Source organism: Sphingopyxis sp. Geo25, from assembly GCF_949769135.1.
Taxonomy (GTDB): domain Bacteria; phylum Pseudomonadota; class Alphaproteobacteria; order Sphingomonadales; family Sphingomonadaceae; genus Sphingopyxis.
The window spans coordinates 1-108,767 of the sequence record NZ_CATKOZ010000005.1; the positions used below are offsets into that span (position 1 = coordinate 1).

Sequence of the window (108,767 nt, forward strand, 5' to 3'; positions counted from 1 at the left end):
TTTGCCTTCCTGCCGGGAAAATACGAGCGTTTCAGATGCGTATGCCCGCGCCGGGCGCCTTAGAAAAGGAGGCGCAGCGGCAGGCGATTTGGCTTGGGGATCGGAAATTGCGGGGTGAGCTTCAGAATCTTGATGTTTCGCTCTGTACCTCGTGGAAGGGAATCGCGTCCACGAAGCCTAAAGGAAAGATGTCGTTGGAGATTGCATGGTCAGCGCCGGATTTGGGCGCTGGCGCTGTTAAATGTGTTTCCAGTGTCAAGATTTCTTTAGACGGCGACGATCCTCGCATTTCTGATCGGCCCATGATTGTCGCTATTTTGGCTTCGTTGGCGAATGCGCGGCATTGCCTCGATGAAACCTAGCCGACTACAATAGATGTTCTACGGCGTTCCGCGCCGGGGTATTGGCAAGCCATGTGCTCCTGCGAGAGCTGGCGAATGGATTTCAGTGGCCGCTCGCCTCGACGTCGCTGTTCGAGGTCGGCAAGGTCGAACCCGACAAGATGAGCGGGCACGATGCGGTGCGCTTTACCTTCACCTATGCGGTCGAGGGCGACCAGCTTCCGCGCAAGGGGATCGCCAAGGCAGCGGTGGTAAAGGGTCAGCTCCATCTGGTCAGCTTCGTCGCGCCCTCGATCCACTATTTCGACCGCGATGCCGCGAAAGTGAACAAGCTGCTCGATACGCTGAAAATCTGACGCGCAGTCGGCGCTGTCAAATCTGACCGGGCGGCACTTCGCTCGGCCCGCGTCCCGGTTCGTCCACATCGCCGCCACCGGGCCCGCCGGGGATTTCCTGCGGCTGCCCCGCCGGGTCTTCCAGCGGCGTCGGCTGTACCGGCTGTTCGGGCGGCGCCTGTGGTTCGATCGTATCGGGCTTCGGCTTCGGAAGCGGGTCGGCGCCGGTCGTCATGATGATTCTCCTCGATTCCCCAACGAACCGGCGCGGCGCATGTTCCGCCTCGCGCATTCGGGCGGAAAAGGGGGCTTTCCGGCCTTGCCCTCGGCCGCGTGTCTGCTATAGCCCCGCGCGGCCCGCACGGGCGTGCGCGGCAGCGCGCGATGTCGTGCACCCCGGCCGAAAGCTCCTGCGGGCGTGGCGGAATTGGTAGACGCGCTGGTTTTAGGTACCAGTATCGCAAGATGTGGGGGTTCGAGTCCCTTCGCCCGCACCACCTTCGCGAGCAGCAGGCCGGGAATGGGGAACTTCGTCTGTCAGGCGGGGTTCGATACGAGATTTTGAGCAAGGATAAGACCAAGGCAATGAAGACCGTCGAAACGCTGAACGAAGGCCTGAAGCGCGAATATCGCCTGACCATCACCGCGAAGGATATCGACGCGCGCGTCGATGAGGAAGTGAAGGCTGTCGCGCCGACCGTGCGGATGCCCGGCTTCCGCCCCGGCAAGGTTCCGCCGAACCTGATCCGCAAGATGCATGGCGAGGCGCTGTCGGCCGATGCGCTCAACAAGGCGATCGATCAGGGCGTCAAGGACCTGATCGCGAAGGAAAAGCTGCGCCCGGCGATCCAGCCCGGCGTGACGCTCGCCGACGACTATGAGCGCGGCAAGGATGCCGAACTGACCGTTGCGCTCGAGGTGCTGCCCGAGATTGCGGCCCCGTCGGTCGACGGGTTGAAGCTCGAGCGTCTGACCGTTCCCGCCGACGACGCGGCGGTGATGGCGAAGATCGAGGAATTCGCAGCGCAGATGAAGCGCTTCGAGGAAGCTCCGAAGACGAAGAAGGCCGCGACCGGCGACCAGGTCATCATCGACTTCGCGGGCAGCGTCGACGGCGTCGCGTTCGACGGCGGCACGGGCGAGGACATGGCGGTCGAGATCGGCTCGGGCCAGCTCATCCCCGGCTTCGAGGACCAGCTCGTCGGCGCGAAGGTTGGCGACGAAAAGACGATCAAGGTGACCTTCCCCGAAGATTATCCGGTCGAGAATCTGAAGGGCCAGCCCGCCGAATTCGCGATCACCGTCAAGGAAGTGAAGGTTCCGGCCGCGTCGAAGATCGACGACGAGTTCGCGAAGTCGCTGGGCCTCGAAAGCCTCGACAAGCTGAAAGAGCTGATGAAGGACCAGGTCGAGCAGGAGCTCAATGGCCTGACGCGCACCTATATGAAGCGCAAGCTGCTCGACCAGCTCGCCGCCGCGCACGACTTCGACGTGCCGCCGACGATGGTCGAGGCCGAATTCGCCCAGATCTGGCAGCAGCTCGAGCATGAGGCGAGCCACGAAGCCGATCCCGAGGCGGCGAAGGCCGAACTCGAAAAGGATCGCGACGAATATCATGCGATCGCGGTGCGCCGCGTCCGTCTGGGCCTGCTGCTCTCCGAGATCGGCCAGGCGCACGGCGTGCAGGTGTCGAACCAGGAAATGCAGCGCCTGATCATGCAGGCGGCGCAGCAGTATCGACCCGAGGACCGCCAGCGTTTCGTCGAATATGTCCAGCAGGACGCGCTTGCCGCCGCGCAGCTTCGCGCCCCGCTGTATGAGGACAAGGTCGTCGACTTCCTGTTCGAGAAGGCCGAGATCAGCGACCGCGAAACCACCCGCGAGGAGCTGGAAGCCGCGATCGAAGCCGATGATGACGGTCACGTTCATGGCCCGGGCTGCGGCCACGAACATCACGACCACGATCACAAGCCCGCCAAGAAGGCGGCCGCGAAGAAGCCGGCCGCCAAGAAGGAAGCGGTGAAGGAAGAGGCCAAGGCCGAAGAAGCGCCCGCCAAGAAGGCTCCGGCGAAGAAAGCCGCGGCTCCGAAGGCCGAGGCCGAGGAAAAGCCCGCCGCCGCGAAGAAGGCGCCGGCCAAGAAACCGGCAGCGAAGAAGGCGGCTCCGGCCGAGTAAGCTTCGCACTTGATGAATGAAAAAGGCCGGGTGGAGCGATCCATCCGGCCTTTTTATTAGCTCTCTGGTAGAGCGCCGGACGACTGGCTGTTTTGGGGTGGCGAGCGGACGTTTGGCCACCCACCTTCGTCATCCCGGACTTGATCCGGGATCCACGGCGGCGGCGAAGTCATGGACCCCGGATCAAGTCCGGGGTGACGAAGAAGGAGTTATCCTCCCTGTCGCGAAGCAATGGGAGGGGGACCGCCGCCGCAGGCGGTGGTGGAGGGGCCGCAACGGCGGCGCAAAAGCCCCTCCGTCAGCGCTTCGCGCTGCCACCTCCCCATGCCTGCGGCACAGGGAGGATAAATGTCCACCTCCGGCCGAAAGCTGTCACCCGTCGTTAGGCCATTGTCCAAGGTCAAAGCCCGCGCGTCCAGTATTGCAGCCGGTGCGGCTGCTCTTCCGCGCTCCCGACTGTCTTCCAGTCGAAGGTAGCCGTCACGCCTGCCAGCGGGGCGTAGCCGCGGCTGCGCCAGAAGGCGTCGAGGGGACGGTGGTCGGCGGGGCGCATGGGATGGTCTTCGGCGCGGATGACGCTGCAGAAGGCGGCATGCGATGCGCCGTGCGCGCGGGCCTGCGCCTCGCGATGGTCGAAGAAGGCGTGGCCGATGCCTTCGCCCCGATATTCGCCGAGCAGGACGGATTCGCCGAAGTAAAAGGTGCGGCCGATATCGAATCCTGCCGCCGCGAGCGGGTCGCGCCACGCCGGGTCCTGCGCGGCAAGCGGCGCGGCAGTGGCGGCGCCGACGATGTCCGTGCCGTCGCGCGCGACCACGACGACCGCGCCCTCGGCTGCGGCAAAATGAGCGAGGTAATCGGCCTCATAGGCCGCATCGCCATCGTAGAGATAGGGGAAGTCACGAAATACCGCGATGCGCAGCCGGGCGAGGGCAGGGATGACCCCGGCCAATTCCGCGCCCGTAACCGCCGCAACCGCGAGCGTCACGCGCCGACCTGCCTCAGCCAGTCCTGCAAGTTGTAATAGGTCGTCACGCGGTCGATCAGGCCGTCGGCGTTGACCGACAGAAAGGCGCCGCCGGGAAGGCGGTAGGTCTGGCCATTTGCCTCGGGCAGGCCCTCGTCGGTAGCGAGATAGGTGCCGTTCACGATGAACTCCGCGGCGGCGCGATTGCCTTCGACAAAGATCACCATGTCGGTGAGTTGCTCGCGGTAGCAGCGCGTCATATGCGCGTTGAATTCCGCGAACAGAGCCTTGCCGTGGCGCGGTTCGCCCTGGTTGACGTCATGACGCATATCATCGGCGACGAGCGCGAGCATCGCGTCGGTATCGCCGGCATTGAACGCAGCGTAGTAAGCGGTGACGATGTCGCGGGTGGTCATTCCATGGCGTCCTTGAAGAGATGATCAGATCACATCCATATTGTAGCAGTGCCAGCTGAAGATCGCCGCGGCGCCGCGGTGCGGGCGCCACGGCTCGGCGAGTTCGCGCACGGCCTTTTCGCCCGGTCGCTCGCCGAGCTGGAGGATGCGGCCGACGGCCTCCTGCACCGCAAGATCGCCCGCGGGCCAGATGTCAGGGCGCCCTTCGGCGAAAAGCAGATAGATTTCGGCCGACCAGCGGCCGATCCCCTTGACCTTGGTCAGCAATGCGATCGCCTCCTCGTCATCGGCGGGCAGGGCGTCGAATTTCAGTTCGCCGTCGATCACGAGCTGTGCGAGGCTTTTCGCATAGCCCTGTTTCTGCGCCGACAGGCCGCAGGCACGCAGCGCGTCGAATTCGGCGGCCGCCATCACCTCGGCCGGGCATCCTTCGCCGAACCCGGCCTCGAGCTTGTTCCAGATCGAATTCGCCGCCGCGACACTCACCTGCTGGCCGACGATAGTGCGCAGGAGAGTCGTGTATCCCGGTTCGCGGATGCGCGGTTCGGGATAGCCCGCATGGCCGAGCGCACGCGCGAAATTGGCGTCGCGTTCCGCCAGCGCGTCGATTCCCGCGTTCAGTTGCCGCTGGCTGAGGCCCATCGCATATTCTCCATTTGTTCTTGCCGCCGCTGATAGCAACGCTTGATTTGCCGCGCAACGCACGACATAGCGCCTGCGACAAGAAACCGATGGGGACTAGCATGGCCAAGCTGATTGTCGTGACGCGTGACGGGACCGAGCATGAGATCGAGGGCGACACCAGCCTGACCGTGATGGAGAATATCCGCGACGCAGGCTTCGACGAGCTGCTGGCGCTGTGCGGCGGTTGTTGTTCGTGCGCGACGTGCCATGTGCACATCGAGGGCGGCGACAAGAGCGCGATCCCCGCGATGAGCGAGGACGAGAACGACCTGCTCGATTCGACGACCGATCGCGACGACAATTCGCGCCTGTCGTGCCAGATTCCGTTCAGCGACGCGCTCGACGGCCTTCGCGTGCGGATCGCCGCCGAGGACTGAGCCTTACCGGCCCGACGTCGCGACCGCGTAGAGCGCGATTGCCGCGGCGTTCGAGATATTGAGGCTCTCCATCCGCGGCGAGATGGGGAGCTTCGCCAGCACGTCGCAATGCTCCATCACATTGTGGCGCATGCCGTCGCCTTCCGACCCCAGCACCAGCGCGACCTTGCTGCCGTCGAGCGTCGAACCCAGAGTCGTTTCGGTGTCGCCTGTCAGCCCGATGCGCCAATATTGCGCCTCGGCGATCTCCTCCAGCGCGCGCGACAGGTTGACGACGCGCACCCACGGTACGGTTTCGAGCGCGCCCGACGCCGAGCGCGCGATGACGCCGCTTTCGGGCGGGCTGTGACGATCCTGTGTGATGATCGCCGCGGCATCGAAAGCGGCGGCCGAGCGCAGCACCGCACCGATATTGTGCGGGTCGGTGACCTGGTCGAGGACGACGAGCGGCCGCGTACTTCCCGCGTCGACCTCGTCCTGGAGCAGGTCGCCGAGGTAGATTTCTTCGAGCGGATCGACCTCGATCACGAGGCCCTGGTGCGGGGCATCGCGCGCGACGAGTCGCGCCAGGTCGGCGACGTCGGCGTAGCTGATCGGAATCACCGGCGGCAGGTCGAGCTGGCCCAACGCTTCGCGCGTGCCCCAGATGCGTTTTACGGTGCGCTCCGGGTTGGCGAGCGCGGCGAGAACGGCGTGGCGTCCCCAGAAACGGATGGCCTGGCCGCGCTGGCCCGAGCCCTGCGGGCGGCGGTGACGGGAAAATTGTCTCATGGCCGCGCCTTTCCCATGACTGCCATTGACAGGCAAGTCTCGTTTCGCCATTGGGCCTCTTCCCAAAGCGGGCCCCAATGGACAGGTGGCCGAGTGGTTAAAGGCAGCAGACTGTAAATCTGCCCGGGTTTCCGTACGCTGGTTCGAATCCAGCCCTGTCCACCACCCTCTGGTCCGAGGGCATCTCCTAAAATCGATGAAAGCCCCAGAAAATCTGGCGTATAATCGTATTGGTCGGCTCCCAATATCCCATTTCCTTCCACCGCAGCCAGCAAGAAGTGTGGGGGGATGTGGGGGTAAATTTCTCGGGCCTTCAAAGTTAGCCTCCCGAGTGTGGAGGAAAATATGAGGGTTAATCTATGAAGAAGCTGACGGCTTTGGCGATCAAGACAGCTATGGGCCATCCTGGCATATATCAGGACGGCGACGGACTGTTCCTGAAGGTGGACAAGCAGGGCGGGGCTTGTTGGCTTTTACGCCCGCAACGCGACGGCAAGCGGCAGGACCAGCGTCAGTGTTCGCCGGTCTTCCGCAGGAGACCATGCTGAGTTCGCTGGCATGAGGATCTAGAACAACCTTCGATGTATCTGGAACGTTGTTCTAGGAGCTGCGATGAGTCGGTATTCAGACATCTTGAAGGCAGCGCGATCCGGCTGGCGGTCGAGGCTGGCTTCTAGGCAACCGCTCTACCTTCCCTTTGAGACACGTGGGATATTCTGCCGCCGCCCCTTAAGGGTTCCGTCACCTGGGTGGGTCCAGTAGCCGGAAGGAGAGGCATTTGGGCGGCAAGCGGGCATTGGTGATCGGGAGCGGCGGTGGTATCGGCGCCGCGCTTGTCGATCGGCTGGTCGCATCGGGTCGATTTAACCGCATCTATGCCGGGAACAGGCGGCCCCATTCGTGCCATCATCCCAATGTGACAAGGCTGACGATCGATATATTGGACGACGCCACGCTTGCCGGGGCAGGTCGTCAAATCGCCCGGGATGGCGCCCTCGACCTTGTGATCGTGGCGACGGGGCTCCTGCACCGCGGAACGGACATCCGCCCTGAAAAGAGCCTTCGGCAGCTCGACGCCTCGGTGATGGCCGAGGTCTTTGCGGTCAACAGCATCGGGCCCGCGCTCGTCGCAAAGCATATTCTTCCTCTGCTGGCCCGGAGGCAACGGGCGGTCGCCATATTTCTTTCTGCGCGCGTTGGTTCGATTGCGGACAACAGGCTTGGCGGATGGCATAGCTACCGGGCCTCCAAGGCGGCACTCAATGCCTTGGTTCGCTGCTTCGCAATAGAACTCGCCCGCAACAGTCCGGATGCGATCGTCGCGGCACTGCACCCGGGAACTGTGGACACGCCGCTCTCGGAGCCATTTCAGGCGCGAATAGCTGGATCATCGCTCTTTAGTGCGGATCACAGTGCGGCAAGCATTCTGGCCGTCATTGACCAGCTAGCGCCGACGGATAGCGGGGGTTTCTTTGGCTGGGATGGAAGGCCCATCCCGTTTTGACCGTTTCGAGACCTCCCAAGTCTCTGGCTGTCCGCTTTACCGAAGATCGTGCGAGAAGCAGTCCGACCGGAAGCGGCCATTCGCTGTCTCAGCTAACAAGCTCGTTGGCCGGCGCTGTGATGTCGATCGTAAGGCCCGTCGGCAGAAAATGGCGGTCGACCTTGCTGCGTCCGCCGAGCCCCCGATCGATGAGGCGCGTGCCAAATCCCTTACGCTCCGTCGGCGTCGATGGCGGTCCGCCTGTTTCGTGCCAATGAAAGTGCAGCGTGTCGGCGTCAATGCGCCAGCCGAGCCTCACTGAGCCCTCCGGAACCGAAAGCGCGCCATATTTAATCGCGTTGGTGGCAAGTTCGTGGAGCATCAGCGAGAGCGCCACGGCTGTTCGCGACCCGATGCGCATGTCGGGGCCATCGATCGCGACGCGGCTGCCCGCATCATGCGGTTCGACGGAGGCGCGGATGACCTCGGCGAGCGAAGCACCCGTCCAGTCGCGGCGGAGCAGCACGTCATGCGCATGGCCGAGTGCGGCAAGGCGTTCGTTGAAGGCAGCCAACGCTGGCCCTTCGCTATGGTCGCGCAACGTCTGCGATGCGATTGCCTGCACCATCGCGAGCGTATTCTTGAGGCGATGGCCGAGCTCCTGATTGACCAGAGCAAGATCATTCTGTGCACGGACCATCGCCGTCGTCTCGACCACCGTGTCGAGCATGCCGGCAACGCTGCCATCGGCGCGGCGCAGCGGGCTGTAGCAGAAGGTGAACCAGGCCTCTTCCGGCGCTCCCGAGCGCTCGATCGTCAGCGGCAGATTCTCGATATATGTGTTCTCGCCCGCAAACGCGCGCTCGGTATACCCCCGGATATGGTCCCACGCTTCAGACCAGATATCGGGCCATGCACGACCAAGCGCATCGGGCTTCTGGCCAAGAATAGGAACAAAGGCATCATTATAGATTGTCGTTAAATCGTATCCCCAGACGACCGCCTTGGGAAAGCTTGAATCGAGGATTTGGCGTACGATGATCGTCAGTTCGTTCGGCCAGGCATGGCGAGGTCCGAGAGGCGTCGCCGACCAGTCGAAGGCTTCTATGCGCTCGGCCATCGATGGCGGGACAATCGTTAGAATGGGGAGTGCGTCGAGCGCCGCAACCGGCATTGCCCCAGGAGCCATCAGATCGTGTGAATAGTCTTTGTGCATGGCGCGATCCCGTCGAAGCAAGCGGGAGCGCGCAGTCTCTCAGTCAGACGGATGCTCATTCACTGGTTCTCGTCCAATGCCGTATCTGTAGCAAGATTTTGAGATTCTCCCAACGGCAAATGGAACGCGACCGAGCTCGACGCCGCGAGCTTTGCGGCGTCTTCGATACCCGATTGAGGCCTTCGCCAGCCAAATGCTTATCGGAGCGCTGCCGCCGAAAGCGCTCTGCAATTGACCGAACCCGGCTTGGGGCGCGGCGCATCGGCGTCGGGGTCCTTGCGCAGGCCCAGCGCGGTTCCGATCGAGCGCCCGACCGCGCCGAGCAATCCGCCCGACTTGCCGCGTTTGCCCGCGGGTGCGAAGCTGATCTCGGGCTTCGACAGGGTACCCTCGACCTTCAGCGGATCGACCAGCTTGAGGCCGGGCTTCTGGCTGGCCGCGCCGGTCATCGACAGCGCGACCGTCTCGCCGTCGAGATTGATCAGGCCGCGGCCCGTCGCGCGCGATATTGCGGTGTCGATGATGAGCGGGGCGGGGGTCAGCTTGCCGCCCTTCGCGCTGAAGGCGAGGATCGCGCAGCGTATCGGCGTCATCTCGTCGTCGTCGCCGAGCTTCTGGCCGATCGCGCCGCCAAGATCCTGTCCGATGACATAGGCGGCAGCGCTATTCATGGCCCCCGCGTTAGCGACAAAGGCGATCGTGCCGCTGCCGCCTGCGAAAGCCTCGCGGATGGTGTCGCCGCGACCGGTGATGCGGACGAGCCCGCGAACGGGACCGCGGATCACCTCGGGCTGACCGATGAAAGCGTCGAACGATGCACCCTCAATGCGAAGTTCGGTCGTGAGGATCGGCACGGGATGTCGAGAATCGACCTTGACCCAACCGGTCATTTTTCCGCGTTCGAGTCCGGCGACGGCATTGTCGAGGCGAAGCACGCGGCGGTCGAGGCTGAGCGTTCCAGTAAGGCTCCGGAACACCGAGCCGCCCTTGATCAGCAGGCGGGCGATCGAGACGCGGATGGTTCCGTCCGTCGGTCCCATCTTCGAAAGATTGATGCGCGTGTCGGGGATAATGCGCGGGCCGATGCGTGCTTCTTTTGCGCGCGCCGCCGCGAGGCCCGCATCGTCGGCGAGATCGTCGAAGTCGAGTTCCGGCGCATCGATCGTCCCGTCGATCCTGGTGCGGCCGCTGCGCTTGACCACCGTCGCTTTGGCGCGGATCGTTGAGCGACCGATGCGGCCCTGCAGCCGGTCGATGAACCAGTCTTCGCCCTTGCGGCGGACATCGCCATCGAGCGCGATCGCCTGCGTCCCGAACAGCCCGGCCTCGATGATATGGTCGAGCTCCTTGAGGCTGGTTCCGCGTGCGGACATCTTCATTGTCATCGCCGAAACGTCGAGCGGCGCGGCCATGCTTCCGGTAGCCTGGACATCGAGGAGGGGGGAAGACAGGCGGGCGGTGAAGGGCCAGCCGGTGGCAGTGATCGATGGACCGCCGCCGTCGGCCCGTAGCGTCGCGGCGGCGCCGTTGAAACTGCCGCTTGCCGCGATCCTCACGCCCTTGCGATCGTCGGCCTCGATTGTTCCGGCGATATCGAGCCGTCGCTTTTTGTCCTTCAGCGTGAAGCGACTGTTCCGGATGCGGATTTCGGCAATGCGGAGCGGTTCGCTCGCTTCGCCCCCCCCGTCGGCGGGGCCGCCCCAATTGCTGTTGCCCTTTGCATCGCGGACGAGCGCCAGATCGAGCCCGTCGATGTCGAGCGTGCGCGGTGTGGCATCACCCGTCAGGAGGGAGAAGATGGACACGCGGGCGCTGGCGCGCTCGACCTTCACCATGTCGCCCGGACCCGCCCACTTCGGCTGGCCGATGCGAAGATCGCGCACGGTGACGAGGGGCGTGAAGGAAAGCAGACCGTCGCGTTCAAGCGCGCCGAGTTCCACCGCCGCACCGAACTGGTTCGACAGACTGCGTTCGGCTGCGCCGCGGAGCAGCCCGACCGGGAATGCGCCGAGGAGCAGGACTGCGGACAGGAGCAGACCGCTTATGGCAGCAAGCGCGATCTTCACCTTGCGCGGCAGAGCGTTGGTTAGAGCCTTGGTTCGTTCGGCAAGGGCGCTCCAATGGGCTTTCATGCTGCGATCTCCGCCGAGCCGGTAATCGGCGACGACACCGGCTTCGCGGGACCTTCGGGTGGGACGAAGGTCCAGATGACGTCGTCGACTTCAACGGCGGGCCGTCGGTCGCTCGAGAAGATGACGAGATCGCCCGACGCCTTGGCGACGGCGAGGCTGTCGCCGCCATTCGCCTTCATGCGCACCACGAAATCCTCATAGGTGAACTTCTCGGTGATCCGCGTCCGCCCGAAGGTCCAGCTTGCCTGAAGGCGGTCGAGTAGCTCCTCGATCGAGGTGCCGGCGAGCGTGAAGATGCGGCCTCGGCGCAAGCCCTTGAGGCGCGATTGGCCGCCGGTGCGGCTGACGCGATCGGCCCCGATCTCGGGCGCCAGCTCGCTGCACACAAGCGCGTTGTAGCTGTCGCTACCGGTGGCGGCGATCAGCTGGCGATATTGACCGAGCTCGATCTCGTCCTCATGTGCCTCGTCGAGGATATTGCCATGATGGACGGGAATCTCGACGCGCCTCGCGCGCCGGAGCGCGAGCTTGTCCTCGTCGGCGATCAGCACTTCGCGGTCCTGGCTCTTCATGAACTCGGCGAAGGCGATCGTCCAGCTGTTGGCGCCGACGAGAAGAACGCCGTTGCCCTTACCGCGGTCGAGGTCGAGCAAGCGGGCGACGGCGGCGGCGGTGAAGCCGTGTGCGAAGATGGTGACGATCACGACGCCGAACCCCAGAGGCACGAGCGCCTCGGCGCCGGGCACGCCATAGTCGGTGAGGCGCAGCGCGAACAAACCGGTCACGGCCACCGCGACGATGCCCCGCGGCGCGATCCATGCGACAAACAGCCTTTCCTGGATCGGAATGCGCGTGAAGAGCAGCGCGGTCATGATCGTGAGCGGGCGCACCACGAACAGGAGAAGGAACAGGAATAGGATGAAACGCAGCTCGAAGTTTTGCACCACCTGCCAGTCGAGCGTCGCCGACAGGATGATGAAGACGCCCGACACGAGAAGGATGGTCAGATCCTCCTTGAACCGGCGAAGCATGTGGCTCGAATAGGTTTCGCGGTTTGCCATCACCACTCCCATCACGGTGACGGTGATGAGCCCAGTCTCGTGCATCACGAGGTCGGAAAGCACGAACACTGCGATAACCGAGGTCAGGAGGATCGGCGCTTTCAGATATTCGGGAATCCAGCCGCGCAGATAGGCGGTGGTGAGCGCGAAGCCGGCGGCGATGCCGATTAGGATCGCCAGCGCACTTGCGGCAACGACATCGGCGACGACCGTGGTCGCGCTCGCGCCGCCGCCGTGCGTGATATAGGCGTAGACGCCGACCGCGATCAGCGCCCCGATCGGGTCGTTCACGATCGCTTCCCATTTGAGCATATGCTTGACGCGCGGCGGAATGTTGAGCGAGCGCAGCAGCGGCGAGATCACCGTGGGGCCGGTGACGACCATGACGCCGCCAAACAGCGCGGCGAGCTCGAGCGGCAGGCCGGCGCCGTAATAGGCCGCGGCGGTCCCCAGCGCCCAGCCGAGCGGCACGCCGATGAAGACGAGCATCAAGACGGCCGTACCCGCTTGTCTCAGCTCGCGGAACCTGAGGCTGAGACCGCCCTCGAACAGGATCACCGCTACCGCGAGCTTGATGATCGGTTCGCGCAGCGCGCCAAAATCGCGCTCGGGATCGATGAGCCCAAGAACGGGGCCGGCGATGATCCCCGCGATTAGCATCAGCGCGATCGCAGGGCGACCCGTCCGCCATGCAATCCACTGCGCACCGAGGCCGATGATGCCGATGAGGGCGATTTTGACGAGCAGCGAGTCAATGGCAAACATATGGGGGGATATGCGGCAGGCGAACCGTTGGTTCCCAGCGTGGGTCAGATATGTCGATCGATGGCATCACGTTCGTGGGCGGAGATCGATTATCGGCAGGATGATCCCGAAACAGACGAACGGCGGCGCGGCGGCGGAACCAAACGTCGGGATTCAACGTTATCCGTCCATCAGAACAAGTAAGGGGGCAGCGCAGTCGCTGCCCCGGCGCGCGCATCGGGTCATCCGGAATCGCGCCCTGAAAGAAGGAGAAGATCATGTTTCGCTGGGCTATCATTTTTGCCGTAATCGCGCTCGTCGCGGCGCTTCTGGGTTTCGGCGGCATCGCCGGCCTTTCGGCGGAGTTCGCCAAGATCCTGTTGATCATCGCCGCAGTGCTGTTCGTCGTTGCTCTCGTGTTTGGGCGCGGTCGCCGGACGCTTCCCTGATCCTCCCCGAGCGTGTGGCACGCGCTCATAACTTTGACCGGCGGCTCATCCTTACGGGCCGCCGGCAATTTTCGGCAGGGATGCTCTGAAGGACATAAATGCGAGCTTCGGCGGCTATCCGGTCGCGACTGACGGCCGCTATCCGATCGGGCGCGGGCTGGCTCTGATCAATGAGTCCTGACCCTAGAAAACCTGGGGCGATATGCCCTCTTCGCCCCTCGCGTCCGAGCAAATCCGCTTGCAGCCGGACCATAGTGTGTGGAGGAGTGGGGGAGGATAGGCTTTCCCCCGCACAGTGCTTCCCCCAATTCCGACGAGATAATCTGGGGGTAAATCCCGCGGGGGGACTCACAGCGGTCGCGGTCAAGGTCGCATTGGCGAATCCCGGCTCGCACCAAATTGGCGAGCGGCTGTTCTTGAAAATGGGACTAGCTCGGCCAGCTTGTGGCGGGCGCGAACCGCGCCGTGGAGGCGCAAGGCCGTGGCGGCGGCGCCGAAGGCAGGATAGCCTAATCCGGCCGGGCATTCACGCCGCGCGGCCGCATCGAGGCATTCAGGCGCCTGTGGCCGGCTGGCGCAAACAGCCGCGAGCCGGCCCGGGAGACGGCGCGATCGACGAGCGCGATCGCGCCTTTTGTATCAGCCCGGCATAAGGACGCCGTCGATCACGTGGATCACGCCGTTCGACTGGAGTACATCAGCAGGGCCGATCTTTGCCTTGCCGCCCTTGGCATCGCCGACATACCAGGCGCCGTCCTGCTGCCAGATGGTGAGCTTTCCACCTTGGACGGTGGTCAGGACGGCCTTTCCGCCATTGGCCTGTGCCTGCGCCGCAAGGTCCGCGGCGGTAAGACGGCCGGGAACGACATGATAGGTGAGCACGCCGGTCAGGGTTGCCTTGTTCTCGGGCTTCAGCAGGGTATCGACCGTGCCTGCCGGCAATTTGCCAAAAGCGGCGTTGGTCGGCGCGAATACCGTGAAGGGTCCCGGCGACGCGAGCGTGTCGACAAGGCCGGCCGCCTTAACGGCGGCGACGAGCGTCGTGTGGTCCTTCGAGGCGGAGGCATTCTCCACGATATTCTTCGTTTCGTACATGGCCGCGCCGCCGACTGCGGGGTTCTTGGCGGCGGCGGTACCGGCGGTGATGGTCATGCTCGCGGCCGCGATCGAAAACGCAATGCGGGAAATGGACATATGTCGTTCCTTTGCAAACCGTCCCTGGGGGGAAGGGGACACCGCCTGTCTACGTTCCCGTGGCTGTGGCGGCGACATGTCCTTTCGGGCGGGGGATGCATTAAAGGGCAGATTGCGCCAGCATAGGGTGGGCGGAATAATCCGACGATGGCCGAACCTATTCTCTCCGTCTCCCGGATGCAGGAAACGCTTGGTTACGCCGGCCTGCTTCCCCCCGCCGCATGCCTGCTGTTGCCGCTGGCGTGCGGCCTGGACTATTACTGGACCGCGCTCGCTCTTCTTTATTTCTATCTCGCCTCGATCCTCTCCTTTCTCGGCGGCCTCTGGTGGGGTTTGGCATCGTCCCGGCCGTCGGCGCCGCGCTGGACCCCCGTAGCAGCGGTGCTGCCCTCGCTTGCCGTTTGGGCGAGTTTCTTGCCTTGGCTTGTCGGCTGGTCGTGGCCGAAGCCCTCGCTCGCGGTGCTGTCGCTTGCCCTCATCCTGTCGCCGCTCGTCGATCGGGCCATCGTCGGCGGGCATGCCGGTGCGACCGATTGGAACAGGTTGCGATGGCGCCTTTCGATCGGCCTCGGCGTTTCGGGGCTCGCCTTCGCTTTCATCTAGCGTGTTCCGGCCTCGCCATCGTCCCCGGGAACCGCAATTCTCTGGCGGGAGCGGCTCGCATTGGCGGCGCGCGTTCCGGATGCGAGTGGGCCGGAACCTATCAGCGCGGCAACGGCGCGGCGCATATCCGGATCATCCCTGAAGCGGCCGAGCATGATGCGTGTGGTCACCGCGAGGTCGGTCGCGGGCATGCCGGTGACCAAATCGACATGTCTGGTTTCCATGATCACCGCGACACCCGCTGGCGACAGCCGGTCCCAAATCGCTTCCGCGAAGTCCGCGGTGAGCTGCTCCTGCGTCTGAAGGCGCCGGGCAAGAATGGCCAGGGCATGCCGGATCGCGGAGGCTTCTGCGATCATCGCATCGGGCAGATAGGCGACCGTCGCCACACCGGTCACCAGAGCAAGATCGGTTTCCCGGACTGTGTCGAAGGGAGTATTTCGCAAGACTATCATTTCCGGGGCCCCGGACTCTTCGCTTGCTCTTGGCCTGACATCGAACATCACGCCTTCCCTGTGTCCCGAAAGGGCCGAGCGCAAGGATCGAGCGACCGTGCCCGGCGTCTCGCGCAAGCCCTCCCGGTCGGGGTTCTCCCCGATCCAGCGCAGCATGGTCCGAATGGCTTCGATGACATCGGGGGGAACCGTGCCGGAGCGCTCGCGGCCCGGCGCATCGCTTGGGAATTTGGCTGGCATGGGCTCGCGTGCCGTCGGCGCTTCCTGAGGATCGGGGCAGAATAGCCCCGCCGCCGACGTCTCTCGCGCGAAAGCCCGGGCAACAATATGCCTCTTCGGGCAGCCCGCGATGCCGTCGGCGAACGCGGCCGACGGTGCGATCCGCCCGCGGTTCCGACTTACCGCAAGGCCTGCAGGAAGTTGCGAGCGCTGGCGCGCACATTTTTCCGCTCGGCGTCGCTGAACCGCATCCAGCTGTCTGCGGCCATCCGCATGCGCGGGTTGGCGCGGAGCATCGTCGCGTGGCGGGCGATGAAGTCCCAGTAGAGGAAGTTGAACGGACAGGCGTTGGTGCCGGTCCGGCTCTTCACGTCATATCGGCAGCCGTGGCAGTAATCCGACATCCTGTTGATATAGGCGCCGCTTGCGGCATAGGGCTTGGAGGCGAGCAGGCCGCCGTCGGCAAACTGGCTCATCCCGATGGTGTTCGGCAATTCGACCCACTCATAGGCGTCGGCGTAAACGGCGAGGTACCAGCGATGCACTTCGGCGGGGGCCACGCCGACCAGCAGCGCAAAATTGCCGGTCACCATTAGCCGCTGGATATGGTGGGCGTAGGCCTCCTCGCGGGTTTGCGCGACGCAGGACGCAAGGCAGGCCATATCGGTGTCGCCGGTCCAATAGAGCGCGGGGAGCGGCCTCGACGCGCCGAGCGCATTTTCGTCCGCATAGCCCGGCATCCGCCACCAGTAGATGCCGCGAACATATTCGCGCCAGCCAAGAATCTGCCGAATGAAGCCCTCGGCGGCATTTATCGGTACCTTTCCGGCGCGATACGCGCTGTCGACGACCCGGCACAGATGGCGCGCGTCGAGCAGACCAGCGTTCAGATATTGGGCGATCGCCGCGTGGTAGAGATATTTCTCGCCCGCCAGCATCGCATCCTGATAATCGCCAAAGCGCGAGAGACGCGTGCTCACGAAATCCTCGAACGCGGCCCCGGCGTCGCGGCGGGCGACCGCGAACCAGAAGGGCTCGAGATTACCGAAATTGTCGGGGAAGTTTTCCGTCACCATCGCAAGGACCTCGCGCGTCACGCGGTCCGGCGTAAATTGCAGCGGCTGGGTCATCATGAGATCGCGCGTTGCGGCGTTGCGGTTGTCGCTATCGAAATTCCACTTGCCGCCCAGCGGCTTGTCGCCGTCCATGAGAATGCCGGTGCGCCGCCGCATCATCCGGTAGAAATGTTCCATGCGAAGCTGCGAGCGCCCTTCGGCCCACGCGGCGAATTCGGCGGAACTGATGAAAAAGCGATCGTCAGGGACGATTGTCACGTCGGCGACCGACCGCAGGATTTCGGCGACGCGATACTCGCCGGCTTCGGTCACCCGAAGCGGCAATTTGCCATGACGCCGTCTGAACCGCTCGATCTCGGATGCAAGCGAGCCGCTATTTCCAGCATCGTCGAGCCGCACATACTCTACGTCCCACCCGTCCGTGCGCAGCTCGGCAGCGAAGTGGCGCATGGCGGAGAAGACGAAGGCCAGCTTTTTGCGATGATGAGCGACATAGCCAGCCTCGGCTGCGACCTCGACCATCAGGACACGCGTCCTGGCCGGATCGAGCCCGCGCAGCGACGAGATGGCCGGGGTAAGCTGGTCGCCGAGGATGAGGACGAGCTGGTTTTTCAATCCCGCTTCGCTCGCGCTGCGGCCATCCGGAGACGATGCGCATCGACCTGCCGGCCGCCGCATATCCGGGCGATAACTTTCCCGATGCTCATCCGAAGGGTCTTGAGCGCTTTCGAGCGGCACCGACAGCTGGACTTTCGGGCAAACCGCGCCGCCACGGGCTTCGGCGTGATCTTCGTCAGGCGCGCAGCGACTCCCACGCGGCCAGTGCACGGCTCCGAGCCTCCTGGTGGCCGACGAGCGGCGCCGGATAGCCGACAATGCCGGTCCCGCCGCCATGCATTGCGGCAATCTCGCTGTCACCGAGCCGAGAGAGTTCGGGCACGAACGCGCGGACATAATCTCCCATCGCAAACTTCTCGCACTGCAGGAGCGGCGACATGATCCGCGAAAAGACGGGCGCATCGACGCCCGTGCCGGCGACATATTGCCAGTTCATCGCATTTGAGCCGAAATCGGCGTCGAGCAATGTGTCCCAGAACCAACGCTCGCCGCGCCGCCAGTCGATGAGGAGATGCTTGACCAGGAAGGACGCGGTTATCATCCGGACGCGGTTGTGCATCCATCCGGTGCTCCAGAGTTCGCGCATCCCGGCGTCGACGACAGGATATCCGGTCCGGCCCCGGCGCCATGCCCGAAAGTCCCGATCCGCCGCCGCGCCCGTTCGCCACGGGAAGCGGTCGAAGGGAGCGCGGCCGTTCCGTTCGCCATAATCGGGCATTTGATCGACGAGATTGAGACCATGTTCGCGCCAGCCGATTTCGGAACGAAAAGCTTCGGCGCCGGGATCGTCGCGGTCCCCGAGCGCATGCCAAAGCGTTCGCGGACTGATTTCGCCGAAGTGGAGATGGGGGGAGAGCCGCGATGTCGCGGGCCGAGCGGGATAGTCGCGATCGGTTTTGTAATCGCCAGCGGCCGGGAGCCAGTCGCGAAGTGCGCGAAGAGCCCCCTTCTCGCCGGGCACCCACGCGCCGAAGCCCGAGGTCCAATCGGGCCCGGTCGGCGTGAGGCGCCACGTTGAAAGCCCTTCCGACTCCGGCCACAGCTCGGGGCCCGCAATGCGGTCCGGAGCCGGCAGCGGCAGCGCGGGCGGCATTCGCTCGAGCAGCCGGCGATACCATGGGGTGAAGACGCGGTAACGCTCGCCGTTCATGTTCGTGATGGCCGACGGCGGGGCGAGATAATTGCCGTCGTGCAGCACGAGGTCTGCGCGGGCAGACAGTGCCGCGTCGATCCGTTTCCACCATGGCTCGTAACAGCGCGTGGCCAAGACATGGCGCGCGCCGGTTTCGATCATGATCTTCTCCAGCTCGGCCGCCGCTGCGCCGCGCCGCAGAACCAGCCTGCTGCCCCGCTTGCGGAGGCTGGCGTCGAGGGCCGTGAGGCTGTGGTGAAGCCACCACCTTTGCGCTCCGCCGATCGACCAATCCCCGGGCGCCTCATCGTCCAATATATAGACCGGCACGACAGCGCCCTCGGCTATCGCCGCCGTCAGCGCCGGATGGTCGGTGAGCCGGAGGTCCTGCCGGAACCACAAGATCGATGTTCGGGTCATCCCGTTCCCCGGTCCGCGCGCCCATCATGGGCCAGGGTTTCGGGCGGTGCGGCGCAGCGCCGCACCGCCCGGCGATGACAATCCATCGCCCCCCACCGCGGCAAGGTAAAGGTCGCAAGGGCCCTGCCGCCGGTGGAACCGCCAATGCCCGTGGCCGGCGCGCCGGCCTCGCTCCTCAATAGGCCGGTCGCGGTCATCTTCCCGGCCCCTGTTGTTTCCGAGCGACAGGGCCGCGGCCGTGCGCGGCCGGCCGTGCGCCGATATCGTCGAGGATGAGACCGGCCGTTGCTTTCGCGCTCGCCACGACGCCGGGAATGCCGGCGCCGGGATGGGTGCCGGCACCGGTGAAGTAGAGGTTGGAGATACGGTCGTCGCGGTTGTGGCCGCGAAACCATGCACTCTGCGTCAACGACGGAGTAAGGCTGAAGGCGCTGCCGTGATGGGCAGCAAGATCGCGTTCGAAATCGGGCGGGGCATAGGCGAGGCTCGTCACGATCCGGTCGCCGAAATCCGGAATCAGCCGCCGCTCGATCTCGGCGATCATGCGCGCCGCCAGCCTCGGCCCTTCGACGTCCCAGTCGAGCGGAGCATGGCCGAGATGCGGAACCGGCGCGAGAATGTAGAAGCTGCTGTGCCCATCGGGCGCGACGGTGGGGTCGGACGCGCTGGGATGATGGAGATAGAGCGAAAAGTCGTCCGCAAGCCTCCCGTGACGGTAGATGTCGTCGAGAAGTCCGCGGTATCGAGGTCCGAACAGGATCATGTGATGCGGAATGTCGGGGAAGCGCCCCCGCACGCCCAGATGGAGAACGAAAAGGCTTGGGGACCAGCTTTTGCGAGCCAGGCGCGCGCCTTCTCGCGGCCCGCGGGGATGATCGAGCAGATCGCGGTAGCTGTGCAATAGGTCCGCGTTCGATGCGATGACGCTGGCCTCCGCGCGGAAGCCGCTCTTCGTCACGACAGCCGTCGCGCGGTCGCCCCGCGTTTCGATCCGCACCACCGGATCACCCAGTCGGATCGTTCCGCCAATGCGCTCGAACAGCGCCGACATGCCGGTCACGAGGCGGTTCGTGCCGCCGCGGGCATACCAGACGCCGCCATCCTGCTCGAGCTTGTGGATCAGCGCATAGATGCTGCTCGTCGTCATCGGATTGCCGCCGACCAGCAGGGTGTGGAACGACAAGGCCTCGCGGAGCTTCTCATTTTTCACGAAGCCGGCGACGGTTGCGTAAACCGAGCGCCAGGCACGGCGCCGCGCCAGCGCCGGCGCCGCTTTCAGCATCGAGCGGAAATCGAGGAACGGCACCGCCCCAAGCTTCACATATCCTTCCTCATGGACTACGGCCGCGTAGCCGAGAAAACGTTCATAGCCTTCCACATCGCGCGGTTCGAGGGCGGTGATCTGCCGGTCCAGTGCGCCGCGATCATTGCTGTAGTCGAAATGCGATCCGTCGGGCCAGCTGAGCCGATAGAAGGGTGCAACGGGAAGCAGGTCGACATCGCGATCGATCGTGTCGCCGCTCAGCGCCCAGAGCTCGGCGAGGCAGGAGGGGTCTGTGATGACGGTCGGGCCGGCGTCGAACCGGAAGCCTTCCTTCTCGAACATATAGGCGCGGCCCCCGGCAAGCTCGCGTGCCTCGACCAGCAGTGTTTCCACGCCCGCCGACTGCAGTCTGATCGCCAAAGCGAGACCGCCGAAGCCCGCGCCGATGACGACGGCAGCGGTCATCGGTTTGCTCCCGCAGCGATCGCCGCGCCCAGCACATGGCCGGACAACCATGCATATTCGGCAAAGCCATGATAAAGCCAATCACCGCAGGCGCCGAGCCCGATCGCATCGTTCCAGAGCGTCGTGAGGTCCCGGCCCGAGGGCTGGGCAAACAGCCAGCGGTGCGCGGCCGAATGGAAAGGGCGCGGCAGGGGGCGGCCGGCCGCATCCCCGAGAGCAGCAAGAAGTGCCTCCGACACATCCGCGCTGTCGCGGCCCAGATTCGCCTCCGACCACGTCCAGTCGGCCTGCACGACCCACCGCTCACCGGGCGTGCGTCCCGGCTTGGCGCTGTCGCGAGCGGCGGTCACGATGGGGCCTGCGCCGCGCAGGAAGTCGGGAAGATCGGCAATCCGCTCGCGAAAGGCGAACATCGCGCTCCACGATGGATAGGATCGCACCGACATGGCGGCGCGCGCCATCTCGAAGTCGTGAAGCGACAGAAGCGGCGCCGCTTGCTCGGAAGGGATCGCGACCACCGCCGCGTCGAAATCGCCCAGGCGCACCGCTTCGCTGTGCAGCGTCCAGCCGTCGCCCGATCGGGTCAGGGCGGTAACCGGGGTCGAGAGGCTGACATCGATGCCCGAGGCGAGCGCCTTTATCGGGGCAGTCATCGTCGGCGTCCCGACCCAGCTGTCGGCGCCCGCGGCAGGCCAGCGCGCGGCAAGCCCCGCTGCCTCCCACTGGCCTACGAGGCGCCGGAAACCGTCCGACCGGGCCGTGAAATGTGTTGCGCCGTGGTCGAAGCCGACCGCCCGGCCCCGGAGCTTGGAGCGCCGCGTTGCAAGACGCCCCCCGACGCCGCGAGCCTTGTCGAAAACGGAGACGGCAATGCCCGCGTCCCGCAGCCGGTGGGCACAGGCGAGGCCGGAGATTCCGGCGCCCACGATCGCTACATGCATGGAGGGCACCGGACCATAGCGTCGATCGACAACGGAATGCAGGAAGCGGAAGTATCGCGAGCCGCAACGCGGCCCCGGTCATCATGGATCATCTGGGTTTTTCTCGTTCCGCCGCATTCCGGCGCCGACGAGGCTTGCATGACAGGGGGCAAGTGTCGCAACATGTCCCTTGGGGCATGAGGCGAGGAGCAGGCAGGAAGCTATGTCATTGAAGACGATGATCGCGGCGAGCCCGATCGCTGCGGTGATCAGCGACCCGCGGTTGCCCGACAATCCGATCGTCGAATGCAATGCGGCGTTCGCGGCGCTGACGGGATATGCACGCGAGGAGATTATCGGGCGGAATTGCCGTTTTCTTTCCGGCCCCGGCACCGAGCCTGAACTGACCGAGACGTTGCGCGCCTCAATCCGCGCGCGCCGGCCCGCGCTCGTGGACATCCTGAACTATCGCAAGGACGGCTCGCCGTTCCGCAACGCCGTCCTCGTCGCGCCGATATTCGGGGTCACCGGAAAGCTCGAATATTTCCTTGGATCCCAGATGGAAGTAGGAGGCGTCGAGGATGCGGCTGCCCAGCGCACCGCAAGGGCGCGCCAGTTGATCGAGGCGCTTTCGCCGCGGCAGCGCGAGGTATTGAAGCATATGGCGAGCGGGCAGCTCAACAAGCAGATCGCATTCGCACTTTCATTGTCGGAGCGCACGGTGAAGATGCACCGGTCGGCACTTTTGCGTGCGCTCGGCGTCGAGACCACCGCGGATGCCATCCGGTTGGCGGTCGAAGCGGGTTACTGACGGCCACCGAAAGCGCACCTCTTCGCTTCAAGAGGATCGGGCAGAATTTTTTGTGCCCCGGTTGGGAGAAGCAAGGCCCCCTTTTCAACGGCCTCAGCCCTCTTGACTCGACTCGCGGGCTTCCCAAAATCTGTATCCGCGGCCTGTTGCCGCACGACGAGAAAGGAATGGCGACAAGGAAGGAGGCACGATCATGTCCGAGCCATTTTCCCGTTTTCTTCATCCCTTCGACGTGGCGCGTCACCCGAGCCTGGAGCCCGAGGTCAAGCGCGCCCTCCTCGCATCCTGGGCATCGGACCGCTCGGCGGTCCGCAACCGGCCGGCGCTCCGCAAGCCGCCGGGCGTGCGGCGCGCGGTGCCGGTCGACGATGTGCTGGCGGCGCTCCGCTCGCTCGACGGCGGCGAAGCGCGCGCGCCATGACCGACCGGGTGCTGATCGCGCAGCTGGACGGCTATGGACTGACGACCGCCGAGATCCATTATTACCGGCCCGATCATCCCTCGCTGCTCCAGCTCTTTGTCTGGCAGGACTATGATCTTCCGCCGGACTTTCCGGTGCTGTTCGATTTTCTGGCCATGTGGCGGCGCCAGATCGAAGCTGCGCTCCATTCGGTACGGATCGCGCATCATGCGCTGATCGGACCCGCCGAGTGGCGCGCGGCCGATATTCTGCGGTCGCTGGAATAGGGCGAGCGGCCGGCCAGGTCGCTGCCTGCCTAACCCCCCGCCCCCGACAATCTTCCTGAAAAAGGGGGGCACGATGCGGTGCCCCCTCTTAGGCGCTCAAGCGCTTTCGAGCGCCTTGTCCTCGGGCGCTGCGATCCGCTGCCGCTCGCCGGAACTGCTGCCGATTGCGATCTTGCGCGGCTTCATCGCTTCGGGAACGACGCGGTTGAGCTCGATCGTGAGCAGCCCGTCGGCGAAGCTTGCGCTGCCCACCTCGATATAGTCGGCCAGCTGGAAGCGCCGTTCGAATTCCCGGCGCGCGATGCCGCGGTGGAGATAGGCGCGCTTCGCATCCTCCCCGGCCGGCTTGCCCGTGACAGTGAGCTGGTTCTGCTGCGCGACGATCTCGATCTCGTCGGCCTTGAAGCCGGGAACCGCCAGCGTGATGCGATAGCGGTCGTCGGCGTCGCGGACGATGTCGAAGGCAGGATAGCCGTCGGACGTCTCGCTGCGCTGCCCCTTCTCCAGCAGGTCGAAGAGATGGTCGAAACCCACCGTCGAGCGGCGGTAGGGGGTAAAGTCGAAGTCGGTTCTCATTTCCAAATCCTCCTGAGTGAAGCAATTCGGGCATGAGATGCGCCGGGACGTAGAGCCGGCGCTCTCTATGTCCTTCGGACCCGCAAAATGCGGCGTCCGGGAAAAAATTAGGTAGGCCTTTTTCGGTTTCAAGAGGCGGCGAGTGCATCTGGCGCACCGCCCCAATGTCCCGGGAAGGCCGACAATGTCATCCGCGCCATCACGGCGCTGGCCGACGCGCCGGACATGGAGACACTGGCCGAGGGCGTAGAGGATGAAGCGCAAGCCGAAATCCTCCGGCAGGAGGGGGGCCACCAGATCCAGGGCCATTTGCTGAGCAAGCCGATCGAAGCCCACGCGGTTCATGCCTCTATCGCAGCTATGGCGATCAAAGCGGACCACCAGCAGCCAAAGGCGTGACGTCAAGTCTGCGCTTCGTGCCGTGTCTCGACCCCTAAGGTCGACCGAAATGATGCGCGGTCGACCTTGGCTCCATATCAGAAGCGGCGCTGCCCGTTGCCCCAGTTGCCAATGTCGCAGCGCCCGGAAAAGTCGGTGACCGCCTTGATGGTGATGAGGCCGGTGCGGCGATCGATCGTCAGCTTGGGCTTGTTCATGCCATTGAGGCGATAAGTAGCGGTGATCTGGTCGCGTCCAACGACCAGGTTTTCCAGATCCCACCACCCATGATCGCCGCCGGAATGGATCGGCGGCACAAGCTTGGGCCCGAGGTGAATGCGGCCCTGTGTTCCGTAGAGTTCGATCTGGATATCGCTGTTGAATGCCTCTGTGCCGCTCGCTACCTGATTGCTCCATTCCCATTTATGATTGGAATGGTTCCAGGTGTAAGTCGGCTGCGAGGTTACGGTCGGGCGATTTCCGCCGCCATAACAGACGAGGACCATCGAATTGGGGTCGCGATAGTCGGATGCGGGCGGCGGTGCGCCGTGATCGTTCCGGTCGTCGCCCTGTGACCCTTCGGAGCAGTTCCCGGCAGGCACCCCGATGATCGCGGCGTAGCGGCCCTCCATCGTGGAGACCGAGATGCAGCGTCCGGGGCGCTTGTTCCACCAGAAGGTGAAACGCTGATCGCGCACGTCGTTCGACTGACGCTGCTCATATCCGCGCGAAAGAAGCTGGGTCTCGCCACCGGCCGCCCGGGCCCCGACAAGATCCTCGACATCGGAGGCGCCTTGGGCCGTGGCGGATGTGGCAAGTGCGATCACCGCAAATGCGGCCGGCAGAGCTAGGACGTGACGCATCATTGGCTCTCCTGTTGCTGTGCGAGGCTAGCATCGCCGCGATACCCTGCAAGCCCAATTTTTCGCTCGCCGGCGGCTTTGACGGCCAAGATGGGGTGGGGATCTGTCATGGCTTCCCCGGTCATCGCGGCCTGAATCCCAAAGTTCAGGAAAGTTCAGCCCATTGAGCGCTCTTTTTGGACCGGGAGCATGCCGAACGCATCTCGCACGCCTCGTCCCGACCGCTTTTATCTACCAGATGAAAGAGCCGGAAGAAGGCTGACACAGCGGGATAATGTAGGAAAGGCCTATTTGCAGGCGATGGCGGATTTGGGGTGGTGAGCGGCTAACCGAAGCTCGTCATGCTGAACTTGTTTCAGCATCCATGAGCTGACCTCTCATCGACCGCTGCGTTGAAGGAGGCGACGGACCATGGATCCTGAAACAAGTTCAGGATGACGATACTAGAAATGTCGTGCTCCGGTCGCTTTAGGTCATCCAAGCAAAATTCCGATGAACGTCAGCCATTTTGGATTTATGCCCGGGACGCTGACGGTAGGCCACGGGCCGATAGTCGACGGTGGCGGTACAGGCTCCCGATACAGGTTTCCTTCGCTCGTTGACTTTTTCACGGCCCCGTGGGCGACTGTCGTCGAGTTATCAGACGGAAGACGGCTTGCCGCGAGCAGATTTGCCCCAGCGTTGGCGCACCCGATCAGGTCCGGGCCGCCTCCTTCGACAGTCGCCAATCAATTCCTTCGTCACTGGCAAAGGCGGCGAGGGGTTTTGCGGCATAGGGCCGCGCTAGAATTTGAAGCCCGCTTCGACGCCAATCAGCCTGCGTGCGCCTGGCGAGATGAAAGACCCGCCAAACTCGATCGCGGGGATGGCCTCGTTGATATATTTGCGATCGAGCATATTGTCGGCGAACAGCATAAGCGACCATCTGTCGCTCTGCAGTCCCGCACGAAGGTTGAGCACGCCGAATGCGTCACGGCGAGCATTGATGTAACTGCCGTTGCCGGCCGACGGCGGCAGCGCGAACAACGAAGCCGGAAGCAGCGCGCTGAAGACCGTGGGGCTGCTCTGATCTTGTACGGTATGGAACCATGTCGGCCCGGTGATGCGGTAGTCGGCGCGCAGAACGAGATCGAAGTTGCGGGCCAGCGGCGCGTCGATCTGGGTGCCGAGGTTGATCGTATAGTCCGCCGTGTAGGGAGATTTGTTTCCTACCGTGTAGGCTCGCGAACTGTTCCGCTTGATCTCGCTGTCGGTCAGATTGACCGATCCGAACACTTTCCAACCGTCGACAATTCGGGCGCTGGCGTTCAATTCGACGCCTTTGATATCCACCCGGTCGATGTTCGAGACGACGCGCAGGAGGCCAAAGGACCCCACGAAAAACTCGAAGAACTGCATGTCCGTGATCCGGGTGTAATATCCCGCAAGATCGAAGGTGACGCGATTGTCGAAGAGCGCCCCCTTGACGCCGGCTTCGAACGAGCTCGATCGTTCCTTGCGATAATTGTCGTCGATTGCGACATTGGCATCGATCGTCCCGAAATCGACGCCGTTGTTGAAGAACTGGTCGACTGTCGCTGACGAACCCTGGTTGTTGAACCCGCCCGATTTAAATCCCACGCCCCAATTGGCATATATGTTGGAGTTTGCCGTCGGCGAGTAGCTCAGACTGACCTTTGGCTGGAGCTGCCGAAAGGTTTTCGATTGATCGGGGATGTTCCCGGTCGCCGGAAGCCCCGGATTGATCTTCGTCCCGGTAATCGGATCGAGCACATTCGGCACGCGGCTCGATACGTTTCGGTCTTCGATATCGTAGCGGAGCGCAAGGCTCAGCTTGAGGCGGTCGGTGACGTCATAGTCTGCCGATCCGAAGACGGCGTAGACATTGGTCTTGAACTTGTCCGAATAAAGCTGCGAGGTAGGATTGCTGCTGCCGGGTGCATTGTAGAGCTGCTGTATCAGTCCCAGGCCCAGATCGGCTCCCAAACTTACCCCGACCGAGCGGTCGATGTGGAGAACATAGCCCCCCAGCTGCCAGCTCAGGGCACCGTCCCCGTTCGAGGCCAAACGGATTTCTCCGCTGATGTCCTTCTGGTTGCGAACCTGAAACTGCGTGCCATCGCATGTGGTGGGGCTGTAGGGGCCGAAGGTCGATCCCGAGAAGTCGAAAATGAAGGGGACAGGGATCTGCCCTATCGCGCCGGGCGGATTGACGGGGTATCCGGTATTGGCAGCTGTCGACGCGAAACAGGCATTTTGAGCCGCAAGATTGGTCGGGTTTGCGGGCGCGCCAAATGCCGGGGCAATGTAGCGCGCAAAATCCGCCGAGGTGCCGTCTGCCGACAAGGACTGCCGGACATCGGAGTAGAGCGCCCATGCCGTCAACCGCGCCGAGCCAAAATCATGGTCGAGCTTGATCGAGGCATCGAACGACTTCTGGTCGTTGGTGGGGCGGATATTGCTATAGTAGTTGAACGGGTGATCATCGACGTCTTCGTTGAAGGCGCCGCCCAATGCCGGCAGGTGAAAGGCCGCGTTGAAGTTGATGGAGGCTCCCGACAGCTTCGAATAGCGGGTCTTGACATCGATCTCGGTCGCCTCGCCCAGGTCCGCGACAAAGCGTCCGTCGATCGACCATATTTCCTGGTCGTCGACCACCTTGCGATCGAGAAAGCTGTTGCGATAAAAGCCGTCCGTCGTGCGATAATAGCCTGACACGAGAACGCCGGCATTGCCGCCGATCGGCGCCGATACATAAGCGGAGCCCTCGAAGGTATTTTCGTTGGCGTAACTCGCCTTGACCGCGCCTTCGAACTGGTCGCCAGGTTTTGCGGTCGTTATCACAATCGCCCCGGCGGCGGCGTTGCGGCCATAGATGGCGCCTTGCGGCCCTTTCAGAATTTCGATCTGGCGCAGCGTGCCTTGGTTCTGGTTGAGCTGAGCGCTGTTGGTTTTCAATATCCCGTCGACCACGAGAGCCACCGAGCTTTCGGCATCGCGCGCGCCATTGATCCCCCGGATGTTGATTTGCGTATCCCCCGCCTCCGCGGTCCCGGTCACAATCGTCACGCCCGGCGTCAACTGGGCAAAGCCCTGCGCATTATCGACACCCGTGGTTTCGAGCGTGTCGGACGTCAACACCGTCACCGACGCAGGGACATCGACGAGCCGCTCATTCTGTCGCCGCGCCGTGACAATGATATCGCCTTCATCTGTTATCCCGGCGCTCTCCTGCGCGGCGGCCGGACCAGATTGGGCTGCGATGGCAGCGATCGAAGACAGCAAGACGGCTTTCGTGATGCGCATCGTTGACTCCTCGGTGTCAAATTCGGCGCCGCCCCTGCAAAGACACGTTGGACGTTGCCCCCGCTACGTCATATTGTATACAAACATCGAGCGTCAAGTGCTCAAAGGAGGCAAGAATGTCGCGCGCATCCGATCGGGCCTATTCGCAGATCCGGAACATGGTGTTGTCGGGTGACCTGGCGCCTGGCGAGCAGCTGCGCGAGGAGCAACTGGCCGAAATTTGCGGTGTTTCGCGCACGCCTATTCGCGACGCGCTCAGGCGCCTCGAAAGCGAGTCTTTCGTGCGCCGGAACGACTCCCAGCGCAGTTTCGTGGCGGACTGGTCGCTGGACGACATGGAGGAGGCGTTCGAGCTTCGCGCAATGCTCGAATCGCACGCGGCAGCCCGCGCCGCTGTCCGCGTCAGCCCCGAGCAAGTCGAGCAGCTCAGGCGATGCAACCAGGCGATCTACAGGGCAATCGCGGGTGACGCGCCGGACATTCCGGCGTTTCTGGAGCAGAACCGCATATTTCACGCGATCATCATGGAAGCGTCGGCGTCTCAACGGCTCGCGCTCATGCTGTCGCGGATCATTGAGCAGCCCGTCGTCCTGCGGACAGCGCTCCAATATGATCGGGAAGATCTGCAAAGCTCCGGTCGAGAGCATGACGAACTGCTTGCCGCATTCGGCCGACGCGATCCCGATTGGGCGGCCGCGGTCATGAAGAGCCATATCCGGCGCGCCTTCCATGCCTATGCCGATGCCCACAAGCGCGGGAGCGGGCGTCAGGTCGAGGGAGGTTGATTTTGTATACATATATGCGAATGAGGAAGCGATGATTCTGCCATCCGCCATCGAATTCGTCGAAGTGGGCCCCCGCGACGGGCTCCAGAACGAGCCCGTTATCCTTGCCACGAACGACAAGCTTTCGCTGATCGAACGCCTGATCGACGCCGGGGCACGGCGGATCGAGGTGGCAAGTTTCGTCAATCCTCGCCGGGTGCCTCAAATGGCCGATGCCGAAGATGTCTGCGCCGGACTGCCGCCGCGCGGCGACGTCACCTATGTCGGGCTCGTGCTGAATCTTCGCGGCGCGGAGCGAGCGCTTGCGACCGGCAGGATCGATCAGCTTGGCGCCGTGGCGGTCGCGACGGACAGCTTCGCCATGGCCAATCAGGGGCAGACATGCGCGGGCTCGGTCGCCGCGGCGTGCGATATCGTGGCACTCGCGAACCGTGGGGGCGCGTCGGGGCAAGTGACGATCGCGGCTGCGTTCGGCTGCCCCTATGAGGGCGAAGTCGACCCGTCGCATGTCGTCGAAATGGCGCGGACCCTGGCGCAATCGGGCCCGGCAGAAATAGCGCTCGCCGACACGATCGGCGTCGCCGATCCGTGGCGCGTGACCGAGCTCGTTCGCCGCGTGAGCGACGCGGTCGCGCCGCTTCCGGTCAGGGTTCATTTTCACAATACGCGCGGCACCGGACTGGCGAATGTCTGGGCGGCGGTCGCGGCGGGCGCGACGATCTTAGATGCGTCGGTCGGCGGCCTCGGCGGCTGTCCCTTCGCGCTGGGGGCCGCGGGGAACGTGTGCAGCGAGGACGTCGTCTACATGCTTGAGCGCGCGGGGATTGCGACCGGCATGCGTATCGATGCGCTGATCGCGACCAGCCAGTGGCTTGGCAGCCTGATCGACAAGCAATTGCCGGGCATGGCGGCGCGCGCGCCGGCTTTTCCGCCGGGCGCCTGAGGAGGTTACGCAATGGGCTATCGTTTGGGCGTCGATGTCGGAGGAACATTTACCGACCTTCTCCTGTTTGACGACGCATCGGGCGCCTTCTGGCGTCACAAGACCCCATCGACGCCGCAGGACAGCTCCGAAGGCATTGTCACGGGGCTCGATGCCATCTGCGCCCAGGCCGGCATCGCCGCCAGCGACATAAGCTACCTCCTCCACGGCACGACGGTTGCAACCAACGCCGTGCTCGAGGGGAAGGGTGCCCGAGTGGGACTGGTGACCACCGAGGGACATCGGCATATCATGCAGATTGCCCGAAGCTATGTGCCGGGCGGCCTCGCCGCGTGGATCGTCTGGCCCAAGCCAGTGCCGCTGGCGGCGCTCGAAGATACGGTCACGGTAAAAGGCCGGATCAGCGCGGCAGGCGAGGAGGTCCGCCCGCTGGACGAAACGGACGTTCGGCAGGCGCTCGGGGCGTTGAAGGGACGGGGTGTCGAGGCGATTACCATCAGCCTGATCAATGCCTACGCCAACGGGGACCATGAAAGCCGGATCGGGACCCTGGCCCGGGAAATCATGCCCGGCGTGCCGGTATCATTGAGCCATGAGATCCTTCCTGAAATGCAGGAATATGAACGGACGTTGACGACCGTTGCCAACGCGGCCGTGCGGCCCGTCGTCGGCAAATATATAGCGAGCCTTCGCAACCGGCTCGCCGAGCGGGGGATGGCAGGGAAGTTGTCGCTGCTCCGGTCCGACGGCGGACTCATGTCTTCGGCAAAGGCCGAGGAGCATCCCGTGAATATTCTGATGTCCGGGCCGGCCGGCGGTGTGACGGGTGCGCTATGGGTCGCGAAACATTCCGGGTTCTCCAACATTCTGACGCTGGACGTCGGCGGCACGTCCACCGACGTGGCGCTCATCGAAAATCTCGAGCCCCGCCGCGCGCGTACGACCGATGTCGGCCATTTGTCGGTTCGGGCATCCTCGCTAGACGTCAAGACGGTCGGAGCTGGCGGGGGCTCGATCGCCTATGTTCCGGAACTTACGCGCGCGCTTCGCGTCGGGCCGCAATCGGCCGGCGCGGTGCCCGGCCCTGTCGCTTACGGCAAGGGCGGCAGTGCGCCGACGGTGACCGACGCCAACGTCGTCCTCGGTTATCTGCCCGAGAACCTGCTCGGCGGCTCGTTTCAACTCGATCGCGAGAGCGCCGCAAAGGCCGTCCAGACGATCGCGGACGCGCTTGGGATCGATCTGATGAGCGCGGCTCGCGGGATCATCGACATCGTCAACGAAAATATGTTCGGGGCGCTGCGCATGATCTCGGTCCAGCAGGGCTATGACCCGCGGCATTTTGCATTGATGGGGTTCGGCGGCGCCGGCCCTCTCCATGTCAATGCGGTGGCGCGGCTGATGGGAAGCTGGCCAGCGATATCGCCGGTATCGCCCGGGGTGCTCTGTGCGCTGGGCGACGCGACCACCCGAATGCGCACCGAGACCGCGCGGTCCTTTTCGCGCTTGGCGCAGGACACCGACGCCCGCGATCTGGTCTCGATGCTCAGCGACATGGCGACGCAAATTCGCGCCGAACTGGAAAGTGACGGCCTCAATGCCGATGAGATTGATACCGAGTTTGAAATTGACGTTCGCTACGCGGGACAGGCGTTCGAAGTACCGTTGACCACGACCCTCGACGCGCTCGAACGCGACGGCATCGAAGGGCTATTGTCCCGGTTCGACGCCGAGCATCTGCGCCTTTTCACGTTCAATATGGAAACGCCGCATGAGATTGTGAATCTGCGCGCCGTGGCGTTGGGACCGGTTTTGAACCTGCCGGCGGCTGAATTGCCGCACGGCGATGGTAATCCCGCTGCTGCGAAAATCCGCGACCACCGGCTCTGGATGGACGGCGAGGAGCGATCGGCCATCATTTACGACCGGTCAAAGCTCAAGCAGGGCGACATCATCCCGGGCCCTGCGATCGTGATCGAGATGGATTCGACGACGCTGATCGAAAATGGCTGCGTCGCCCGCGTCGACGCGTTCGGAAACATCCTGATCTATCTGGCCTGAGGAGCAAGACCATGCCCGCGACGATCGTCCAGACAAACTCGCAACCGTTCGCCCCCGCCGAAATCGATCCGGTGACACTCGACATTATCGAAAACGCACTTCGCAACGCTCGTGTCGAAATGGATGCAACGCTGGTGCGGACCGCGATGTCGCCGGGAATTCGCGAGCAGGGCGATGCCTTTCCGCTCATCGCCGATCACAATGGCAAGATGATAGTGGGTCAGTTCGGCAGCTTCATCGGCGGTTTTCTGAAGCAGTTCGACGGCACGCTGGAAGATGGCGACATGATTTTTCTGTCCGATCCCTATAGCTGCGAAGGGGCTGTCAGCCATTCCAATGACTGGCTTATTCTGCTCCCGGTTTTCAAATCAGGCCGCCTCATCGCCTATACCGCCATGTTCGGCCACCAGTCCGACATCGGCGGCAAGGTGGTAGGCTCGATGCCGATAAACGCTCGCTCGATCTTCGAGGAAGGAGTGCGGATTCCCCCGGTGAAAATCTGGCGAAAGGGTGAATATAACGAGGATCTGATCAAGCTGGTCATGCATCAGACGCGCAAACCCGACTGGTGCCAGGCCGACTTGAACGCGCTGATCGCCGCGTGCCGGGTTGCGGCGCGGCGGGTCGTCGAAATGGCAGACCGGTTTGGCGATGACGTCTATGTGTCGGCAACGCAGGAACTGCTCGCTCGCAATCACCGGGCCATGAAGCAGTTGATCGCAATGGCGGTCGCCGAGGAACCGGTAAGCTTCGAGGATTATATATGCGATGATGGAATGGGCTATGGCCCGTACAAGATCAAATGCACGATGTGGCGCGACGGCGACAAGGTTATCCTCGACTTTCAGGGTACCGATCCGCAGAGCAGCGCTTCGATCAATTTCTACCTCAATGAAAACATGTTCAAGATGTTCTTCGGGATCTACATGATCATGGTCTTCGACCCGCAGATCCTGTTCAACGATGGCTTCTATGACCTCATTGACGTCCGTATTCCCGCCGGATCCCTGCTGAAGCCTCATTTTCCCGCCGCCCTGTCGGGCCGCACGCATGCACTGGGCCGTATTTTCGACATTTTGGGTGGGCTGCTTGGGCAAAAAACACCCGAATTCTTGAACGCGGCGGGCTTTTCGTCGAGTCCCCATCTCTTTTATTCGGGCAACGATCACCGCCCGGGTAAAGGGGGGGAGTGGTTTCAGCTGTTCCAGATCGGATTTGGAGGCATTCCGGGCCGCCCGATGGGTGACGGCCCCGACGGACATTCCCTGTGGCCGGGCTTTACCAATGTTCCGAACGAATTTCTGGAGCGTTACTTTCCGCTCATGATCGAGCGCTACGAGACCGATCCCGACAGCGGAGGGGCGGGGCTTCATCGCGGCGGCAACGGTATTCATATGACCTACCGCTTTCTCAGTCCCGGCACGATTTCGATCCACGATGATCGCTGGTTCGTTCCGCCTTGGGGCGTGAACGGCGGGGCGCCGGGCAAGCGTGCGCGGAAAATATTGGAGCGAGCCGACGGGTCGCATTGCGTGATCGGCAATAAGGTCGAAGACATCAATGTTGCAGTCGGCGACCAGCTCCATTTCATCACTTGGGGCGGTGGCGGCTGGGGCGACCCGCTGGCGCGCGATCCATCGCTGGTCGGCCTGGAAGTCTTGCAGGGGCTTGTAACCGTCGCTGGCGCCCGCGCTTATGGGGTGGTCGCCAGCGAGGACGGCGAGATCGACGCCGCCGCAACCGAGGCGCTGCGCCATCACATGCGCAGCACCCGCGCACCTTTGTCGCTTTTCGATTATGGCCCGGGGGTCGATGCCTTGCGCAGCGCCTGCGAAGCCGAGACGGGGCTCCCGGCACCGATACAGCCGGCATGGCCGGAGCTGGAAGCCGCGCAGTGAATATGGACCGGGCAGGCGCGCTGCACGGCCTTCGCGTCGTGGAAATGGGTCAGCTGCTGGCCGGTCCCTTTTGCGGCCAACTTCTTGGCGACATGGGCGCTAATGTCATCAAGATCGAGCCGCCGGGAGCCGGAGACCCGATGCGCCTGTGGGGCCAGGGCGAAGACAAGGTTCACTGGGAAGTCATTGCGCGCAACAAGCAGTCGGTATCTTGCAATCTGCGTGTTGCCGGGGGCCAAGCGCTCGCGCGGAGACTGATCGCCACGGCCGACGTGCTCATCGAGAATTTCAAGCCGGGAACGCTCGAAAAATGGGGCCTTTCGCCAGAAGACCTGCATCGGGACAATCCGCGCCTGATCATTGCGCGCATGTCGGGTTATGGTCAGACGGGTCCCTATTCGGATCGCGCTGGATTTGGCGGCATCGGTGAAGCCATGGGGGGCTGGCGCTATATTGTCGGCGAGCCCGACCGCGCGCCCTCGCGCATGGGAATTTCGATCGGCGATACATTGTGCGCCACATATGGTTGCATGGGCGTTCTTGCCGCGCTTCATTATCGCGAAAAGACCGGCTTTGGCCAGATCGTCGACGCAGCGCTTTATGAATCGGTGCTGCAAGTGATGGAAGGGCTCGTGGCCGAATATGATCATGCCGGCATCATACGTGAGCGTTCGGGCTCCATCCTGCCGGGGATCGCACCATCCAATGTGTATCGGTGCCTTGACGGCGAATTCATGATCGGTGCCAATAATGACGCCATTTTCAGGCGCCTCGCCCAGGCCATGGAGCAGCCCGCGCTCGCCGACGACGAGCGCTATGCGACCCATATCGCAAGGGGGCATCACCAAGCAGAACTTGACGCTCTCATCAACCGGTGGACGGAAACGCTGCCCGTGGCGGAGGTCGATCGGCTGATGATCGAACATTCGGTACCGGCAGGCCGGGTCTATCGCGCGCCAGAGATGCTCGCCGACCCCCATTTTGCCGCTCGCGAAGCGATCGTCGAAGTTGAAACCGAACGCTTTGGCCCGCTCAAGATGCAGAATGCCTTTCCGCGCCTTTCGCGGAGCCCGAGCGCGGTCCGGTCGCCGGCGCCAGCGCTCGTTGGTCAGCATAATGACGCGATTTACGGGGATTTGCTCGGTATATCGACGGAGGAGCGAGACGCGCTCGCCGCTGCCGGGGTCATATGATGGCCGGACGCGACGATCTCGGAGAGAATTATCGCGGTGCCTTTGACGGACACCTGCCCTTTGGCACTCGGCCCGCCTTGCTCATCGTCGACTTCGTCATGGCCTATCTGGACCCCGCTTCGCCGTTATTTGCAGGCGCTGAAAATGCTCTTGCATCGACGGTGCGACTTTTGGCGGCCGCCCGGGCAGCGGGCATGCCGATCGTCTTCACCAACGTCATATTCGAGCCCGGCGGCTCCGACGGCGGATTGTTCTACAAGAAGGTTCCCGCTCTCAGTTGTCTGGACAGAGGTTCGCCTCTCGGCGAATTTCCGCGCGAACTTTCGCCGGGGCCCGGCGAACATGTCATAACCAAACAATATCCGTCGGCGTTTTTTGGCACAGGGTTGAGCGCCCTTCTCGAAGGGGATGGTATCGACACCTTGATGATAGCGGGGGTTTCGACATCGGGGTGCGTGCGCGCCTCTGCACTCGATGCACTCCAGCACGGCTTCGCCCCGTTCGTCGTCGAGGACGCGTGTGCCGATCGCCACGTCGATCCCCACCAGGCCAGCTTGTTCGATCTTCAGGCCAAATATGCGGAAGTCATCGACGAGAAACAGGCGATATGGCAAATCGAACGCCTCTGCCGGTCCTGAATCTTGGAGCATCAGGATCCTGGCCTCGCGGCCGTCGACCGCACAGGGCGGTGCGATGTTTTCGATCGTCGAGGTCACCCATGATCGGGCGGCCGGATATGCGCCAGCCGCTTGCATAATCGATCGCCGCAAACTGGCTTGCAGAATAAGAAACTGGCGAAGCCATGATTGCTTACCGCGATAAGGATCGAGCCAAGCTCGCTGCGGCCGCGCCGGCTCGTTCGATCAGGCGATCCTGACGGGAGCGGAGGAGGACCAATCGAAGGAACCGGCGCTGCGCCGCCGACGAGCTGCCGCACTCTCGTCCATAAACCGCCCCCTTTGAATTGGGGGTTATCGGAGGCCGGAGAGATAGCATTGAAGGCGTGCTTGTCTGTTTTTGCAGCGATCATTTCAAAAGCGGGCCGTCCCAATCGGCCGCCACAACCGTAGCGACGACGCTTGCGGGGCGCACTTGAAAACGCGCATCGTCAGCCCCATCTTTCGTGCATCGCCGACTTCGTTTCTGCATGTTGGCGCCTGAGAGACGATCGCGCTCCCGCAAAAGGGAGGCGAATGTGGATCTCAATCAACTCCTCTATCATCACCAGATGGCGCTGTTGGCGGTAAGTCAGGCGCAACGCGACGGGCATTTGCTGCCGAATTTCGACCTGCCACGCTATTATGCGAAGCGGATCGATCAATATCGCGAGCGCAGAGGGCTGACGGACGGCTTCGCGGCATTGACAGACGGGGCATCCGGCGGTCCCAGGGCCGATTCCCCGATAGCGGAGGCCGCGGCGGATTATCCCATGTTCGTCGGCGACACTCTGATCGCCGAACTGCTCGTCAACGAGGTGCTCGCCATGACCGCGGAGGAACGCGCTTCCTTCGCGCTAGAAGATGTCATCGGCCGCCTTGCGGATATCCAGGAGGATGTCTGGATCGTCGGCCGCGATATCTACCGGGCGCTCGGCCTCGATGAGGAAAAGCTCGCCGCGCTTGCGGCAAAGCTACCCGCCCCACCCGATCTGCACCGGACAGGCGCGGGAGCGTTCGAGCCCTTCCGGTCGCGATCCGAAGAAGGCATCGAACATCTTTACGTCGAACAGTTCCGGGTCGGAGCATTTCGATACTCGAACATCGACGATGCCCGCGCCGCCCTCGCTCGCCAAAGCGCCGGTGCCGGTCCGGCAAGGGAGCAAGCCAATGACGCCTGATCCGAACCAAACCCGCGCCGCGCCAGCGAATATGCGTACGAACCCGTTCCGGCGACATCGCACAGCGTCGCCGCTCGCTCCGCGCGACGCGCAGCGCCAGGGCGCCATCAGTGCGCTGGCCTTCCAGCTTCTTGGCGGCCGGGACCCGGCACTCGCCTTCCTGAATACCGAAAGCAGTGCGTTGGGCGGTCGGCCGATCACTCTAGCGACCCAGAGCGATGCGGGTTATGCGAGCGTCGAGCGGGAAATCCGTTCGCGATCCGTGTCGGGAAGCGAACCCCATGCCGGATAACCGGCAGCTCGCGGACCATATCGTCCGAAGCTGGTTCGAATGGGAACTCGATGGCCTCGCGCGCAAGGTCATTCTCGTCGTCGAAACGGATATCCCGATGCAGCCCGACGAAAGCGGCTATGACGCGATCATTCTCGACGAACTGCGGGCCGCGGCGATCGCAAGGTCGCGTGCGTCCCCCGGCGCCATCGATCGCATCCGCATCGTGCCGATCCGCTACTAGCGCGTCCCGACGAGAAGGTTCGATTCCTTCGCCTATGGCCGATTATGAAATCATCGCAGTTCTCGCGAGGGGCGGGTAACGGCCGGACGCATCCTATCGCGGCCGTGAAGGTTGGAGACAGCCTGTTCCTTGCCGACCCGATCGTCGACGGGATCAGCGCGGGAAGGGGATAGCAGGCAGCTTCTGATCAGGGCGGCGCAATCGGCCTCGAGGAAGTGCCCTCGTCTTGTTGCGCTCGACCTGCGGGTGAGGGCGGCAGTCTCCCGCCGCCCTCCGATCGTCAGAAGTCCATCGCCGGCATCGGCGCCGCCTTCTCCTCCTTCGGCAGTTCGGCGACGAGCGCCTCGGTCGTGATCAGCAGCGACGCGACCGACGCCGCATCCTGCAGCGCGGTGCGAACGACCTTGGCGGGGTCGATCACGCCCGCCTTGACGAGATCCTGATACTCGCCGGTGGCGGCGTTGAAGCCCCAGCTATACTCCTCGCTTTCGAGCAGCTTGCCGACGATCCAGGCGCCGTCCTCGCCGGCATTGTCGGCGATCTGGCGCGCCGGCGCGCGCAGCGCGCGGCGGACGATGTCGATGCCCGACTGCTGGTCGTCGTTCGCGGCCTTCAGGCTGTCGAGCGCCTTCAGCGAGCGGAGCAGCGCGATGCCGCCGCCGGGAAGGATGCCTTCCTCGACCGCCGCGCGCGTCGCGTGGAGCGCGTCGTCGACGCGGTCCTTCTTCTCCTTGACCTCGACCTCGGTCGCGCCGCCGACGCGGATCACCGCGACGCCGCCCGCGAGCTTGGCGAGCCGCTCCTGCAGCTTTTCGCGGTCGTAATCGCTGGTCGTCGTCTCGATCTGCTGGCGGATCTGCGCGACGCGGGCGTCGATGTCGGACTTCGCGCCGACGCCGTCGACGATCGTCGTATTATCCTTGTCGATGACGACCTTCTTGGCGCGCCCGAGCATGTTGATCGTGACGTTCTCGAGCTTGATGCCGAGCTCCTCGCTGACGACATTGCCGCCGGCGAGCACCGCGATATCCTCGAGCATCGCCTTGCGGCGGTCGCCGAAGCCGGGCGCCTTGACCGCCGCGACCTTGAGGCCGCCGCGCAGGCGGTTGACGACCAGCGTCGCGAGCGCTTCGCCCTCGACATCCTCGGCGATGATCAGCAGCGGCCGCCCCGACTGCACGACGCTTTCGAGCAGCGGCAGCATCGCCTGCAGGTTCGACAGCTTCTTCTCGTGGATCAGGATGTACGGATCGTCGAGCTCGACCTTGAGCTTCTCGGCGTTGGTGATGAAATAGGGGCTCAAGTAACCGCGATCGAACTGCATGCCCTCGACCGTCTCAAGTTCGGTCGCCAGGCTCTTTGCTTCCTCGACGGTGATCACCCCTTCGTTGCCGACCTTTTCCATCGCCTCGGCGAGGATGCGGCCGACCTCTTCGTCGCCGTTGGCGGAGATCGTCGCGACCTGCGCGATCTCGCTGTTTGCCTCGACCGACTTGGCGTGCGCCTTGAGGTCATCGACCACGGTGGTCACGGCAAGGTCGATGCCGCGCTTGACGTCCATCGGATTCATCCCCGCGGCGACCGCCTTCGCGCCTTCGCGGACGATTGCCTGCGCGAGCACCGTCGCGGTGGTCGTGCCGTCGCCGGCCTTGTCATTCTGCTTGCTGGCCACCTCGCGCAGCATCTGCGCGCCCATATTCTCGAACTTGTCGGCCAGCTCGATTTCCTTGGCGACGGTGACGCCGTCCTTGGTGATGCGCGGCGCGCCGAAGCTTTTCTCGATCACGACGTTGCGGCCCTTGGGGCCCAGCGTCACCTTCACTGCATTCGCAAGCGTATCCACGCCGCGCAGCATGCGATCACGCGCGTCCGACGCAAATTTCACTTCCTTGGCAGCCATTTTGACCTCCTTCTTGATGTCCTTTCAATTGTGGATGGATGCGGCGTCAGGCCGCCTTCTTGAGCGCCGCGGCCTGCTCGATCACGCCGAGGATGTCGCTCTCCTTCATGATGAGCAGCTCTTCGCCGTTGATGCGCACCTCGGTGCCCGACCATTTGCCGAACAGGATGCGGTCGCCGGCCTGGACGTCGAGCGCGGTCACGGTGCCGTCCTCGGCGCGGGCGCCCGGACCTACGGCGACGACTTCGCCCTCCTGCGGCTTTTCCTTGGCGGTGTCGGGGATGATGATGCCGCCCGAGGTCTTTTCCTCGGCTTCGATGCGGCGGACGACCACACGGTCGTGCAAGGGACGGAAATGCATGCATAACCTCCATGTTGCATAACGATATGATACAGACCGCACGCCTGTCCGGGACGCGCGGCGCCGAAAAGCTAGGAAGCGGATTTTTTCGCTTCAAGAGGATCGGGCAGAATTTTTTGTTCCCCCGGCTCGGAGAAACAAAGCCCCCTTTTCAACGGCCTCAGCCCTCTTGACTCGACTCGCTGGCTTCCCAAAATCTGTATCCGCGGCCTGTTGCCGCACGATGAGAAAGGAATGGCGACAAGGAAGGAGGCACGATCATGTCCGAGCCATTTTTCCGTTTTCTTCATCCCTTCGACGTGGCGCGTCACCCGAGCCTGGAGCCCGAGGTCAAGCGCGCCCTCCTCGCATCCTGGGCATCGGACCGCTCGGCGGTCCGCAACCGGCCGGCGCTCCGCAAGCCGCCGGGCGTGCGGCGCGCGGTGCCGGTCGACGATGTGCTGGCGGCGCTCCGCTCGCTCGACGGCGGCGAAGCGCGCGCGCCATGACCGACCGGGCGCTGATCGCGCAGCTGGACGGCTATGGGCTGACGACCGCCGAGATCCATTATTGCCGGCCCGATCACCCCTCACTCTCCAGTTAGCGCGGCAGTTCGGGAGCCGGTCGCGACGCGCCAAAACACGTCTTCGGAAAATCGCGCCTTATCGTGGGGAAAAGGGAGGCAGCAGACGGCATGCCTCCCTCGATATGCTCACGCGCTTTCGAGCGCCTTATCCTCGGGCGCTGCGATCCGCTGCCGCTCGACGAAACTGCTGCCGATTGCGATCATGCGCGGCTTCATCGCTTCGGGAACGACGCGGTTGAGTTCGATCGTGAGCAGCCCGTCGGCGAAGCTTGCGCTGCCCACCTCGATATAGTCGGCCAGCTGGAAGCGCCGTTCGAATTCCCGGCGCGCGATGCCGCGGTGGAGATAGGCGCTAGCTGGCGGCGGCGTGGATCAGCCTGCGGCGATTGGGGTCCGGCCCATGATCGAGAGCGGTCCCGCCCGCCAGCACGGACCGAGGACGATCTTCGCGATCGCGGGCAGGTCGAACCGGATCGCGGTCCGATCCGGCGGCATTAGCCTCCCAGCCAAGCTGCGACATCGACCGCGACCTTGTTTGCCGCGCGCGCCAGCGCTTCGCCCGCGGGCTTGGCCTCGATCTTGGCGGCCAGGGGTTCGCGGACCTCGAAGCGGCGCTGCGTGACGGTCTTGCCGCCTGCCGAGACGAGCATCGCCTGATAGACGACGACCGCCTCGTTCGAGCGCGCGTCGATGCCGAATTCCATGAGCTGTCCTGCGAGTTGTTCGCCGGGTGCGGTCAGATATTGCCCCTCGTCGAGGACGACGCGGGCGGTGCGCGCGGCGACGGTTTCGGACACCAGCCGCTGGAACAGCCGCTGCGGCGCCTCGACCCATTGCGCGTCCTTCACATAGGTCACGCTGCTGTCGTCCTGCTGCACGGGAATGCGCGTCGTGCGCAGCTTCTGCGGCGCGGTGGGGATCAGGATCGTCAGGGTCGCAGCCTCGGCGGCCGTGCGCGCCTCGCCCGAGGTCGGCGCGGCGTCGGCGTCGAGCGTCAGGAGGAAGGGCGGCGTCTTGCCGCCGAGCCCGATGCAGCCGGTGAGGCAAACGGCAACCACGGAAGCGAGCAGGGCGGTGCGGGTGGTTTGCATCATGGACATCCTCATCATTCCTTGTAGTCGGGCAGCTTGCTGCCGCCGAGGACCGCGCCCGCGCCCTGCTGGTCCAGCTTGTCGGTCAGGCTGGACAGCGAGGCCGAGGTGCGACGGAGGTCGCGGATCAGCGCATTGGCTTCGGGGATCGTCGTGTCGCTGAAGGTCTTGAGCCCCGGCCGTGCGTCGGCGATCGCGGATTCGAGCGTCTTCATCGATGCGTTGGCGGACTTCAAAGTATCGCGCAGGTTTGCCATCGCGGGGTCGACGTTGCGGTCGATCGTCCCCTGCGCCGAGGCGGCGAGATTGCCGACCTGCTCGGCCGCATTGCCCGCCTGCTGGATCGCAATGCGCGCGTCGGCGAGCGCCCTTTCGAGCGCCGGGCCGTTGCGCGCGAGCGTCGCGGTGGTCGCCTCCACATTGTCCAGGATGTTGGCGAAGCTTTCCTGATTCTTGTCGTCGGCGAGTTCGGCGAGGCGCTCGGTCAGCGTCGAGAGGCGTTGCAGCAATTGCGGCGCCGTGTTGAGCAGTTCGCCGAGACCGCCGACGCGCGTCGGGATGACGGGCTTGCCGGCGGGCCCCTTGTCGGTGATCGGTGGTGCGCCCTTTACCGCGCCGTCGAGCGAGATCTGCGAGACGCCGGTAAAGCCGACGCCTTCCAGTGCGGCGGTGGTGCCCTGCAGGATCGGCACGCCCTCGTTCACCTCGATGCGGACGCGGACGAATTGCGGATCGTCGGGCCACAGCGCGATCTGGCGCACCTGTCCCGCAGGAACGCCGGAGAATTGCACCTGCGCCCCCTTGTTGAGGCCGTCGACCGACTGTTTGAAGAAGATGTCATATTCGCGCTTGGTGCCGCCGCTGTCGTTGGCGAGCCAGACGACGAAGCCGGCGAGGGCGAGCGTGAAGAGCAGGACGAAGGCCCCGACCAGCACATTGTTCGACCGCGTTTCCATCAGCTCTTCCTATCCTGGGTCTGGTTGCAGCTCGAGGCGGCGCGGCCGCGCGGGCCGTTGAAATATTCCTGTATCCACGGATGCTCGGTGGCAAGCAGTTCGGGAATCGTGCCGACCGCGATGACACGCTTTTCGGCGAGCACCGCGACGCGGTCGCACGTCGCATAGAGCGTGTCGAGGTCGTGGGTGATGAGGAAGACGGTGAGGCCCATCGTGTCGGCAAGGCCGCGGATGAGCTCGTCGAACTTCGCGGCGCCGATCGGGTCGAGACCGGCCGTGGGCTCGTCGAGGAAGAGCAGGGCCGGATCGAGCGCGAGCGCGCGGGCGAGGCCGGCGCGCTTCACCATCCCGCCCGACAGCTCGGCGGGATATTTGGGCCCCGCGTCGGGGGGCAGTCCGACCATCGCGACCTTGTAGGCGGCGATCTCGTCGAGCAGTTTCTGGTCGAGGCGCGGATAATATTCGCGCAGCGGCACCTGGATATTCTCCGCGACGCTGAGCGTCGAGAAGAGCGCGCCGCCCTGGAACATCACGCCCCAGCGGCGGCGAAGGTCGCGCGATTCCTCTTGATCGGTGATGGTATCGAGCGTCTTGCCATAGACTTCGATTTCGCCTGCTGCCGGCGTCTGGAGCCCGACGATCGAGCGCATCAGTACCGATTTGCCGGTGCCCGACCCGCCGACGACGCCCAGTATCTCGCCCGAACGGACGTCGAGGTCGAGATCGTCGTGGACCACCGCGTCGCCGAACTGGTTTCTGAGGCCGCGAATGCGGATCGCAAATTCGAATTTTTCGGGACGCACCGCGTCAGCGGCCGCCAGCTCCTCTTTAATTTCCTGCTGCTCGATTTCGTCGGCCATCAATTCCACCCCAGCGAGGAGAAGAAGACGGCGAAAAAGGCATCGAGAACGATGACGAGGAAGATGGCGGCGACGACCGCCGATGTGGTGCGGCGGCCGACCTCCTCGGCATTCTGGCGCACCTGCATACCTTCGTAACAGCCCGTGACGCCGATCAGGATCCCGAACACCGGCGCCTTGATCAGCATGATGTAGAAATCGTGCATAGGGATGATCTCGCGCAGCCGTTGCACGTAAGTCAGCGGCGGGATTTCGAGCCCGAGCCAGCAAAAGACCCCGCCGCCGATGATCGCGCAGATGCTGGCGTAGAAGCCGAGCAGCGGCATGGTGATCGTCGACGCCGCGACGCGCGGCAGCACGATTGCCTCCATCGGCGAGACGCCGATCGTGCGCATCGCGTCGACCTCTTCCGTCAGTTTCATCGTCCCGATCTGGGCGGCGAAGGCCGACCCCGAGCGGCCGGCAACCATGATCGCGGTCATCAATAGGCCAAGTTCGCGGAGCGAGGCGCGGCCGACGAGATTGATCGTGAACACCTCCAGCCCGAACTGTTCGAGCTGCACCGCGCCCTGCTGCGCGATGACGATGCCGATCAGGAAGCTCATCAGCCCGATGATCGGCAGCGCGTCGACGCCCACGGCCTGAAAGCGCGTGACGACGGCGTTCCAGCGCAGGCGGCGGCGGGCGCGGATCTGGATGCCGAGCGCCACAATCATCGCGCCGAAGAAGCCGACGATGCCGAGCAGTTCGTGCCAGATGGCAAGGGTAGCGGTGCCGACCTGTTCGAGCATCCGCTCGATCGGCGAACGGCGGTCGCGGTGAACGGCATATTCGCTCTTGTCTTCGCGTAGCGCCTCCAGCAGCCGTTCGGCCTCGGGGCTGGCGCCAATGACCTTCGCGCCATGTTCGTTAACGGTGCGGGTAACGATCCACGCGCCGACGGTGTCGATTCGTTCGATCGCCGAAAGGTCGATTGTCGCGATCGCGCCGAGTTCGTCGAGGCGCGCGGGCACGTCGCCAAGGCGCGCCAGCGTCAGCCGACCCGTGAAGCGGACCGCAGCGCCATCGGCGCCGTCGTCATAGTCGAAGTCCGCCCTGGCCACCATCTCGCGGGGGACATTGTATTATTTGCCCCGAGACGGCAAGCGAATCCGAAGCCGCTTGGCGCCTCGCTGCGCGCGCCTTATGGACGGGGGCATGGATGCGCCCGTGCCAATCGTCCCGACCGAATACCGGCATCGCGTTGCGATGTACGACATGGACCGAACGATAACGCGTTCAGGGACTTACAGCGGATTCCTGATGCATGTTGTCCGCCGGCGCCAGCAATGGCGCATGCTGTTGCTGCCGCTTGTCGCGCTGGCGGGCGCGGCCTATTCGCTGCGGTTGATCGACCGTTCGCGGCTGAAGGCGATCAATCTGCGGCTGCTCGTCGGGAAGCAGTTCAGCCGCGACGAGATCGCCCCGCTTGCCGAAAGCTATGCCGATCAGGTGATCGGGCGCGGGTTGCACGCGGCGGCGCTCGACCAGATCGCCGCCGACCGCGAGGCGGGATACCGGCTGCTGCTCGCGACGGCGTCGTTCCATCTTTATGTCGACGCAATCGCGCGGCGGCTGGGGATCGACGACGTGCTCGCGACGCGGCTCGACGAGCCCGATGGCGCCGATCATATCCACGCGCGGCTTGCGGGCGACAATTGCTATGGCGATGCGAAATTTGCGCGCATTTCGGATTGGCTCGCCGACAATGACATCACGCGCGATCAGGCACATATCCGCGCCTATTCGGATCATGTCTCCGATCACCCGATGCTGCATTTCGCCGACGAGGCGGTCGCGACGACGCCGTCGCGCAAGCTCAAGCAGCTCGCGCCGAAAATGGGGTGGCAGGTGGTCGACTGGCGCGCGCGGCGCGGTCGTTAGACCGCGTCCAGCGCCTGCGCGAAATCGGCAATCAGGTCGTCGGCGTCCTCGATGCCGATCGACACCCGCACCAGATTGTCGGTGATGCCGAGTGCCTTCTTGCGCTCGTCGGGAACCGACAGATGCGTCATCGCGGCGGGGTGGCTCGCCAGCGTCTCGGTGCCGCCCAGGCTGACCGCGAGTTTCGCGATCTTGAGCGCGTCGAGGAAGCGGAAGCTCTCGGCCTCACCGCCCTTGATGAAGAGCGAGAAGGTCGAGCCCGCGCCCGAACAATGGCGGTCGAAGATATCCTTCTGGCGCGCCTCGCTGATGAAGCCGAGATAGCCGAGGCCCTCGACCTTCGGATGATCGCGAAGGAAGGTGCAGACCTTCAGCGCATTTTCGCCCGCGCGGCTCATGCGCAGTTCGAGCGTTTCGAGGCTGCGCAGCAACATCCACGCGGTGTTGGGGTCGCAGATCGTGCCGATCGTATTGCGCATCGGACGGATGATGTTGAGCAGCTTCTGGTCGCCCGAGACGCCGCCCGCAACGAGGTCCGAATGGCCGCCGGCATATTTGGTGAGGCTGTAAACGACGAGTTCGGCGCCCTGCTTCAGCGGCTGCTGCCAGAGCGGGCCGAGGAAGGTGTTGTCGATCGCGATCGCGGGCTTCTGCTCGCCGGGGAAAGCGGCGTCGCGCGCGGCGCGGACGGCCTCGACATCGACGAGCGCATTGGTCGGGTTCGCCGGGCTTTCGAGATAGACGAGCGCGACCTTGCCGCCCTTTTCGGTGGCGAGCGCCTTCGCGCGGTCGAGGATTGCGTCGATCTCTTCGCGGGTCGCGCCGGCCGGGAAATCGAGGAAGCTGACGCCGAAGCGCGACAGGATGCGCGCGATCAGCGTTTCGGTCGCAGCATAGAGCGGACCCGAATGGACGATCACGTCGTTCTGGTTCACGAGCGCGAGGAGCAGGGTCGCAATCGCCGACATGCCGCTGGAGAAGACGAGGCTGTCGTCGGCGCCGTCCCAGACCGCGAGGCGGTCTTCGAGGATTTCCTGGTTCGGGCCGTTGAAGCGCGAATAGACGAGGCCGTCGGCGGGGCCTTCGCGCTTGCCGGTGATATGTTCGAAGAAGCGCTTGCCGGCGGCGGCGCTTTCAAAGGCGAAGGTCGAGGTCAGAAAGATCGGCGGCTTCAGCGAGCCTTCGGAGAGCACGGGATCATAGCCGAGTCCCATCATCAGCGTGGCGGGGCTCAGCTCCTTGTCGCCGATTTTCTTGCTGTTCGTCTTGGGTGTGCCGCGCATGGCCATGGGATGCTCCTTTGAGATTGCCCCGCCTATAGCAGCGCCGGTTTCATTTGAAACTATATTGCGCCGGTCGTTCTTCCCTTTTCCGTATTCCCGGCCTTCGCCGCGATGACGGATAAAAGCGGCTGCGCCCTGTTATCCGTCAATCCTCAACGATCAGGCTGCGCTCTTTCGTTTCGGGAAGCAACAAGGTCGCAATGCCGGCCATGCCGATCACTGCGGCGACATAGAAATAGAACAGCCATTCGACGCCGGCGCCCTTGAGCGCGAGCGCGACCATTTCGACGGTGCCACCGAAGATCGCATTGCCGACCGCGTAGGGCAGCGCGACACCGAGCCCGCGGATATGCGCCGGGAACAGCTCGGCCTTCACCAGCGCATTGTTCGCGGTGTAGCCCGCCTGGAAGGTCAGCGGGATCAGGATCAGCAAGGTCGCGACCACCGGCGAGCTGACCGTTTCCAGCGTCAGGAAGGTCGGCGCCGCGACCAGTGCGCCGCCGATCCCGAAGAGGAGCAGCATCGGCTTGCGCCCGAAACGATCGGCGAGCGCGCCAAAGACCGGCTGCATCAGCGTGAACCAGATGAGCGCGACGGCGACGATGTAGGTCGCGGTCGCCTTGTCGAAGCCGACGGTGTTGAACAGATATTTCTGCATATAGCTGGTGTAGGTATAGGCGGCGAGGCCGCCGCCCGCCGACAACATGCCGACGAGGATGCTCTCGCGGCGATGCTCTTTCCAGAGCAGCTTCGCGGTCGAGACCGGGCGGTCGACCGCCTGATTCTCGAACGAGGGCGTTTCGGCGAGATTGCGGCGGAGGAGATAGACCGCGAGCGCGAGCACCGCGCCGATCACGAAGGGGATGCGCCAGCCCCAGGCGGTGAGTTCGGCTTCCGTCAGAAAGGCCTGCAAGATCACCGCGACGAAGATCGCGCAGAGCTGGCCGCCGATCAGCGTCATATACTGAAAGCTCGCCCAGAAGCCGCGATGATCCTTCGGCGCCATTTCGGAGAGATAGGTCGCGCTGGCGCCATATTCGCCGCCGAGCGACAACCCCTGCAGCATTCGCGCGACGAGCAACGTCGTCGGGCCGAGCAGTCCGGCGGCGGCATAGGTCGGCGCGACGGCGATCAGCATCGAGCCGCTGAACATCAGCGCGACCGACAATGACAGCCCCGCCTTGCGCCCGCGCGTGTCGGCGAAGCGCCCCATCACCCACGCGCCGATCGGGCGCATGACGAAGCCGACCGCGAAGATCGCGGCGGTGCTGAGGAGCTGCGCGGTCGGGTCGGCCTTCGGGAAGAAGACGGGGGCGAAATAGATGGCGAAGGCGGCGTAGGCGAACCAGTCGTACCATTCGACGAGATTCCCTGCCGATCCGCCGATGATCGATACGAGCCGTTTGCGCGGGATCGCCAAGGCCTTCATCCGTCTTGTCTCCCGCCATCCTTCGTTCGTCATGCCGGACTTGATCCGGCATCCATCTGTCTTCGATGAAGCTGGACCCCGGATCAAGTCCGGGGTGACGAAGAATTACCTCAAGCCGATCAGCGATATCTGGCGGCCGTAGCTATTCTCGCCTCGATGGCACGCGCGGCGATAGCTGAAATAGTCCGCCTCTTCGGCGTAGGTATCCTGCCCGCCGATGGCAATTCGGCTGACCCCCGCCGCAGCGAGCCGCGCCGCGACATAGGCGGCGATGTCGAACATCGCATGGCCGGGTTTGCCGCCCGCGAAGAAGTGCTCGTTCTCGGGATCGTCGGCGAGAAAGCGCTGCACGAAGCCGTCGTCGACCTCGTAGGAGGCGCGCCCGATGCAGGGGCCGATAGCGACCGCGATGTTCGCGCGGCTCGCGCCGAGCCCTTCCATCGCGGCGAGCGTTGCGTCGGTCACCCCAGCGATAGCCCCCTTCCAGCCCGCGTGTGCCGCACCGATGACCCCGGCTTCAGCGTCGGCGAAGAGTACGGGGACGCAATCGGCGGTCAATATACCGAGCAGGATGCCGCGGGTTCGCGTTGCGAGCGCGTCGGCCTCGGGCCGCGCGGCAAGGTCGGTGCCGTCGTCGACGATCACGCAGCGGTTGCCATGGACCTGATAGAGGCCGGCGAGCGCCGCGCCGGGCAGGACCGCTTCGGTGGCGCGATGGCGGTTCTCGGCGATCAGCGCCGGGTCGTCGCCCGATCCGAGGCCGCAATTGAGCGAGGCGAGATCGCCCGACGATACGCCGCCCTGACGGCCGAAGAAGCCGTGCGCGACGCCGGTCAGGGTCGGGGCGATCGTGAAGGGCGCTGTCACAGATCAAGCCTGAAGAAGCGATCTTCGTCGATATGATTGCCGACGCGAAATTCGTTGCGGCCGACGTCGTAGAAGCCGTAGCGGCGGTAGAAGGCCTGCGCGCGGTGGTTCTCGGTGAACACGGTGAGGTAAAGGATCGACGCACGTTCGCGCGCCCATGCTATACCCCATTCCATCAGTCGGGCGGCGATGCCGGTGCCCTTCGCGGCTTCGGCGACGTAGAGCTGATGGAGTTCGACCGCGTCGTCGGTGGGTTGCTCGGGCGGCAGGTCGAATTCGACCGGGCCCATCTTGATATAGCCGAGGATCGCGCCCGCATCGTCGCGCACCAGCGCGATGTCGTGCCCGGCATCCCCGATCTGGGCGCGGACGCGCTCCGGAGGGTTCCAGTTGGCAAGGAAGGCCGACAGGTCGGCAGGGTCGTAGATATGCCCAAAGGTATCGGTAAAGGAGCCGTTCGCGAACATGGCGATCGCTTCGGCATCCTCGGGCTTCGCCAAGACGATGGCGGTCATGCGGGGTCTCCTGAAAATCCTGCGGGCGCGGGCCAGCCCGGCGCGGTGATCGCGATCAGCTTGAACAGTTCGCCCATTTCGCCGGGCTCGACAAGGCGGTCGCGCTGGCTTTCGAGTTCGGCGGCGCGGTCGGGGGCGGCCGCGGTGAGCGACTTCAGCCGTGCGTCGATGCCGAGACGCCTCAGCCAGTCGCCCTGTGTCGCGAGGCGGCTGATGGTAACGCCTGCTGGCCGGGCCGCGTCGGCAAGGGTGGTGAAATCGACATGCGCGGTGAGGTCGGCCTCGCCGGGATCGACGAAGGGATCGACATATTTGTGGGCCTTCACCGCCTGCAGCGTGTCGCCTGCGGCGGGCCCCGCATAGCCATAGTCGATCGCGAGCATCGCGCCGCCCTGCCGCGTGATGCGGAAGGCGCAGCGCTGCATGATCGCGGCCGAGACCGGCGTCGTTTCGACGATCGTCCCCTCGGGCCGGTCACGCAGGACGGCGGGAATCGCGTCGTCGGCCGGGGTTTCACCGGCTCTCGGCGCGAGCCTGCCATCGCGGCGCTCGACCATTCGTTCGCGCCAGCCGTCGGCGGTCTTCACATATTGGTGGACCGGCAGCGCATCGAAGAATTCGTTGGCGACGATGACCAGCGGCACGTCGTCAGGGAGCGCGTCGACCTCGTCATGATGTTCGGCCTGCGCGAGGCGCGCCGACTGGACGGCGCGCAAGGTGGGGCTGGTTTCGACGAGATGGGCGCCGACCGGCGTGCAGCCGAAACGCGCGGCGGCGCGGAGCGCATCGGCGGCGAGCGTGCCACGCCCGGGCCCGAGCTCGACATAGCGGAACGGTGGGCCGCCCGCGCGGCTCCACAGGTCGGCGATCCAGATGCCAACCAGCTCGCCGAACATCTGGCTGATCTCGGGCGCGGTGGTGAAATCGCCCGCCGCACCGAGCGGGTCGCGCGTCGCATAATAATGCGCGTTCGCCGCCGCCATATAGTCGGCGACCGTCATCGGCCGGGCGGCAGCGATATCCTTGAGCAATTGTTCGGGAGCGGGCGGGCCGTCAGGCAACGGCATCGGGTCCGGCGACCGGCTCGACCCGCTGGCGCCGGCGCTTCGCGGTCGCGATGAGCCAGAGGCCGATCACGATCATCGGCACCGTCAGCCACTGGCCCATCGACAGGCCGGTCGCATCGACCACCCACTGGCGCTGGACGTCGGGCTCGCGGAAAAATTCGACCGTAAAGCGGCTGAGACCGTAAATCAGCGACGCCATGCCGACAAGGAAACCCGGTTTGTAGCGCGCGTCGGTGCGCCAGAAGAAATAGGCGAGGACGGCCATCATCACCAGTCCTTCGAGCCCGGCTTCGTAAAGCTGGCTCGGGTGGCGCGGCAGGTCGCCGCCGCGCGGAAAGATGATCGCCCATGGCACGGTCGTTACGCGGCCCCACAGCTCGCCATTCACGAAATTGGCGAGGCGGCCGAGGAAGAGACCGAAGGGAATGACGCACGCGATATAGTCGCAGAAGCGCAGGAAACTGAGCTTTTCCTTGCGCGTCACATACCAGATCGCAACGAGCACGCCGATCACGCCGCCGTGCAGCGACATGCCGCCATCCCACAATTTGAAGATGTCGACCGGCTCCTTGAGGTAGGATTCGAGATTGTAGAACAGGACATAGCCGAGTCGGCCGCCGAGGATGATCCCGAGCATGGCATAGAAGATCATGTCGTCGGCATGGCGCCGCGCCATCGGGGCGCCGGGCTGCGCGATCAGCTTCAGCAGATACCAATAGCCGAGGAAAATACCGGCCAGATAGGCGAGCGCATACCAGCGGATCGGCCAGCCGAACACGCTGAAAGCGACCTCGCTATGCTCACCCATCAGGTCATGAAAGTTAAGATATTGCGTCGCTTCGGCTAAGGTTGCAAAAAGAAACATATAGTCGCGCTGTCCTTCCCCAGGAGAGGCCTTCCCCATAGGGGGTAAGGCGAGCGAGACCAAGAGGAGAGATGCCCCATGCCTTCCGCGCTCGATCTGCGCCTGGAATCCGCGTATAATCTGATCACGGGGCCGGGCGGTCCGATCCAGGTCGGTTCCGTCGAACGCTTCGGCCGCCAGCTGCCGTTCATCACCAACGCGCCGACGAACCTGGCCGATTATGTCGCCTATTTCAGCGCGATGCACGGCGATGCCACCTTTCTGGTCGAGGGCGACGAGCGGCTGAGCTTCAAACAGGTCTATGCCGCGGCGCGCAAGGTCGCGGCGGGCCTCATCGATGGCCACGGCGTCCAGCGCGGTGACCGCGTCGGCCTTGCCATGCGCAACGCAAATGCGTGGTGTGTCGCCTATATCGGCATCCTGCTCGCGGGCGGCTGCGCGACCCTGCTCAACGGCTGGTGGCAGGGCGGCGAGCTGGCGGCGGGAATCGACGATGCCGAGGCGAAGCTCGTCATTGCCGATGTCCAGCGGGCAGCGCGGCTGGCCGAGCCGGGAATCAGCCATGGCGCCAAGGTCGTCGCGCTCGATATCACGAAGCCGATCGACGAAGCGATCGCGCCGCTGGCGGCGGGCGGCAGCGCCGAGACCGCGCTGCCGGTGCTGACCGGGCAGGATCTGGCGACGATCCTCTTTACCTCGGGCTCGACCGGCCAGTCGAAGGGCGCCTATTCGCGCCACGAGGCGGTGGTGCAGGCGATCTTCAACTATGTCACGCAGACCGCGAGCATCGTCCACCTGCTGACCGAGGACGGGCTGATGTCGGACATCCAGCCCGCCACCCTGATTTGCACGCCTCTGTTCCATGTAACGGCCGAGATTCCCGTGTTTCTTCAGAGCTTCGCCCTAGGTCGCAAGCTCGTGCTGATGCCGAAGTGGAACGCCGACGAGGCGATGCGGCTGATCCAGGACGAGAAATGCAATTATTTCGTCGGCGTGCCGCTGATGAGCTACGAAATTCTCGTCAGTCCGAACCGCAAGAATTACGACCTGTCGACCTGCAAGAGCTACGCCGGCGGCGGTGCGCCGCGACCGCCCGAGCATGTCCGCCGCCTCGCGTCGGAGATGGGCGATGCCAAGCCGCTGCTAGGCTATGGCCTCACCGAGACCAATGCCGTCGGCTGCGGCATCATCAACGAGAATTATGTCGAGAAGCCGCTGTCGACCGGCCCCGCGTCGAAGCCGCTCGTCGATCTGGCGATCCTCGACGAGCTGGGGAACGAACTGCCGCAGGGTAGCGTCGGCGAGGTTTGCATGCGATCGGTCTGCAACTTCGAGGGCTATTGGAACAATGAGGCAGCGACCAAGGCGGCCTTCTTCGACAATGGTTATTTCCGTTCGGGCGACCTCGGCTATCTCGACGCCGACGGCTATCTGTTCATCGTCGACCGCAAGAAGGACATCATCATCCGCGGCGGCGAGAATATCAGTTGCCAGGAGGTCGAGGCCGCGATCTACGAACATGCCGAGGTCAATGAATGCGCGGTTTTCGGCTTGCCCGACGAACGACTCGGCGAATGCGTCGGCGCGGTCGTCTGGATGAAGCCCGGCAGCGCGTTGACCGCCGACGAGCTGACCGCGTTCCTCAACGCGCGCCTCGCGCCGTACAAGGTGCCGTGCCGGATCTGGATGTCGAACGAGGCGCTGCCCAAGCTCGGCAGCGAAAAGATCGACAAAGTGTCTTTGCGCAATCGCTATCGCGAGGAGTATAAGTCGGAGGTGACCGCGTAACCGAACCGGGCGAAGGAGCGAAAGAGGGATATGGCCGAAGCTGACTCCCCCGACGTTCCGCCGGCGCCGGTTCCGGAAACGCCCGCGCCGGTGCGCGTCTATCGCCACCGGCTGCCGACGCGCATCTGGCATTGGGTGAATGCGGTTACGCTGCTCGTCATGCTGATGAGCGGGCTGATGATCTTCAACGCGCATCCGCGGCTTTACTGGGGGCAATATGGCGCGAACCCCGATCGGGCGTGGTTCGCGATCGGGGCGACTTCCGACACCGGCTATGTCCGCTTCGGCGAGACGCGGATCGAGACGACCGGCGTACTCGGGCGCTGGACCAATGCCGGGGGCGAGGAAAAGACCTGGGCCTTTCCGGGCTGGGCGACGATCCCGACCAGCTACGATCTCGCGGCCGGGCGGCGCTGGCACCTGTTCTTCGCGTGGGTGCTGTCGGTCGGCCTGACGCTCTATATGGTCTGGAGCCTTTTCGGCGGGCACATCCGAAGGGATTTGCACGTCCTCCGCGCCGAATGGTCGCCGCGGCATATCTGGCACGACATCAAGGATCATGCGCGGCTGCGCTTTCCGCGGGGCGAGGCGGCAGCGCGGTACAATATCCTGCAAAAGCTTAGTTATATCGGCGTGATCTTCGGCCTGCTGCCGCTCATGATCTTCACCGGGCTCACCATGTCGCCGGGAATGGATGCCGCCTGGCCATGGCTGCTCGACCTGTTCGGCGGGCGCCAGTCGGCGCGTTCGATCCATTTCATTGCGGCGTGGCTGCTTGTCCTCTTCTTCCTCGTCCACATCATGATGGTGATCCTCGCCGGGCCGATCAACGAGGTGCGCTCGATGATCAGCGGCTGGTTCACGCTGCCGCCCGAGAGGGAGCGCGAGGCATGAGCGGCGTCCTGCTGCCACGCCGCCGGCTGATCGCACGCGCGGGCGGGCTCGTCGCGGCGGCGGGCGCACTGCCGCTGCTGTCGGGTTGCGACGCGATCAGCGAGGCGCCGGCGGTGCGCAAGATCTTGTCGATGGGCGAGGAGATGAACCGGGCGAGCCAGCGCGCGCTGATGGACCGCGATGCGCTGGCGCGCGAATTCACCCGCGCCGACCTGTCGCCGGTCTTCCGCTCGAACGGAACGAAGCTGCCGGATGGCGCCGCCTATGCCGCGCACGCCGCGGCGGGCTTCGCCGACTGGCGCATTGCCGTGTCGGGCCTCGTCGCGCGGCCGCTGTCGCTGTCGATGGCCGACATCCGCGCGATGCCCCAGCGCACGCAGATCACCCGCCACGACTGCGTCGAGGGGTGGAGCGCGATCGGCGAGTGGACCGGGCCGCAGCTCCGCCGCATCCTTGAGGCGGCGGGGGTGAAGGACCGCGCGCGCTATATCGTGTTCCGCTGTGCCGACAGGATCGACGACGCGCTCTATTATGAAAGCTGCGACATGGTCGATGCGCTCCACCCGCAGACGATCCTGGCCTGGGCGATGAACGGCGCGGTGCTGCCGATCGCCAACGGCGCGCCGCTGCGCCTCAGGATCGAACGGCAGCTGGGGTATAAGCATGCGAAATATCTGACCGGGATCGAAGCGGTCGCGAGTCTCGACCAAATCGGGGCAGGAAAGGGCGGTTTCTGGGAAGATCGCATTGATTATGAATGGTATGCCGGTATCTAGTTGGTAACAGGGCGGCAGATGCAATGATGATGAGGTCGCACTTTTGTCCATACTCAGGCCGTTTCTTTCGCGTGTTATCCATCGTGGCAGGCTGACCGTCATCGACCCTGACGGCGGGGCCGAGACCTTTGGCGCGCCCGCGCCCGGCTTTCCCGAAGTCAGCGTCCGCTTCGCGACGCGCCGCGCGATGCGGCGCGTGATCCTCGACCCGCGGCTCGGCGCGGGCGAGGCCTTCATGGACGGCGAAATGGAAATTACCGAGGGCGACATCATGGGCCTGATCGGCCTGCTGCGCATGAATACGCCATGGGATCGCGGCGCGAAGCTCAAGGACAAGACGCGGCTCGGCCAATGGGGCGACTGGGTGAAGACGCGGCTCGGCTCGATCAACCGGCAGCGCCAGTCGCGTGCGAATGTCGAGCACCATTACGACATCGGCAACGACCTCTATCGCCTCTTTCTCGACCGCGACATGCAATATAGCTGCGCCTATTGGCCGCGTGAGGGCATGACGCTCGACGAGGCGCAGGAGGCCAAGAAGGCGCATATCGCTGCGAAACTCGCGCTGCGGCCGGGCCAGCGGATCCTCGACATCGGCTGCGGCTGGGGCGGGATGGCGATCACGCTCGCGAAACTGGAAGCGGTCGAGGTGCTCGGGATCACATTGTCGACCGAACAGCTCGAGCTCGCGCGGCAGCGCGCCGAAGAGGCGGGGGTTGCCGACCGCGTTCGCTTCGAGTTGATCGATTATCGCGACCTTGCGGCGCACGAGACCGGCGGGTTCGACCGCATCGTATCCGTCGGGATGTTTGAGCATGTCGGCGCGGCCAATTTCGACACTTTCTTTCGCGTATGTGCGAACCTGCTCTCGGCCGACGGGGTGATGTTGCTCCACACGATCGGGCGCTTCGGGCGGCCGGGCGCGACCGACGCCTTCACGCGCAAATATATCTTCCCCGGCGGCTATATCCCCGCGCTCAGCGAGACCCTCGCCGCCAGCGAGAAAAGCCGGCTGATCGCGACCGATGTCGAGACGCTAAGGCTGCATTATGCGCTGACGCTGCGTCAATGGTACACCAACACGCTGGCGCACGAGGCCGAGATCGTGGCGATGATGGGCGCGCGATTCTTCCGCATGTGGTGCTTCTACCTCGCCGGCGCGACCGCGGCGTTCGAAAGTGGCGGGATGGGCAATTACCAGATCCAGTTCGCGCGCAGCCGCCACGCGCTACCGCTGACGCGCGACTATATCGGCGAGGCCGAAGGGCGCTATCTCTAACGCCGCATCGCCGCGAGTGGACCGAGGTCGGTTCAGGGGGGGGGCAGCGGTCGCCCCAAGCTCGTCATGCTGAACTTGTTTCAGCATCCATGGGCTGACCTCTCATCGGCCGCTGCGGTGAAGGAGGCGACGGACCATGGACCCTGAAACAAGTTCAGGGTGACGATGCAGGATAGGTCAGCTTACGGTCGCTTCCCACCCTTCCCGCGATCAGCCCGGATAGCGCTCGTTCGTCGCGTCCCACGTCAGCGCGACCAGCTTTTCGAGCACGGCCGGATCGACGTCGGCGAGCTTGTTGATGTAGAGACAGACCTTGCCGGTCCTGTGCTTGCCGAGCGCGGCGAACAGCGCGTCGGCTTCGGCCTGCCGGTCGCCGTAATCTTCCATCAGATAGAGCGTGATCGCCGCTTTGCGCGGCGAAAAGCCGGCGCGGCACATCGTCCCCGAATGGCCGCTGTCATATTGATAGTCATAGCTGCCATAGCCGATGATCGACGGCCCCCACATCCTCGGATCGAGACCCGTCACGCGGCGGTACATCGCGTCGATGACCGGCGCCTCTTCGCGGCGCCGCGCGTCGGGGAGCGCGGCGATAAAGTCCGCCACGGTCACTTCGGTCGCTTTGGTCTTGATCTCGACTTTGCCCATACTGCGCCTCCCGCAGGCGAAGACTAACCGGTTCCGGCGTAGAGTGCCACAATCTCACGCGCCAGCACGGCGACGCGGTCCCGAAAGCCTGCCGGCGCCACGACCTCGACCTCGGCGCCGAGTGCCAGCATGTCGCGGGCGCCATGGTCGGCGTCCTCGACCATCATCGTCATCTGCCGCCAGCCGTCCGCATCGGGATCGCCGGCGCCGTCAACCGCCGCCGCGCCGCGGGGCGACTGCGCGGCCAGTCGCTTGCAGCCTTCGGGCGACGCGCGGACGGTCGCGCGCGTCGCGAACAGCTCGGCCTCGAAGCGGGCCTGCTCGGACTGCCACCAGCCCGCCAGATGAAAATCGGCCGGCGGTTCGAAGCCCGTATCCTCGACGATCAGGCTCCGGATATTCGAAACCCGGAAGACGCGCACCTTTCCGGCGCCGCGCGCGGCGAGGTACCAGATGCCCGCTTTCAGAACGAGACCGAGCGGATCGACGGTCCAGTCGCGCACACCCTGCCAGCTCTCGTAGCGCATCGACACGCATTGCTGGTCGAGCACGGCGCGCGCGAGGCGGGGCAGATGCGGCAGCGCCTCGCTGCCGCGATACCAGTCGACGGCGTCGAGATGGAAGCGCGCCGCCATCCGGTCGGCCAGCGCCCCGCCGCCGCCGGGCAAGGCTGCGAGCAATTTGTTGCGCGCCGCGCTCGTCGCCGCGCCCAGCCCCAGTTCAGCGGCGGGGCCGGGAAGGCCGATCATCGCCATTGCCTCGGCCTCGTTTGCCGACAATCCCGTAAGCTTGGTGCGATAGCCGCCCAGCAGCTGAAAGCCGCCGCCGGGACCACGGTCGCCATAGACGGGCACGCCGGCGGCCGAGAGCGCGTCGATGTCGCGATAGATGGTGCGTTCGGACACCTCGAATTCAGCGGCCAGATCGGCGGCGGTGAGCCGTTGCCGCAATTGCAGCAGGATCAGGATCGAGAGGAGGCGGCTCGCGCGCATTTTTCTTCCATAGCAGAAAATAACTGACAGAAAATGTCAGGATAAGGGGCGTAGGCAGGTTGCGTCACCGAGGGAGCGACCCATGAGCAGTATCGACCGCCGCACCGTCATCGCCCTTAGCGCAGGAGCCTTTATGTCCAGCCTGATCCCCATCGCGGCATCCGCCGCGATCAACCCCGCCCCAGTCGGCAAGCCAGGCGACTTCGATTTCCTGACCGGCGAATGGCGCATCCACAACAAGTTCCGCGAAGGCGAAAAGTGGATCGAATTTCCCGGCGAGGCGACCGTGGACGGCATCCTCGGCGGAATTGCGAGCATCGAGGAGCTGCGCATTCCGGCGCGGGGTTTTTCGGGCATGGGGCTCCGCCTGCTCGACGTCGAAAAGAAGATCTGGTCCGATCATTGGGTGAACGCCAAATCGGGTGTTGTCGCGGTGCCCGGCCAACTGGGCGTGTTTGAAAATGGCGCCGGGACATTTCTGTCCGAGGGCGAGGGGGAGAAAGGACCGGAGCTCAACCGCGGCGTCTGGGACCGCATCACGCCGGCGAGCTGCCGTTGGTTCCAAGGGGTCTCGCGCGATGGCGGAAAGACGTGGGACGACGGCTGGTTCATGGACTGGACCCGCATCGCGTGATTGAGGATCCTGCCCCAAAGACGCCTTTCCTACAATGTCGGGCCATGGTTTATGCTGGTGAATGATCGCCGTGCATCGCCCGTCTTCCGTCTTGCCAGCCTTCGGGTTTGGATGGCGCGGGGAGGAAACACGAGGGGGACGTAGTGTGACCTTTGTGACCTTCCGAACAAAATATCGAGGCCCGGGCGATCGGATGGCTTGGCCGAATCGTGGCTTGATGTTGCACCTTCGGGCCCGCCCTGCTAGCCGCGCCCGCGTCTTTCCCTCGCCAAAGGTGCCATCATGTCCGAGTCCTTCAAGCGCGTCGTCCTCGCCTATTCGGGCGGTCTCGATACCAGCGTTATCCTGAAGTGGCTGCAGGTCACCTATGGCTGCGAGGTCGTGACCTTCACCGCCGACCTCGGGCAGGGCGAGGAGCTCGAGCCGGCGCGCGCCAAGGCCGAGCTGATGGGGATCAAGCCTGAGCATATCTTCATCGACGACCTGCGTGAGGAATTCGTCCGCGACTTCGTCTTCCCGATGATGCGCGCCAACGCGCGTTACGAGGGCGATTATCTGCTCGGCACCTCGATCGCGCGTCCGCTCATTTCGAAGCGGCTCGTCGAGATCGCCAAGGAAGTGGGTGCCGATGCGGTCGCCCATGGCGCGACGGGCAAGGGCAACGACCAGGTGCGCTTCGAGCTGTCGGCCTATGCGCTCAACCCCGATATCAAGGTGATCGCACCCTGGCGCGAATGGGATCTGACCAGCCGCACGGCGCTGATCGACTTTGCCGAAAAGAACCAGATTCCGGTGCCGAAGGACAAGCGCGGCGAAAGCCCGTTCTCGACCGACGCGAACCTTCTGCACACCTCGTCGGAGGGCAAGGTGCTCGAGAACCCGTGGGACGAGACGCCCGATTATGTCTATTCGCGCACCGTCAATCCCGAGGATGCGCCCGACACGCCCGAATATATCGCGGTCGATTTCGAACGCGGCGACGGCGTCGCGCTCAACGGTCAGGCGATGTCGCCCGCGACCCTGCTCGCGGCGCTTAATGACCTCGGCCGCAAGCACGGGATCGGCCGCCTCGACCTCGTGGAGAACCGCTTCGTCGGTATGAAATCGCGCGGCATGTACGAGACGCCGGGCGGCGAAATCTATGCCCGTGCCCACCGCGGCATCGAAAGCATCACGCTCGACCGCGGCGCGGCGCACCTCAAGGACGAGCTGATGCCGAAATATGCCGAGCTCATCTATAACGGCTTCTGGTTCGCGCCCGAGCGCGAGATGCTGCAGGCGGCGATCGACCTCAGCCAGGAGAAGGTGTCGGGCACTGTTCGCCTGAAGCTCTACAAGGGCAATGCCAGTGTCGTCGGCCGCAAGTCGCCGAACAGCCTCTACAGCGAGCGGCATGTGACCTTCGAGGACGATGCAGGCGCCTATGACCAGAAGGATGCGGCCGGCTTCATCAAATTGAACGCGCTGCGCCTGAAGTTGCTGGCGAAACGCGACCGCTGATCTGTCGGCGAGCCGTGCGGCATATCGGATGCGGCCATGCGCATGCGGCGGTTCGATGTCTCTTCTTGGCAGAGCATCGGCGTGACGCTCGCAAGTGGGAAATTTGAGGATGATCCACTCGATCCGGCGAACGAGCCGCCAAAATATTAACGTGTTAGCGCGATCGCGATTCCTGCGCTAAGGGCGCCGGATGACCGCGCTCCGCTTCTTTTCCGACAATGCCGCCACCGTCCATCCGGCGGTGATGGAGGCTCTCGCCGCCGCCAATCATGTCGACACGGCGTATGACGGCGATGCGCTCAGCCAGTCGCTCGATGCCGCCTTTTCCGACCTGTTCGAAACCGATTGCGAGGTCGTGTGGATCGCGACCGGGACGGCCGCAAACAGCATCATCCTCGCGCATTTCGTGCGGCCTTGGCAGGGCATACTCTGTTATGAGGAAGCGCATATCGAGGTCGACGAGTGCGGCGCGCCGACCTTCTACTCGGGCGGTGCGCAGTTGATGACGCTGCCCGGCGCGGGAGCGAAGATCGATGCCGAGGCGCTGAGGAAACGGATCGCGGGTATCCGCAAAGACGTCCATCAGGTCCAGCCCGCCGCGATCAGCATCACCAACGCGACCGAATATGGCCTCGCCTGGCGTGCGAGCGAAATCGGCGCGATCAGCGAGGTCGCCAAGGCGAGCGGGATGAAGCTGCACATGGATGGTGCGCGCTTCGCCAATGCGGTTGCGTTCCTCGGCTGCTCGCCCGCCGACGTCACCTGGCGCGCCGGGGTCGATGCGCTGTCGTTCGGCTTCACCAAAAATGGCGCGATGATGGCCGAGGCGCTGGTCTTCTTCGGCGGCAGCGGCGGCGCAGGGGTGCGCGAGCTCAAGAAGCGCGGCGGGCACCTGCTGAGCAAGGGACGTTTCGTCGCGGCGCAGATCCGCGCGATGCTGAAGGACGATCTCTGGCTTGCCAACGCGCGCGCCGCGAACGCCGGCGCGGCCGCGCTTGCGGCGGCGTGCGGTCCGCGGCTGATGCATCCGGTCGAGGCGAACGAGCTGTTCGTGCGGATCAGCGCCGAAGAGGCGGCGGACCTGCGCGCGCAGGGATTCGATTTCTATGACTGGGGCGACGGCGCGATCCGCCTCGTCGTGAGCTGGGATCAGGATGCCGCCGCGGTCGCGCCGCTGGCGGCCGCCATCGCCGGGCTATGAGCGAGCAGCCGACGACGCTGCTTTCGCCACGCGTCTTTCTGCCCTTCGCGCTGGTCACGCTGATCTGGGGATCGACGTGGATCGTGATCAAGGGTCAGCTGGGTGTCGTGCCGCCGAGCTGGTCGGTGACCTATCGCTTCGTGGTCGCCGGGGCGGCGATGTTCGTCTTTGCCGCGGCGCGGCGCGAACGACTGTGGCTGGAACCGCGCGCGATGGCCTTTGCCTCGGTCCTCGGGCTGGCGCAGTTCGCGTTGAACTTCAACTTCGTCTATCGCGCCGAGCAGCATATCACTTCGGGCCTTGTCGCAGTGCTCTTCGCTCTGCTGATAGTGCCGAACACGTTGCTGGGGCGGTTGTTTCTGAAGACGCCGCTCGAACGCCGCTTCCTTGCCGGGGCGGGGATTGCGATCGTCGGCGTCGCGCTGATGATCCTGCACGAATATCGCGCCGCTGCGTTGGGGGCGGACGAGGTGATCATGGGGACGCTGCTGACGCTGGCCGGTGTGATGAGCGCGTCGACCGCCAATGTGATGCAGGGGACCGGAATTGCGCGCGCGCAGTCGATGGTCGTGATGATCGCCTGGGCGATGCTGTTCGGGGCGCTCGCCGACGGAAGCTATGCATGGATCACGACCGGGCCGCCGGTGATCGAGAAGACGGGGGTCTATTTGGGCGGGATACTCTATCTGGGCATCATCGCCAGCGCGGTGACCTTTCCGCTCTATTTCAATGTCATCCGCGCGGTCGGGCCGGGGCAGGCCGCTTGGTCGAGCGTGCTGATCCCGATCATCGCGATGGGCTTTTCGACGGTGTTCGAGGGCTATCGCTGGGCACCGCTGTCGATCGCGGGCGGCTTCGTGGCGTTGATCGGACTGGTGATCGCGGTCGCCAAACGGCCCGAGCGGCCGTCGGTCAGCGGCAATATGGTGTCGGTGCCCGTCGATCCGGACTAGAGGCGTCAGCCTGCGCTGATCCGTTCGATATCGGCGCCGACCGCCTGCAGCTTCTCCTCCAGCCGTTCGTAGCCGCGGTCGAGGTGATAGACGCGGTTGACCTCGGTCTGCCCCTCTGCCGCAAGACCCGCGATGATCAGGCTCATCGAGGCGCGAAGGTCGGTTGCCATTACCGGCGCGCCGACCAGATGGTCGACGCCGCGGACGATCGCGGTACGGCCCTTGACCTGGATGTCGCAGCCCATGCGCGCGAGCTCGGGAACATGCATGTAGCGGTTCTCGAAGATCGTCTCGGTGAACAGCGACGCGCCGGTGCCGAGCGTCGCCATCGCCATGAACTGCGCCTGCATATCGGTCGCGAAGCCTGGGTAGGGCGCGGTCGACAGCGTGACGGGTTCGGCGCGGCCGTCCATCGCGACGCGGATCCCGCCCTTGGTGGGCTCGACGGTGGCGCCGGCTTCGCGCAGCGCGGTGAGCGTGGCTTCCATCTCGTCGGCCTTGGCGCCGACCAGCTCGACGTCGCCCTGCGTGATGACGGCGGCGCAGGCATAGCTGCCCGCCTCGATGCGGTCGGCCATCACGCGGTAGGTCGCGCCGTGGAGGCGGTCGACGCCCTCGATCGTCAGTGTCTCGGTGCCGATCCCGTCGATATGCGCGCCCATCGCGACGAGACAGTTGCAGAGGTCGACGATCTCGGGCTCACGCGCCGCATTTTCGAGGACGCAGGTGCCGCCGGCGAGAACCGCCGCCATGACCGCATTTTCGGTCGCGCCGACCGATACGACGGGGAAGGTGAACTTGCCGCCCTTGAGCCGCCCGCCGGGCGCGATGGCCTTCACATAGCCCGAGGCGAGCTCGATCTCGGCACCGAAGGCTTCGAGTGCTTTCAGATGGAGGTCGATCGGACGGTTACCGATCGCGCAGCCGCCGGGAAGCGACACCGTTGCTTCGCCTGCGCGGGCGAGGAGCGGGCCGAGGACGAGGATCGACGCACGCATCTTGCGGACGATGTCATAGGGCGCCACCGTCGAGGTCAGCGTCGTCGCGCGCGCGGTCATCACGCGGCCGAAATCTTCGGGCCGCGAGCCCTCGATCGTCGTCGAGCAGCCGAGCTGGTTGAGTAGGTGGCCGAAGCCGTCGACGTCGGCGAGGCGCGGCAGGTTGCGCAAGGTCAGCGGCTCGTCGGTGAGCAGCGCGCAAGGCAGCAGGGTCAGCGCGGCATTCTTGGCGCCGGAGATGGGAATACGGCCCTTGAGTCGCTGGCCGCCGCGAATGACGATTTGATCCATCCGTCGTCATTAGCCGATGCGACGGCGCGCGCAAGCCGACTAGCTATGCTGGCGGCGCATAGCCTGCGTCGCCGTCGAATTGCGCCTTCGCGTCCTTCTCGCCCTTGCTCATGAAGGTGAAGCCCGCGACCGAGAGGATCATCAGCAGGATCGCGAGCAGCGGCACCTGTCCGTCGATTGCGAACACGCGCAGCGCGATCCACGCGATGTTGACGATGCCGACGATGAGGAAAATTTTCTTGTTGTTCGTGGCGAAGCCGTAGGTTGCGCGGCCGTCGCGGGTGCGGACGCCGTGGACGCCCTTCAGGTCGAAGGCGTTGTAGATATAGAAGCGGCCGGCCGTGCCGGGCACGAGTTCGCCCGCAACATTGTCCTTCACCACCGCATTCTTGATCGTGCGCGTCGGGCCGGTGTCGGGCTGGAAAGTGAGGCTGCGAAAAACCGAGACGCCTCCCTTTGTGCGCTTGAGGTCGGCGGCTTCGATGCGCCCGTCGATGATCGATGTCGTCATATGTCGGCTCCCTTGCTTGCGGTGGCGCGACCCGGAACGAGGCTAGATGATGCGCGCGGGCGAGGGAAGCCATGCTGCGTGCAGGAATGGCGTCTTTGCTCGTGGCGCCGGCGCAGGAAATATGAAACTATACACGGCGATAGTCGAAGCAATTGAGGACGGTCGAAGCACGATATCAGCAGGGGAGAAACAGCTATGCGGAACCGCGTCATTTCGCTCATCACGGCCGCGTCGTTCGTCACGGGCCAGCTTGCCGTCCCGGCTTTTGCGCAGACCACCTATCCCTATCCGCCGCCGCCCGGCTCGGGCTATGATCAGGGATGGGCGGGCACGATCCGCTGCGAATCCTATGGTAACCGCCAGCAACGCTGCAACGTCCGCACCGACAATCGCGTCGAACTGACCCGTGTGATCGGCGGGCGTTGCTCGAAGGGGCGCGATTGGGGATTCGATGCCGACGGTGTCTGGGTGTCGGGCGGGTGCCGCGCCGAATTTCGCTATGGCTATGCCGGCGGCGCCTATCCGGGGAATGATTTCGCGGGGACGCTCCGCTGCGAATCGCGCAGCAACCGTTATGAACAATGCGCGGTGCAGACCAATGGCCGCGTCGAGCTCGTGCGCAAGCTCGGCGGCAAATGCAACGCCGGGCGGCAATGGGGTTATGGCGCCGACTATGTCTGGGTCACCAACGGCTGCCGCGCCGAATTCGGCTATGGCTACGCCAATCTGGCGCCGCTGCCGGGTCCGAAGCCCGACAAGGACAAGGGCCCGAGCACCGGGCTGATCATCGGCGGGATCGTCGTCGCCGGCGGGCTGCTCGCGCTGCTGGCGAGCCAGAAGAAGAAAAAGGCCGACGGCACGCCGGAAGAAAGTGCGCCACCGCCCGCATCGGCCGGCCCGGCCGCACTGAGCGCCAATCTGAGCGGCCTGCCGAGCGCGGCGCGGCCGTCGGTGCAGAATTGCATGAACGATGCCGCGCGGCAGATCGGTGCGACCGGCGGGACGAAGCTGTCCTATGACAAGCTCGTTTCGCTCGAACAGGGCAATGGCGGCTGGCGCATCCGCGCGGCGATGACTGCGACCTATCCCGATGGCGCCAAGCCGATCGAGATGTATTGCCGCGCGACGCCGAGTGACATCATCCAGCTCGATTTCAATTGAGGGTCATCGGCTTCGGCCTTGGGGCCGCCGCCCCGCGTGAGGCAGGGGCGGCGAGCGATGGTCAGGCGAGTGCCTCTTCAACCTGACCGAGGCGATCCTTGCCGAAGAACATCTCGTCCCCGACGAAGAAGGTCGGGATGCCGAATACACCGCGTGCGACCGCGGCTTCGGTATTGGCGACAAGCCTTGCCTTGATCCCGGGCTCCTGCGTGCGCGCGAGAAGCGCGGGGCCATCGAAGCCGTTTGCCGAGAGGAAGGTCGCGATGATTTCGGGATCGTCCATTTTCAGGCCTTCCTCCCACATCGCGCGGTTCACCGCGTCGACATAATCGTCGAGATTGCCCTCATCCTCGGCAACGATCGTGCCGCGCATGATCGTCAGCGTGTTGACGGGGAAATGCGGGTTGAGGCGAAACTTCGTCAAGCCGTGCCGCGCAATGAAGCGCCGCATTTCGAGGTTTTCATAGGCCAGTTTCGCGGGCGCTTCGGCATATTGGATCATCGGCGCCTTGTTGCCCGTCGCCTTGAAGATGCCGCCGAGCAGGCACGGCGTGATGATCAGGTCGGCGCCGGTGCGCTCGAGCAATTCGGGTAGCACCTTCAACGTCAGATAGGCGTTGGGGCTGCCGAAATCGAAGATGAGTTCAAGGCTTTTGGTCACCATTTCTCTCCCCAGGGACGGAGGTCGAGTTCGTGCGTCCATGCGCTCCTCGGCTGTTTGTGGAGCATCACATAATTGGCCGCGATGGCGCCCGGATTCAGGATCAGCTCCTGCGCCTTCGCATTGTCGAAATCGGGATGGCGGCCCTTGATGAACTCGGTGTCGATCGCGCCGTCGATGATCGTGTGCGCGACATGGATGCCCTGCGGCCCGAGCTCGCGCGCCATCGATTGCGCGAGCATGCGGAGAGCGCCCTTGGCGCCCGAGAAGGCGGAGAAGCCCGATCCGCCGCGCAGGCTGGCGGTCGCGCCGGTGAAGATGATCGTGCCGCGGCCGCGCGGGCTCATGCGTTTCGCCGCCTCGCGGCCCATCAGGAAACCGCCGAGGCAGGCCATTTCCCAGACTTTGGTGTAAACGCGCACCGTCGTTTCGGCGATCGGGAAGTTCACATTGGCACCGATGTTGAACACCGCGACTTCCACCGGCCCGACTTCGGCTTCGACCTGGTCGAAGAGGGCGATCATCGCCTCTTCGTTGCGGGCGTCGGCGGGGAAAGCGCGTGCCTGATACCCCTCGCCGCGGATCGACTGCGCCAGCGCTTCGAGCGCGTCGGCGTTGCGCTCGCGGCGGTTGACGCAGGCGGTGAGCCCCTCGGCGGCGAAGGCGCGCGCGATCGCGCCGCCCGTGGCATCGCCGGCGCCTATGATGACGGCTGCGGGATTGGGCATGGGCGACTCTCCTCTTGCGCCCGATAGTAACTATGATAATCATAGTTACAAGCGATTATTTCGCCGTAAAGGTGAGCGATGCCCAAACGCACGGATCTGTCGGATACCTTCTGCCCCGTTGGACGGTCGGCCGAGCTGCTTGGCGACCGCGCGGTGCTGCTGATCCTGCGCGATCTGTTCTTCGGTCGGCGGCGGTTCGAGGCGATCGCGGCGAACACCGGGCTCGGGCCGCAACTCGTCTCGGCGCGGCTCAAGCTGATGGAAAAGCAAGGAGTGGTCGAGCGGCACGCCTATCAGGACCGCCCGCCGCGCCACGAATACCGCCTGACCGCAAAGGGCAAGGATCTGTTCGACGTCCTCTACGCGATGCGCAACTGGGCTGAGCGTTGGGCCTATGAAGACGGCGAAATCGGCGGGCCGGCGATGCGCTACGTTCACCGCGCGTGTGGAACCGATGTCGGCACATCGACCGTCTGTCCGGGGTGCGGCGAGCCGCTGCGCTATGGCGATCTGAAAGGGGAGCCGTCGGAAGCGCTCAGGGCCGAGCAGGCGGCAAGGGCCGGCTAGTCATCTCGTCATTGCGAGCGAAGCGAAGCAATCCAGAGCGGTTTCCGCACCGCTGGATTGCCGCGTCGCCTGCGCCTCCTCGCAATGACGAAGAATTTTTATGCCTTTTCCAGCGTGCACTGCAGCGGGTGCTGGTTCTGCCGCGCGGCGTCCATCACCTGGTTGACCTTGGTCTCGGCGACTTCATAGCTGAACACGCCGCACACGCCGACGCCCTGCTGGTGGACGTGAAGCATCACCTGCGTCGCGCGTTCGATGTCCATGTTGAAGAAGCGCTGCAGCACCATCACGACGAATTCCATCGGCGTATAGTCGTCGTTGAGCAGCAGCACCTTGTACATCGAGGGCTTCTTGGGCTTCGCGCGCGTGCGCGTCGCGATGCCGACACCCGGCGCACCGGACGTGTCGTCATCCTTGCCCGCCATTGCGCGGACGACATGAGGGATCGAAGCCGGAAGCATCATCATCGGGAATATCGCAAGCCGATGCGGAATCGCAAGAGGGCGGGGTGGTTAATTCCGTCTCGTGCGGGGAGCGGCTGGAAGAAAAGCGGAGCAGAGAAACAAGAGCCGCCCGCCCCCCGAAGGAAGCGAGCGGTCTTGATGGTGTCGGCGCGGACGGGGAGAGGAGGGGGGAAGGCCCGCGCCAACGGGAAGGTGAAGGCCTTAGGCTGCCTTCATCTTCGAAGTGATAACCGAAACGCGGTTCGAGATCGGCGCGAAGCTGTCGTTCGTCAGCTTGACGACGAGTTCGCTGGTCTTCGAGGTCTGCGCGACAGCGGCGTCGAACGCCTTCTTGCTGTTTTCGGCATAGAGCTTCAGGAATTCGGCCGGCGACTTGACCGCGGTGTAGCCCTTGAGCGCAGCGGTCGTGTCTTCGAAGCTCTTGCGAGCGAAGGCGACGCCTTCCTGGCCGAGCGTTTCGATGCCCTTGGCAGCGATCTTGCCCGATTCGACGAGCGCTTCGACGTTCGCCTTGTTGAATTCGACCGCTTCTTCAGCGAGCTTGCTGGTCTTCGCCATGGCTTCCTTCGCCTTTTCGTTGAAATCGGCGGTCAGCGCTTCGGTGCGGGTCTTGGCTTCTTCGGCGAACTTCTTGACGGTGTCGTTCATGGTCTTGAATCCTTTTGTGACGGCGGCGGCCGGCTTCGGCGCTGCCTTGACGGGCTTCGGGGCAATGGTCTTCGCGACCGCCTTCTTGGCGGCGATCTTCTTCGGTGCCGGCTTTGCGGCTTTCTTTTGGACCGGCTTGGCCTTCGCCGCGACAGTCTTGGTCTTCACGGGCGCCGGAGCGGCCTTTGCTTCCACCGCGGGCGCGGCAGCAGCAACCGGTGCGGCGGGAGCAGCCACCGGCTTGGCGGCGGTTTCCAGCGTCGCGGCTTCGAAAGCCTTTTCGGCACTATCCATCTTGGTAGCCATCGTGACAACTCCTTTATGTTGCAGTGCACAATATAGGAGTGGATCGGGGATTTCAAGACATTTTTTGTGCAGTGCACAAAAATAGACTCGCCTCGATCTCGTTGGCCTTATGATTTCCCGATATTACCGCTGCTTGACATAGCGGCCGGGCGCATCCTCTATCGCCTTTTTAGCACCTTTTCCCGGAATGCGCGCGCCTTTTGCAGCCGTTTTTGCGCTATCCTGTTCCGAAATCCAGCCGATCCAGTGCGGCCACCAGCTGCCCTTGGTCTCGGTCGCGCTCGCGATAAAATCGTCGAGCGTCGCGGCATCGTTGTCGCCGGTCCAATACTGGTATTTGCCAGCGGCGGGCGGATTGACGACGCCCGCAATATGGCCCGAGCCGGCAAGCAGGAAGGTCTTCGGTCCCGACAGATGGTCCATCAACCGCCAGACGCTGGCGAGCGGCGCGATATGATCCTCGCGCCCCGCCTGGATATAGGCCGGAGTCTCGATCTTCTTGAGATCGATCGGTGTGCCCATCGCCGACAGGCTGTTCGGGATCACCATGCGATTGTCGCGATAGAGGTCGATCAGATATTGCCGGTGCCACTTCGCGGGCAGGTTGGTGACGTCGCCGTTCCAGTAGAGCAGGTCGAACGGCGGATAGTCGTTGCCGAGCAGATAATTGCCGACGACATAGTTCCAGATCAGGTCGCGTCCGCGCAGCGAATTGAAGGTCGCGGCCATATAGCGCCCGTCGAGGAACCCGCCCGCCGAAAGCTGCTGAAGCAGCGCCAGATAGCTGTCGTCGACGAACATCTTGAGGTCGCCCGCGAGCTCGAAATCGACCTGCGCAGTGAAGAAGGTCACCGACTTGACCTTGTCGCCCTCGCCGCGCGCGGCGAGCATCGCCAGCGTCGCGGCAAGCGTCGTGCCCGCGACGCAATAGCCGATGCTGTGGACGTGCGGAACGTCCAGCAATTCGCGCACGGTATCGATCGCATCGACCTGCGACGCAATATAGTCGTCCCAGACGATTTCGCTCATTGAGGCATCGGCCGATTTCCACGACACCATGAACACCGTCAGCCCCTGTTCGACCGCCCAGGCGACAAAGCTCTTCGCCGGATTGAGGTCGAGGATGTAGAAGCGGTTGATCCACGGCGGGAAGATGACAAGCGGGACGGTAAAGACGTCCTTCGTCGTCGGTTCATATTGGATGAGCTGGTAAAGGTCGGTCTCGTGGATCACCTTCCCCGGCGTCGTCGCGATGTTCACGCCGACCTCGAACGCGTCGGGATCGACATGGGAGAGCTGCCCGCGCGACAGGTCGGTGAGCATGTGCTTCAAACCCTTGAGCAGGCTTTCGCCGCGCGTCTCGACCGCGCGCTTGATCACTTCGGGATTGGTGATCGCGAGGTTGGAGGGCGACAGCGCCTCGGCCATGTTCCGTGCCGCGAACTCCATCTTCGCCCGCGCATGGTCATCGAGCCCCGCCATCGTGCGTGTTGTCGTCAACAATTGTTCGGTCAGCAGGCCATAGGTCTGGCGGATCAGCGCGAAGACCGGGTTCGCCGTCCAGTCGGGGTCGGCGAAGCGCTTGTCCTTGGGCGCATCGGCGGCGGGTGCGAAAGGCGGCTGGAGCGTCGCGAGCGAGGTCCAGAAGCGCGCGCCCTGTTCCCACATCTTGGTCGACTGCTCGGCCCAGGCCTGCGTCGTCGGGTTCTGCAGCCAGCTGGCGGGGTCGAACAGGCCGGCGGCGGCGCTGTTGCCCTGGTTCGCCTGACCGAGCGCATATTCGAGCATCATCTGCTGCGCGCGGCCCATCACGCTCGTCCAATGCTGTATGTCTTCGGGCGAGGGCAGGAAGGGATTCGGCGTGTCGCTGGTGTCGTCCTTGCCCGTATCGCTCATGCTCGTTCCTGCTGGTCAGTGCCGATATAATGCCTATAACAAGCCGCGATGCGGCTGGCGAGACTGCCGCAAGCGTCAACTTGAACGAATAGGTCAGCGCACACGAAAAGGAGTTGTTCTAGTTTCCCATGTCCGAAGATGAATTCTATCGCATCAAGCGCCTGCCGCCCTATGTCATCGCCGAAGTGAATGCGATGCGAGCGGCCGCGCGGGCCGCGGGCGAAGACATCATCGACCTGGGGATGGGCAACCCCGACCTGCCGCCGCCGGCGCATGTCATCGAGAAATTGTGCGAAGTGGCGATGAAGCCCGATGCGCACGGCTATTCGCAGTCGAAGGGCATTCCGGGACTCCGCCGCGCGCAGGCCAATTATTATGCGCGCCGCTTCAACGTCGAACTCGATCCCGAAAGCGAGGTCGTCGTGACGATGGGATCGAAGGAAGGGCTTGCGAGCCTGGCGACCGCGATCACCGGCCCCGGCGATGTCGTGCTCGCGCCGAACCCCAGCTATCCGATCCACACCTTCGGCTTCATCATCGCCGGCGCGACGATCCGCAGTGTGCCGACGACCCCCGACGAGAATTACTGGCGTGCGCTCGACCGCGCGATGGCCTTCACCGTGCCGCGCCCGTCGATCCTCGTCGTCAACTACCCGTCGAACCCGACCGCTGAGACCGTGGATCTCGCTTTTTACGAGCGACTCGTCGCCTGGGCGAAGGAGAACAAGGTCTGGGTTCTCAGCGACCTTGCCTATTCGGAACTCTATTACGACGGCAACCCCACGCCCTCGATTCTGCAGGTGCCGGGCGCCAAGGATGTCGCGATCGAATTCACGTCGATGTCGAAGACTTATTCGATGGCGGGGTGGCGCATGGGTTTCGCAGTCGGCAACAAGCGCCTGATCGCGGCGATGACGCGCGTGAAGTCGTACCTCGATTATGGCGCCTTCACGCCGATCCAGGCCGCGGCGTGCGCGGCGCTCAACGGGCCGCAGGACATCGTCGCGAAGAACCGCGAACTCTATCAGAAGCGCCGCGACGTTATGGTCGAAAGCTTTGGCCGCGCGGGCTGGGACATTCCGAGCCCGAAGGCGTCGATGTTCGCCTGGGCACCGCTGCCGCCCGCGCTCAAGGAGATGGGCAGCCTCGAATTTTCGAAGCAGCTTCTCACCCACGCCAAGGTCGCGGTTGCGCCCGGCGTCGGCTATGGGGAAGACGGCGAGGGTTTCGTCCGCATTGCGATGGTGGAGAATGAGCAACGCATCCGTCAGGCGGCGCGCAACCTCAGGAAATTCCTGGCTATGCACGGTGTGAACACGCCATCGGTCGCGGCGGGCGGCTAATGGCGTCCGGGCTCGGCGCGATTGCCGAGACGATCCAGCTGTCGGTCACGCCGGTGTTCCTGCTGGTCGCGACCGGCAGTCTGCTCAACGTCTTCACCGGCCGGCTCGCGCGCGTCGTCGACCGGTCGCGCCGGCTGATGGAGCTTTGGGCCGAGACCCAAGGCGCCGAGCATGAGCGTGTCGTCGCCGAGCTTCGCGTCGTCGACCGCCGCATCGACGTGATCAACAATTCGATTGCGGCGGCGGTAGCGTGCGGGATCGTCGTTTGCCTGCTCGTCGCCTTGCTCTTTACGCAAGCGGTGGCGGGCTTCGACTTGGGCCTCGCGGCAGCGTGGGTCTTTGCGGTGGCGATGCTGTTGCTGCTGCTGTCGCTCGCGTTGTTCCTGATCGAGGTTCGGCTCGCCATCCGGACGATCCACGTCCCGATGGAACTGCTCGAGCTCGAGGAAATGGGCTGGAAGAAACGGCAGAGCCGCCGCTGATCATTGCGGCCTGTACGTCGGCGTCACGCGTTTCCGGCTGACCTGCTCATAGGCAAAGCCCGCCGCCAGCACGTCGGCGTCGCTCCACTTCTGCCCGATGATCGACAGCCCGATCGGCAGGCCCTCGACCGCTCCCATCGGCACCGTCAGATGCGGATAGCCCGCGACGGCGGGCATCTGGCTGACGCTGGGGCCGGTATAATGATCGCCGTTGACGAGATCGGTGGTCCATGCCGGGCCGTTGGTCACGCCGACGAGGAAGTCGGCCTTATTCTCCGCGAGCAATCGATCGATGCCCTCCGGCCCCGCCAGCCGCGCCGCCTTGGCCTTCGCCTCCAGATAGTCCTTGCCGTCGAGCCCACCCTTGGTCTCGGCGAGTTCGAACAGCGACTGGTCGAACCAGCGCAGCTCTTCGGGATGCGCCTTGTTGAACGCGATCAGATCGGCGAGCGTCTTCGGCCCGTCCTTCGCCGGCAGCGACGCGAGATAGGTCGCAATATCGGCCTTGAACTCGGTCATCAGCACTTCGAGCTCGGCGGCGCCGAGCCCGTCTAGGCCCGTCTTGCTGTCCTTGATCTCGACGATCGTCGCGCCCGCGCCCTGCATCGCCTGAAGCGCCGCGTCGAACAGCGCCGAAATGTCGGCGCGGCTTCCGATGCGGTCGCGCAGCACGCCGATGCGCTTGCCCTTCAGTGCGCCGGGCGACAGCGTCGCGACATAGTCGGTCTTGCGCGCATCGGCCTCGGCGGTCGCGGGATCGGCGGGGTCGCTGCCCGCGATGACGCCCAGCAGCGCTGCCGCGTCGCGCACCGTCAGCGCCATCGGGCCGGCGGTATCCTGGCTGTGGCTGATCGGCACGATGAAGGTGCGACTGACGAGACCGACCGTCGGCTTGAAGCCGACGATGCCGTTGATCGCGGCGGGGCAGGTGATCGATCCGTCGGTCTCGGTGCCGATCGCGAGTGGCGCGAGGCTCGCCGCGACCGCGGCGCCGCTGCCCGATGACGAGCCGCAGGCGTTGCGGTTGAGCGCGTGCGGGTTCTTCGTCAGCCCGCCGACCGCGCTCCACCCGCTCGTCGAATCGCCCGAGCGAATGTTCGCCCATTCGCTGAGGTTCGTCTTGCCGAGGATGACCGCGCCCGCCTTGCGCAGACGCGCGACGATCGGCGCGTCGCGGTTCGTGACATTATCCTTGAGCGCCTGGCTGCCCGCGGTCGTCGGCAGCGGACTCTTCGCCTCGATATTGTCCTTGATCAGCACCGGGATGCCATGGAGCGGCCCGCGGACCTTGCCGGATTTTCGTTCCTCCCACAGGCGCTTCGCCTCGCTCGCTGCGTCGGGAAAGGTGGCGATGACCGCGTCGAGCTTTGGACCATGGTCGTCGATCTTCGTGATCCGGTCGAGATAGAGGGTGGTGAGCAGTTCGTCGGACATCGAACCCTGCGTCATCTCCGCCTGCAAGGTCGCAGCATCCTTCTCGGCGACGGGGGGCAGCGGCGGCGGCATTGCAGCGGCGGGCGCGAGAGCGAGAAGCGATACGGCGGCGGCGAGGGAAATTTTCTTCATAGCCGCAGGCTGGCAGCCGTAGCGGCAATTGCAAGCGCCTTGTTTCGCCCCGCCTTGGCGGCGTTGACAGGCTGCGCTCCGGTCTGCACCTTGGCCGTCCGGGAGAGAAAAATGACGGATAAACCTGCGCTTGCCGCCGGCATCGCCCCGCCGCCCTCCGACAGCGCCGCCGCGCACGCGCGGACGATGCTGTGGATTCTGCTGATCGTCTATATCTTCAACTTTCTCGACCGGCAGATCGTCAACATCCTCGCCGAGCCGATCAAAGCCGACCTGGGCCTTACCGATACGGAACTCGGCCTGCTCGCGGGGCCGGCCTTTGCGGTCTTCTATGCGCTGCTCGGCATCCCGATTGCGCGCTATGCCGACAAGGACGGCACGAACCGCGTCCGCCTGATCGCCCTCGCGCTCGCGATCTGGTCGGCGATGACCGCGGTGTGCGGGCTCGCGCAGAATTTCGTGCAATTGCTCTTTGCGCGCATCGGCGTCGGTGTCGGCGAAGCCGGCTGCACGCCCGCCGCGCATTCGCTGATTTCGGACAGCGTGGCGCCCGAAAAGCGTTCGTCGGCAATCGCCTTCTACGGCCTCGGTGTGCCGATCGGATCGCTGCTCGGGCTGATTATCGGCGGGATCGTCAACGATCTCTACGGCTGGCGCATCGCGCTGATGCTCGTTGGCGCACCGGGTCTGGCGCTTGCGCTCGTCGTGCTGTTCGTGATGCGCGAGCCGCGGCACAGCCGCACCGCCGAAGCCGTCGCGACCGCCGCCGCAGTGACCCGGCTTTCCACCGGCGAGGCGATGCGCGAAATCTTCGCCTCGCGCGCGTTCATCTACATATTGATCGCGTCGTCGGTCGTCGCCTTCCTCGGTTATGGAAAGGCGCTGTGGACCATCAGCTTCTTCATTCGCAGCCACGGGCTGTCGACCACCGAGGCTGGGCTGTCGATGGCGGTCGTCCTCGGCCTCGCCGGGGTGTTCGGTACGTGGCTTGGCGGCAAGATGGCCGACCGGTTCGGCGCGCGCGACAAGCGGCACATCCTGACCTTTCCCGCCTATGGGATGGCGGTCGCGGCGCCGATCCTGTTTCTCGGCTATTATATGGAGGACTGGCGCGTCGCGGTCGCCCTGCTGATCATCCCGACGATTCTCAACTCCGCCTATTACGGCCCGGCTTATGCCTGTGTTCAGGGGCTCGTCCGCCCGCAGGCGCGGGCGGTTGCGGCGTCGATCATGCTATTCGGACAAAATCTCATCGGGCTGGGCTTCGGGCCGTTCCTGTTCGGCGTGCTGTCGGATCAGCTCGCGCCGACCTATGGGCAGGAAAGCGTGCGCTACGTCCTCTACGGCGCGGCGTGGCTCGGGCTGATCCCGGCTTTCTTCTTCTGGCGCGCCAGCCTGCGGCTCAATGCGGAACTGAAGGCGGGCTAGTAGGGCGGGGCCTTCGCGGCGCGCTGCACTTTCGCCGCGTCGATCCACCAGTCGAGGTCGTCGGCGAAGCGGGGGAAGCTCTTTTCCAGCCGCGCGCCATCGTCGCCCGTGGGCTTGCCGTCGGCATCGAAGGCGCCGCCGATCCGCCCGACCGGCAGGATCGAGGAGATTACGGCCATGCCCATCTCGCCCAATATGTCGCGCCACCCCATCATCGCTCGCACCCCCGACCAGGGACCGGCCGAGTAGCAGGCAATCGCCGCGGGCCGCCAGAACCATTCTTCGAGGAAATGGTCGGTCAGGTTCTTGAGCCCCGGCTGCGGCCCCCAATTATATTCGCCGGTGACGAACAGGAAGCCGTCTGCGGCGCGGATCTTGGCGGCCAATTCTTCCATGGCGGGCGGTGCCTCGCCGCGCGGGTATTCCTTGTACATGCGGTCGAGCATCGGCAGGCCGACCGCCTTGGCATCGATCAGTTCGGCGCTGTCGCCACGGGCCTTGATCGCCTCGACAAGCCAGTGCGCAAGCTTGATGCCCTGCCGGTCGCGGCGGTAGCTGCCATAAAGGACCAGGATATCGCGGGCCATATTTGCTCCCTCAGGGACGAATGACGATTGGGGTGCCGTCGGGCACGATGTCCCACAATTGTTTAATTTCCGCGTTCGACAGCGCGATGCACCCGTCGGTCCAGTCGCGCGCGATCGCCGGGCCGCGCCACGCATTGGGCTGGCCGTGGATGAAGATGTCGCCGCCCGGCGAGCGCCCGCGTGCCTCCGCATAAGCGCGGTCGGCGGCATTGGGATAGGAAATGCGAAGCGAGAGATGATAGGCGCTCGCCGGGTTGCGGCCATCGATCGTGTAGGCGCCTTCAGGCGTCCTCTCGTCGCCTTCGAAGCGCTTGTGCGCGACCGGCGAGCCGCCGAGCTGAACATTCGCGTAGCGGACGATTTCGCGCCCCTTCGCATAACCGATCAACACCCGGTCGCTCTTGTCGACGATCAGTCGGTCGAGCTTTGTGCCCGCGGCGAGCGGCTGCGATTGCGCCGTCCCGCAGGCCGACAGCAGCAGGAGGGGCAGGGCGACGGCGAAGCGCATCGCCGTACCTTAACCGATCGCCGCGCATGGACAAGGCCGCGCCCGGCGCTAAGCTGCCTCCAGGAAGAGGGGGGACACTATGCAGATCTATCGCACGCCCGACGCGCGCTTCGAGGGGCTGCCCGACTGGCCGTACAAGCCGAACTATGTGGAGATCGCGGGCGGGCTGCGCGTCCACTATGTCGACGAGGGCGCGCCGGGCGCGCAGCCGGTGCTGATGCTGCACGGCGAGCCGACCTGGTCCTATCTCTACCGCCATATGATCGGTCCGGTGGTCCAGGCCGGCTTTCGCGTCGTCGCGCCCGACCTTGTCGGTTTCGGCCGCTCGGACAAGCCGCTGGATCGTTCGGCATACAGCTACGCCGCGCAGGTCGCGTGGATGCGGCAGTGGATCGAGGCGCTCGACCTTAAGGACATCATCCTCGCCTGCCAGGACTGGGGCTCGCTGATCGGCCTCCGCCTCGTTGCCGAAATGCCCGAGCGGTTCGCGGGGGTCGCGCTGTCGAACGGCGGGCTTCCCGAGGGGCAACCGGCGCCGCGCGCCTTTGCAATCTGGCGCGCTTTTTCCCGCTTCAGTCCGCTGTTCCCGATCGGCCGGATCGTCAATGCGGGCGCCCAGAAGCAACTGACGGCAAAGGAAATTGCCGCCTATGATGCGCCCTTCCCGACACGGGCGTCGAAAGTCGCGGCGCGCGTCTTTCCCTCCTTCGTGCCGCTCGGCGACAATGTCGCGGTCCTTGACCAGAAGCGCGCCTGGGCCGCGCTGGAAGCATTCGACAAGCCATTCCTGTGCTGCTTCACCGATGGCGATCCGATCACTCGCGGCGGCGATGCGCCGTTTGTCGACCGCGTCCCGGGCGCGCGGGGCATGGCGCACCGGACGCTACACGGCGGCCATTTCGTGCAGGAAAACGATCCGGCAGGGTTCGTCACCGCGATCCGCGACGTCGCGGCGGCGATCAGTCGCTGAACGGATCGCGGATCAGGATCGTGTCCTCGCGCTCGGGGCTGGTCGAGACGAGCGCGATCGGGGTTTCGATCAGTTCCTGCACGCGCTGGATATATTTGATCGCCTGCGCGGGCAGGTCGGCATAGCTGCGCGCGCCGGCGGTCGATTCGTGCCAGCCGTCCATTTCCTCGTAGATCGGCTCGACCTCGGCCTGATCGGCCGAGTGCGAGGGGAAATAGTCGAGGATCTTGCCGCGCAGGCGATAGCCGGTGCAGATGCGGATCGTGTCGAAGCCGTCGAGCACGTCCAATTTGGTGAGTGCGATGCCGGTGACGCCCGACACCGCGCAGCTCTGCCGCACGAGCACCGCGTCGAACCAGCCGCAGCGGCGCTTGCGCCCGGTGACGGTGCCGAACTCGTGCCCACGCTCGCCAAGCCGCTGGCCGATCTCGTCCTCGAGCTCGGTCGGGAAGGGGCCGCTGCCGACGCGCGTCGTATAGGCCTTGGCGATGCCGAGCACGAAGCCCACCGACGAAGGGCCGAGCCCCGATCCGCTGGCAGCGGTGCCGCTGACGGTGTTCGAGCTGGTGACGAACGGATAGGTGCCATGATCGACGTCGAGCAGCACGCCCTGCGCACCCTCGAACAGGATGCGCGCGCCGGCCTTGCGGACCTTCTTCAGCCGCTTCCAGACGGGCTGCGCATACTCGAGCACGAAATCGGCGATTTCGGACAGGTCGGCGACCAGCTTGTCGCGGTCGATCGGCGGCTGGCCGAAACCGGCGCGGAGTGCGTCGTGATGCGCGGTCAGGCGGTCGAGCTGCGGTTCAAGCTTGTCGAGGTGGGCCAAGTCGCAGACGCGGATCGCGCGGCGACCGACCTTGTCTTCATAGGCCGGGCCGATGCCGCGCCCGGTGGTACCGATCTTGCCCGCGCCTGCGGCGGTTTCGCGCAGCGCGTCGAGGTCGCGGTGAAAGGGCAGGATCAGCGCGCAATTGTCGGCGATCGCGAAATTGTCGGCGTTGATCTCGACGCCCTGGCCGCGCAGCTTTGCCATTTCATCGCGCAGCGCCCACGGATCAAGGACGACGCCGTTGCCGATGATCGACAGCGTGCCGGTGACGATACCCGAGGGAAGCAGCGACAGCTTGTACACCTGGTCGCCGACGACGAGCGTATGACCGGCATTATGACCACCCTGGAACCGCACCACGGCATCGGCGCGGCTGGCGAGCCAGTCGACAATCTTGCCCTTGCCCTCGTCGCCCCATTGCGACCCGATGACGGTAACATTTGCCATGATGCTGTCCTGCTGAACCGGGCCAAAAACGACCAGTGCGGGCCCGGCGCGGCCTTAGCGGATTTGGGCACGGAGGCAACCCAAAGCGGGATGATTTTGCGACAATTGCAGGCAAGACCTGCACGGCCGGGATAGTGGAGACAGGCGATGACGAAACGAAATTGGTTTGGATATGCCCTGTTGACGGCCTTTGCGGTCGCGAGTGTGACCGTGCCAGTGCCTTTTGCAGATGCGCGCGAGAAGATGCGCGACCGGCTGCGCGAGCGGATCGCCGAGCGGATGGGCGCCGACGAAGGTCCGAAGGCGCCGGGCGGCGAGACGATCTCCTATGGCAGCAACGCGCTGCAAAATTTCGATATCTGGCGCGCGAAGGACGCGAAGGGGCCGGCGCCGCTGGTCGTCTTCGTCCACGGTGGCGGCTGGAAGCGGGGCAGCAAGGACAATGCGACGGGACAATACAAGCCGGTGCATTATCCGCAGCTGGGCTATGCCTTCGCGTCGATCAACTATCGGCTCGTTCCCGACGCGACGGTCGAGCAGCAGGCGGCCGATGTCGCGGGGGCGGTGAAGGCGCTTGTCGACCGCGCCGGCGCGCTGGGTATCGACCGGCGGCGGATCGTCCTCATGGGGCATAGCGCGGGCGCGCATCTGGTGGCCTTGGTGGGAACCGACGAAAAATATCTGCGCGGCGCGGGGCTGAGTTTTTCCGATATTGCCGGCGTCATACCGATCGACGGCGCGGCCTATGACGTGCCCGCGCAGATGAAGGACGGGCCGCCAATCATGCAGGCGACGTACAAGCAGGCGTTCGGGACCGATCCGGCGCGGCAGAAGGCGCTGTCACCGACATTGCAGGCGCCGCGGCCGAATGCGCCGCAATTCCTGCTGCTCTATGTGCAACGCCCCGACGGCGTGCGGCAGGCCGAAGCGCTGGGCAAGGCCCTGGCAGCGGGCGGCAGCAAGGTCGAGCGTGGGAGCTTCCCGGGCGAGGGGTTGCAGGGCCATGCCGAGATCAACCGGCGGCTGGGCGATCCGACCTATGCGCCGACCGCGACGGTCGATGCGTGGTTGAAGCAGGTGTTTGCAGCGCGGTAGGGTCAGCTTTGGTGCGAGAGTCGGATGTTGCGGCTCCGATGAACGTCACCTCGGGCCGCCTATCTGGAAGGAAAAGGCGGGTCCCGGGTCAAGCCCGGGATGACGATATCGGAAACGGCAGCGACCCGACAATAATGGTGATCCGCTGATAGCGTTCCCCGCCGGCTAGCAGTTGCCCTTCACGCCATCGGCGCAGTCGCCGACAGACCCTACGTCCTTCCCGGCGCCTTCGATCGTATTGCAAGCCGACAGGATCAATATCGAGCTGCCAATTGCGAAAATTTTCAGAAGCTTTTTCATTGTCTCTCTCCGGCGACGAGGGCGATCGGCCCCCATTTTGGTTTCGGTGTTCTGACAACCGTCGTTCGCTACGATTGTTCCCTTCGGCAGCGTCGGGCTAGCCCAAGCGTTCGAAATGATCGTCGGGCCGGGGCCAATCCCGGGCTTGACCCGGAACCCGCCTTTTCCTTCAAATGACGCACCCAGGGTCAAGCCCGAGATGACACAAGTGGAAAGCGATGCCGAGATGACGAACCCCGACGCGCCCTATCATGCGCATATCTATTACGACCCCGCCGAGCGGTCGGCGGCGGTCGCGCTCCGCGATGCGTTCGGCGCGGATCCGGCGATCCTGTTCGTCGGCGCGCTGACCGATGGCGCGGCGGGGCCGCATCCGATCGCGCAATATGAGGTGCACTTCCTGGCCAGCTATCGGCCTGCGGTGGTCGCGGCGATCGAGGCGACGGGACTGCGCGCGCTTGTTCATCCGCTGACCGACGACGATCTCGCCGACCACACCAGCCTTGCGCACTGGATCGGCGAGCCGGTCGAGCTCGACGTGACCGTGCTCGATCCACCCGGTGTGAACCAGGGGATTCCGCGTTTCGGGATTTCGGATTTCTAGACTTCGACGGGCCCGTCGGGGCCGAGCGTGAAGCCGCAGCCGAGGCGTGCGGCGTCCTCGCTGTCGGTCAGCGCTGCGACCGTCTGCCAGCCGTCGGCGCGCAGGCTTGTTGCCAGCGCGGGATCGTGGCCGAGGGGCAGGAAGATGCGGCGTTCGGCCTCATCCTCGGCGCCGAGGCCGTCGTCGATCAGCGGGTCGGGGTAGAGCGAGAAGCCGACCGCGGGCTCTTCCTGTTCGTCGCCGACCGGGATGGCATAGCCGCCGCCGCGGCCGATCGCGTCGCCCTGGCCGGGGACGAAGATCTGGAAGCCGAACCAGCTTTGATAGGCAAAGCCGTGGCGTTCGGTCGGGTCGAGAGTGAGCGCGACGCGATCGCGCACCGGCGCTGCGATCGCTTCGAGCGCGTCGATGCGGGCGCTGAGCACGCCCGATACGTCGACGGCGCGCAGATCGGCGATTGCCTGATCGAACGGCCCGGTAGCGCGGAGCAGCGGCAGATAGGCGGCGGCGCCGATGCGGGTCAGCGCCCCGGCGTCCTTGGCATCGAGCTCATCGCGCAGTTGCTGGATATCGGTATCGACGGGCAGCGGGCCGTTCGCGAGCAGATCGACGACATCGGGCAGGGTGAAATCGATCGTCACCGGGCCGATGCCCGCCGCCTCCAACGCGTCGATCGCGACGCCGACGATCTCGCGCGCCGCGGCGACGCTGTCGCTGCCGATCAATTCGGCGCCGACTTGCAGCATTTCGCGCGCCGGGCGGAGCTGGCTCGCGCGCAGTTTGACGATCTGGCCGGCATAGCAGAGGCGCAATGGGCGCGGGGCACCCGCGAGCAGTGAGGTGGCGATTCGCCCGACCTGCCGGGTGATGTCGGGACGCAGCGCGAGGGTACGCTGCGACACCGGATCGGTGAAGCGCAGCAGGTCGCGGGTGGTGCGATCATCATCGCCGCCCAGCGTCTCCCGAAACTCGGCCAGCGGCGGCGATACGCGGCCATAACCATGCGCGCGCATCGCATCGACGAGCGCGCGGGTGACACGCGATGCTGCCTCGGCCTGTTGGGGGAGGCGATCGCGAAGGCCTTCGGGCAGCAGGGCAGGGGTACGAGGCATGGTGGGGCCTTAGAAGTCTAAGGGCGGACGATCAATCAAATCTCCCCTCCCGCAGGCGGGAGGGGCAACGAGGCTCGCCAGCTTGCTGGCTAGCCGCAGTGGGGTGGGCAACGACGTTTCAGTGGCCCACCCCGCTACGACTAGGAAACAAGCTTCCAAGTCTCGCTGCCCCTCCCGCAAGCGGGAGGGAGACTTAAGCTCAGAACTTCAAACCCTTCACCGTCTTCACGCCGGGCAGCTGGCAGAGCTGCCACAAGAGCGGTTCCGGCATCGGCGAGTCGAGACTGAGCAGCAGCACCGCTTCGCCGCCCGCGGCGCGGCGGCCGAGGTGGAAGGTGCCGATGTTGAGGCCCGCTTCGCCGAGCGCGGTGCCGATGCGGCCGATGAAGCCGGGCGCATCCTCGTTGACGATGTAGAGCATGTGACCGTCGAGGTCGGCTTCGACCTTGATCCCGAACATCTCGACCAGGCGCGGGTCGCCGTTGCTGAACAGCGTGCCCGCGACCGAGCGGTCGCCCGCTTCGGTGGCGACGGTGACGCGGACGAGCGTGTGATAATCGCCGTCGCGGTCGTGCCGCACTTCGCGGACGTCGAGCCCGCGCTCGCGGGCGAGGTGCGGGGCGTTGACCATGTTCACCGCGTCCGAATAGCGGCGCATCAGGCCGGTCAGCACCGCGGCGGTGATCGGCTTGAGGTTGAGCTCGGCCGCAGCGCCCTCGACCTCGACCGAGATGGTGGTGAGGTTGTCGTGCGCGAGCTGGCCGACGAGGCTGCCGAGCTTTTCGGCGAGGCTCATATAGGGGCGCAGCTTAGGCGCCTCCTCGGCCGATAGGCTCGGGACGTTGAGCGCGTTGGTGATCCCGCCGGTGAGGAGGTAATCGCTGATCTGCTCGGCGACCTGGATGGCGACATTGACCTGCGCCTCGTCGGTCGAGGCACCGAGGTGCGGGGTGCAGATGAAGTTCGGGGTACCGAACAGCGGGTGATCGGCCGGAGGCGGCTCGGTCGCGAACACGTCGAGCGCCGCGCCCGCGACATGGCCGCTGTCGAGCGCGTCCTTGAGCGCCGCCTCGTCGATCAGGCCGCCGCGTGCGCAGTTGATGATGCGGACACCCCTCTTTGCCTTGGCAATATTCTCGGCCGACAGGATGTTACGCGTCTGATCGGTCAGCGGCGTGTGCAACGTGATGAAATCGGCCTTGGCGAGCAGCGTGTCGAGATCGGCCTTTTCGACGCCGAGCTCGATCGCGCGCTCAGGCGTCAGGAAGGGGTCGAAGGCGACGACCTTCATGCGGAGGCCCAGCGCACGCTCGGCAACGATGCTCCCGATGTTGCCGCAGCCGATCAGGCCGAGCGTCTTCGAGGTCAGCTCGACGCCCATGAAGTCGTTCTTCGGCCATTTGCCCGCCTGCGTCAGCGCGTTCGCTTCGGGGATCTGGCGGGAGAGCGCGAACATCATCGCGATCGCATGTTCGGCCGTAGTGATGCTGTTGCCGAAGGGCGTATTCATCACGATGACCCCCTGCTTCGACGCCGAGGGGATATCGACATTGTCGACGCCGATCCCGGCGCGGCCGACGACCTTGAGGTTCGTCGCCGCGGCCAGAACGTCGGCGGTGACCTTGGTGGCCGAGCGGATCGCGAGGCCGTCATAGGCGCCGATCATCGCGATCAGCTCGTCCTTGGTCTTGCCGGTGATGACGTCGACGTCGATGCCGCGTTCCTTGAAGATCGTGGCGGCCTTGGGGTCCATCTTGTCGGAAATCAGAACTTTGGGAGCGGTCATGTCATTTTCTCCGTCATCCCAGCGAAAGCTGGGATCGTTGGGAATGGGGATGATCGATGGCGGTCCCAGCTTTCGCTGGGACGACGTTATGCGTTGAGCGAGGCGTAGGCCCAGTCGAGCCACGGCCCGAGCGCTTCGATATCGGCGGTGTCGACGGTCGCGCCGCACCAGATGCGAAGGCCCGGAGGGGCGTCGCGGTAGCCCGCGATGTCATAGGCCGCGCCTTCGGCTTCGAGCAGACCGCCGAACGTCTTGATGAAGCCCTCGTCGGCGCCTGCAACCGACAGGCAGACCGAGGTCTTCGACCGGCTGGCAGGATCGGCGGCGAGGTGGCTGAGCCAGTCGCGATCGGCGACGATCTTGTCCAGCGCCGCGGCATTCGCATCGCTACGCGCCTTGAGGCCGTCGAGACCGCCGAGCGACTTCGCCCATTCGAGCGCGAAGATCGCGTCCTCGACCGCGAGCATCGACGGGGTGTTGATGGTCTCGCCCTTGAACACGCCCTCGGCGAGCGCGCCCTTGCTGACGAGGCGGAAGACCTTGGGCAGCGGCCAGGCGGGGGTGTAATTCTGAAGCCGCTCGACCGCGCGGGGGCCGAGGATCAGCACGCCATGGCCGCCTTCGCCGCCGAGCACTTTCTGCCAGCTGAAGGTCGCGACGTCGATCTTCTCCCACGGCAGGTCGTAGGCGAATACGGCCGAGGTGGCGTCGGCGAAGCTCAGCCCTTCGCGGTCGTCGGCGATCCAGTCGCCGTTCGGGACGCGGACGCCGCTGGTGGTGCCGTTCCAGGTGAAGAGGACGTCGTTCGACCAGTCGACCTGCGTCAGGTCGGGAAGCTCGCCATAGTCGGCGCGGATGACGGTGGGGTCGAGCTTGAGCTGCTTCGCGGCATCGGTGACCCAGCCCTCGCCGAAGCTCTCCCAAGCGAGCGTCGTGACGGGCCGCTGCCCAAGCATCGTCCACATCGCCATTTCGAAGGCGCCGGTGTCGCTGCCCGGAACGATGCCGATGCGGTGCGTGTCGGGGAGCTGCAGCATCTCGCGCATCAGGTCGATGCAATAGGCGAGGCGTGTCTTGCCGATCTTGGCGCGATGCGAGCGACCGAGCGATTCGGTGGCGAGTTTGTCGGGGGACCAGACCGGCGGCTTGGCGCACGGACCGGAGGAAAAGAAAGGACGCGCAGGCCTTGCCTGCGGTTTACGCACGTCAGTCATGTCATACTCTCCTCACAGAGAGCTCGCGCGGCGTTGGGACCGCGTGGCCCGGCGCCGCGTTTAGGGATGGACGCGCAACTGTCAAACAAAATGCGCGAGCCGGGCGAAATTTTCGATGAGCCGAGGGCGGGGGTTAGCGATTTGTTAACCATATTCGTTACAGATTGGCGCCATGGCATTCCCTGCTTTCCTTCGGCCTCGGGTGCTTGTCGCGGCGACTGCTGCCCTGGCGCTTTCGGCCTGTTTCGGCGCGCCGGACGTGATGAAACAGGGGGGCGGGAAGCGTACGGGCGCCAATGCGCCGCAGCGGCCGCAAGTTACCGGAACGCCGTCCTTCACCAGCCCGGAGGCGAGGCAATGCGCCTTCGACCTCAAGCAGGCGGGGGTGCGATTTACACCGCTGCCGAACGCGGACCATGGCGGCGGATGCAGCTCGATCGATTCGGTGAAGCTGCTCGACATCGGCACGCCGGTCACCAACCTGGGCCCGATGACCTGTCCGCTAGCCAAGAATTTTGCGGCGTGGGCGCGCTATGCGGTGAAGCCGGCGGGGCGCCAGTTCTTCGGGCAGGATGTCGTGAAGATCGAGACCTATGGCACCTACAGCTGTCGCAACATCTATGGCGGCCGGTCGGGACGGATCTCGCAGCACGCCTATTCGAACGCGATCGACGTCGCAGGTTTCGTGCTCGCCGACGGGCGCCGCATCATGCTCGACGGGGGCTGGAACGGCGATCAGGCATCGCGCGATTTCCTGCGCGCGCTGCACAAGTCGGCGTGCCGCCGTTTCGGGACCGTGCTGAGCCCCGATTACAACGCAGCGCACTACAATCATTTCCACATGGACATGAGCGGCAACGGATACTGCCGATAAGGCGCCTGACTTGGCAAAGTCACGCGAAACGGCTAGCCGTCCGCCAATGACAAAAGACAAGCAACCCCATCGTTCGCGCTTCCACAAGGCCAAGGATGACGCCCAGTTCGCCAAGCAGGCGACGACCACCCCGCAGACCGCCGACCCGGCTTACAAGCTGGCCTTCCAGGACACCGACTTCCTGCTGCGCGAGGATCTGCGTCCCGTCCGCTTCCAGCTCGAGCTCCTGAAGCCCGAACTGCTCCTCGACGAGGCCGGGATCGAGTCGACGCTGGTCATCTATGGCTCCGCGCGCATCCCCGAGCCTGCCGAAGCCGACGCGCTCGAAGCCGCGGCGACCGACGACATCCAGCGCAACATCGCGCGGCGCCTGAAGGCCAAGGCCAAATATTACGACGAAGCGCGCAGCCTCGCGCGGATCGCGAGCCAAGTGCCGTGCGACGAGGAAGGCTGCCGCCATTTCGTCGTCTGCTCGGGTGGCGGTCCGTCGATCATGGAGGCCGCGAACCGCGGCGCCGCCGACGAGGGTCGCGAGTCGATCGGGCTCAACATCGTGTTGCCGCACGAGCAGGCGCCGAACCGCTATGTCACGCCGTCGCTGAGCTTCCAGTTCCACTATTTCGCGCTCAGGAAGATGCACTTCCTGCTCCGCGCGCGCGCGGTCGCCGTGTTCCCCGGCGGTTTCGGCACCTTCGACGAGATGTTCGAGCTGCTGACCTTGATCCAGACGGGCAAGATCAAGCCGATCCCTATCGTCCTGTTCGGCAAGGGATTCTGGCAGCGCGTCGTCAATTTCGACGCGCTGGTCGAAGAAGGCGTGGTGAGCGCACGCGACCTTAACCTATTCAAATTCGTCGAGACGGCGGACGAAGCCTGGGCGATCATCCAGGACTTCTACGCGAATATCGAACATCACTGATCTAACGACCCTCCCTGCCGCGCAGGGAGGATCGTATTATTTCGACTGCGCTTCCAGATACAGGATCAGCGCCTTGCGATCGGATGCGTCGATGACGCCCGCGAACGCCATGCGCGTGCCCGGGGCGTATTTCATTGGGCTTTCAAGGAACCGGTCGAGGTGCGCGGCGTCCCAGGTGCCGCCTTTCGCCTTCAGGGCCGACGAATAGGAGAAGCCCTCATGCGCCGCAACCGCGCGGCCGACGACGCCGTGGAGGTTGGGGCCGATACCGTTGGCGCCACCCTTGTCGATCGTGTGGCACGCGACGCATCGCTTGAAGACCTGCTCGCCCATCGCGGCGGTCGGCTCGACCGCGGGTGCGGCGGTTTCGGCAGAAGCCGTTTCGGGGCTTGACGTGTCGGCGGGCGGTTCGCTCTTGCCGCAGCCGGCAAGCAGCAACGCGCCCGCCAGCAGGACGGGCGCGAGGCGCATTATTTCTTGGCTTCGGCCGGAGCAGCGGGCGCGCCTTCGGCACCCTTGGCGGCGTCGGCGGGAGCCGCGGCCTTGTCGGCGCCTGCAGCCGGGGCAGCGGCCGCGTCGGTAGCGGGAGCGGCTTCGGCCGCGGGCAGCGGCAGGTTCGAACCCTGGGCGTTGAGATAGACGATCAGGTTCGCGCGGTCTTCCGGGTTCGACAGGCCCGCGAACGACATCTTGGTGCCGTTGGCGAACTTGCGCGGGCTGGTCAGCCAATGGTCCATCTTTTCGAAGTCCCAGGTGCCGCCGACATTCTTGAGCGCGTCTGAAAAGGCGAAGCCCGCCTTGCCCTGGCCGATCGGTTCACCCATCGTCGCATAGAGGTTGGGGCCGATGCCGTTGGCACCGCCCTGATTGATCGTGTGGCACGCCGCGCACTTGGCGAACACCGCCTCACCCTTTGCGACATCGGCCGCAGCGAGCAGGTTGGGGAGCGGAACAGCCGACGCGCCGCCGCCTTCGCCGCCCTCGGCATCCTCGATCGGATAGCCGGGCTTGTGGGGATCGTGGCTGGCAAACAACATGCCCGAGCCGATCGTCAGGCCCAGTGCGCAAATACCGGCGAACAATACCCAGCCGGCAATAGTGTTGTTGCGATTGTCCATGCTTGCAGCCCCGTTCGCTGGCGCCCGCCCTTGAGCGCGTGATATGATTTGGTCGCTCCCTTACTGGGGCATGATGCGCGGCGCAAGGGGATGAAATCGCACGCAGCGCCGGTTGCGCGCGCTGCCATGCCTCGCTATGCGCCGCGGCGCAGTTGGGAAGGGCGGTCATGGGTAGCTACACGGCATCGGCGCAGCATCTGGTGGACGAAATGAAGGCGGCGGCGCTCGCCGATCCGGCGCGCGGGCTGGCCTTTCAGGGAGCGCCCGGTGCGAACAGCGACCTTGCCGCGCGCGAATATGACGCGAATTCTCTCCCGCTGCCCTGCTATTCGTTCGAGGATGCGATCGAGGCGGTGCTGGGCGGTAGCGTCGACCGCGCGATCATCCCGATCGAGAACAGCCTGCACGGCCGCGTCGCCGACATCCACTTCCTGCTCCCCGAATCCGGCCTCTATATCGTCGGCGAGCATTTCCTGCCGATCCGCTACGGTCTGATGAGCCGCGACCTCGGTCCCGTGACCCGCGCGATGAGCCACGAGCAGGCGCTTGGACAGTGCCGGAAATGGTTGCGCGCCAACAATATCTCTCCGATCGCGCACAGCGATACCGCGGGCGCCGCCGCATGGGTCGCCGACAGCGACGAAGTTGGGCTCGCCGCTCTGGCGCCGCCGCACGCCGCCGAACTGTACGGGCTGACGTTGCACGGGACCGGAATGGAGGATGCGGATCACAATATGACGCGCTTCGTCGTTCTGGCGCGGGAACCGCTGGCCGAACCGCCGGCGGGCATGCCGCTGATGACCACCTTCGTATTCGAGGTGAAAAATATTCCCGCTGCGCTTTACAAGGCGCTTGGCGGCTTCGCGACGAACGGGGTCAACATGACCAAGCTCGAAAGCTATCAGGTCGGCGGTAGCTTCGCCGCGACGAAATTCTATGCCGACATCGTCGGCGCGCCGGGCGACGAGCGCATCGACCGCGCGCTCGAGGAGCTCGACTTCCAGACGAAATCGCTGCGCCTGCTCGGCACTTATCCCCAAGCGCGCCTGCGGCCCTAGGGTACTGACCCTAGGGCTTTCTAGACTCCGCGTTTGCGGAGCATGTGGGCGGTCGCGAGGCTCTGGACCACGAACAGCGTCACGAGGATGCTCGCGACGACCAGCGCGAACAGGTCGAAGGCCGAGAAGCTGCTGCCAAGAACTTTGTGTCCCCCGATAAGCGGCATCGCGACCGTCATCGCCATCAGCATCAGCCGCAATTCGGTCGGCCCCCCGGCCATATAGGACAGGCGGAACTCGCCGACGACCTTCGCGGCGAGGAAGGTGTGGATCGACAACAGGAAATAGCCGATCACCGCCATCAGCGCGACGTCGAGCCGCATGTAGGGGCTTGCGCCGATCGCGCCGATCATCAGCAGCGTGCCAACGGCGTCGACGCTGTGGTCGAGGAAATAGCCGTAAGCGGGGCGCTCGATTCGCCGCCAGCGGGCAAGGCTGCCGTCGAGCGAATCGCCAAACCAGTTGACGACATAGCCGATCAGCGAAAGCACAAGCCACTCACCCTCGATCCAGCTCAGCATATAGCCGGCGGCGACGAGCAGCGCACCCGCGAAACCGAGCGCGGTGAGCTGGTCGGGGGTGACCCAATGGGGCAGGCGGGGACAGATCCAGTTAAGCAGGCGGCGTTCGCTGCGCGCGAGGATATTCTGCTGAATGCGGGTCGGCGCAGTCGCCGCCGGGGTCGTCGTCATGAAAGCCTTTCGTCGCTGCTGTCGCAAAAGTGCCAGCGGGATGTCATCGCGCTGTCATAGATGGTGCGGGGCAAGTGGGGAAGAGGCGGCGGGCCTCTTTGACGCAATAGCAGGCCTTTTACCGCCAATTCGGGGCGGTTGGGCGATTGGCACCTGTCCGCGCGGTCGATAGACTGTCGCGGAAGTGGGGGGATATGGCGGACTTTTCGGTTGGACGGATTTCGCGGCGCGGGTTCGGACGGCTGTTCAGCGCGTACGGCCGCGACAGCCGGATGGATTTCTGGATTTTCGTCGCGCTCGTGTTCGGCCCGTTGATCGTCCTGCAGTTCGCGATGCAGATCGTGCTGGCCTTTCCATCGATGGACGTTCTTGCGGCGAACGCGCCAGGCGATGCCGAGGCGAGCCGCGCGATGTTCGAGAGCCAGATGAAGGGCATGGTCAGCGCGGCCTACGCCAGTATCGGCATCTTCCTGATCGGGGCGCTGCTGCTGCTCTCGGCGACGGCGCGCCGGTTGCACGATCGCGCGCGCGCGGGCTGGTGGGCGCTGATCCTGCCGTTCGGCCTGTTCGCGACGGGGCTGGGGCAGGCGCGCCGCACGGCCGAGGCGGCCGAGCGGTTACCGGCGCTCATGGAAAAAATGGAACGTCAGCCCGGCAATCCGGCGTCGATGATCGATTGGGTGGCGCAGGCGAACGCGTCGACGCACGGCCCCGATTGGCCGGCGATCGTCGGCGGGCTGCTGCTTGCCTGGTTGGCGATCGAGCTGGCGCGCGCCGGGACCGACGGTCCCAATCGCTTCGGCCCAGCGCCTGAATGAAGCCCGGCTAATCCTGCCAGGGGCCGATTTCGCCGATGTCCCCGATAGTGCGATAACGGACGGCGCCGTCGACCCACGCGACCTCCCACATCGGCGCTGGGCGAGCCCATTCGCCGATCACGAACAGCGGCAGGCGGTTTGCGACGACAAAGGCGAGGTCGTCGGCAGTCGGGCCGGGCACGACGGTTTCCGACCGCTGGTGCAGGCGGATGACAGCCAGGGTGCCCTCGGGCGGCGGCCGAAGCGGCTGCTTGACCGGAAAGCCGAAGCTGCCCGCGATCGATGGATAGCCCTTCGCGTCGCGGACAATCAGCAACACCTTGTCGGCAGTGGGATAGGGGCCGCCGACCGGACGCCCGGCGACCTTGCGCCCCGCGACCGCAGCATATTCGCGGATATCCGCGTCGGCGATCGCGGGGGGAGCGGTTTCGGTTGCCGCCGCAGCCGAGGCCGCGATCGTTGGACCGCCTTCAAGCGCGGCGATCAGCAGGAGGATAGGGGCCGCGATCAATGCGCTTCGCCCCAGCTCTTGCCGATGCCGATCTCGACCTCCAGCGGGACCGAGAGCGTCAGCACCGGCTCGGCGGCGCCCATCATGACGCGGCGAATGACGTCGCCCGCGGCTTCGGCTTTGTCCTCGGGCGCCTCGAAGACGAGTTCGTCGTGGACCTGCAACAGCATCTTGACGTCGGCGAGGCCGGCGTCCGCCAGCGCCTTCGGCATCCGTGCCATCGCGCGCTTGATCAGGTCGGCGCTGGTGCCCTGAATGGGCGCGTTGATCGCGGCGCGCTCGCTGCCCGCGCGTTCGTTCTGGTTCGGCGCCTTGATGCGCGGGAACCAGGTCTTCCGCCCGAACAGTGTCTCGGTGTAGCCGCGCGCCCGCGCCGTTTCGAGCGTGTCGGTGATATAGTCCGAGATGCCGGGGAAGCGCTCGAAATAGCGGCTGATCAGCGCCTGCGCCTCGTCGGGCGTGATTTCGAGGCGGTTCGCGAGGCCCCAGCGCGAAATGCCGTAGAGGATCGAGAAATTGACCGTCTTCGCCTTGCCGCGCGTGTCGCGGTTGACCTCTCCGAACAGTTCGATCGCGGTCGCCGAATGAATATCCTGCCCCTGGGCGAAGGCCTGTTTGAGTTCGGGAACATCGGCCATGTGCGCAGCCAGGCGGAGTTCGATTTGGCTATAGTCGGCCGCGATCAGCACCTTGCCCGGAGCAGCGATGAAGGCGTCCCGAATCTGGCGGCCGATTTCGGTGCGGATCGGGATATTCTGCAGATTCGGATCGGTCGACGACAGTCGCCCGGTCTGCGCTCCGACGAGGCTGTAACTGGTGTGCACGCGTCCGGTCTTCGCGTTGATCTGCTGTTGCAGCGCGTCGGTATAGGTGGATTTGAGCTTCGCGAGTTGGCGCCATTCGAGGATCAGCCTCGCGATCGGCACCCCGTCGCGTTCGAGCCGTTCGAGTTCGCTCTGGTCGGTCGACCAATCGCCCGATTTGCCCTTGCGCCCGCCCTTGAGCCCGAGCTTGTCGAACAGGATTTCGCCGAGTTGCTTCGGGCTTCCGATCGTGAATGGCTGACCCGCGAGTGCGTGAATCTCGCCTTCCATACGCAGCATCTCGCTTGCGAATTCAGCCGACAGCTTCGCCAGATAGTCGCGGTTCACGGTGATGCCGACGCGCTCCATCCCCTCGACGATGGCGGCAAGCGGGCGATCGACCATTTCATAGACGCGCGTCCCGCCTTCGAGCGGCAGGCGGAGTTTCAGCAGCTTCCAAAGCCGCCACGCGACCTCGGCATCCTCGGCGGCATATTGGGTCGCCCGGTCGAGCGGCACCTCGGCAAAGCTGATCTGCGACTTGCCGGCGCCGCACACTTCCTTGAACGACAGGCAGACATGGTCGAGGTGCAGCTTCGACAATTCGTCGAGGCCATGACCGTGCTTGCCCGCGTCGAGTGCGAAGCTCATCACCATCGTATCGTCATAGGGCGCGACGGTCAGCCCATGCTGCGCCAGCACGCCGATGTCATATTTGAGGTTGTGCCCGACCTTGAGCACTGCATCGTCGGCGAACAGCGCGCCGAGCCGTGCGAGCGCTTCCTTCATGGGAATTTGCTCGGGCTTTTCGGCAAACATGTCGGTGCCTCCGTGGCCGAGCGGGATGTAGCAGGCCTTGCCGGCGCTGGTCGACAGGCTGACCCCGACGAGGTCGCCGGTGACGCTGTCGAGGCTTGCCGTCTCGGTGTCGATCGCAACGACATGCGCGGCGCGCGCCTCCGCGATCCAGCGGTCGAGCGCATCGAGCGTCGCCACCGTTTCATAGAGCGCACGGTCGATCGCCGGCCACGCGGGCAGGGTGGGCGTCGACGGAACGGCGAGAGCCGCGGGCGCAACCTTCGCGTTCGCGCGCGGCAACGTCGGCGGCCCGCTTGGCGTCGCGCCATTGTCGAGTTTGGCCGAGAGCGAGCGGAACCCATGCTCGTCGAGGAAGGCTTTCAGCGGCGCGGGCGGGATTGCGCCGAGCTTCAGCGAATCGAGCGGATCGGGCAGCGGCACGTCGCGCTTGAGGTCGACGAGGATGCGCGACAGTTCAGCCATGCCGCGGTGCTCGATCAGATTGTCGCGAAGCTTGCTGGCCTTCATCGTCCCGGCGCCGTCGAGCGCGGCGGTGAGGTTGCCATATTCCTGGATCAGCTTGGTCGCCGTCTTCGGTCCCACACCGCGCACGCCGGGGACGTTATCGACGCTGTCGCCCATCAGCGCGAGCACGTCGCCGACAAGGTCGGGGGAGACGCCGAACTTCTCGTCGACCGCCGCCAGCCCGAGGCGGACATTCTTCATCGTGTCGAGCATGTCGACGTGCGGGCCGCCGGCGGGTTCGCGGATCAGCTGCATCAGATCCTTGTCCGAGGACACGATGGTAACGTCCCAGCCCTCGCGCACCGCGGCTTCGGCGTAGCTGGCGATCAGGTCGTCGGCCTCGAACCCCTCCATCTCGATGCACGGCAGCGAGAAGGCGCGGGTCGCGTCGCGGATCAGCGGGAATTGCGGGCGCAGATCCTCGGGCGGTTCGGGGCGGTTCGCCTTATACTGGTCGTAAATCTCGTTGCGAAACGACTGGCTGCTATGGTCGAGGATGACCGCAAGGTGCGTCGGCCCGTCGGCGTCGTGCAGGTCCTTCGCGAGCTTCCACAGCATCGTCGTATAGCCATAGACCGCGCCGACCGGCACGCCGCTCGGGTTCGTCAGCGGCGGCAGGCGGTGATAGGCGCGGAAGATGTAGCTGGAGCCATCGACCAGATAGAGATGATTCTTCTCGGACATGGCGGCGGTGTAGCAGCGGCGGCGCGGGCGGCCTAGCGTGATGGTCCCGCTTTCTTCTCTGTCACGCGGCGCGCGAAGGCGACGGTGCGCTCGAAGGCCTGCCGGCCCGCCGGGCTGTCGAGATCGAACTGATATTCGTGGCCGAGAGCGGGCGAATAATCCGCAGGAAAGAATAGCGGATCGGTTATCGCTCCCGCGGCTTTCAGCCGATTGGCGAGCCTTTTCGACTGGCCGAGGAGCGGGTCGGCATTGCCGGCGGTGATAAAGACGGGCGGGAAATCCTTTGTCACATGATCGGGGACAGCCATCAGGCGGAACGCCGGGTCGCTCATCGCGTCACGCTTGCCGCCGTAGGCCCAGACGACCGCGCGCAGAAAGGGGCCGAGTTTGCCGTCGAGATTGAGCATCGTCACGTCGTGCGCGCCGCAAAACAGGATCGCGCCCTTGATCCGATCGGGCCCGACCGAAGGGGAAATGCCTACGGCCTTGGCATAAGCGGGGTTGGTGGCCAGCGCCGCCACCTGCGCCGCAATCTGGGCCCCGGCGCTGTCGCCGCCGATCAGGACGCGGTCGGGATCGATGCCGTAACGCGCCGCATTGGCGACGATATAGCCTAGCGCCTTGTTCGTCTGGCGTATCGGGGTCGGGTAATGCGCCTCGGGCGCGATCGTATAGTCGACCGTCACGGTGACGAAGCCCCGGGCTGCCAGAATCTTCAGATATTCGGCGACGATATGGCGATTACCCGAAACGAAACCGCCGCCGTGAATCCAGATGATCGCGGGTTGGGACGCCGCTGCACCTCTCTGGCGAAAGACATCGAGCAGCGCGTCGGGATCGGACGGGTCATAGCGGACGGCGCCCGTCGTCTCGATATTGGCTGGGACTTTCGGGAGCAGCTTTGCGCTCGCTGCATCCGATCCTGAATCGAACAGGGCGCGGATCGCCCAGATCGCAGGCTGCGGCGTCACGTAAGAAACGGTCAACCACAATAATGCGGCGACCGCGACCAACAGCGCGACGATGCGAACCAGCCACCGGAGCATAGCCATCCTCCGGCGCCGTCATAGCGCCGATCGGCGGAATTGTCAGCGATACTCGATCGTCAGCTTGGCCGCCGCCGCGACCGCCGCCGCACGCGCCTCGTCGGTCGAGCCGACTTCGACCTTCGCGAGTGCGACGCCCATGCGGCGGTAGGGGCGGGTGACGGGCTTGCCGAAGATACGGGCATCGACCGAGGTCGCCGCATTGGGAGCGGTCAATGCGTCGGCGAGGCCGGTGATCGCGAAATCCTGCGCGTCGCGGTCGGCGAGCAGCACCGCGCTGGCGCTGGCGTCGGGAACGTCGATCGCGGGGATGGGCAGGCCAAGGATCGCGCGGGCGTGGAGGTCGAATTCGGACAGCGCCTGCGAGATCAGCGTGACCATGCCGGTGTCGTGCGGGCGGGGTGACAGCTCAGAGAAGATGACCTCGTCGCCCTTCACGAAAAATTCGACCCCGAAGATACCGTGCCCGCCGAGCGCGTCGACGACCTTGGTTGCCATATCTTGCGCACTCGCGAGCGCAGCATCCGACATCGCCGCCGGCTGCCAGCTTTCGCGATAATCGCCGCGCTCCTGCCGGTGACCGATCGGCGGGCAGAAAGCGACGCCATCCTTGTGGCGCACGGTCAGCAGCGTGATTTCATAGTCGAAGTCGATGAAGGCTTCGGCGATCACGCGCAGGCGGTCGCCGCGCATTCCGGCGGCGGCATAATCCCACGCGGCATCGATCCCCTCGGCGTCCTTGACCGTGCTCTGCCCCTTGCCCGACGAGGACATGACGGGCTTTACGACGAGCGGAAATCCGATGCGTGCGGCGGCGGCGGCGAGTTCCTCGCGGCTCGTTGCATATTCGAAGGTCGAAGTTTTCAGGCCGAGTTCGCTCGCGGCAAGGTCGCGGATGGCATCGCGGTTCATCGTCAGCTGCGCCGCGCGCGCCGAGGGGACGACGTGGAAGCCCTCTGCTTCGACCTCGGCGAGGATTTCGGTACGGATCGCCTCGACCTCGGGCACGATGTGGTCGGGCTGGTGCCTTTCGATTGCGGCGCGCAGCGCGTCGCCGTCTAGCATCGAGAAGACCTCGTGCTCGTCGGCGACCTGCATCGCGGGGGCGCCGTCATAGCTGTCGCACGCGACGACATGGCAACCGAGCCGCTTTGCCGAGATCACGAACTCGCGCCCGAGTTCGCCCGAACCGAGCAGCAGGATTTTGGCGGTGGGGGTCATGGGCGCGCTCCGTCGGTGGCTGGAATGCGGCGGCTCTAGTCGCGCGCGCCGGGATTCGCCAGTGCGGGTTTCAGATGTCGAGGGTGCGGATTTCGGGGATCAGCACCCACCAGAGCAGAGCGCCGAGCGCGGCAAGCGCAGCCGCGGTCGCGAAGGCATAGGTATAGCCACCGAGATAATCGACGATCAGTCCGGTGATAATCGGTCCGACGATCCCCGACACATTGCCAAGCGCGTTCTGGACGCCGACCCAGCTTCCCGCTGCGCGCGGACCGGCAAAAATCTGCGCGACCGCAAACAAGTTGGTCGCGATCAGCCCGGTTCCGAAACCCGCGAGCGCGAGCCATATCCCGAGCATCAGCGAGCTTTCAGCGACCGCGATCCCCGCGATCGCCGCAGCGGTCGCGAGCTGGCCCGCGATCATCAGCGAGCGGCGAAGCTCGCCCTCGTTCGCGCCCCCGGCCACCATCCGATCGGAGAACCAGCCGCCTGCGAGCGCGACGACACCCTGCGTCGTGAAGCTCAATGTCGTCAGCGCGGTCATCTCGGCGATCGAATAGCCGCGCGAGTTGACGAGGTAGAGCGGTAGCCAGGCGAGGACGAAATAAAAGCCGTAGTTGGACAGGAAATGCACGAACCCCATGCGCCAAAGCGTTGGAATACGGAGCAGGCCGGTGATCGACACGCGCTCGCCGGGCGGAGCGACGATGCTTTGGGCGCGAAGCGGGGCGGAAGCGATTTGCCAAGGTACGAGCCACAAGAGGGTACCGAGCCCGAACACCCAGAACACCGCGCGCCATCCCCATCCGCCAAGGATGACGCCGCCGAGCAGGACGCCGACGGCCGGGCCGAAGGCGAGCGCCGCCGACACCGATGCATTGGCGATTCCGCGCCGCTCGACCGGAACTTCGGCAGCGAAAATCTTGCTGCTGCCCGGAAAGGCGATGCTCTCGCCGAGCCCGAGGAACAGCCGCAACAGGACGAGCGAGGCGAGCCCGCCGACGAAACCGGTGAGCGCGGTGCTGATCGACCAGATTGCGACGCCGAACGCGAAGACCCGATAGACGCAGTAGCGGTCGCACAGCCAGCCTACGAACAGGCAGGCGGGCGCATAGACCCAGAAAAAGGCGGACACCGCGACCCCGAAGCCGGTCGCGGTGAGTTGCAACTCGTCCTTCATCAGCGGCGCCGCGACGCCGATCGCGCCGCGATCGACGTAGTTGAGCAGGACCGACAGTGCGATCAGCGCGACGACCCACGTCAGTCGTGCGCGGCTGATGCGCGTTCCGATCGGCAGTGTCGCCATTCGCAAGCCCTCCCCAAAGCCATGAGGGAGATATCACAGGCGACGGGGAGGCGCTTGACGAATTATGCGGGCCAGTGCGGCGTGTCGTGGTCGGGATGCTGGTGATTGCTCGCCTTGATCGCGTCGGCGACGCTGCTCATCGTCTCTTCGGTGGTGCCTTCTGCGCTGATCGGCAGGTCGGCGAAGAGGGCAAGCTGGCCTTCGACGCCGAACTGCATCCGCGGCGCGAACTTCGCGGGTTCGTCGAACGAGCCCGTCGTCAGGTTGATGTGCTTGCTGTCGAAATAATCATAGGTGAGCGGCGTGCCGCAGTCGTGGCAAAAGCCGCGCGCGGCCTTGTCCGAACTGTTGAAGGTCGCAGGGCTCCCGCGCGTCCAGGTCAGCGCATCACGCGGCACCCCGATCAGCGCCGCGAAGAAATTGCCGGCGGCCTTCTGGCACATGCGGCAGTGGCAGATGTGCGACGTGTCGAGCACCGCGGTGACATGCCAGCGCACCGCCCCGCACTGGCAGCCGCCCGAGGCTTCGGTTTCGATGCGTTGGGGGCTGTCCATCTCTTCTCACTCCGGTTGAACTGTCCGATGGTCCTTTAAGCACCGAAACAGCGGCGGGGAAATTATCTCGTCGAAAACTGTTCGCCACCCGTCTGCCGAATCTCCGCAATCGGCCGGTCGGCGGCAGAATTGCGGGCGCGGCGCTCCAATAGCGGCCGTGCATCGAACCGATAGCCAAGGGCGATTTTCCTGCGCGGCGGCGGGGCGCGATAACGCCCGCGACAATCTTTCGCAGGAGTTCGCCCATGAACCGCTTCAAGTTTCTGATCCCGCTATTCATCTCCGCTTCCTTCGTAGCGGCCGTCCCGATCGCTCATGCACAGGGGGCGCCCGTCCGCGCCGAAACAGCCGCCGATGTCCTCTCGCTGCGTAGCGCCAACAGCTTCGACGAAACGGTCGCGAAGCTTACCGCCGATGTCGCTGTGAAGGGCATTCGCCACTTCGCGACGATCGACCAGGCCGACCTCGCGCGCGGCGCGAACCTGCCGCTGAAGCGCTCGACGCTCGTCCTGTTCGGCAACCCGCCGCTCGGGGTGCAATTCCTGCAATCGAACCCGCTGGCAGGGCTCGACTGGCCGGTGCGGATGCTCGTGACCGAGGACGCTGCGGGCGCCGTCACCGTGTCGTGGACCGACTTCGGCGCGATCGCCAGGCGCTACCGCATCACCGACCGCGCCGCGCAGTTCAAGATGGCTGGCGAGGTCGCCGCCTCGATTGCGAGCGCCGCCACGCAATGATCCCCTCCGCCGGCATCCTTGCCGTTGCGCTCGTCTCCGCCGCGCTGATGGGGCTCGCCATCCAGCGCGGTGCGACCTGTATGGTGGCCGCGGTCGATGAGGCGATCAGCGAGCGGCGCTTCGGTCGCGCCGCCGCGCTTGCTGAAGCCGCGATCTGGGTTGGCGGGCTCGCTGCGATCGCGGCGGCGGCGGGATGGCTGCATATGACTCCCGCCGCCTATGCTGTCACTGGCTGGACCGTCGCGGGCGGCGTGCTGCTCGGTGTCGGCGCGTGGGTCAATCGCTCGTGCGTGTTCGGCGCGGTCGCCCGGATCGGGGCGGGGCAATGGGCGTGGCTGGCGACGCCGGTCGGTTTCTTCCTCGGCTGCCTGATTCCGGTGGAGGTACCGATGGGCCATGCGGGATCATCGTTCGGCGCCGGGCCCGACGGCGTAATCATCATGGTGCTGTTCGCGCTCCTCGCTATCTGGCGCGTCATCCAGGCGATGTCGGCCCGGCATATCGGACGCCATCTGTGGCACCCGCACCGAGCGACGCTGCTGATCGCGCTGACCTTCGTGACGACGCTGCTCAGCGCGGGCTATTGGGCCTATACCGACGCGCTAGCAGCGCTCGCGCGGTCGATGGATGCGATGCTGTCGCTGCGCGTGCTGATGGTCGCCGCGCTGTTCGGCGGAGCGGTGGCGGGCGGCGCGATCGCGGGCAAGCTGCGCCGCGAGCGACCGCGCGGTCCGGACGTGCTGCGCTGCCTCGTCGGCGGCGCGCTGATGGGGATCGGCGCCTCGCTCGTGCCGGGAAGCAACGACGGGCTGATCCTGCTCGGGCTGCCGGCATTGCTGCCGCATGCGTGGGTCGCGGTCGCGACGATGGCGCTCGCCATCGCGCTCGCGATCCGGCTTTCGGCTGTAACCGGCGAGGCTCGCACCGCGAAGCCTTGAAAACTGGCGGCCGCGCTTGGTTGCTGATAGTCTTGATGCCGCGTTGCCTTGGGGACGACGCTTATGGAAATGCAACAGATCCGCTATTTCGTCGCGCTCGCGCAGACGCTCAACTTCACGCGCGCGGCGGAACATTGCAATGTCAGCCAGCCCGCGCTGACTCGCGCGATCCAGCAGCTCGAGCATGAACTCGGCGGGCCGCTGTTCCACCGCGAGCGCAACAACACGCACCTGTCCGAACTCGGGCGGATGATGATGCCCTATCTCGAAAGCGTCGCCGAAAGCGCGCGCGCGGCCAAGGCGGCCGCAGCGTCGGCGAAGAAGGCCGAGCATGTCACGCTGACCCTGGGGGCGATGTGCACGATCGGTCCCGATCTGGTCGCCGACCTGATTGTCCGTTTCCGGGCCGCGCATCCCGATATCGAGGTGCGGGTGATCGACGGCGAGGCGTCGATGATGATCGACGCGCTGGAAAAAGGCGATATCCACCTGAGCCTTGTCGGCGTGCCCGACGATTTGCCCGAGCAGTTCCATCAGCTGCCGATCTTCGAGGAACGCTTCGTCATCCTGTTGCCGCCGGGGCATCGCCTTGCCGAACGCAACGCGATCCGGGTCGCCGATCTCGACGGCGAACCCTATGTCGGGCGATCGACTTGCGAAGTGTTCAAGACGGTCGCGCGCGATTTCGCGAAGCGGCAAGTCTTTCCGAAAAAGGTGTTCAGTTCGCCGCGCGACGAATGGGTTCAAAAGATGATCAAGGCGGGTCTCGGCTTTGGCTTTTTCCCCGAGTCCAGCGTCACCGATCCCGACCTGGTGGTCCGGCCGCTGATCGAGCCCGAATATAGCCGCACGGTCTATCTCGCGACGGTGCGCGGCCGCCCGCATTCGCCCGCGGTGGGCGCGTTCGTCCGCGAGGCGCGGCGGCACGGCTGGCCCGCGCTCGCGGTCTGAGATCAGCAGCAGTCGGAAGAAGCGCCGGCGGATTCGACAAGCAGGTCGTGGCAGTCGGCGATGGCGTCGATCGCCATCGCGACACCGGCATGGGCGGCGGTCTGGATCAGCACCTCGATCACCTCCTCCTTGCTCCAGCCGACATGGAGCGCGGCCTCGACATGCTGGCGAAGCTGCAATGTCGATCGGCCGAGCGCGGCGAAGGCGGCGATCGCCGCCATTTCGCGCACCCGGAGGTCGAGCCCGGGGCGGGCAAAAATATCGCCATAGGTGAAGCCGACGGCGGTTCGCACGAAGTCGGGCGCGACTTCGGCGGCGCGGTTGCGGCGCTCGTCCTGCGTCGATCCGGTTTGCGAGAGGATGTCGATCCCGGTGCGATAGGAGTCGGTCAAATCAGTTTTCCTTGGGCAAGGATATGGGGCGCGAAAACGGGGACGGCGCGGCTCCGGCGACAATGCGCCGGGGCCGCGCCGGGAGCGGTCCGGGACGGAGGCTTGGACACACTCGCTTGGCCCTGGGTCAGTCGCGCGCCTTGACGTCGGCCGACAGGAGCACGGCAGGAGTCTTTCCGTTGTTGCGCCACCAGTGGGAAATACCGTCGGACTCGCTCGAGATGTCGCCGGCGGCGTGGTCGATGCCGACCGAGCAGCTGCTGCGATATTCGGTGACCGCGCCTGACACGACGATGATCAGCGCGGGGCGTCCGGCGTGGCTGTGAAGCGGGACGATGCCGCCCGGCTGGACGACGAGGCGGCGCATCCTGAGGTCGCGGTTCGCAACGCCGATTTCCTTGGCGAGGTCGACCGAACCGATCACGGTGTCGGTGACGTTGGAGGGCGCGGTCGGCGCGCCGTCGAGCGCGTTGGCGGCTGTCTTGCCCGCGGGGCAGGTGCCGGCGAAGGCCGGGGTCGCGGCCACGAAGCTGGCCGTTGCGGCGAGAACCGCGAGGGTCATGCGATTGAACGTCATTGCGATATTCCTTTTGCCTGAAAGAAAACTGAAGCCCCGGAAAGCGGCGACGCCGACGCAGGGGAGCGGGGGTCGGTAACGGCTGCGCCGCTTCCCGGGGCTTCATCAAACTAGCCGGGGCCCCGCCGCGCGGACATTCGATTGTCCGCATCGTTTCGATGCACGAACGGCATTTCAGCGGCCGGGTCGGCGTCGGCATAGTTTCTCCCGACCCAATGGAGGAGAAGCATGATGACGGTTCAGCCGCTGGCCGAACTCAAGCCCGCCCGGTCGCTCGCCGGGCGCGTTGCCATCGTTACCGGATCGACGAGCGGGATCGGCCTCGGTATCGCCCGCGCGCTAGCCGCCGCGGGCGCCGACATCGTGATCAACGGGCTCGGCGATACCGCGCAGATCGAAACGGTGCGCAGCGAGCTTGCTGACGCGCACGGCGTCCGGGTGGATTATGACGGCGCCAACCTGCTGCAGCCCGATGGCGCGGTGGCGCTGGTCGACAACAGCCTGTCGCGCTTCGGTCGCGTCGACATCCTCGTCAACAACGCCGGCATCCAGCACGTCAGCCCGATTGAGGATTTTCCAGCGGATAAATGGGACGCGATCCTGGCGCTCAACCTGTCGGCCGCCTTCCACGCGATCCGCACCGCCTTCGGCCCGATGAAGAAAGCGGGCTGGGGACGCATCATCAACGTCGCTTCCGCGCACGGCCTCGTCGCCTCGCCCTTCAAGAGCGCCTATGTCGCCGCAAAACATGGCATCGTCGGGCTGACGAAAACCGTCGCCCTCGAAGGCGCGCGGCACGGCGTGACCTGCAACGCGATCTGCCCCGGCTATGTCTGGACGCCGCTGGTCGAGAACCAGATCGGCGATACCGCGAACGCGCGCGGGATCAGCCGCGAAGAGGTGATCGAAAACGTCCTCCTCGCCGCGCAACCGAGCAAGAAATTTGCGAGCGTCGACGAGCTCGGCGCGCTGGCGGCGTTCCTCTGTTCGGAGGGTGGGCAGTCGATCACCGGCACCGCGCTGCCGGTCGATGGCGGATGGACGGCGCAATGACGCTCCCGGCCAGAATGCGCGCGCCGTTGCCGCCGCACCTTGCCGCTTTCTTCGTGTCCAGGCCGGTGCAACCGGCGCCGCGCGGCGAGGGGGCTGTCCCCCCGCGCGGCGTCCCGGTCCGGTTCTCGTGGCGAAGCATCGGGCGATGAAAACCGGCGGCTCCCCCCTCCATGTCGTGATCGTCGGTGCCGGCTTCGGCGGCCTGGCCGCCGCACGCACGCTCGCGCGCGGCAATGTGCGCGTGACGCTGGTGGACCAGCGCAATCATCACCTGTTCCAGCCCTTGCTCTATCAGGTCGCGACGGCCGGACTGTCCCCGGCCGATATCGCGGCGCCGATCCGCTCGATCCTGCGCCATCACAAGAATGTCCGCGTGCTGCTCGACACCGTCGTCGACATCGACGCGGCGGAACGCCGGGTACTGCTCGCCAGCCGCCGCACGCTGCGCTTCGACCGGCTGATCGTCGCGACCGGCGCGCGGCACAGCTATTTCGGGCGCGAGGAGTGGGAGGCGCACGCCCCCGGTATCAAGTCGATCGACGACGCGACGACGGTGCGCCGCAAGGTGCTGATCGCGCTGGAGCGCGCCGAGACCGAGCCCGATCCCTTGCGGCGGCAGGCGTTGCTGACCTTCGTCATCGTCGGCGGCGGGCCCACCGGCGTCGAGATGGCGGGCGCGGTCGCCGAGCTTGCGCGGCGATCGGTGTCGCAGGATTTCCGCAGCATCACGCCGCATTGCTCGAAGGTGCTGCTGGTCGAGGCCGGCCCGCGCCTGCTCGCCTCCTTTCCACCCGCGCTGTCGGACAAGGCGCGAAAGGCGATCGAGGATCTCGGCGTCACCGTGATGACCGATCAACGCGTCAGCGCGATCACCGATGCCTATATCGAAGTCGGCGGGACTCGCGTGCCGACGCATACCGTCGTCTGGGCGGCAGGGGTTCGCGCCTCGCCTGCGGCGACGTGGTTGAATGTCGAAGCCGATCGCGTCGGCCGCGTCGTCGTCGATCCCGACCTGTCGGTACCGGGGCATGACGGCGTCTACGCGATCGGCGACACTGCCGCTTTCACCGATGCCGCGGGGCGTTGCCTGCCCGGCATCGCGCCGGTCGCGAAGCAGCAGGGACGCCATGTCGGCGAGCAGATCCTGCGCGGCCGCACAACGCCCTTCCGTTACCGCGACTATGGCAATCTTGCGACGATCGGTCGCCACCGTGCGGTCATCGATTTCGGCTGGCTGCGGCTGTCGGGCGTGTTCGCGTGGTTCGTCTGGACCACGGCGCACATCTTCTTCCTCGCGGGCTTTCGCAACCGGCTGCTCGTCGGTGCGAACTGGCTCTGGAACTACCTCACTTTCGAACGCGGCGCGCGGCTGATCACCGGTGGCGACGCCTCGCTGCATGGAGACCAAGCATGAATCTTTCCAAGGAACTCGAAGCGCACGGCCAACAGGTGCTCGTGCTGCAGGGCGGCGGCGCGCTCGGCGCCTATCAGGTCGGTGTCTATCAGGCGCTCCACGAAGCGGGGGTCGAGCCCGATTGGGTGATCGGGACATCGATCGGCGCGATCAACGCCGCGATCATCGCCGGCAATGCGTTCGACGACCGGCTCGACAGCCTCACCGAATTCTGGCGCCGCGTCGAACATGGCCATGTTTTCGACGAAGCGCTGCCCGCGCAGGTCGCGAGCTTCTTTCGCAACTTCACGACCGTGGTCGGCGGCCTGCCGACCTTCTTTACCCCGAATCCCGGCGCCTTCGGCAGCGTCTATGCGACACTCGGCGCCGAGCAGGCGGGCTATTACTCGACCCAGCCGCTGCGCACGACACTCTCCGACCTGATCGACTTCGACCGTATCAACGGCGGCGACATGCGGCTGACGGTCGGCGCATCGGCGGTGACGACAAGCGAGATGCATTATTTCGACTCGCGCGACCGGCCGCTGTGCCTCGACCATGTCATGGCGTCGGGCGCGCTGCCGCCGGCTTTCCCCGCGGTGCGGATCGACGGCGAGCTTTACTGGGACGGCGGGATCCTCTCGAACACGCCGGTCGAGGTCGTGTTCGACGACAATCCGCGCCGCGATTCGATGGTCTATGCGGTCCATATCTGGAATTCGCACGGACCCGAGCCCGAGACGATCTGGGACGTGATGAACCGCCAGAAGGATGTCCAATATGCGAGCCGCGCAGGCACGCACATCCGCCGCCAGCGACAGCTCCACCGCCTCCGCCACGTTATCACCGAACTGACCGCGCTGCTCCCCGACGGAAGCCGCGCGAAGCCGGGCGTCGCCGAACTGGCGGCCTATGGCTGCCCGACGCGGATGCATGTGATCCGGCTGCTGGCGCCCGCGCTCGCGAACGAGGATCACAGCAAGGATATCGACTTCAGCCCGTCGGGCATTCGCCAGCGCCGCGAGGCAGGATATGCCGACACGATGCGGACGCTGGAGGCGGCGCCGTGGCGCGGCGATTTCGACCCGCTCGAAGGCTTCATCCTGCATGAGGCGATCGGCGGCCACATGGTCGAGCCGACCTGCGGTTGACGGCTTTCGCATCGAAACGATGCGCTCTGGGTAGCGGACGCGGCACCCGTTTTGGTCGAAAGAACGGATACGCCCTTCAGGCGCCAACAACGGAAAGGTTTTCATCATGAACAAGTCGACCATTGCGCTTGCCGCCGCCACCCTCTCGGTTCTCGCCACCGCCGCCGTCCATGCGGGCCCGGTCGCGCCGCAGCCTGGCAAGGACAAATGCTACGGCATCGCGCTCAAGGGCAAGAATGACTGCGCTGCAGGCCCGGGTACGAGCTGCGCCGGGACCTCGACCACCGATTATCAGGGCAATGCCTGGAAATATGTCGCGAAGGGCAGCTGCGCGAAAATCAGGACGCCGAAGGGCGTCGGCTCGCTGACCCCCAAAAAGCGCTGACGCGCCAATATCTTCGAGGCGTCGCGGCCCTGCGCCGCGACACCCATCCTGTGGAGAGGATGCTATCATGTCTGATCTTGCTGCCGTCCGGCGGACGGTCGCCGACACGCGCTCGCGGTCGTGCGTATCGCACGCCGCCTATCATGCGATTCCGTCGGCCGCCGCCGCCGAAGCGCTCGCCGCAAATTATCCGGTGGTCGGCGCGATCCTGGGACATCTGTCCTTTGCCGACCTCGCGGCCGAGTTCGTCGCGGAAGTGCCGCCGACCGACCCGAACCTTGCCGCCTATGGCTGTCGCTTTCCAGAATGGATCGTGGGCCGCAAGCTGGGCCGCGTGTTGCCCTATCTGTCGTCGGTCGCGGCGATCGATCGATTGCGTCAAGCCGCGGCGCGTGCGCCCGCCGACACGCCGGTATCGCGGGACGTCATCGCGGCCATGACAGCCCAGCAATGGTCGTCGAGCCGCGTCAAACTGCACGCCGCGACGCGTTTCGGATGGTTCGCGGTACCCGCTCCGTCGATCTGGCTCGGCCATTTCGCACCGTCGCGTGCCGAGGTTGCGACCGAATGGAAAGCGGAAGGGGTGCTGATCACCCGTCCAGCCGACCGCGTCGAGGCCCGCCGGATCGGCCCTGCCGCACACCGTATCCTGTCGGGCCTGCGCATCGGTGAAACGATCGGCGTGTCCACGGCGGCTGCGCACGCGCTCTATCCCGGCGCCGACATCACCGGGACGATCCATGATATGCTGGACAGCGGAGCGATCGCGGCGCTTCGCCCGCGCTAGCGCCTGAGGCGGGCCAATCCGCGCACGCCATCCCGTGACCATCGTCGATAAGGAAAAATCAATGCTGCTTTCCCTGCTCGCAGCCGCCGGCGCCGCGATACAGCCGGCCGCCGGCGCGACCGAAGAGCCTTATGCGCGCACGTCGCAGAATGTCATCGTCCCCGTGCAACGCGAACGCCAACGCGATCTGGAAGAATGGGGCTATGCGGACGCGGTTGTCGACGGAGACCGTGTTTGGCTGTCGGGTGTGGTGGCGGGGCTTCGCCCGGACGAGACGATCGCCGATCAGGAGGCCGCTTTCGAGCGGGCTTTCCAGAGGATCGGCGACGTGCTCGAACGTTCGGGGGCGGGCTTTGACGGTGTGGTCGAGATGACCAGCTTTCACACGGACATGCCCGCGCAAATCGAAGTCTTCAAGAAGGTGAAGCATCGCTATATTCGCGGACCATTCCCCGCATGGACCGCGATCGGCGTGACCCGCTTGGTCCCCGATCGCGGGTTGGTCGAAATCAAGATCGTCGCGCGCCGCAGGCCGGGAATCTGAAAGATCCGCACCGGCCCAGACTGACTTGGAACTGGCAGTCCTTGGGCGGATTTACCGCACGATTACGTCCCCCGACATCGGCGCCAGCTTGCTCAGGAACCGGTTCTGCGCGGCGAAGGCGATGTCTTCCTCACGCATCGCGGCCTGCAGATTTTCTACCAGCGCGTTCATGTCGCGCATCCGGATGCCCAGATCCTTGTGCGATGCCGCCATGTCGCGGCCGCTGTAATCGCACCCGGCGTTCAGGATATAACAGAATTGTTCGAACAAGGTGCGTTTCAGCCGGACCATGTCGTGCGACACAAAGATTGCGGCGATGCGCGGATCGGCTTCCGACAATTCGACCGTGCGGCTGGCGATGCGGCGGATCCCGTCCTGTCCGCCAAAGGCCTCGGCCATCGCGGTGTCGGCAAAGGGCGTTGCGCCCGCATTGCGATTGTCCCGAACATAAGGGTCGACCGGCAATTCGCCGGTGGCCGGGTCGCGCTGCTTTTCCTCGACACCGAATTCCTTGTCCCAATCGGTGGGCGGTTCGGCGGCGGGTTGCAGGAGCAGGGCGGCAGCGATCAGAAACATGGCGGACCCCTTAAAAGGCGAGCTGGGCGGACAGGAATCCGCCGCGCTGCTTGTCGAAGGTGGCGATCGAGCCGAGATCGACATAAGCCGCGGTGACGGTAAGGTTTCTTGTCAACGCATAGGCCGCGAACAGATCCCACCAATCATTCTCGCGCGCGATCGCCAGATTGTCGGGCTTGGTGCGATATTCGCCGCCGATCACTGCGCGGCGCGACAGCTGATAGGCGACTGACCCTTCGAACTGCACCGAATGCGTGTCGTTGCCGGCGGTTCCGAAGCCGAGCAGCCCGCAGCTTCCCGACTTTTGGGGAACGGCGGTCATCGTGAATGGTGCGTTGAGACCCGACCGTATCAACTTGGCCAAGCGCCGCTAATTCTTCTTCCCCAATTCGCGTGCGAGCAAAAGAAATGCGGAGAGGCCGGCTGAAGGGTGACGCCTCCCGGGGTAATATAGGCAAAGCCCAGGGAAGGGCGGTGTCCAGTCTGCGAGCAGGCGGACAAGTGTCCCTTTTTTGATATCTTGGACGACGTCCTGTTCGAAAAAGAAGCCGATGCCCAGGCCGGCCCGGACCGCGGCAAGGGATAGCGGAAGGTCATCGAAGGTCATGGGCCCGCTCACCTCGACCTGCGCCGTGTCGCCGCCTTTTGCGAAATGCCAGCGGTAGAGCGAGCCATCGGGAAGGCGAACGCGGATGCAGGCGTGGCCGGCAAGATCGGTCGGTATCGACGGATGCGGTCGCTCGGCCAGATAGGCAGGTGAGGCGACGACGGCAAAGCGCTGGGCCTCGCCGAGGGACAGCGCGATCATGTCGGACGGCACAAGGGAAGCGACGCGAACGCCCAGATCGAAACCTTCGGCGACAATATCGCGCAGCTGCCCTTCGGTCACCAGATCGACATGCATGTCGGGGTAGCGGCGGGCATATGCGAGGATAAGATCGGTGAAGACGGGCGAGCGCGCGGCGAAGGGTGGCGCGTTGATGCGCAGTATGCCCGTCGGCGTCCCGCGGCGCTCGCGCACGATCTCGATGGCGTCGCGGACATCCTGAAGGGAGGGGCCGAGGCGATCGACGAAGATCCGTCCAGCGTCGGTCAGTGCCACGCTCCGCGTCGTCCGGTTGAACAGCCGCACCCCAAGCTCGGCTTCGATCCGCGCAATCATATGGCTGAGCGCGGTCGTCGACATGTCCAGATCGATGGCCGCCTGCCGGAAGGATGCCCGCCGCGCCACAGCGATCACGGCATCAAAATCTCGAAGCGCCAATCGGTTCATTATCCCGAATCCTTCATCATATCATCCAAAATTGACCTACTTATTCGTACAATGTTCAAGCACTAATTGGGAGGCAAGCCAAACCGAAGGAGACACGAGATGCAGACCAGTGCCCACGACAATCAGCGCGGCGGCGGCGAAGCGCTTCTCGACGCGTTGCCGAAACCCATCGCCGATTATATCGAGGCCAACGCACGGCTCGACGTTGACGCCATGCTGAAGCCTTTTGCCGCCGATGCGGTGCTCTTCGACATCGGGCGTCCGCACGCGGGCCAAGCAGCACTCCGGACCTTGTTCGAACAGGAAGTCGTGGCCGTGAAAGCAATCTTCACGCCGAACAGCCTCCGTCATGAAGACGGCAAGGTTGTCGTCGAAGGGCCCGCCCATGGCGACTTCAAAGGCAGCCCGATCCGCTTCACCTACGCCTTTACGCTCGAAAACGAGACCATCAAGGCGCTGGAGATCACGCTGTGAGCATCCAGGCTGATCCGAACGAATTTGCGGGGAAGCGGGTGCTCGTCAGCGGCGGCACCACGGGTCTCGGTCGCGCCACCGTCGATCGCTTTCTCGCCGGCGGCGCCCGGGTCATCACCGCGGCCCGCGACAACCCCGAGCCCATCGGCGGTGTCGAGTTCGTCCGGGCCGACCTGACAACGGGGGTGATCTCGGTAAGAAGACTGGCTTGATCGGAAGCAACTCCCGTGCGGAAATCGACCGTCGCATAGCTCGCGTGCTGTCGGCCATGGGAGCCGCTTGCAGCCATTTCTCGCCGAACTGGCCAAAGCTCTTTGCTTTCTTGATGCGCCTCTTTTCTCGCTGCTATGCAGACGGTAGTCCACACACAAAGGAAATCGTGCAGCG

114 protein-coding genes, 2 tRNA genes and 2 pseudogenes are annotated in these 108,767 nt (G+C 64.9%); 56 read left to right on the plus strand and 62 right to left on the minus strand.

Features of this window, described 5'->3' with window-relative positions:
• Both QOL68_RS13605 and QOL68_RS13610 read left to right on the plus strand, forming a co-directional pair.
• Positions 1–362: hypothetical protein (locus QOL68_RS13605; protein ID WP_282949895.1), on the plus strand; the 362-nt coding region annotated here is incomplete at its 5' end.
• 53 nt (positions 363–415) lie between these two features.
• Positions 416–697 carry a hypothetical protein gene (locus QOL68_RS13610; RefSeq protein WP_282949894.1) on the plus strand — a complete coding sequence of 94 codons (282 nt, stop codon included), beginning with the start codon at positions 416–418 and terminating at the stop codon, positions 695–697.
• A gap of 16 nt (positions 698–713) precedes the next feature.
• Here QOL68_RS13610 and QOL68_RS13615 read toward each other — a convergent pair whose 3' ends face one another.
• Positions 714–911, minus strand: coding sequence for a hypothetical protein (locus QOL68_RS13615; RefSeq protein WP_058455510.1), 198 nt, complete (start codon positions 909–911; stop codon positions 714–716).
• 177 nt (positions 912–1,088) lie between these two features.
• On the opposite strand from QOL68_RS13615, the gene QOL68_RS13620 reads away from it, so the two are divergent.
• Positions 1,089–1,173: transfer RNA gene (locus tag QOL68_RS13620), tRNA-Leu, on the plus strand.
• Positions 1,174–1,261: 88 nt separating this feature from the next.
• A complete protein-coding gene (gene tig, locus QOL68_RS13625) occupies positions 1,262–2,851 on the plus strand; it encodes a trigger factor (RefSeq protein WP_282949893.1) in 1,590 nt (529 codons plus the stop codon).
• Between the two features lie 400 nt (positions 2,852–3,251).
• On the opposite strand, the gene QOL68_RS13630 is transcribed toward tig, so the two are convergent.
• From QOL68_RS13630 to QOL68_RS13640, 3 genes are read right to left on the minus strand one after another with little or no spacing between them, the layout of a single operon-like run.
• Positions 3,252–3,839 carry a GNAT family N-acetyltransferase gene (locus QOL68_RS13630; RefSeq protein ID WP_282949892.1) on the minus strand — a complete coding sequence of 196 codons (588 nt, stop codon included), beginning with the start codon at positions 3,837–3,839 and terminating at the stop codon, positions 3,252–3,254.
• Positions 3,836–4,234, minus strand: coding sequence for a ketosteroid isomerase-related protein (locus QOL68_RS13635; protein WP_058455508.1), 399 nt, complete (start codon positions 4,232–4,234; stop codon positions 3,836–3,838). The genes QOL68_RS13630 and QOL68_RS13635 overlap by 4 nt, the downstream gene beginning before the upstream one ends.
• A gap of 24 nt (positions 4,235–4,258) precedes the next feature.
• The gene (locus QOL68_RS13640) at positions 4,259–4,876 is read right to left on the minus strand and encodes a DNA-3-methyladenine glycosylase family protein (RefSeq protein WP_058455507.1); all 618 of its coding nucleotides are present in this window, start codon (positions 4,874–4,876) and stop codon (positions 4,259–4,261) included.
• 101 nt (positions 4,877–4,977) lie between these two features.
• Here QOL68_RS13640 and QOL68_RS13645 point away from each other — a divergent pair, with 101 nt between their 5' ends.
• Entirely contained in the window at positions 4,978–5,295 is a 318-nt protein-coding gene (locus QOL68_RS13645) for a 2Fe-2S iron-sulfur cluster-binding protein (protein WP_058455506.1), read from the plus strand.
• A 3-nt stretch (positions 5,296–5,298) separates the two neighbouring features.
• On the opposite strand, the gene rlmB is transcribed toward QOL68_RS13645, so the two are convergent.
• Complete coding sequence (rlmB, locus tag QOL68_RS13650) at positions 5,299–6,066, minus strand: 23S rRNA (guanosine(2251)-2'-O)-methyltransferase RlmB (protein WP_204991488.1); 768 nt, start codon at positions 6,064–6,066, stop codon at positions 5,299–5,301.
• 79 nt (positions 6,067–6,145) lie between these two features.
• Here rlmB and QOL68_RS13655 point away from each other — a divergent pair.
• From QOL68_RS13655 to QOL68_RS13665, 3 genes are all read left to right on the plus strand, one after another.
• Positions 6,146–6,231, plus strand: a tRNA-Tyr gene (locus QOL68_RS13655).
• A gap of 194 nt (positions 6,232–6,425) precedes the next feature.
• Positions 6,426–6,614 (plus strand): Arm DNA-binding domain-containing protein, encoded by a 189-nt coding sequence (locus QOL68_RS13660; RefSeq protein WP_282949891.1) that lies wholly within the window; start codon positions 6,426–6,428, stop codon positions 6,612–6,614.
• 230 nt (positions 6,615–6,844) lie between these two features.
• Entirely contained in the window at positions 6,845–7,570 is a 726-nt protein-coding gene (locus QOL68_RS13665) for an SDR family NAD(P)-dependent oxidoreductase (RefSeq protein ID WP_282949890.1), read from the plus strand.
• 88 nt (positions 7,571–7,658) lie between these two features.
• Here QOL68_RS13665 and QOL68_RS13670 read toward each other — a convergent pair whose 3' ends face one another.
• From QOL68_RS13670 to QOL68_RS13680, 3 genes are all read right to left on the minus strand, one after another.
• Complete coding sequence (locus QOL68_RS13670; protein WP_282949889.1) at positions 7,659–8,669, minus strand: sensor histidine kinase; 1,011 nt, start codon at positions 8,667–8,669, stop codon at positions 7,659–7,661.
• Positions 8,670–8,962: 293 nt separating this feature from the next.
• Positions 8,963–10,897 (minus strand): AsmA family protein, encoded by a 1,935-nt coding sequence (locus tag QOL68_RS13675; protein WP_282949888.1) that lies wholly within the window; start codon positions 10,895–10,897, stop codon positions 8,963–8,965.
• Entirely contained in the window at positions 10,894–12,723 is a 1,830-nt protein-coding gene (locus tag QOL68_RS13680) for a cation:proton antiporter (RefSeq protein ID WP_282949887.1), read from the minus strand. The genes QOL68_RS13675 and QOL68_RS13680 overlap by 4 nt, the downstream gene beginning before the upstream one ends.
• A 257-nt stretch (positions 12,724–12,980) precedes the next feature.
• Here QOL68_RS13680 and QOL68_RS13685 point away from each other — a divergent pair, with 257 nt between their 5' ends.
• The gene (locus tag QOL68_RS13685) at positions 12,981–13,151 is read left to right on the plus strand and encodes a DUF1328 domain-containing protein (protein ID WP_082657742.1); all 171 of its coding nucleotides are present in this window, start codon (positions 12,981–12,983) and stop codon (positions 13,149–13,151) included.
• Between the two features lie 639 nt (positions 13,152–13,790).
• On the opposite strand, the gene QOL68_RS13690 is transcribed toward QOL68_RS13685, so the two are convergent.
• Positions 13,791–14,303 (minus strand): fasciclin domain-containing protein, encoded by a 513-nt coding sequence (locus QOL68_RS13690; protein ID WP_282949886.1) that lies wholly within the window; start codon positions 14,301–14,303, stop codon positions 13,791–13,793.
• A 189-nt stretch (positions 14,304–14,492) separates the two neighbouring features.
• Between QOL68_RS13690 and QOL68_RS13695 the strand changes: the two genes are divergently transcribed.
• Complete coding sequence (locus QOL68_RS13695; protein ID WP_282949885.1) at positions 14,493–14,948, plus strand: DUF3429 domain-containing protein; 456 nt, start codon at positions 14,493–14,495, stop codon at positions 14,946–14,948.
• Here QOL68_RS13695 and QOL68_RS13700 read toward each other — a convergent pair.
• From QOL68_RS13700 to QOL68_RS13720, 5 genes are all read right to left on the minus strand, one after another.
• On the minus strand, positions 14,945–15,643 hold the full coding sequence (locus tag QOL68_RS13700; protein WP_282949884.1) for a GTP cyclohydrolase I: 699 nt from the start codon (positions 15,641–15,643) through the stop codon (positions 14,945–14,947). The two genes, QOL68_RS13695 and QOL68_RS13700, sit on opposite strands and share 4 nt — an antisense overlap.
• Before the next feature lie 158 nt (positions 15,644–15,801).
• Entirely contained in the window at positions 15,802–17,313 is a 1,512-nt protein-coding gene (locus QOL68_RS13705; RefSeq protein WP_502957399.1) for a cryptochrome/photolyase family protein, read from the minus strand.
• Between the two features lie 178 nt (positions 17,314–17,491).
• Entirely contained in the window at positions 17,492–18,868 is a 1,377-nt protein-coding gene (locus tag QOL68_RS13710) for a cryptochrome/photolyase family protein (protein ID WP_282949882.1), read from the minus strand.
• Between the two features lie 193 nt (positions 18,869–19,061).
• The gene (locus QOL68_RS13715; RefSeq protein ID WP_282949881.1) at positions 19,062–20,597 is read right to left on the minus strand and encodes a phytoene desaturase; all 1,536 of its coding nucleotides are present in this window, start codon (positions 20,595–20,597) and stop codon (positions 19,062–19,064) included.
• On the minus strand, positions 20,594–21,538 hold the full coding sequence (locus QOL68_RS13720; RefSeq protein ID WP_282949880.1) for an NAD(P)/FAD-dependent oxidoreductase: 945 nt from the start codon (positions 21,536–21,538) through the stop codon (positions 20,594–20,596). Before QOL68_RS13720 ends, QOL68_RS13715 begins: the two co-directional genes overlap by 4 nt.
• A gap of 202 nt (positions 21,539–21,740) precedes the next feature.
• Between QOL68_RS13720 and QOL68_RS13725 the strand changes: the two genes are divergently transcribed.
• From QOL68_RS13725 to QOL68_RS13735, 3 genes are all read left to right on the plus strand, one after another.
• Positions 21,741–22,328, plus strand: coding sequence for a LuxR C-terminal-related transcriptional regulator (locus QOL68_RS13725; RefSeq protein ID WP_058455492.1), 588 nt, complete (start codon positions 21,741–21,743; stop codon positions 22,326–22,328).
• 193 nt (positions 22,329–22,521) lie between these two features.
• Positions 22,522–22,749, plus strand: a complete 228-nt coding sequence (locus QOL68_RS13730) for a hypothetical protein (protein ID WP_058455491.1) — start codon at positions 22,522–22,524, stop codon at positions 22,747–22,749.
• Positions 22,746–23,015, plus strand: coding sequence for an usg protein (locus QOL68_RS13735; protein ID WP_282949879.1), 270 nt, complete (start codon positions 22,746–22,748; stop codon positions 23,013–23,015). The genes QOL68_RS13730 and QOL68_RS13735 overlap by 4 nt, the downstream gene beginning before the upstream one ends.
• Before the next feature lie 96 nt (positions 23,016–23,111).
• Here the strand turns inward: QOL68_RS13735 and QOL68_RS13740 are convergent, their stop codons facing one another.
• Positions 23,112–23,591 carry an Hsp20 family protein gene (locus QOL68_RS13740; RefSeq protein WP_204993637.1) on the minus strand — a complete coding sequence of 160 codons (480 nt, stop codon included), beginning with the start codon at positions 23,589–23,591 and terminating at the stop codon, positions 23,112–23,114.
• Positions 23,592–23,777: 186 nt separating this feature from the next.
• Here QOL68_RS13740 and QOL68_RS13745 point away from each other — a divergent pair.
• A pseudogene (locus tag QOL68_RS13745) lies at positions 23,778–23,990 on the plus strand (EAL domain-containing protein); the annotation flags it as partial.
• A gap of 77 nt (positions 23,991–24,067) precedes the next feature.
• Here QOL68_RS13745 and QOL68_RS13750 read toward each other — a convergent pair.
• Both QOL68_RS13750 and QOL68_RS13755 read right to left on the minus strand, forming a co-directional pair.
• Positions 24,068–24,835 (minus strand): hypothetical protein, encoded by a 768-nt coding sequence (locus QOL68_RS13750; RefSeq protein WP_282949878.1) that lies wholly within the window; start codon positions 24,833–24,835, stop codon positions 24,068–24,070.
• Positions 24,836–25,615: 780 nt separating this feature from the next.
• Positions 25,616–28,138 carry a TonB-dependent receptor gene (locus QOL68_RS13755; protein ID WP_282949877.1) on the minus strand — a complete coding sequence of 841 codons (2,523 nt, stop codon included), beginning with the start codon at positions 28,136–28,138 and terminating at the stop codon, positions 25,616–25,618.
• A 47-nt stretch (positions 28,139–28,185) separates the two neighbouring features.
• Here QOL68_RS13755 and QOL68_RS13760 point away from each other — a divergent pair, with 47 nt between their 5' ends.
• The 9 genes from QOL68_RS13760 (at position 28,186) to QOL68_RS13800 (ending at position 37,370) form a co-directional block, all read left to right on the plus strand.
• Positions 28,186–28,923, plus strand: a complete 738-nt coding sequence (locus QOL68_RS13760; RefSeq protein ID WP_349306400.1) for a GntR family transcriptional regulator — start codon at positions 28,186–28,188, stop codon at positions 28,921–28,923.
• 31 nt (positions 28,924–28,954) lie between these two features.
• Entirely contained in the window at positions 28,955–29,866 is a 912-nt protein-coding gene (locus tag QOL68_RS13765; RefSeq protein ID WP_282949876.1) for a hydroxymethylglutaryl-CoA lyase, read from the plus strand.
• Between the two features lie 12 nt (positions 29,867–29,878).
• The gene (locus QOL68_RS13770; protein WP_282949875.1) at positions 29,879–31,927 is read left to right on the plus strand and encodes a hydantoinase/oxoprolinase family protein; all 2,049 of its coding nucleotides are present in this window, start codon (positions 29,879–29,881) and stop codon (positions 31,925–31,927) included.
• Between the two features lie 11 nt (positions 31,928–31,938).
• Entirely contained in the window at positions 31,939–33,825 is a 1,887-nt protein-coding gene (locus QOL68_RS13775) for a hydantoinase B/oxoprolinase family protein (protein ID WP_282949874.1), read from the plus strand.
• A gap of 2 nt (positions 33,826–33,827) precedes the next feature.
• Positions 33,828–35,018 (plus strand): CaiB/BaiF CoA transferase family protein, encoded by a 1,191-nt coding sequence (locus QOL68_RS13780; RefSeq protein ID WP_282949873.1) that lies wholly within the window; start codon positions 33,828–33,830, stop codon positions 35,016–35,018.
• Complete coding sequence (locus QOL68_RS13785) at positions 35,018–35,656, plus strand: isochorismatase family protein (protein WP_282949872.1); 639 nt, start codon at positions 35,018–35,020, stop codon at positions 35,654–35,656. The genes QOL68_RS13780 and QOL68_RS13785 overlap by 1 nt, the downstream gene beginning before the upstream one ends.
• Before the next feature lie 485 nt (positions 35,657–36,141).
• The gene (locus QOL68_RS13790; protein WP_282949871.1) at positions 36,142–36,855 is read left to right on the plus strand and encodes a hypothetical protein; all 714 of its coding nucleotides are present in this window, start codon (positions 36,142–36,144) and stop codon (positions 36,853–36,855) included.
• Entirely contained in the window at positions 36,845–37,147 is a 303-nt protein-coding gene (locus QOL68_RS13795) for an antitoxin Xre/MbcA/ParS toxin-binding domain-containing protein (RefSeq protein ID WP_282949870.1), read from the plus strand. The genes QOL68_RS13790 and QOL68_RS13795 overlap by 11 nt, the downstream gene beginning before the upstream one ends.
• Positions 37,137–37,370, plus strand: a complete 234-nt coding sequence (locus QOL68_RS13800; RefSeq protein WP_204993645.1) for a hypothetical protein — start codon at positions 37,137–37,139, stop codon at positions 37,368–37,370. The genes QOL68_RS13795 and QOL68_RS13800 overlap by 11 nt, the downstream gene beginning before the upstream one ends.
• Positions 37,371–37,650: 280 nt before the next feature.
• Here the strand turns inward: QOL68_RS13800 and groL are convergent, their stop codons facing one another.
• On the minus strand, positions 37,651–39,270 hold the full coding sequence (groL, locus tag QOL68_RS13805) for a chaperonin GroEL (RefSeq protein ID WP_204993646.1): 1,620 nt from the start codon (positions 39,268–39,270) through the stop codon (positions 37,651–37,653).
• A 46-nt stretch (positions 39,271–39,316) separates the two neighbouring features.
• Complete coding sequence (gene groES, locus QOL68_RS13810; protein WP_282949869.1) at positions 39,317–39,631, minus strand: co-chaperone GroES; 315 nt, start codon at positions 39,629–39,631, stop codon at positions 39,317–39,319.
• Between the two features lie 260 nt (positions 39,632–39,891).
• Here groES and QOL68_RS13815 point away from each other — a divergent pair, with 260 nt between their 5' ends.
• Positions 39,892–40,119 (plus strand): hypothetical protein, encoded by a 228-nt coding sequence (locus tag QOL68_RS13815; RefSeq protein ID WP_282949868.1) that lies wholly within the window; start codon positions 39,892–39,894, stop codon positions 40,117–40,119.
• A gap of 203 nt (positions 40,120–40,322) precedes the next feature.
• Here QOL68_RS13815 and QOL68_RS13825 read toward each other — a convergent pair.
• The 6 genes and pseudogenes from QOL68_RS13825 to QOL68_RS13850 all read right to left on the minus strand — a co-directional run.
• Positions 40,323–40,535: pseudogene (locus QOL68_RS13825) on the minus strand (Hsp20 family protein); the annotation flags it as partial.
• A gap of 33 nt (positions 40,536–40,568) precedes the next feature.
• Positions 40,569–40,691, minus strand: a complete 123-nt coding sequence (locus QOL68_RS13830; RefSeq protein WP_282949867.1) for a hypothetical protein — start codon at positions 40,689–40,691, stop codon at positions 40,569–40,571.
• Positions 40,691–41,287: an ABC-type transport auxiliary lipoprotein family protein gene (locus QOL68_RS13835; protein ID WP_283404322.1), complete on the minus strand. Its 597-nt coding sequence runs from the start codon at positions 41,285–41,287 to the stop codon at positions 40,691–40,693. The genes QOL68_RS13830 and QOL68_RS13835 overlap by 1 nt, the downstream gene beginning before the upstream one ends.
• A 14-nt stretch (positions 41,288–41,301) precedes the next feature.
• A complete protein-coding gene (locus tag QOL68_RS13840; RefSeq protein ID WP_058455474.1) occupies positions 41,302–42,243 on the minus strand; it encodes an MlaD family protein in 942 nt (313 codons plus the stop codon).
• Positions 42,243–43,103: an ABC transporter ATP-binding protein gene (locus QOL68_RS13845; protein ID WP_282949866.1), complete on the minus strand. Its 861-nt coding sequence runs from the start codon at positions 43,101–43,103 to the stop codon at positions 42,243–42,245. The genes QOL68_RS13840 and QOL68_RS13845 overlap by 1 nt, the downstream gene beginning before the upstream one ends.
• Positions 43,103–44,209, minus strand: coding sequence for an ABC transporter permease (locus QOL68_RS13850; RefSeq protein ID WP_282949865.1), 1,107 nt, complete (start codon positions 44,207–44,209; stop codon positions 43,103–43,105). Before QOL68_RS13850 ends, QOL68_RS13845 begins: the two co-directional genes overlap by 1 nt.
• Positions 44,210–44,300: 91 nt before the next feature.
• Here QOL68_RS13850 and QOL68_RS13855 point away from each other — a divergent pair, with 91 nt between their 5' ends.
• Positions 44,301–45,026, plus strand: a complete 726-nt coding sequence (locus tag QOL68_RS13855) for an HAD family hydrolase (protein WP_282949864.1) — start codon at positions 44,301–44,303, stop codon at positions 45,024–45,026.
• Here the strand turns inward: QOL68_RS13855 and QOL68_RS13860 are convergent.
• The 6 genes from QOL68_RS13860 to lgt form a co-directional block, all read right to left on the minus strand.
• Complete coding sequence (locus tag QOL68_RS13860; protein WP_058455471.1) at positions 45,023–46,315, minus strand: cystathionine gamma-synthase family protein; 1,293 nt, start codon at positions 46,313–46,315, stop codon at positions 45,023–45,025. The two genes, QOL68_RS13855 and QOL68_RS13860, sit on opposite strands and share 4 nt — an antisense overlap.
• Positions 46,316–46,454: 139 nt before the next feature.
• Positions 46,455–47,738 (minus strand): MFS transporter, encoded by a 1,284-nt coding sequence (locus QOL68_RS13865; RefSeq protein WP_058455470.1) that lies wholly within the window; start codon positions 47,736–47,738, stop codon positions 46,455–46,457.
• A gap of 105 nt (positions 47,739–47,843) precedes the next feature.
• Positions 47,844–48,605, minus strand: a complete 762-nt coding sequence (pgeF, locus tag QOL68_RS13870) for a peptidoglycan editing factor PgeF (protein ID WP_282949863.1) — start codon at positions 48,603–48,605, stop codon at positions 47,844–47,846.
• Positions 48,602–49,120, minus strand: coding sequence for a GNAT family N-acetyltransferase (locus QOL68_RS13875; RefSeq protein ID WP_282949862.1), 519 nt, complete (start codon positions 49,118–49,120; stop codon positions 48,602–48,604). The genes pgeF and QOL68_RS13875 overlap by 4 nt, the downstream gene beginning before the upstream one ends.
• Positions 49,117–50,187, minus strand: coding sequence for a class I SAM-dependent methyltransferase (locus QOL68_RS13880; protein WP_282949861.1), 1,071 nt, complete (start codon positions 50,185–50,187; stop codon positions 49,117–49,119). The genes QOL68_RS13875 and QOL68_RS13880 overlap by 4 nt, the downstream gene beginning before the upstream one ends.
• Positions 50,174–50,995, minus strand: a complete 822-nt coding sequence (gene lgt, locus QOL68_RS13885) for a prolipoprotein diacylglyceryl transferase (RefSeq protein ID WP_283418869.1) — start codon at positions 50,993–50,995, stop codon at positions 50,174–50,176. The genes QOL68_RS13880 and lgt overlap by 14 nt, the downstream gene beginning before the upstream one ends.
• 135 nt (positions 50,996–51,130) lie before the next feature.
• Here lgt and QOL68_RS13890 point away from each other — a divergent pair, with 135 nt between their 5' ends.
• Genes QOL68_RS13890 through QOL68_RS13905 form a run of 4 tightly spaced genes read left to right on the plus strand, consistent with a single transcriptional unit; the run spans position 51,131 to position 55,789 of the window.
• Complete coding sequence (locus QOL68_RS13890; protein ID WP_282949859.1) at positions 51,131–52,840, plus strand: class I adenylate-forming enzyme family protein; 1,710 nt, start codon at positions 51,131–51,133, stop codon at positions 52,838–52,840.
• 30 nt (positions 52,841–52,870) lie between these two features.
• Positions 52,871–53,734 carry a cytochrome b/b6 domain-containing protein gene (locus QOL68_RS13895; RefSeq protein WP_282949858.1) on the plus strand — a complete coding sequence of 288 codons (864 nt, stop codon included), beginning with the start codon at positions 52,871–52,873 and terminating at the stop codon, positions 53,732–53,734.
• Positions 53,731–54,510 (plus strand): molybdopterin-dependent oxidoreductase, encoded by a 780-nt coding sequence (locus QOL68_RS13900; RefSeq protein ID WP_282949857.1) that lies wholly within the window; start codon positions 53,731–53,733, stop codon positions 54,508–54,510. The genes QOL68_RS13895 and QOL68_RS13900 overlap by 4 nt, the downstream gene beginning before the upstream one ends.
• 43 nt (positions 54,511–54,553) lie before the next feature.
• On the plus strand, positions 54,554–55,789 hold the full coding sequence (locus QOL68_RS13905) for a class I SAM-dependent methyltransferase (protein WP_282949856.1): 1,236 nt from the start codon (positions 54,554–54,556) through the stop codon (positions 55,787–55,789).
• 210 nt (positions 55,790–55,999) lie between these two features.
• Here QOL68_RS13905 and QOL68_RS13910 read toward each other — a convergent pair whose 3' ends face one another.
• Entirely contained in the window at positions 56,000–56,437 is a 438-nt protein-coding gene (locus QOL68_RS13910) for a DUF1801 domain-containing protein (protein ID WP_282949855.1), read from the minus strand.
• A gap of 23 nt (positions 56,438–56,460) precedes the next feature.
• A complete protein-coding gene (locus QOL68_RS13915; protein WP_282949854.1) occupies positions 56,461–57,429 on the minus strand; it encodes a helix-turn-helix transcriptional regulator in 969 nt (322 codons plus the stop codon).
• A gap of 133 nt (positions 57,430–57,562) precedes the next feature.
• Between QOL68_RS13915 and QOL68_RS13920 the strand changes: the two genes are divergently transcribed.
• From QOL68_RS13920 to QOL68_RS13935, 4 genes are all read left to right on the plus strand, one after another.
• On the plus strand, positions 57,563–58,063 hold the full coding sequence (locus QOL68_RS13920; RefSeq protein ID WP_283404323.1) for a hypothetical protein: 501 nt from the start codon (positions 57,563–57,565) through the stop codon (positions 58,061–58,063).
• A gap of 282 nt (positions 58,064–58,345) precedes the next feature.
• Positions 58,346–59,563 (plus strand): argininosuccinate synthase, encoded by a 1,218-nt coding sequence (locus QOL68_RS13925; RefSeq protein ID WP_282949852.1) that lies wholly within the window; start codon positions 58,346–58,348, stop codon positions 59,561–59,563.
• A 190-nt stretch (positions 59,564–59,753) separates the two neighbouring features.
• Positions 59,754–60,764, plus strand: coding sequence for a threonine aldolase family protein (locus QOL68_RS13930; RefSeq protein WP_282949851.1), 1,011 nt, complete (start codon positions 59,754–59,756; stop codon positions 60,762–60,764).
• Complete coding sequence (locus QOL68_RS13935; protein ID WP_282949850.1) at positions 60,761–61,717, plus strand: DMT family transporter; 957 nt, start codon at positions 60,761–60,763, stop codon at positions 61,715–61,717. The genes QOL68_RS13930 and QOL68_RS13935 overlap by 4 nt, the downstream gene beginning before the upstream one ends.
• Before the next feature lie 5 nt (positions 61,718–61,722).
• Here QOL68_RS13935 and murA read toward each other — a convergent pair whose 3' ends face one another.
• A complete protein-coding gene (murA, locus tag QOL68_RS13940) occupies positions 61,723–63,006 on the minus strand; it encodes a UDP-N-acetylglucosamine 1-carboxyvinyltransferase (RefSeq protein ID WP_282949849.1) in 1,284 nt (427 codons plus the stop codon).
• A gap of 43 nt (positions 63,007–63,049) precedes the next feature.
• Positions 63,050–63,517, minus strand: coding sequence for a hypothetical protein (locus QOL68_RS13945; protein WP_282949848.1), 468 nt, complete (start codon positions 63,515–63,517; stop codon positions 63,050–63,052).
• A gap of 195 nt (positions 63,518–63,712) precedes the next feature.
• Here QOL68_RS13945 and QOL68_RS13950 point away from each other — a divergent pair, with 195 nt between their 5' ends.
• Positions 63,713–64,678: a DUF3011 domain-containing protein gene (locus QOL68_RS13950; RefSeq protein WP_282949847.1), complete on the plus strand. Its 966-nt coding sequence runs from the start codon at positions 63,713–63,715 to the stop codon at positions 64,676–64,678.
• A gap of 61 nt (positions 64,679–64,739) precedes the next feature.
• On the opposite strand, the gene QOL68_RS13955 is transcribed toward QOL68_RS13950, so the two are convergent.
• The gene (locus QOL68_RS13955) at positions 64,740–65,342 is read right to left on the minus strand and encodes a 2-hydroxychromene-2-carboxylate isomerase (RefSeq protein ID WP_282949846.1); all 603 of its coding nucleotides are present in this window, start codon (positions 65,340–65,342) and stop codon (positions 64,740–64,742) included.
• The gene (locus QOL68_RS13960; protein ID WP_282949845.1) at positions 65,336–66,067 is read right to left on the minus strand and encodes an SDR family oxidoreductase; all 732 of its coding nucleotides are present in this window, start codon (positions 66,065–66,067) and stop codon (positions 65,336–65,338) included. The genes QOL68_RS13955 and QOL68_RS13960 overlap by 7 nt, the downstream gene beginning before the upstream one ends.
• Positions 66,068–66,145: 78 nt before the next feature.
• On the opposite strand from QOL68_RS13960, the gene QOL68_RS13965 reads away from it, so the two are divergent.
• On the plus strand, positions 66,146–66,634 hold the full coding sequence (locus tag QOL68_RS13965) for a winged helix-turn-helix transcriptional regulator (RefSeq protein WP_282949844.1): 489 nt from the start codon (positions 66,146–66,148) through the stop codon (positions 66,632–66,634).
• Between the two features lie 98 nt (positions 66,635–66,732).
• On the opposite strand, the gene clpS is transcribed toward QOL68_RS13965, so the two are convergent.
• The 3 genes from clpS to QOL68_RS13980 form a co-directional block, all read right to left on the minus strand.
• Positions 66,733–67,098 (minus strand): ATP-dependent Clp protease adapter ClpS, encoded by a 366-nt coding sequence (clpS, locus tag QOL68_RS13970; RefSeq protein WP_058455529.1) that lies wholly within the window; start codon positions 67,096–67,098, stop codon positions 66,733–66,735.
• Positions 67,099–67,299: 201 nt separating this feature from the next.
• Positions 67,300–68,052, minus strand: coding sequence for a phasin family protein (locus QOL68_RS13975; RefSeq protein WP_058455446.1), 753 nt, complete (start codon positions 68,050–68,052; stop codon positions 67,300–67,302).
• A 123-nt stretch (positions 68,053–68,175) separates the two neighbouring features.
• Positions 68,176–69,948 carry a PHA/PHB synthase family protein gene (locus tag QOL68_RS13980; protein WP_282949843.1) on the minus strand — a complete coding sequence of 591 codons (1,773 nt, stop codon included), beginning with the start codon at positions 69,946–69,948 and terminating at the stop codon, positions 68,176–68,178.
• 128 nt (positions 69,949–70,076) lie between these two features.
• Between QOL68_RS13980 and QOL68_RS13985 the strand changes: the two genes are divergently transcribed.
• Together QOL68_RS13985 and QOL68_RS13990 are read left to right on the plus strand one after the other, a co-directional pair.
• Positions 70,077–71,291: an LL-diaminopimelate aminotransferase gene (locus QOL68_RS13985; protein WP_204993671.1), complete on the plus strand. Its 1,215-nt coding sequence runs from the start codon at positions 70,077–70,079 to the stop codon at positions 71,289–71,291.
• Positions 71,291–71,773: a DUF2721 domain-containing protein gene (locus QOL68_RS13990; RefSeq protein WP_204993672.1), complete on the plus strand. Its 483-nt coding sequence runs from the start codon at positions 71,291–71,293 to the stop codon at positions 71,771–71,773. Before QOL68_RS13985 ends, QOL68_RS13990 begins: the two co-directional genes overlap by 1 nt.
• Here the strand turns inward: QOL68_RS13990 and QOL68_RS13995 are convergent, their stop codons facing one another.
• The gene (locus tag QOL68_RS13995; RefSeq protein ID WP_282949842.1) at positions 71,774–73,339 is read right to left on the minus strand and encodes an amidase; all 1,566 of its coding nucleotides are present in this window, start codon (positions 73,337–73,339) and stop codon (positions 71,774–71,776) included.
• Positions 73,340–73,450: 111 nt separating this feature from the next.
• Between QOL68_RS13995 and QOL68_RS14000 the strand changes: the two genes are divergently transcribed.
• A complete protein-coding gene (locus tag QOL68_RS14000; protein WP_282949841.1) occupies positions 73,451–74,767 on the plus strand; it encodes a spinster family MFS transporter in 1,317 nt (438 codons plus the stop codon).
• On the opposite strand, the gene QOL68_RS14005 is transcribed toward QOL68_RS14000, so the two are convergent.
• On the minus strand, positions 74,764–75,354 hold the full coding sequence (locus QOL68_RS14005) for an NADPH-dependent FMN reductase (protein ID WP_282949840.1): 591 nt from the start codon (positions 75,352–75,354) through the stop codon (positions 74,764–74,766). The genes QOL68_RS14000 and QOL68_RS14005 overlap by 4 nt on opposite strands.
• A gap of 10 nt (positions 75,355–75,364) precedes the next feature.
• Positions 75,365–75,862 (minus strand): L,D-transpeptidase family protein, encoded by a 498-nt coding sequence (locus QOL68_RS14010; protein WP_282949839.1) that lies wholly within the window; start codon positions 75,860–75,862, stop codon positions 75,365–75,367.
• A gap of 79 nt (positions 75,863–75,941) precedes the next feature.
• On the opposite strand from QOL68_RS14010, the gene QOL68_RS14015 reads away from it, so the two are divergent.
• Positions 75,942–76,832, plus strand: coding sequence for a haloalkane dehalogenase (locus tag QOL68_RS14015; RefSeq protein WP_282949838.1), 891 nt, complete (start codon positions 75,942–75,944; stop codon positions 76,830–76,832).
• Here QOL68_RS14015 and QOL68_RS14020 read toward each other — a convergent pair.
• Positions 76,822–78,111 carry an adenylosuccinate synthase gene (locus QOL68_RS14020; protein ID WP_058455436.1) on the minus strand — a complete coding sequence of 430 codons (1,290 nt, stop codon included), beginning with the start codon at positions 78,109–78,111 and terminating at the stop codon, positions 76,822–76,824. The two genes, QOL68_RS14015 and QOL68_RS14020, sit on opposite strands and share 11 nt — an antisense overlap.
• 147 nt (positions 78,112–78,258) lie before the next feature.
• Here QOL68_RS14020 and QOL68_RS14025 point away from each other — a divergent pair, with 147 nt between their 5' ends.
• Positions 78,259–79,206: an alpha/beta hydrolase gene (locus QOL68_RS14025; RefSeq protein WP_282949837.1), complete on the plus strand. Its 948-nt coding sequence runs from the start codon at positions 78,259–78,261 to the stop codon at positions 79,204–79,206.
• Between the two features lie 165 nt (positions 79,207–79,371).
• Here QOL68_RS14025 and QOL68_RS14030 read toward each other — a convergent pair whose 3' ends face one another.
• Positions 79,372–79,506 carry an entericidin EcnA/B family protein gene (locus QOL68_RS14030; RefSeq protein WP_156416504.1) on the minus strand — a complete coding sequence of 45 codons (135 nt, stop codon included), beginning with the start codon at positions 79,504–79,506 and terminating at the stop codon, positions 79,372–79,374.
• Positions 79,507–79,714: 208 nt separating this feature from the next.
• On the opposite strand from QOL68_RS14030, the gene QOL68_RS14035 reads away from it, so the two are divergent.
• Positions 79,715–80,110 carry a DOPA 4,5-dioxygenase family protein gene (locus QOL68_RS14035; RefSeq protein ID WP_282949836.1) on the plus strand — a complete coding sequence of 132 codons (396 nt, stop codon included), beginning with the start codon at positions 79,715–79,717 and terminating at the stop codon, positions 80,108–80,110.
• Here QOL68_RS14035 and QOL68_RS14040 read toward each other — a convergent pair.
• The 3 genes from QOL68_RS14040 to QOL68_RS14050 form a co-directional block, all read right to left on the minus strand.
• Positions 80,107–81,222 (minus strand): ATP phosphoribosyltransferase regulatory subunit, encoded by a 1,116-nt coding sequence (locus QOL68_RS14040; RefSeq protein WP_282949835.1) that lies wholly within the window; start codon positions 81,220–81,222, stop codon positions 80,107–80,109. The genes QOL68_RS14035 and QOL68_RS14040 overlap by 4 nt on opposite strands.
• 199 nt (positions 81,223–81,421) lie before the next feature.
• A complete protein-coding gene (serA, locus tag QOL68_RS14045; RefSeq protein WP_282949834.1) occupies positions 81,422–83,008 on the minus strand; it encodes a phosphoglycerate dehydrogenase in 1,587 nt (528 codons plus the stop codon).
• 86 nt (positions 83,009–83,094) lie between these two features.
• Complete coding sequence (locus QOL68_RS14050; protein WP_282949833.1) at positions 83,095–84,222, minus strand: phosphoserine transaminase; 1,128 nt, start codon at positions 84,220–84,222, stop codon at positions 83,095–83,097.
• 172 nt (positions 84,223–84,394) lie between these two features.
• Here QOL68_RS14050 and QOL68_RS14055 point away from each other — a divergent pair, with 172 nt between their 5' ends.
• Positions 84,395–85,096, plus strand: a complete 702-nt coding sequence (locus tag QOL68_RS14055) for an extensin family protein (RefSeq protein ID WP_282949832.1) — start codon at positions 84,395–84,397, stop codon at positions 85,094–85,096.
• A gap of 46 nt (positions 85,097–85,142) precedes the next feature.
• Positions 85,143–86,015, plus strand: a complete 873-nt coding sequence (locus tag QOL68_RS14060) for an LOG family protein (protein ID WP_204993684.1) — start codon at positions 85,143–85,145, stop codon at positions 86,013–86,015.
• 36 nt (positions 86,016–86,051) lie between these two features.
• On the opposite strand, the gene QOL68_RS14065 is transcribed toward QOL68_RS14060, so the two are convergent.
• Complete coding sequence (locus QOL68_RS14065; RefSeq protein ID WP_282949831.1) at positions 86,052–86,486, minus strand: c-type cytochrome; 435 nt, start codon at positions 86,484–86,486, stop codon at positions 86,052–86,054.
• Entirely contained in the window at positions 86,486–87,133 is a 648-nt protein-coding gene (locus QOL68_RS14070) for a c-type cytochrome (protein ID WP_282949830.1), read from the minus strand. The genes QOL68_RS14065 and QOL68_RS14070 overlap by 1 nt, the downstream gene beginning before the upstream one ends.
• 167 nt (positions 87,134–87,300) lie before the next feature.
• Between QOL68_RS14070 and QOL68_RS14075 the strand changes: the two genes are divergently transcribed.
• On the plus strand, positions 87,301–88,191 hold the full coding sequence (locus QOL68_RS14075; protein ID WP_058455428.1) for a prephenate dehydratase: 891 nt from the start codon (positions 87,301–87,303) through the stop codon (positions 88,189–88,191).
• 20 nt (positions 88,192–88,211) lie between these two features.
• Here QOL68_RS14075 and QOL68_RS14080 read toward each other — a convergent pair whose 3' ends face one another.
• Positions 88,212–88,883 (minus strand): CDP-alcohol phosphatidyltransferase family protein, encoded by a 672-nt coding sequence (locus QOL68_RS14080; RefSeq protein ID WP_058455427.1) that lies wholly within the window; start codon positions 88,881–88,883, stop codon positions 88,212–88,214.
• Positions 88,884–89,077: 194 nt separating this feature from the next.
• On the opposite strand from QOL68_RS14080, the gene QOL68_RS14085 reads away from it, so the two are divergent.
• A complete protein-coding gene (locus tag QOL68_RS14085) occupies positions 89,078–89,701 on the plus strand; it encodes a DUF805 domain-containing protein (protein WP_058455426.1) in 624 nt (207 codons plus the stop codon).
• A gap of 7 nt (positions 89,702–89,708) precedes the next feature.
• On the opposite strand, the gene QOL68_RS14090 is transcribed toward QOL68_RS14085, so the two are convergent.
• The 6 genes from QOL68_RS14090 to QOL68_RS14115 form a co-directional block, all read right to left on the minus strand.
• Entirely contained in the window at positions 89,709–90,212 is a 504-nt protein-coding gene (locus QOL68_RS14090) for a hypothetical protein (protein ID WP_058455425.1), read from the minus strand.
• Positions 90,209–93,022 (minus strand): DNA polymerase I, encoded by a 2,814-nt coding sequence (gene polA / locus QOL68_RS14095; protein ID WP_058455424.1) that lies wholly within the window; start codon positions 93,020–93,022, stop codon positions 90,209–90,211. The genes QOL68_RS14090 and polA overlap by 4 nt, the downstream gene beginning before the upstream one ends.
• 32 nt (positions 93,023–93,054) lie before the next feature.
• Positions 93,055–94,074, minus strand: a complete 1,020-nt coding sequence (locus tag QOL68_RS14100) for an alpha/beta hydrolase (RefSeq protein ID WP_058800334.1) — start codon at positions 94,072–94,074, stop codon at positions 93,055–93,057.
• A gap of 36 nt (positions 94,075–94,110) precedes the next feature.
• The gene (gene purT, locus QOL68_RS14105) at positions 94,111–95,289 is read right to left on the minus strand and encodes a formate-dependent phosphoribosylglycinamide formyltransferase (RefSeq protein ID WP_282949829.1); all 1,179 of its coding nucleotides are present in this window, start codon (positions 95,287–95,289) and stop codon (positions 94,111–94,113) included.
• Between the two features lie 70 nt (positions 95,290–95,359).
• Complete coding sequence (locus tag QOL68_RS14110) at positions 95,360–96,595, minus strand: MFS transporter (protein ID WP_282949828.1); 1,236 nt, start codon at positions 96,593–96,595, stop codon at positions 95,360–95,362.
• A gap of 62 nt (positions 96,596–96,657) precedes the next feature.
• A complete protein-coding gene (locus QOL68_RS14115) occupies positions 96,658–97,149 on the minus strand; it encodes a GFA family protein (RefSeq protein WP_282949827.1) in 492 nt (163 codons plus the stop codon).
• Positions 97,150–97,394: 245 nt separating this feature from the next.
• Here QOL68_RS14115 and QOL68_RS14120 point away from each other — a divergent pair, with 245 nt between their 5' ends.
• From QOL68_RS14120 to QOL68_RS14130, 3 genes are all read left to right on the plus strand, one after another.
• Positions 97,395–97,886 carry a DUF302 domain-containing protein gene (locus tag QOL68_RS14120; protein ID WP_282949826.1) on the plus strand — a complete coding sequence of 164 codons (492 nt, stop codon included), beginning with the start codon at positions 97,395–97,397 and terminating at the stop codon, positions 97,884–97,886.
• The gene (locus tag QOL68_RS14125) at positions 97,883–98,824 is read left to right on the plus strand and encodes a YeeE/YedE thiosulfate transporter family protein (RefSeq protein WP_282949825.1); all 942 of its coding nucleotides are present in this window, start codon (positions 97,883–97,885) and stop codon (positions 98,822–98,824) included. Before QOL68_RS14120 ends, QOL68_RS14125 begins: the two co-directional genes overlap by 4 nt.
• Positions 98,825–98,887: 63 nt before the next feature.
• Positions 98,888–99,775, plus strand: a complete 888-nt coding sequence (locus tag QOL68_RS14130; RefSeq protein WP_282949824.1) for a LysR family transcriptional regulator — start codon at positions 98,888–98,890, stop codon at positions 99,773–99,775.
• 2 nt (positions 99,776–99,777) lie between these two features.
• On the opposite strand, the gene QOL68_RS14135 is transcribed toward QOL68_RS14130, so the two are convergent.
• Positions 99,778–100,167, minus strand: a complete 390-nt coding sequence (locus QOL68_RS14135) for a carboxymuconolactone decarboxylase family protein (protein ID WP_058455415.1) — start codon at positions 100,165–100,167, stop codon at positions 99,778–99,780.
• Positions 100,168–100,294: 127 nt separating this feature from the next.
• On the minus strand, positions 100,295–100,744 hold the full coding sequence (locus QOL68_RS14140; RefSeq protein WP_058455414.1) for a cupin domain-containing protein: 450 nt from the start codon (positions 100,742–100,744) through the stop codon (positions 100,295–100,297).
• A 231-nt stretch (positions 100,745–100,975) separates the two neighbouring features.
• Between QOL68_RS14140 and QOL68_RS14145 the strand changes: the two genes are divergently transcribed.
• The 6 genes from QOL68_RS14145 (at position 100,976) to QOL68_RS14170 (ending at position 106,057) form a co-directional block, all read left to right on the plus strand.
• Complete coding sequence (locus tag QOL68_RS14145) at positions 100,976–101,797, plus strand: 3-hydroxybutyrate dehydrogenase (protein WP_283404324.1); 822 nt, start codon at positions 100,976–100,978, stop codon at positions 101,795–101,797.
• A gap of 145 nt (positions 101,798–101,942) precedes the next feature.
• Entirely contained in the window at positions 101,943–103,211 is a 1,269-nt protein-coding gene (locus QOL68_RS14150; RefSeq protein WP_282949822.1) for an NAD(P)/FAD-dependent oxidoreductase, read from the plus strand.
• Entirely contained in the window at positions 103,208–104,341 is a 1,134-nt protein-coding gene (locus tag QOL68_RS14155; RefSeq protein ID WP_058455412.1) for a patatin-like phospholipase family protein, read from the plus strand. Before QOL68_RS14150 ends, QOL68_RS14155 begins: the two co-directional genes overlap by 4 nt.
• Before the next feature lie 106 nt (positions 104,342–104,447).
• Positions 104,448–104,726 carry a BufA1 family periplasmic bufferin-type metallophore gene (locus tag QOL68_RS14160; RefSeq protein WP_204993700.1) on the plus strand — a complete coding sequence of 93 codons (279 nt, stop codon included), beginning with the start codon at positions 104,448–104,450 and terminating at the stop codon, positions 104,724–104,726.
• A 67-nt stretch (positions 104,727–104,793) separates the two neighbouring features.
• A complete protein-coding gene (locus QOL68_RS14165; RefSeq protein WP_204993701.1) occupies positions 104,794–105,513 on the plus strand; it encodes an HvfC/BufC family peptide modification chaperone in 720 nt (239 codons plus the stop codon).
• A 61-nt stretch (positions 105,514–105,574) separates the two neighbouring features.
• Positions 105,575–106,057: a RidA family protein gene (locus QOL68_RS14170; protein WP_058455409.1), complete on the plus strand. Its 483-nt coding sequence runs from the start codon at positions 105,575–105,577 to the stop codon at positions 106,055–106,057.
• Between the two features lie 51 nt (positions 106,058–106,108).
• On the opposite strand, the gene QOL68_RS14175 is transcribed toward QOL68_RS14170, so the two are convergent.
• The 3 genes from QOL68_RS14175 to QOL68_RS14185 are packed head-to-tail and all read right to left on the minus strand — an operon-like array spanning position 106,109 to position 107,906.
• On the minus strand, positions 106,109–106,633 hold the full coding sequence (locus QOL68_RS14175) for a group I truncated hemoglobin (RefSeq protein ID WP_282949821.1): 525 nt from the start codon (positions 106,631–106,633) through the stop codon (positions 106,109–106,111).
• Between the two features lie 10 nt (positions 106,634–106,643).
• Positions 106,644–106,955, minus strand: coding sequence for a DUF3034 family protein (locus QOL68_RS14180; RefSeq protein ID WP_231729338.1), 312 nt, complete (start codon positions 106,953–106,955; stop codon positions 106,644–106,646).
• 48 nt (positions 106,956–107,003) lie between these two features.
• The gene (locus tag QOL68_RS14185; RefSeq protein ID WP_282949820.1) at positions 107,004–107,906 is read right to left on the minus strand and encodes a LysR family transcriptional regulator; all 903 of its coding nucleotides are present in this window, start codon (positions 107,904–107,906) and stop codon (positions 107,004–107,006) included.
• 99 nt (positions 107,907–108,005) lie between these two features.
• On the opposite strand from QOL68_RS14185, the gene QOL68_RS14190 reads away from it, so the two are divergent.
• Both QOL68_RS14190 and QOL68_RS14195 read left to right on the plus strand, forming a co-directional pair.
• On the plus strand, positions 108,006–108,380 hold the full coding sequence (locus tag QOL68_RS14190; protein WP_282949819.1) for a nuclear transport factor 2 family protein: 375 nt from the start codon (positions 108,006–108,008) through the stop codon (positions 108,378–108,380).
• Entirely contained in the window at positions 108,377–108,592 is a 216-nt protein-coding gene (locus QOL68_RS14195; RefSeq protein WP_282949818.1) for an SDR family oxidoreductase, read from the plus strand. Before QOL68_RS14190 ends, QOL68_RS14195 begins: the two co-directional genes overlap by 4 nt.
• The last annotated feature ends 175 nt before the right edge of the window (positions 108,593–108,767 follow it).

What these genes read in the sequence shown, in the direction of transcription:
- QOL68_RS13615 (WP_058455510.1), bottom strand. Translation starts at nt 911, where the DNA reads ATGACGACCGGCGCCGACCCGCTTCCGAAGCCGAAGCCCGATACGATC.
- tig (WP_282949893.1), top strand. Translation starts at nt 1,262, where the DNA reads ATGAAGACCGTCGAAACGCTGAACGAAGGCCTGAAGCGCGAATATCGC.
- QOL68_RS13635 (WP_058455508.1), bottom strand. Translation starts at nt 4,234, where the DNA reads ATGACCACCCGCGACATCGTCACCGCTTACTACGCTGCGTTCAATGCC.
- QOL68_RS13640 (WP_058455507.1), bottom strand. Translation starts at nt 4,876, where the DNA reads ATGGGCCTCAGCCAGCGGCAACTGAACGCGGGAATCGACGCGCTGGCG.
- QOL68_RS13645 (WP_058455506.1), top strand. Translation starts at nt 4,978, where the DNA reads ATGGCCAAGCTGATTGTCGTGACGCGTGACGGGACCGAGCATGAGATC.
- rlmB (WP_204991488.1), bottom strand. Translation starts at nt 6,066, where the DNA reads ATGAGACAATTTTCCCGTCACCGCCGCCCGCAGGGCTCGGGCCAGCGC.
- QOL68_RS13660 (WP_282949891.1), top strand. Translation starts at nt 6,426, where the DNA reads ATGAAGAAGCTGACGGCTTTGGCGATCAAGACAGCTATGGGCCATCCT.
- QOL68_RS13670 (WP_282949889.1), bottom strand. Translation starts at nt 8,669, where the DNA reads ATGGCCGAGCGCATAGAAGCCTTCGACTGGTCGGCGACGCCTCTCGGA.
- QOL68_RS13675 (WP_282949888.1), bottom strand. Translation starts at nt 10,897, where the DNA reads ATGAAAGCCCATTGGAGCGCCCTTGCCGAACGAACCAAGGCTCTAACC.
- QOL68_RS13680 (WP_282949887.1), bottom strand. Translation starts at nt 12,723, where the DNA reads ATGTTTGCCATTGACTCGCTGCTCGTCAAAATCGCCCTCATCGGCATC.
- QOL68_RS13685 (WP_082657742.1), top strand. Translation starts at nt 12,981, where the DNA reads ATGTTTCGCTGGGCTATCATTTTTGCCGTAATCGCGCTCGTCGCGGCG.
- QOL68_RS13690 (WP_282949886.1), bottom strand. Translation starts at nt 14,303, where the DNA reads ATGACCATCACCGCCGGTACCGCCGCCGCCAAGAACCCCGCAGTCGGC.
- QOL68_RS13695 (WP_282949885.1), top strand. Translation starts at nt 14,493, where the DNA reads ATGGCCGAACCTATTCTCTCCGTCTCCCGGATGCAGGAAACGCTTGGT.
- QOL68_RS13700 (WP_282949884.1), bottom strand. Translation starts at nt 15,643, where the DNA reads ATGCCAGCCAAATTCCCAAGCGATGCGCCGGGCCGCGAGCGCTCCGGC.
- QOL68_RS13710 (WP_282949882.1), bottom strand. Translation starts at nt 18,868, where the DNA reads ATGACCCGAACATCGATCTTGTGGTTCCGGCAGGACCTCCGGCTCACC.
- QOL68_RS13715 (WP_282949881.1), bottom strand. Translation starts at nt 20,597, where the DNA reads ATGACCGCTGCCGTCGTCATCGGCGCGGGCTTCGGCGGTCTCGCTTTG.
- QOL68_RS13720 (WP_282949880.1), bottom strand. Translation starts at nt 21,538, where the DNA reads ATGCATGTAGCGATCGTGGGCGCCGGAATCTCCGGCCTCGCCTGTGCC.
- QOL68_RS13725 (WP_058455492.1), top strand. Translation starts at nt 21,741, where the DNA reads ATGTCATTGAAGACGATGATCGCGGCGAGCCCGATCGCTGCGGTGATC.
- QOL68_RS13730 (WP_058455491.1), top strand. Translation starts at nt 22,522, where the DNA reads ATGTCCGAGCCATTTTCCCGTTTTCTTCATCCCTTCGACGTGGCGCGT.
- QOL68_RS13735 (WP_282949879.1), top strand. Translation starts at nt 22,746, where the DNA reads ATGACCGACCGGGTGCTGATCGCGCAGCTGGACGGCTATGGACTGACG.
- QOL68_RS13740 (WP_204993637.1), bottom strand. Translation starts at nt 23,591, where the DNA reads ATGAGAACCGACTTCGACTTTACCCCCTACCGCCGCTCGACGGTGGGT.
- QOL68_RS13750 (WP_282949878.1), bottom strand. Translation starts at nt 24,835, where the DNA reads ATGATGCGTCACGTCCTAGCTCTGCCGGCCGCATTTGCGGTGATCGCA.
- QOL68_RS13755 (WP_282949877.1), bottom strand. Translation starts at nt 28,138, where the DNA reads ATGCGCATCACGAAAGCCGTCTTGCTGTCTTCGATCGCTGCCATCGCA.
- QOL68_RS13765 (WP_282949876.1), top strand. Translation starts at nt 28,955, where the DNA reads ATGATTCTGCCATCCGCCATCGAATTCGTCGAAGTGGGCCCCCGCGAC.
- QOL68_RS13770 (WP_282949875.1), top strand. Translation starts at nt 29,879, where the DNA reads ATGGGCTATCGTTTGGGCGTCGATGTCGGAGGAACATTTACCGACCTT.
- QOL68_RS13775 (WP_282949874.1), top strand. Translation starts at nt 31,939, where the DNA reads ATGCCCGCGACGATCGTCCAGACAAACTCGCAACCGTTCGCCCCCGCC.
- QOL68_RS13780 (WP_282949873.1), top strand. Translation starts at nt 33,828, where the DNA reads ATGGACCGGGCAGGCGCGCTGCACGGCCTTCGCGTCGTGGAAATGGGT.
- QOL68_RS13785 (WP_282949872.1), top strand. Translation starts at nt 35,018, where the DNA reads ATGGCCGGACGCGACGATCTCGGAGAGAATTATCGCGGTGCCTTTGAC.
- QOL68_RS13795 (WP_282949870.1), top strand. Translation starts at nt 36,845, where the DNA reads ATGACGCCTGATCCGAACCAAACCCGCGCCGCGCCAGCGAATATGCGT.
- QOL68_RS13800 (WP_204993645.1), top strand. Translation starts at nt 37,137, where the DNA reads ATGCCGGATAACCGGCAGCTCGCGGACCATATCGTCCGAAGCTGGTTC.
- groL (WP_204993646.1), bottom strand. Translation starts at nt 39,270, where the DNA reads ATGGCTGCCAAGGAAGTGAAATTTGCGTCGGACGCGCGTGATCGCATG.
- groES (WP_282949869.1), bottom strand. Translation starts at nt 39,631, where the DNA reads ATGCATTTCCGTCCCTTGCACGACCGTGTGGTCGTCCGCCGCATCGAA.
- QOL68_RS13815 (WP_282949868.1), top strand. Translation starts at nt 39,892, where the DNA reads ATGTCCGAGCCATTTTTCCGTTTTCTTCATCCCTTCGACGTGGCGCGT.
- QOL68_RS13830 (WP_282949867.1), bottom strand. Translation starts at nt 40,691, where the DNA reads ATGCCGCCGGATCGGACCGCGATCCGGTTCGACCTGCCCGCGATCGCG.
- QOL68_RS13835 (WP_283404322.1), bottom strand. Translation starts at nt 41,287, where the DNA reads ATGCAAACCACCCGCACCGCCCTGCTCGCTTCCGTGGTTGCCGTTTGC.
- QOL68_RS13840 (WP_058455474.1), bottom strand. Translation starts at nt 42,243, where the DNA reads ATGGAAACGCGGTCGAACAATGTGCTGGTCGGGGCCTTCGTCCTGCTC.
- QOL68_RS13845 (WP_282949866.1), bottom strand. Translation starts at nt 43,103, where the DNA reads ATGGCCGACGAAATCGAGCAGCAGGAAATTAAAGAGGAGCTGGCGGCC.
- QOL68_RS13850 (WP_282949865.1), bottom strand. Translation starts at nt 44,209, where the DNA reads ATGGTGGCCAGGGCGGACTTCGACTATGACGACGGCGCCGATGGCGCT.
- QOL68_RS13855 (WP_282949864.1), top strand. Translation starts at nt 44,301, where the DNA reads ATGGATGCGCCCGTGCCAATCGTCCCGACCGAATACCGGCATCGCGTT.
- QOL68_RS13860 (WP_058455471.1), bottom strand. Translation starts at nt 46,315, where the DNA reads ATGGCCATGCGCGGCACACCCAAGACGAACAGCAAGAAAATCGGCGAC.
- QOL68_RS13865 (WP_058455470.1), bottom strand. Translation starts at nt 47,738, where the DNA reads ATGAAGGCCTTGGCGATCCCGCGCAAACGGCTCGTATCGATCATCGGC.
- QOL68_RS13875 (WP_282949862.1), bottom strand. Translation starts at nt 49,120, where the DNA reads ATGACCGCCATCGTCTTGGCGAAGCCCGAGGATGCCGAAGCGATCGCC.
- QOL68_RS13880 (WP_282949861.1), bottom strand. Translation starts at nt 50,187, where the DNA reads ATGCCGTTGCCTGACGGCCCGCCCGCTCCCGAACAATTGCTCAAGGAT.
- lgt (WP_283418869.1), bottom strand. Translation starts at nt 50,995, where the DNA reads ATGGGTGAGCATAGCGAGGTCGCTTTCAGCGTGTTCGGCTGGCCGATC.
- QOL68_RS13890 (WP_282949859.1), top strand. Translation starts at nt 51,131, where the DNA reads ATGCCTTCCGCGCTCGATCTGCGCCTGGAATCCGCGTATAATCTGATC.
- QOL68_RS13895 (WP_282949858.1), top strand. Translation starts at nt 52,871, where the DNA reads ATGGCCGAAGCTGACTCCCCCGACGTTCCGCCGGCGCCGGTTCCGGAA.
- QOL68_RS13900 (WP_282949857.1), top strand. Translation starts at nt 53,731, where the DNA reads ATGAGCGGCGTCCTGCTGCCACGCCGCCGGCTGATCGCACGCGCGGGC.
- QOL68_RS13910 (WP_282949855.1), bottom strand. Translation starts at nt 56,437, where the DNA reads ATGGGCAAAGTCGAGATCAAGACCAAAGCGACCGAAGTGACCGTGGCG.
- QOL68_RS13915 (WP_282949854.1), bottom strand. Translation starts at nt 57,429, where the DNA reads ATGCGCGCGAGCCGCCTCCTCTCGATCCTGATCCTGCTGCAATTGCGG.
- QOL68_RS13920 (WP_283404323.1), top strand. Translation starts at nt 57,563, where the DNA reads ATGTCCAGCCTGATCCCCATCGCGGCATCCGCCGCGATCAACCCCGCC.
- QOL68_RS13925 (WP_282949852.1), top strand. Translation starts at nt 58,346, where the DNA reads ATGTCCGAGTCCTTCAAGCGCGTCGTCCTCGCCTATTCGGGCGGTCTC.
- QOL68_RS13930 (WP_282949851.1), top strand. Translation starts at nt 59,754, where the DNA reads ATGACCGCGCTCCGCTTCTTTTCCGACAATGCCGCCACCGTCCATCCG.
- QOL68_RS13935 (WP_282949850.1), top strand. Translation starts at nt 60,761, where the DNA reads ATGAGCGAGCAGCCGACGACGCTGCTTTCGCCACGCGTCTTTCTGCCC.
- murA (WP_282949849.1), bottom strand. Translation starts at nt 63,006, where the DNA reads ATGGATCAAATCGTCATTCGCGGCGGCCAGCGACTCAAGGGCCGTATT.
- QOL68_RS13945 (WP_282949848.1), bottom strand. Translation starts at nt 63,517, where the DNA reads ATGACGACATCGATCATCGACGGGCGCATCGAAGCCGCCGACCTCAAG.
- QOL68_RS13950 (WP_282949847.1), top strand. Translation starts at nt 63,713, where the DNA reads ATGCGGAACCGCGTCATTTCGCTCATCACGGCCGCGTCGTTCGTCACG.
- QOL68_RS13955 (WP_282949846.1), bottom strand. Translation starts at nt 65,342, where the DNA reads ATGGTGACCAAAAGCCTTGAACTCATCTTCGATTTCGGCAGCCCCAAC.
- QOL68_RS13960 (WP_282949845.1), bottom strand. Translation starts at nt 66,067, where the DNA reads ATGCCCAATCCCGCAGCCGTCATCATAGGCGCCGGCGATGCCACGGGC.
- QOL68_RS13965 (WP_282949844.1), top strand. Translation starts at nt 66,146, where the DNA reads ATGCCCAAACGCACGGATCTGTCGGATACCTTCTGCCCCGTTGGACGG.
- clpS (WP_058455529.1), bottom strand. Translation starts at nt 67,098, where the DNA reads ATGATGCTTCCGGCTTCGATCCCTCATGTCGTCCGCGCAATGGCGGGC.
- QOL68_RS13975 (WP_058455446.1), bottom strand. Translation starts at nt 68,052, where the DNA reads ATGGCTACCAAGATGGATAGTGCCGAAAAGGCTTTCGAAGCCGCGACG.
- QOL68_RS13980 (WP_282949843.1), bottom strand. Translation starts at nt 69,948, where the DNA reads ATGAGCGATACGGGCAAGGACGACACCAGCGACACGCCGAATCCCTTC.
- QOL68_RS13985 (WP_204993671.1), top strand. Translation starts at nt 70,077, where the DNA reads ATGTCCGAAGATGAATTCTATCGCATCAAGCGCCTGCCGCCCTATGTC.
- QOL68_RS13990 (WP_204993672.1), top strand. Translation starts at nt 71,291, where the DNA reads ATGGCGTCCGGGCTCGGCGCGATTGCCGAGACGATCCAGCTGTCGGTC.
- QOL68_RS13995 (WP_282949842.1), bottom strand. Translation starts at nt 73,339, where the DNA reads ATGAAGAAAATTTCCCTCGCCGCCGCCGTATCGCTTCTCGCTCTCGCG.
- QOL68_RS14000 (WP_282949841.1), top strand. Translation starts at nt 73,451, where the DNA reads ATGACGGATAAACCTGCGCTTGCCGCCGGCATCGCCCCGCCGCCCTCC.
- QOL68_RS14005 (WP_282949840.1), bottom strand. Translation starts at nt 75,354, where the DNA reads ATGGCCCGCGATATCCTGGTCCTTTATGGCAGCTACCGCCGCGACCGG.
- QOL68_RS14010 (WP_282949839.1), bottom strand. Translation starts at nt 75,862, where the DNA reads ATGCGCTTCGCCGTCGCCCTGCCCCTCCTGCTGCTGTCGGCCTGCGGG.
- QOL68_RS14015 (WP_282949838.1), top strand. Translation starts at nt 75,942, where the DNA reads ATGCAGATCTATCGCACGCCCGACGCGCGCTTCGAGGGGCTGCCCGAC.
- QOL68_RS14020 (WP_058455436.1), bottom strand. Translation starts at nt 78,111, where the DNA reads ATGGCAAATGTTACCGTCATCGGGTCGCAATGGGGCGACGAGGGCAAG.
- QOL68_RS14025 (WP_282949837.1), top strand. Translation starts at nt 78,259, where the DNA reads ATGACGAAACGAAATTGGTTTGGATATGCCCTGTTGACGGCCTTTGCG.
- QOL68_RS14030 (WP_156416504.1), bottom strand. Translation starts at nt 79,506, where the DNA reads ATGAAAAAGCTTCTGAAAATTTTCGCAATTGGCAGCTCGATATTGATC.
- QOL68_RS14040 (WP_282949835.1), bottom strand. Translation starts at nt 81,222, where the DNA reads ATGCCTCGTACCCCTGCCCTGCTGCCCGAAGGCCTTCGCGATCGCCTC.
- serA (WP_282949834.1), bottom strand. Translation starts at nt 83,008, where the DNA reads ATGACCGCTCCCAAAGTTCTGATTTCCGACAAGATGGACCCCAAGGCC.
- QOL68_RS14050 (WP_282949833.1), bottom strand. Translation starts at nt 84,222, where the DNA reads ATGACTGACGTGCGTAAACCGCAGGCAAGGCCTGCGCGTCCTTTCTTT.
- QOL68_RS14055 (WP_282949832.1), top strand. Translation starts at nt 84,395, where the DNA reads ATGGCATTCCCTGCTTTCCTTCGGCCTCGGGTGCTTGTCGCGGCGACT.
- QOL68_RS14060 (WP_204993684.1), top strand. Translation starts at nt 85,143, where the DNA reads ATGACAAAAGACAAGCAACCCCATCGTTCGCGCTTCCACAAGGCCAAG.
- QOL68_RS14065 (WP_282949831.1), bottom strand. Translation starts at nt 86,486, where the DNA reads ATGCGCCTCGCGCCCGTCCTGCTGGCGGGCGCGTTGCTGCTTGCCGGC.
- QOL68_RS14070 (WP_282949830.1), bottom strand. Translation starts at nt 87,133, where the DNA reads ATGGACAATCGCAACAACACTATTGCCGGCTGGGTATTGTTCGCCGGT.
- QOL68_RS14075 (WP_058455428.1), top strand. Translation starts at nt 87,301, where the DNA reads ATGGGTAGCTACACGGCATCGGCGCAGCATCTGGTGGACGAAATGAAG.
- QOL68_RS14080 (WP_058455427.1), bottom strand. Translation starts at nt 88,883, where the DNA reads ATGACGACGACCCCGGCGGCGACTGCGCCGACCCGCATTCAGCAGAAT.
- QOL68_RS14085 (WP_058455426.1), top strand. Translation starts at nt 89,078, where the DNA reads ATGGCGGACTTTTCGGTTGGACGGATTTCGCGGCGCGGGTTCGGACGG.
- polA (WP_058455424.1), bottom strand. Translation starts at nt 93,022, where the DNA reads ATGTCCGAGAAGAATCATCTCTATCTGGTCGATGGCTCCAGCTACATC.
- QOL68_RS14100 (WP_058800334.1), bottom strand. Translation starts at nt 94,074, where the DNA reads ATGGCTATGCTCCGGTGGCTGGTTCGCATCGTCGCGCTGTTGGTCGCG.
- purT (WP_282949829.1), bottom strand. Translation starts at nt 95,289, where the DNA reads ATGACCCCCACCGCCAAAATCCTGCTGCTCGGTTCGGGCGAACTCGGG.
- QOL68_RS14110 (WP_282949828.1), bottom strand. Translation starts at nt 96,595, where the DNA reads ATGGCGACACTGCCGATCGGAACGCGCATCAGCCGCGCACGACTGACG.
- QOL68_RS14115 (WP_282949827.1), bottom strand. Translation starts at nt 97,149, where the DNA reads ATGGACAGCCCCCAACGCATCGAAACCGAAGCCTCGGGCGGCTGCCAG.
- QOL68_RS14120 (WP_282949826.1), top strand. Translation starts at nt 97,395, where the DNA reads ATGAACCGCTTCAAGTTTCTGATCCCGCTATTCATCTCCGCTTCCTTC.
- QOL68_RS14125 (WP_282949825.1), top strand. Translation starts at nt 97,883, where the DNA reads ATGATCCCCTCCGCCGGCATCCTTGCCGTTGCGCTCGTCTCCGCCGCG.
- QOL68_RS14130 (WP_282949824.1), top strand. Translation starts at nt 98,888, where the DNA reads ATGGAAATGCAACAGATCCGCTATTTCGTCGCGCTCGCGCAGACGCTC.
- QOL68_RS14140 (WP_058455414.1), bottom strand. Translation starts at nt 100,744, where the DNA reads ATGACGTTCAATCGCATGACCCTCGCGGTTCTCGCCGCAACGGCCAGC.
- QOL68_RS14145 (WP_283404324.1), top strand. Translation starts at nt 100,976, where the DNA reads ATGACGGTTCAGCCGCTGGCCGAACTCAAGCCCGCCCGGTCGCTCGCC.
- QOL68_RS14150 (WP_282949822.1), top strand. Translation starts at nt 101,943, where the DNA reads ATGAAAACCGGCGGCTCCCCCCTCCATGTCGTGATCGTCGGTGCCGGC.
- QOL68_RS14155 (WP_058455412.1), top strand. Translation starts at nt 103,208, where the DNA reads ATGAATCTTTCCAAGGAACTCGAAGCGCACGGCCAACAGGTGCTCGTG.
- QOL68_RS14160 (WP_204993700.1), top strand. Translation starts at nt 104,448, where the DNA reads ATGAACAAGTCGACCATTGCGCTTGCCGCCGCCACCCTCTCGGTTCTC.
- QOL68_RS14165 (WP_204993701.1), top strand. Translation starts at nt 104,794, where the DNA reads ATGTCTGATCTTGCTGCCGTCCGGCGGACGGTCGCCGACACGCGCTCG.
- QOL68_RS14170 (WP_058455409.1), top strand. Translation starts at nt 105,575, where the DNA reads ATGCTGCTTTCCCTGCTCGCAGCCGCCGGCGCCGCGATACAGCCGGCC.
- QOL68_RS14175 (WP_282949821.1), bottom strand. Translation starts at nt 106,633, where the DNA reads ATGTTTCTGATCGCTGCCGCCCTGCTCCTGCAACCCGCCGCCGAACCG.
- QOL68_RS14180 (WP_231729338.1), bottom strand. Translation starts at nt 106,955, where the DNA reads ATGACCGCCGTTCCCCAAAAGTCGGGAAGCTGCGGGCTGCTCGGCTTC.
- QOL68_RS14185 (WP_282949820.1), bottom strand. Translation starts at nt 107,906, where the DNA reads ATGAACCGATTGGCGCTTCGAGATTTTGATGCCGTGATCGCTGTGGCG.
- QOL68_RS14190 (WP_282949819.1), top strand. Translation starts at nt 108,006, where the DNA reads ATGCAGACCAGTGCCCACGACAATCAGCGCGGCGGCGGCGAAGCGCTT.